This window comes from Cupriavidus sp. 05T41, from assembly GCF_056396525.1.
Genome location: NZ_JBFTLQ010000020.1, coordinates 1 through 95,739 on the forward strand (window position 1 = coordinate 1; position 95,739 = coordinate 95,739).

Sequence of the window (95,739 nt, forward strand, 5' to 3'; positions counted from 1 at the left end):
ACCCAGCGCCGTGCGCGAGCGCGCCACGCCAATCCCTCCCCACGACATCGACATTGCCGGCAATTGCCTGCGCACGGAAGACGACGGCTTCCGCGAGGACGCCCACATGCGCGTGGCGAGCAACGATGTGCGCAGCCTCAGCTGGACCCTGTGGGTGGGCAGGCGCGGCTCCTGCCATTTCGACCTGACCGAGTTCCGCCAGACCCGCAAGACCCCCCATATCGAACTGCGCGCGATCGACGATAGTGGCTGCACGCTGATGGTCTGGCAGGATCCGCGGCGCGTGACGCTGGCTCACGCCCATTGCGAAAAGCACTGCACACCGGGCATCTACGAGCAGGCGTGGCCGGTCTTGTTCGATCCGCGCAGCGGCGCCTGCGCCGAGATCAGGTAGCGCTCAGGCAGCGCCGCGCAGACGGGAGGCGGCGCGCGTCAGCGGCTTGGCCAGCACGGTGGTGGCAAGCGCCATCAGCAGCAGGCCGGAGAACGCCGTGGTGCCGATCAGGCCGGCCTCGAACAGGATGCCCAGCACCACCACTTCCATCAGGCCCTTGGTCTGTACCAGCGCGCCCAGCATCCATGCCTCGCGCGGCGCAAGGCCAGCCATGCGCGCCGGCAGCGCGGTGCCAGCCACCTTGCCGAGCACGGCGACCAGCGTGCTGAGCCCGAACACCAGCAGGGTCTCGCGGCCGCCGATGGCGATATCGGTGCGCAGCCCCGTCATCAGGAAAAAGAACGGCAGCAATACCACCACGGTGGTGGGTTCAAGCTGGCGCCGCAGATCGGCGGCCGCATCGCGCGGCAGCACCACGCCGGCCAGGAAGCCGCCGAGGATGTAGTGCAGGCCGATCGCTTCGGATACCAGCGCGGAGGCGAAGATCAGCACCGCGACCAGGGCCAGGCGCGCATCGTTGGCGTTCATGCGCGCGAGCAGGCGCGCCAGGGCCGGCCGCACCAGCCAGAGCATGGCGCCGACATACAGCGCGCCGAACAGCGCCAGGCGCAGGAAATCGCCGGCGGAGGAGCGGCCCGCGCTGGCGAGGATGGCCGACAGCACCAGCCAGATGGCAGCATCGCTGAAGGCCGAACAGCCCAGCGCCAGCTGGCCGGGAACGGAATCGGAGAGCTTCATCTCGCGCAGGATGGCGCCCAGCACCGGCAGCGCGGTCACCGCCATCGAAACGCCTACCGCCACGGCGAACTGCCAGGGCGAGGCCGCATGCCCGGCCACCGCCGGCGCGGCATGCACCAGCCACGCGCCGGCCGCCGTGCCGAGCACGAACGGCACCAGCACGCTGCCCAGCGCCGCCGCCGTGGCGATGCGCCGCATCCCCTGCTGCCCGGCACCGCCGATATGCAGGCCGGAAAGAAAAGCGAACAGCACCACCGCCAGCCACTGCAGGCCCGACAGCGCGGACAGCTGCGCCGGGCCGAACAGCATCTGCCAGCCCTGCGGCCACAGCGCGCCCAATAGCGAGGGCCCGAGCAGGATGCCACCCACGATCTGCATGGCCACCAGCGGCACGATGCTGCCAATGCGCAATCCGCGCCACAGGACGAAGGGCGTGCCTACCACCAGGCAGGCCTGGGCAAAGAAAAGCGAGACGGGATTCAAGATGGAGACGCCGTGCCGGCCGGGCGGGCGGGAAGAGAGGATTGAACGGGTGGAAAACGCAGCGAGGGCAGGAGGCGGCGCATGCGCGGCCTCCTGTGTGAACGGTCCCTATTTTGCCTTCGGCACCCGCCCCATCAGATAGAACTCGTCATTGGGCCGCATGCCGATGGTGTTGGCCATGCGGTTGGACAGGCCGAAGAACGCCGTGATGGCGGCGATGTCCCAGGCGTCCTCGTCGCTGAAGCCGTGATCGCGCAGCGCAGCGAAATCGGCATCGGAGACATCGCGGGAGTCCTGGCAGACCTTGAGCGCGAAATCCAGCATGGCGCGCTGGCGCGGCGTGATGTCGGCCTTGCGGTAGTTGACCGCGACCTGGTCGGCCAGCGCCGGCTTCTTCTCGTAGATGCGCAGGATGGCGCCATGTGCCACCACGCAGTAAAGGCACTGGTTGGCGCCCGAGGTCGCCACCACGATCATCTCGCGCTCGCCCTTGCTCAGCCCGCCCTCCTTGAGCATCAGTGCGTCGTGGTAGGCAAAGAATGCGCGGAACTCGTCGGGCCGGTGCGCCAGCGTGAGGAAGACATTGGGCACGAAGCCAGCCTTGTCCTGGACTTCCAGGATGCGCGCGCGGATATCTTCCGGCAGGTCCGCCAGGGCGGGAACGGGATAGCGGCTGATCGGCGGTGCGTCGGGCTTGCTCATGTCTTCCTCTGCGCTGTGGTTTGCATGCCATTCTAGCGAAGTTGGCGCCCGCACCCGCGCACCGCGGCGAAACGATGTGGCGCGGGAGGCGGATGCCTCCCGGCCCGGCCGGCGCAATGGCGCGCCGCGCCTAGTGCGTGGCGAACTGGATGCGGTGCAGCCCGGCGTACAGCCCCTCGGCCGACAGCAGTTCCTCGTGGCTGCCGTGCTCCGCCACGCGCCCGTGATCGAGCACCACGATGCGGTCGGCGTTCTCGATGGTGGAAAGGCGGTGCGCGATCACCAGCGTCGTGCGGCCGACCATCAAGGCCTCCAGCGCGGCCTGGACCTGGCGCTCCGATTCCGAGTCCAGCGCGGAGGTCGCCTCGTCGAGGATCAGGATCGGCGCGTCCTTGTAGATCGCGCGCGCGATCGCCAGACGCTGGCGCTGGCCGCCGGACAGCTTCATGCCGTTGTCGCCGATATTGGTTTCGAGACCCTGCGGCAGGCCCTTGACCATATCGGTCAGGTAGGCGGCCGCCAGCGCGCGCTCGACACGGGCAATATCGATGTCCGCCTCCGTATGCACGCCATAGGCGACATTGGCGGCCACGGTGCCGTTGAACAGCACCACGTCCTGGCTGACGAAGGCGATCTGGTTGCGCAGGTCCTTCAGCGCGAACACGTCGATCGACTGCCCGTCGAGCAGGATGCGGCCTTCGGTCGGATCGAAGAAGCGCGGCACCAGGTTGACCAGGGTGGTCTTGCCGCTGCCGGACGGCCCCACCAGCGCCACCACTTCGCCGGCACTGACGTGGAAGCCGACCTTGTCCAGCGCCGGCCTGCCCGCGTCGCCGTAGCGGAAGCTCACCTTCTCGAACACCAGGTCGCCGCGCGCGCGCGCCAGCGGCAGGCCGCCTTCCTGGCGCTCGACCGGCTCGTCGATCAGGCCGAAGATCATCTCGGCCGCGGTCAGGCCCCGCTGCAGCGGCTGGTTGAGGTCGGTCAGGTGCTTGAGCGGCGAGATCAGCAGCAGCATGGCCATCACGAAGCCGGTGAAGCTGCCTACCGTGGTCTGGTTCGACTGCGACTGGATCATCGCGATGGTCAGGATCACCGACAGCGCCAGCGACGCCAGGAAGGCCGTGACCGGCTGGTTCAGCCCGCCCGCCACCGCCATGCGCATCGAATAGCCGCGCAGGCGCTCGGCCATGGCGGCGAAGCGCGAGGTCTCGTACTGCTCGCCGCCATGCAGCTTGACCACCTTGTAGCCGCCCACGGCTTCCTCGACCACATAGGCCGCACTGTTGGTCAGGGCCTGGTGGTCACGGTTGAGCCGGCGCAGGCGCCGGTTGACCTTGGACATGACGAAGCCGATCACCGGCAGGATCACCGCCACCACCAGCGTCAGCCGCCAGTTGGTGTAGAACAGGTAGACCAGCAGCGCCAGCACCGTCAGCGAATCGCGCACCAGCGTGATCAGCACGCCCGTCAGGATCTGCATGACCTGGTTGACCTCGAAGATCACCGCGTTGATCAGCGAGGCCGCGGTATTGCGGTGGAAGAACAGCGCCGGCGCATGCAGCATGCGCTCGAACATCTGCATGCGCATCTTCAGCAACACGCGGTTGGAGATCAGGCTCAGCAGGTAGCCCGAAGCGAACTGCGCCACGCCGCGGATCAGCGCCACCCCGGTCAGCAGCGCCGGCACGTGCCAGAGCTTGCCCACGTAGGCGCCGCCGAACCCCTTGTCGAGCAGGTCGTTGACGACCTTCGGGATCAGGCCTTCCGCGCCCGCCACCACCGCCATCGCGATGATGGCGACGACGAAGATGCGCATCTCCGGGCGCAGATAGGCCCAGACGCGCTTCAGGGTATCGGCCTCGCGGCCTTGCGGGGCATTATTTTCTCGAACGTTCACAGCTTCTCCGCCCCGTCGGTGCGGGGATATTTTGTTTGTACCGCGGCCAGGCCCAGCAGGAGTCCGATGACGCCCGCATAGAAGACGATATTTGCCTGGTGCGCCATGGTCACCTGCGTCAGGCCACTGATCAGGCTGGCCAGGACCACGCCGATGCCGGAAGCGCTCAGGCTCACGCCAAGGGTGTTGGCATTGCGGCAGCAGATGCGCAGCAACCGCCAGAACAGGAAACCGGGCACCAGGAACAGCCCCAGGAGGGCCAGCAGGCCAGGCATGCCGGTGGTGGCAGCCGCCTCGAGCACGTCGTTGTGGGCGTGCTCGAGAATGCAGACGTCGGACGCATTGTGGGCCTTGCAGAAGGCCGAGCCCTTGGGGATCCGCGCAAACTGCCCGATGCCCACGCCGAGCCACGGATGCAGCCGGATCGAATCCACCGCGAGTTCCCATGTCTTGAGCCGGGCGCCAACCGAAGTCTCGGTATTCCCGTTCTGGAACTGCTCCAATTGCCCACGCACGAGATCCACCCGCTGCGCGACCGGGCTATTGGGAACGAGATATAGCCCCGCGGCCAGCGCGACGATCAGCGCCACCGCGCCGAAGAATCTCGCCGGCTTCATGCTCGGGTAGCGCACGAACAGCAATGGCACCATCGTGACGGCCAGCGCCAGCCAGGCGCCGCGCGTGCCGTTGACGATCAGTACGGCAGCCGCCAGTGCCAGGTTGAGCCAGGCGATCAGGTGCGCCCTGCGGTTGTCACCCGGACGCACGAAGCCGATCAGTCCCAGCGCGGCAACCATGTTGCCGAAGGCAATGGCCTGGGTCCAGGCCGACGGCCGCGGATCGTTGAGCACCCAGCGCTGGAACAGTACAAGCACAAGGCTTGCCGCCAGCGCCACGGTGATCCCGCCCCAGATGCGCTGCGGGTCGGGCGCGGTTCTCAGCACGACCAGGCAGGTCAGCAGCAGCAGCAGGATCCTGGATGGGTTGTCGATCACGTTCCACGGCACGCCGAAGTAGAGCTTCGATGCCAGGAACACAAGCACGGCGGCTAGAATAGCGAGCCCGAGCGGATAGAGCGTGGCGCGATACTGCGCCCATGTGCTCCCCATGCCACGGTAGCCCAGCAGCCCGAGCACCACGATGCCCGCGAGGAAGATGCCGGCACCCTTGGGCACGCAAAGCAGCAGGATCGGGAATGCCAGGACCAGCGCATTGGCGATGGAGGTCACTTTTCCCGCACGAAACACCATAGACAAGCCCTATGAAAATCTCAGTCGTACTGATTACAAAAAACGAGGCACACAATATCCGGGCCTGCCTGGAAAGCGTGTCCTGGTGCGACCGCGCGATTATAGTGGATTCGGGTAGCCAGGACGGCACCGTGGAGCTGGCCCGCAGCCTGGGCGCCGAGGTCTTCGAAAGCGCGCACTGGCCGGGCTTCGGCGCGCAAAAAAACCTGGCTGTCTCCAAGGCCGACACCGAGTGGGTCCTCTCCCTCGATGCCGACGAACGGGTCACCCCCGAGCTGCGCGACGAAATCCTGGCGGCGGTGGCGTCCGGCCAGGCCAATGCCTACGAAATGCCGCGCCTGTCGCGCTTTTGCGGCCGCTTCATCCGTCACGGCGGCTGGTACCCCGACTACGTCACACGGTTGTTCCGGCGCGGCCGTGCCCGCTTTACCGACGACCTGGTGCATGAGCGCGTGGTCGCCGATGGCCCGGTAGGAAAACTGGCCTCGCCGCTGCTGCACTATACCTACGACGATTTCTCGCAGGTGCTGCGCAAGGTCGACCAGTACTCCACGCTTGGCGCGCAGCAGGGCTTCGCCCGCGGCAAGTCCGCCTCGCCGGCCAGCGCAGTGCTGCACGGCGTCTGGGCCTTCTTGCGGACCTACCTGATGCGCCGCGGATTTCTCGACGGCGCGCAGGGCCTGGGCGTGGCGCTGATGAACGGTCAGGCCAGCTACTACAAGTACATCAAGCTGTGGTACCTGCGGCAGAAGACGCAGCAGCAGGAGCCGCAGCACTAGGCCCGGCCACCACCGGGTGCGGCGCGCCCAGCAGATCGTCCACGCACGCGCTGAAGGCCGCCGAGGTGGGGCCGAACCCCATCTGCTCGATATGGCTTGCGGCGAACGCCAGCAGCCTGGCCCGCAAGGGCGCATCCTCCAGCCCGCGGCGGATCGCCTCGGCCAGCGCGTGCACGTCGCCGACCGGCGTCAGCAGGCCGGCCTTGCCATCTGCCAGGATCTCGCGCGGCCCCACCGGGCAATCGGTGCTCGCCACCAGCTGGCCCAGCGCCATGGCTTCCAGCAGTACATTGGGCAAGCCTTCCATCTTCGAGCTGAAGGCCATCAGCCGCGCATGGCGGATCCACACATAGGGATTGGCCTGGAAACCGGCAAAAGTGACCCGTTCGCTGATGCCCAGTTCGCGCGCGAGCGTTTCCAGCCGTGCGCGCGATGCCCCTTCGCCCACCAGCACCAGGCGCTCGCACAGGCCGGTGCCACGGACCAGCGCGGCGTAGGCCCGCAACAGCGTGGTGAAATCCTTCTGGCTTTCTTCCAGGCGCCCCACGGAGACGATGTAGGGACGCGCGGGCGGACTGAACGCCGCGCTGCCGAGCGCACGGATCCGGTCCAGGTCGGTGGCGTTGTAGAGCCGGACGAACTTGCCCGCGGCCTCGGGGATCAGCGCGCGCGCGTCGGCCAGCATGCTGTCGTTGAGCACCACGATGCGGTCATAGTGCTCGCGGCACTGGCGCCGCAGCTTGCGCAGCTTGCGGCGGTTCTCGCGCTCCAGGTGCGCCACGCTGAAATGCTGGTAGCCGATCATGGGCACAGGCAGGCGGCCGGTCAGCCGCGACAGCGACATATCGTAGTCGATCACCAGGTCATAGTCGCGCGCGATGCTGCGGAAACGGCGGTTGACCAGCGGCTTGCGCAGCGGCGGCAGCAGCACTTCCTCGTAGATCTTGCCGAGCGGGCCGAGCTTGCCCGCCTTCTTCATCTGCCGGAAATGCGACAGCCAGCGCTCCGGCGCCAGGATATGGATCTTGACGTCCGGCGGCAGCATGGCGCGAAAGTGCGTTTCCAGCGCCTCGGTCGGATAGGTCAGCGTCAATCCCAGCTCGAAGCGCTCCCGGTCCAGCGAAGCCAGCAGCGAAACCAGCGAGGTCTCGATGCCGCCGCGCAGGAAGTGGGTCAGGTGAAAAAGGATGCGTTGCTTGGCCATGCGGGGGCGTGGTTGATCCATGTAATGACGGGCTGGCTGACCGGGCAGGAAGCGGCCGGTCAACCGTACAGCATGCGCACGTTCTCGCCGGAAAGCGCCGTGCGGAAACTGGCAAGCGCATCGTCGGACGGCGTGACCAGCCACTGCCGCCCCAGCTCCGCCTCGCAACGCGCGCCGCTGGTGGCATAACTCACGCGCACGGGCAGGCCCGGCGTGTTCGCCACCGTAGCGAGATAGGGTGTCAGCAGCTCGCGCAGCAGCTCGGTGGAGGCATTGCCGTTGATGGCCAGCCCCACAGCCTCGGCATATTTGGCGCGCGCGGCCACCAGGTCCATCACCGATTCGGCGGTGAAACGCACACCGCCGGTAAAGGTGTCGTGGCGCGCGTTGCCCTGCACGATCACCAGTTCATCATCGCGGAACATGTGACGATTGGCATCGAACAGTTCGTTGAACACGGTCATTTCCACCTGGCCGGTACCGTCGTCGAGCAACACGATCAGCATCTTGCCGCGCTGCGTCATCTGGGTGCGCATGCCCGTGATGACACCGGCGATCACCTTGCCGCGCACATCGCGCCCGTAGCCGCCGCCGTTGCCCTGCACCTCCTTCTCCAGGCCCGCGAGCGTGCCCTTGAGGAAGCGGCCGACCTCGTCGCGGTAGGCATCGAACAGGTGGCCGGAGAAGTAGTAGCCGAGCGCCTGCTTTTCTTCCTGCAGCGTGCGCTTGGCCGGCCAGCGCGGCTCGTCGACCAGTTCGGGGCGGTGCGACTCGCCGGCGTCGGCCATGAGGTCGAACAGCGACACCTGGTTGGCGGACTCGGCCTTCTGCTCGGCGGCTTCCATCGCCCGCGACACCGAAGCCAGCAACTGGCCGCGGTTGTCGTTGAGGCTGTCGAAGGCGCCGGCGCGGATCAGCGCCTCGATGGTGCGGCGGTTGACCTGGCGGCGGTCGACGCGCTCGCAGAAATCGAACAGGTCGGCGAAAGGCCTTTCCTCGCGCGCGCGCAGGATGTCCTCGATGGCGCCCTGGCCCGAGCCCTTGATGCCGCCGAGGCCGTAGCGGATGGTCTTGGCGTCCGTCGGGGCGAAGCGGTACTCGCTGGCGTTGACATCAGGCGGCAGCACCTTCAGCTTGTTGAGCTTGCAGTCCTCGTAGAGGATCTTGACCTTGTCGGTGTCGTCCATGGCGAGCGACATATTGGCCGCCATGAATTCGGCCGGATGGTGCGCCTTAAGCCAGGCCGTGTAGTAGGCCAGCAGCGCATAGGCGGCCGCGTGCGACTTGTTGAAGCCGTAGCCCGCGAACTTTTCCATCAGGTCGAAGGTATCGTCGGCCTTTTCGGCGGTAAGGCCGTTCTTGGCCGCGCCCGCGCGGAACAGCTCGCGGTGCTGGGCCATTTCCTCGGCCTTCTTCTTGCCCATGGCGCGGCGCAGCAAGTCGGCGCCGCCGAGCGAATAGCCGCCGATGATCTGCGCCATCTGCATCACCTGCTCCTGGTAGACCATGATGCCGTAGGTCTCCTTGAGCACCGGCTCGACGCGCGGGTCCGGATATTCCACCTTCTCGCGCCCGTGCTTGCGCGCGCAGAAGCTGGGGATCAGGTCCATCGGGCCCGGGCGGTACAGCGCCACCAGCGCGATGATGTCTTCGAAGCGGTCGGGCTTGGCGTCCTTGAGCATGCCCTGCATGCCGCGGCTTTCCAGCTGGAACACCGCCACCGTGTTGGCCGTCTTGAGGATATCGAAGGCCGGACCATCGCTGAGCGGGATGTGGCTGCAGTTCCAGTCCGCCTTGGACGGATCGAGCCGGCGGATATAGCGCTCGGCCCAGTCCAGGATGGTCAGCGTGGTCAGGCCCAAGAAGTCGAACTTGACCAGGCCGGCGGCCTCGACGTCGTCCTTGTCGTACTGGCTGACCACGCCGCTCATGCCGTCGTTCTGGCCGCCCTGCGTGTACAGCGGGCAGAAGTCGGTGAGCTTGCCGGGGGCGATCAGCACGCCGCCGGCGTGCATGCCGACGTTGCGCGTCATGCCTTCGACGCGCTGGGCCAGCTCCAGCAGCTGGCGCACTTCTTCTTCGTTGTTCTCGCGCTCGGTCAGCAGCGGCTCTTCTTTCTTGGCTTCCTCGATGGTGACCAGCTTGCCGGGCTTGAACGGGATCAGCTTGGCGATGCCGTCGACGAAGCCGTAGCCGAGGTCCAGCACGCGGCCCACGTCGCGCACGGCGGCCTTGGCCGCCATGGTGCCGAAGGTGGCGATCTGCGAGACCGCGTCCTTGCCGTACTTCTCCTTCACGTAGGTGATCACGCGATCGCGCCCGTGCTGGCAGAAGTCGATGTCGAAGTCGGGCATCGAGACCCGTTCCGGGTTCAGGAAACGCTCGAACAGCAGCGCGTACTTGAGCGGGTCCAGGTCGGTGATGCCGAGCGCATAGGCCACCAGCGAGCCGGCGCCGGAGCCCCGCCCCGGGCCCACCGGCACGCCGTTGTTCTTGGCCCAGTTGATAAAGTCCGCCACGATCAGGAAGTAGCCGGGAAAGCCCATCTTGATGATGGTGCCGGTCTCGAACTCCAGCCGCGCGTAGTATTCGGGCCGCCTGGCCTCGCGCTCGGCTTCGTCGGGAAACAGCACCTCCATGCGCTTTTCCAGGCCTTCCTTGGCCAGCTGGACCAGGTAGTCGTCGAGCGACATGCCGTCCGGCGTGGGGAACAGCGGCAGGCGCGGCTTGCCGAGTTCGAGCGTGAGGTTGCAGCGGCGCGCGATCTGCACCGCATTTTCCAGCGCGGAGGGGATGTCGGCGAACAGCGCGCACATCTCGTCCTGCGTCTTGAAGTACTGGTCGGTGGTGAAGCGCCGCGTGCGCCGCGGGTTGGCCAGCAGCTCGCCTTCGGCGATGCAGGTGCGGGCTTCGTGCGCGGTGAAATCGTCGGGCGTCATGAACTGCACCGGATGCGTGGCCACCACGGGCAGGCGCATCCTGGCGGCAAGCTGCACCGCCTGCTGCACATAGGAGTCGGTGCCGGGCTGGCCGGCCCGCTGCAGCTCGATATAGAAGCGCTGCGGGAACACCTTGGCCCAGTGCGCGGCGGCGCGCTCGGCCGCGGCGTCGTTGCCGTTGGCCAGCGCCATGCCGACGTCGCCGCCCATGGCACCGGACAGTGCGATCAGGCCGGTGGCCAGCGGCAGGCCCTCTTCGCCGGCTTCATCGAACCAGCCTGGCTCGATCTCGGCGCGGCCGCGGTGCTGGTTGGACAGCCAGGCGCGCGACAGCAGCATGCACAGGTTGAGGTAGCCGCGCCGGTCCTGCACCAGCAGGAGCAGCCGCGCGGGCTTGTCGCGGTCTTCAGCGTTGGTGAGCCAGACGTCGGCGCCGACCACCGGCTTGACGCCGCCGCCGCGCGCTTCCTTGTAGAAGCGGATCAGGCCGAAGGCGTTGGCCAGGTCGGTCAGGGCGAGCGCGCCCATGCCGTCGGCCGCCGCGGCCTTGACGGCGTCGTCGAGGCGCACGATCCCGTCGACGACGGAGTATTCGGAGTGGAGGCGGAGATGAACGAAGCGAGGTGCAGACATGGGCGTGATTGTACCGGCTCGGCATGCCTGCGCCTGCGTTCTTTGCGCGGGCGCCGCGCGCGCAAGCTTGACCCCCGCGCTGGGAAAAAGCCGGCGCGCGGCCTTTGAGGCGCTATAATTTCGCCTTTCCAATCAGGCAGTTACCGCGCGGTCACAAGGCGCGGGCCGGGCGCGCGCCATTTATGCAGATCGTAAACATCTCCGCTTACAAATTCGTCACGCTGGACGATATCCCGGTCTTGCGCCCGGACATGCGCGCGCGCTGCGAGGCCCTGGACCTCAAGGGCACCATCCTGCTCGCGCCGGAGGGCATCAACATGTTCCTGGCGGGCAGCCGCGACGCCATCGGCGGTTTCATGGACTGGCTGCACGCCGACCCGCGCTTCGCCGACATCGCGCCCAAGGAAAGCCTGTCGGAGACCCAGCCCTTCAAGCGCATGCTGGTGCGCGAGAAGAAGGAAATCATCACCATGAAGATGCCGCTGATCCGCCCCGAGGCCGGGCGCGCGCCGGCGGTACGGCCGGTGGACCTCAAGCGCTGGCTCGACCAGGGCCACGACGATGCTGGCCGCCCGGTAGTGATGCTCGATACCCGCAATGATTTCGAAGTGGCGGTCGGCACCTTCGCGCAGGCGGTGGATTACGACATCGCGAAGTTCAGCGACTTCCCGCCCGCCATCGCCGCGCACAAGGCGGAGCTCGAGGGCAAGACCGTGGTGTCGTTCTGCACCGGGGGCATCCGCTGCGAGAAGGCCGCCATCCATATGCAGGAAGCCGGCATCGAACACGTCTACCAGCTCGAGGGCGGCATCCTGAAGTATTTCGAGGAGGTGGGCGGCAGCCACTACGAAGGCGACTGCTTCGTCTTCGACTACCGTACCGCGCTGAATCCGAACCTGGAACCGGCCGGTCCCAGGCAGTGCTTTGCCTGCCGCGCCGTGGTCACCGCCGAGGAGCAGCAGGGCCCGCACTACGTGGTGGGCAAGAGCTGCCCGCATTGCATCGCCGAAAGGCAGGCAGCCGCCTGAACGCAAACGGCTTCAGCACGGCCTGTAGCCAGCTTCAGGCCGCCAGCAGGTGATAGAGGTTGCGCAGCATCCCGGCGGTCGCGCCCCAGATGAAGTGGTGACCGCCGTTTTCGCGCGGAAACGGCATGGCGTAGAAAAGCCGCTCGCCGTCCACCCAGCGGAACAGGCGCTGCTGGTGATGCGAAGGATCCATCAGGAAGCCTAGCGGCACTTCGAACACATCCGCCACCTCGCGCGCATCCGGGCGCAGCGTGAAGCCGCCGCGGACCAGGCCCACCACCGGGCTGACGTGGAAGCCGGTGCCCGTGATGTAGTCCGGCAAGGCGCCCAGCACCTCGACATAGCCGCGCCCCAGCCCCACCTCTTCTTCCGTCTCGCGCAGCGCGGTGGCCACGCGGTCGATATCCGACGCCTCGTGGCGCCCGCCGGGAAAGCTGATCTGCCCGGCATGCGCGCTCAGGTTGGCGTTGCGCTGCGTCAGCAGCACCGTCAGCCCGTCTTCGCGCTCCACCAGCGGCACCAGCACGGCCGCGTCGCGCAGCGCCTTGCTGCGGTCGTAGGCGCGCGATTCGTCAGTCAGCTCGGGAGCCCAGGCCGGCGGCGACTTGAGCCTGTGGCGGATGAAATCAGGCCGCAGGCGCACATCTGGCAGCGCCGGGTGGCGGGTATCGGTGGAAACGACGGGGAGGGATTCGGGATCGAAGGCGGGACGCATATCGGATCGCAGTATGACAGATGCGGGCCAAAGCCGTCTTTGCGCATCGCAACACGACAGTCTGCGCGGCAATGCAAAAAGGGCACCCGAAGGTGCCCTTTTTGCGCAGCCATGGCCGGCGGAACCGGCCACGGCAACCAGCTTACTGGGCGGCCGCTGCCTTGGCGGGGGCTGCCTTGTATGCCAGCTTTTCCTTGATACGCGCCGACTTGCCCGAACGCTGGCGCAGGTAGTACAGCTTGGCGCGACGGACGTCACCGCGGCGCTTCACTTCGATACCGGCGATCAGCGGGGAGTACAGCTGGAACGTACGTTCCACGCCTTCGCCCGAGGAAATCTTGCGCACGATGAAGGACGAGTTCAGGCCGCGGTTGCGCTTGGCAATCACGACGCCTTCGTAGGCCTGCACGCGCTTGCGGTTACCTTCCACCACGTTCACGCTGACGATCACGGTGTCGCCGGGCGCAAATGCGGGGATGGTCTTGTTCGCGGTCAGACGCGCGATTTCGTCTTTCTCGATCAGCTCGATGAGGTTCATCGTTTCTTCTCCTTGTCCATCATGCCAGCGTTGAATGCCCCGGGCATTGCCCGGGCCCCGGCAGAGGATGGGGTTTCACTTGACGGGAGCGAACTCCCGCCCTTCATTCGCCAGCCACGCCGACAGGAATTTCTCGTCGGCACGGCTGAGCAAACCTTCGCTGCGCGCCGCCTCGATCAGGTCGGGGCGCTTCTTCGCAGTATTCGCCAGCGCCTGCTGGCGCCGCCACTTCTCGATCTCGGCGTGATGACCCCCGAGCAGTATCTCGGGCACCCGCACGCCTTCGTACTCTTCAGGCCGCGTGTAATGCGGGCAATCCAGCAGCCCATTGACAAAGCTGTCCTGGACCGCCGACTGCGCATCGCCCAGCACACCGGGCAAATGCCTGACCACCGCGTCGATCACGGCCATCGCCGGCAGTTCGCCGCCCGACAGCACGAAATCGCCGAGGCTGATTTCCTCGTCCACGCGCCGCTCGATCAGGCGCTGGTCGATGGCCTCGTAACGCCCGCACAGCAGCACGAGACCCGGGCGCTGCGCCAGCGACATCACCTTCGCATGCGTCAGCGGCGCGCCCTGCGGCGACATCAGCACCACATGCGGCCGTACCGCCTGCGCCTCCGGCCGCGCGGCCTGCTGGGCCGCGCATGCCGCATCGATAGCGTCCTCGAGCGGCCTGGCCAGCATGACCATGCCAGGGCCGCCGCCATACGGGCGATCGTCGATGGTACGGTAATTGTCGGTGGTGAAATCGCGCGGATTCCAGGTGCGCAGCGCATAACGCTGCTGCTTCGCCGCCCGGCTGGTAATGCCCCAGTCGGTCAGCGCGCGAAACATCTCGGGAAACAGCGTGATCACATCGAACTGCATCCGCCTCTCCCTTTGCCTGCCCACCAGGTCGGGCTCGGCGCCTGTTGCCAGGCGCTCAGTAGTCCAGCCCCCAGTCGACCACCACGCGCCGGGCCTTGATATCGACCGAGCGCAGGAATGCATCGACAAACGGGACCAGGCGCTCGCCCGTCTTGCCGTCGGGCAAGGCATGCGCCACCTGCAGGATCTGGTGAGCCCCGTTGTCGATCAGCCCGGACACTTCGCCCAGCAGCTCGCCCTGTTCGTTGAACACGGCGCAGCCGATCAGATCGACCCAGTAAAACTCGTTCTCGTCCGGCGCGGGAAAATCCTCGCGGCGGATCCATACGCGACGCCCCTTGAGCGCTTCCGAGTGACTGCGATCGGACACGCCGACCGCCTGCGCCACCACGGTACCGCTATGCTCGCGGGATTGCGCGATCTTCACGCACAAGGCATCGGACTGCACGGCGGCAGCCGCACCCAGCACGCCGGACGGCGGCGGCCTGAGCAGCCACCAGCGGCGCGCGTGCAGCAGCGCGCTCGCATCGTCGGCATGCGGCTGGATCTTGACCCAGCCCCGAATCCCGTATGCTGCGCCGATATAGCCGACTTCGACCAGGTCGTCCGGCAACGCGTCGGTATAGGCCAGCGCGGCCGGCAACCCGGTCGCGCCCTGCGGCTTGAGATTCGGCTTTTGCTGGGCCGCCTGCGGCCGCGCCGAGGGTTCGAGCGGCACATTGAGCGGCCGCCGCGCCGGGGCGCCTTGCTTGCGTTCGGTCACTTGTCGTTTGCCACGCGTCGCGAAACGCGCGTCACAACAATCAGGCTGCGGCCTTGGCGGCGTTTTGCTTGACCAGACGGGCAACCGTCGGCGACATCTGCGCGCCAACGCCAGTCCAGTAGGTCAGGCGGTCCTGCACCAGGCGCAGGCCTTCTTCGCTTGCCGAAGCCAGCGGGTTGTAGAAGCCGATGCGCTCGATGAAACGGCCATCACGGCGGTTGCGCGAGTCAGCAGCGACGATGTTGAAGAACGGGCGCTTCTTGCTGCCACCGCGAGCCAGACGGATTACGACCATGGGTTGATTCCTCAGAAAACTTGATGTTCGAACACGAAACGCAAGAGTATAGACCAAATCCCGAGGCCAAACAAACACTTAGAGCGATTGACGCGACACACCGCCACAGGCATCGTGGCGAAAACCCCGACAGGAGAGCGTCGCATGCGTTCCTACCTCCACATTCCCGCCTGCCGCGCCCTGCTGGCGGGCGTGCTCGCCGCTGGCGCGTGCCTTGGCGCTAACGCCAGCAGCACCGCAGCGCAGGCCTTGCCGCTCGACCAGATCAAGCTGCCGCCCGGATTTCGCATCGAAGTGCTCAGCCAGTCGGTGCCGGAGGCGCGCGGCATGACCATGTCGCCGGCCGGCACGCTGTTCGTGGGCACGCGCGGGGAAGGCAAAGTCTACGCCATCAGCAACCCGCTGGCCGGCAGCCCCCAAGTGCGAACGGTGGCCACGGGCCTGACCATGCCAGTTGGCGTCGCCTTCCGGAACGGCGCGCTGTATGCCTCCTCGACCTCGCGCATCGTGCGGCTCGATGACGTGGAAGCCCGGCTGGACAACCCGCCCAGGCCGGTGGTGGTGAGCGACCGCTTTCCCGGCGAAACCCACCACGGCTGGAAATTCATCGCCTTCGGGCCCGACGGCTATCTCTACGTGCCGGTCGGCGCGCCCTGCAATATCTGCGCGCCCGACGAGAACCGCTACGCCAACATCATGAAGATGAAGCCCGACGGCAGCGACCTGCAGGTGGTGGCGCGGGGCGTGCGCAACTCGGTCGGCTTCGACTGGCACCCCGCCACGCGCCAGCTATGGTTTACCGACAACGGCCGCGACTTCCTGGGCGACGACCAGCCCGACGACGAACTCAACCGCCTCACCCGCGCCGGCCAGCATTTCGGCTACCCGTTCTGCCATGCCGGCACCATTGCCGACCCGGAATTCGGCAAGCAGCGCGCCTGCGCGGAATTCGAACCGCCGGTGGCCAGGCTGGGCGCTCATGTGGCCGCGCTCGGCATGCGTTTCTATACGGGCGCGCAATTTCCTGCCGAATATCACAACAATATCTTTATCGCCGAACATGGCAGCTGGAACCGCAGCGAGCGGATCGGCTACCGCATCGCCAGGATCGTGCTGGATGACGCTGGCCAGGTGGTGCGCCAGGAAATCTTCGCGCAGGGCTGGCTGCAGAATGACAAGCCATGGGGCCGTCCGGTCGATGTCCAGGTGGCACCGGACGGCTCGCTGCTCGTCAGCGACGACATGGCGGGCGCGATCTACCGCATCCGCTACGCGCCATGAAAACGGAGGCGGCCCGCGCCTCGCCGGCAGCTGTCGACAGGCGGCAAATTCCCCGGCAGTGGGGACGAAACAATCCGTTACACCGGTAACGGCTTTTGCATAGGCGTGCCGGATGCGCGTGCGTACCATGATTCCATCTACCAATAACATCACCGCGCGACAGGAAACTGGGATTCCGCATGCTCCCCCGCAATCTCCTGCGCGACCCGGTGGCTGGCATCCTGTTGGCCGTCTTCCTGATCGGCCTCAGCCCTGCCGGCCACGCTCAGGTCGCGTTCTGGCAACATAACCGGCCCGAAGGCCGGAACATGACCAATGCGCGCGGGCAACCGAGCCAGGGTGGCTGGGAAATGGCAAGCGTGCGTGCCGAACGGCAGGACCATGTACGCGCCCAGATCGAACGCATGGAAGCGCGCGCCCGCGCGGACGACCGCCTGAACGGCCGCCCGCCGCCCCCCCAGGAACGCGAAGACGAACGCGGCCGCCACCCCGATCGCAATGCGCAGGCCGATGGCGGGCGTGGCGATCAGCGCGGCTCCGGCATGGGCCCGGGTTGGCAGGCCCGTGGCCGGGACGGCAGCCGCTAGGCTGCCAGCACGATATCCACTTCTCGCATCCCCCTCGCATCCCCCTCGCGGCGCTGTCCCGGCTTGGCTTTGGTCGCGCCTCTCGCACGGTTCCCGGGCAGTATCCAAACAGTTCGCAAGCGACGGCGGCAGCGCGCCTGTGCCGCATTGTCCGCGCCGCGTAGCGGCGTACAATGAGCGCCGGCGCCAGCCTGCCTGGCCCTCACCCCGACCCTGTGCCGGCACGCCTTGCCGGCCCTCCACTTCGTAGCTGCCCATGCCTGCCGCCACCCAAGCCCCATCATCTGCCGCCGCGACCGTCACGACATCCCCCGGAAAATCGAAGCTGATCACGGTGGCACTGGCCTTCCTGTTCGGCAGCCTGGGGCTTCACCGCTTCTACCTGGGCGGGTTGCGCGACAAGTTCGGCTGGGCCCATCTGCTGGCGACGCTGGCCGGCGCGATCGGCGTGGCGTCGATGCAGACCGGGGCCGGCTCGCCGGCGCTGAACTGGACCTTCGCGGTGGCCGGCGGCACGTCGGTGATCGCAGCCTTCCTCACGGCCATCGTGTACGGGCTGCGTCCGGACGACAAATGGGACGCCCGCTTCAACCCGCACGGCAAGCCGACGCGCTCCGGCTGGCCAGTCGTGATCCTGGTCATCCTGTCACTGCTGATCGGCACCGGGCTGCTGATGGCCGGCCTCGCCATCAGCTTCCAGACCTTCTTCGAATCCCAGGTCGAGGCGGCCCGCGCCCTCTCGCAATAAGCGCACGGCGCAGCCATTCCGGCGCCAATGCACTTCGACCTGCTCGACATCGCCGTCTTCGTGCGCGCCGCCACGCTGGGCAACCTGTCGGCCGCGGCGCGCGATCTCGGGCTATCCACCTCGTCGGCCAGCAGCAGGCTCGCGCAACTCGAGCAGCAACTGGGGACGCGGCTTCTGCACCGGACCACGCGGCGCATCTCGCTGACCGGCGACGGCCAGCGTTTCCTCGAGCATGCCGGGCAACTGCTCGACACCGCCGACCTCGCGGCGCAAGCGGTGGGCCGAGGCGCCGAAGCCCCGCACGGGCAATTGCGCGTCGCGGTGCCCGCTTCGTTCGGCCGACAGCATGTCTCCCCGGCCATTCCTGCCTTCCTCTCGGCTTATCCGGGACTGTCGCTGGATCTGCGCCTGACCGACCAGGTGATCGACCTGGTCGAGGCCGGCGTCGACGTGGCGCTGCGCATGGGGGCCCTGCCCGATTCGTCGCTGGTGGCGCGGCCGCTGGCGCCGAGCCACCGCGCCATCTGCGCCTCGCCTGCCTACCTTGCCACGCATGGCACGCCGCGACATCCGGAAGACCTGCGCCAGCACAATTGCCTGGTGCTCAGCGACCAGGCCTCATGGCAGTTCGACACGGCGCTCGGCAAGACCGTGGTGGCAGTGAGCGGAAACCTGCGCACGGACAACGGCGAGGTCATCCGCGATGCCATCCTGGCCGGCATGGGGCTGGCGCTCAAGTCGACCTGGGATGTCGGCCCCCACCTGCGCAGCGGCGCGCTGGTCAGCGTGCTGACCGATTATCCCGTGCTGCCGGCAGTTTCGATCTGGGCGGTCTACCCCAGCCGCCGGCAGGTGCCGGCCAAGACCCGCGCGTTCATCGATTTCTTCGCCGCATGTTTCGGCTCTCCGCCCTACTGGGACAGCGAGCCCGCGCAATAGCGCCCCCCGGCGCGAACTGGCCAGGCTGCCCCGCCGCCTGCCGCGATGCCTCAGCCCTGCCATCCCAGACATTGCCTCCTGCCGGCACGCCTGCGTTCACGCCTCGATTCCGTCCGGCTGTCGGACCGCTATGCGCAGGTGCGACCGGGCCTTGGTATTTTGGCGCGACCACTGTATAAATATACAGTATCAACCCAGATTACCTTGGATGCAGGACAGCCCCCGTGCCGAACCGACCCCACCCCATCAGCCCGCTAAAAGGCAGGGCTGCGCGCTCGAATGATGTCAGCCGGTTCGATGCATGGACCCGCGAGCGCGTCGACGATGAATGGCAAGCCGCCGATGAGCCAACGACACCACCGATCCAGACCATTGTCTTCACGGAGAAGGCCAGACGCATCGTCTCGCACAACCAGTCGCCGGACCTGCCCTTCCACGCGTCCATCAACCCCTATCGTGGCTGCGAGCATGGATGCATCTACTGCTACGCGCGGCCCAGCCATGCCTATCTGGGACTTTCGCCTGGCCTCGACTTCGAGACCCGCCTGTACGCGAAGGAAAACGCCGCGGCCCTGCTCGAGGCCGAACTCGGCAGCCGCCGCTACACGCCGTCGGTAATCGCGCTGGGAGTCAATACGGACCCATACCAGCCCATCGAGCGGGGCCTGCGAATCACACGGGGGATCCTGGAGGTGCTGGAGCGCTTCAATCATCCCGTGGCCATCATCACCAAGTCGGGCGTGGTCACCCGCGACATCGATATCCTGCAGCGCATGGCGGCCAGGAACCTGGTGCGCGTCCATGTGTCGGTCACCTCGCTCGACAATGAGATCGCACGCACGCTCGAACCCCGTGCCAGCGCACCGGCGCGCCGCCTGGCCGCGATCGCGGCTCTGCGCGAAGCCGGCATTCCGGTCGGCGTGATTGTGGCGCCCGTGATTCCCGGCCTGACCGACTCCGGGATGGAGGCCATCCTCGAAGCCTGCGCCAAGGCCGGGGCGCGCAGCGCGGCGTACACCCTGCTGCGCCTGCCGCGCGAGGTGGCGGCATTGTTCTCCGAATGGCTGGCCACCTATCATCCGCTGCGCGCGAAGCACGTCGAAAGCCTGGTGGCGCAAATGCGCGGCGGCCAGGCCTACGACTCGCGGTTCGGCGTGCGCATGACGGGCACCGGTATCTTTGCCGAACTCCTGAGCAAGCGTTTCAAGCTGGCATGCCGGCGCTTCGGCCTGAATACCGAGCGCCATGCGCTGACCACCGAACTGTTTTCCCGGGACGGCGCCGCAGCGCAAATGAAACTGTTCTGAACCGCGCCGCGGCTTCAGGCAAGCGGCGCCTTTTCGTCGACCGCGATCGCCAGCGTTTCCTTGATCTCTTCCATCACCACATAGCTCTTGGACTGCGCGGCGCCCGGCAACTGCAGCAGGATATCGCCGAGCAGGCGGCGGTACTCGCCGATCTCGCGGATGCGCGCCTTGATCAGGTAATCGAAGTCGCCCGACACCAGGTGGCATTCGAGCACCTCGGGAATGCGTGATACCTCGCGGCGGAACTGCTCGAACATATTGCCCGACTTGTTGCCGAGCGAGATCTCCACGAAGACCAGCAGGCCGCTGCCCAGCAGCGCGGGATTGAGCCGCGCGTAGTAGCCCATGATGACCCCGTCGCGCTCCATGCGCTTGACCCGCTCGATGCAGGGCGTGATGGTCAGCCCCACGGCTTCCGCAAGCTCCTTCATCGACATGCGGCCATCGGCCTGGAGCAGCGCCAGGATCTTGCGGTCGAGCCGGTCCAGGCTGCGCAGGGGCTGACGACTTGTTCTCATGAGTAAATCCTGTTTCTCTGAAAATTACGATAACTATGACTGCACATATTTCAATAGTATAGAGATAAATACTTTATCTGACTTACTTTCTGGTTGAGAGCCCCCGACTATGCGCGTCCTTGTCCTTGGCAGTGGTGTGATTGGCGTGACGAGCGCCTGGTATCTGGCCCGCGCCGGCCATGAAGTCACCGTGATCGACCGCGAGGCCGCGCCCGCGCTGGGCACCAGTTTTGCCAACGCCGGCCAGATCTCCCCGGGCTATGCCTCGCCTTGGGCCGCGCCGGGCGTGCCGCTCAAGGCCATCAAGTGGATGTTCCAGCAGCATGCTCCGCTCTCCATCCGTCCGGACGGCACCCTGTTCCAGTTGCAATGGATGTGGCAGATGCTGATGAACTGCTCGGCCGAGCGCTACGCCATCAACAAGGAACGCATGGTGCGTCTGGCCGAATACAGCCGCGACTGCATCCGCGCCCTGCGCGCCGATACCGGCATTGCCTACGAAGGACGCCAGCAAGGCACGCTGCAGGTCTTCCGCACCGACGAGCAGCTTGAGGGCGCGGCCAAGGACATCGCCGTGCTCGAACAGGCCGGCGTGCCCTACCAGTTGCTATCGCGCGAGGACCTCGCCGCCAGCGAACCGGCCCTTGCCGCCGTCAGCCAAAAGCTGAGCGGCGGCCTGCGGCTCCCCAATGACGAAACCGGCGACTGCCAGCTCTTCACCACGCAACTCGCGGCCATGGCCGAGAGCCTGGGCGTGCAGTTCCACTACAACCGCTCCATCGACGGCCTGCTCACCAAGGGCGACGCGGTCACCGGCGCCATGGTGGGTGGCCAGCCCGTGATGGCGGACCTGGTGGTGGTAGCGCTGGGCAGCTGGTCGACGCCCTTCGTGAAGAACTTCCTGCCGGGCCTCTCGAACCTGCCGGTCTACCCGCTCAAGGGCTTCTCGATCACCGTGCCGATGACCGATGCAACCCGCAGCCCGGTGTCGACGGTGCTCGACGAAACCTACAAGGTTGCCATTACGCGCTTCGACGACCGTATCCGCGTGGGCGGCATGGCCCAGATCGTCGGCTATGACCGTTCGCTGGACCCGTCCAAGCGCCGCACGCTGGAGCATGTGGTGACCGACCTGTTCCCCGGCGCCGGCGATGTCAGCCGCGCCACGTTCTGGACCGGCCTGCGCCCGATGACGCCGGATGGCACCCCCATCGTCGGCCCGACTCCGCTCAAGGGCCTGTGGCTCAATACCGGGCACGGCACGCTGGGCTGGACCATGGCCTGCGGCTCGGGCAAGCTGCTGTCGGACCTGGTGTCCGGTACCTCGCCCGCCATTCGCGCCGACGACCTGTCGGTGGCACGCTATGTGAAGCAGCCGGGCACGCGCGCCGTGCACCGCCCCGCCGTGGCCTGAGCGATCCGGGCTCGCGCGTAAAAAAAGGCGGCCCCGCGGGGCCGCCTTTTGCTTGCGCACGAACAGGTCAGAACTGCGCTTCGCTCAAGGCATTGACCGGCGCGGCGCCCGCCACGACGGCATCGCGCAAACCCGATGCCTGCGACAGGATGTGCTCGGCGAAGAAATGCGCCGTGGCGATCTTGGCGTCATGGAACGATGCATCCTCGCCGCGCTTTGCCTGTGCCACCAGCATGGCGCGGCCGAGCTGCCAGCCCGAGAACACGATGCCGCACAGCTTGAGGTAAGGCACGCTGCCGGCAAACACGGCGTTGGGATCCGCCTTGGCATTGGACGCCACGAACGCCACCACGGCTTCCAGCGCCGTGCGGCCCTTGGCCAGCTGCGCCTGCACCGCTGCGAACGCCGCGCCATCCTGCTTGCCCAGTGCGGCTTCCGTTTCCGCGATCTGCGCGCAGATGGCACGCGCCACGGCACCGCCGTCGCGCAGGGTCTTGCGGCCGACCAGGTCGTTGGCCTGGATGGCGGTGGTGCCTTCGTAGATCGGCAGGATGCGCGCGTCGCGGTAGTGCTGCGCAGCGCCGGTTTCCTCGATGAAGCCCATGCCTCCGTGGACCTGCACGCCAAGGCTGGTGACATCGATCGACAGCTCCGTGCTCCAGCCCTTGACGATAGGCACCAGGAACTCGTAGAAGGCCTGGCTCTGCTTGCGCACGGCCTCGTCCGGATGCTGGTGCGCCGTGTCGCAAGCGGCCGCGGCAACGTAGGCCACCGAGCGTGCCCCTTCGATCAGCGAGCGCATCGTCATCAGCATGCGCTTGACGTCGGGGTGGTGGATGATGGTGACCGCCTCGCGCGCCGAACCGTCGACCGGGCGGCTCTGCACGCGCTCGCGGGCAAAGGCCACGGCCTGCTGGTAGGCACGCTCGGACACGGCGATACCCTGCATGCCGACCGAGAAGCGCGCCGAGTTCATCATGATGAACATGTACTCGAGGCCGCGGTTCTCTTCGCCCACCAGCGTGCCGATGGCGCCGCCGTGGTCGCCGAACTGCAGCACCGCGGTGGGGCTGGCCTTGATGCCGAGCTTGTGCTCGATCGACACGCAATGCACGTCGTTGCGCGCGCCGTTCGAGCCGTCTTCGTTCACCAGGAACTTGGGCACGATGAACAGCGAGATGCCCTTCACGCCCTCGGGCGCGCTCGGCGTGCGCGCCAGCACGAGATGGACGATGTTCTGTGCCATGTCATGCTCGCCGTAGGTGATGAAGATCTTGGTGCCGAAGACCTTGAACGTGCCGTCGCCCTGCGGCTCGGCGCGCGTGCGCACGGCTGCCAGGTCCGAACCGGCCTGCGGCTCGGTCAGGTTCATGGTGCCGGTCCACTCGCCCGAAATCAGCTTGGGCAGGAAGGTGGCCTTCTGCGCGTCCGTGCCGGCGGTCAGCAAGGCCTCGATGGCGCCGTCGGTCAGCAGCGGGCACAGGGCAAACGAGAGATTGGCCGTATTGAGCATCTCGTTGCACGCGGTGGCGATGACCTTGGGCAGGCCCTGGCCGCCGAATTCCTGCGGATGCAGCACGCCCTGCCAGCCGCCCTCGCCAAACTGGCGGAAGGCCTCCTTGAAGCCGGGCGTGGTCGTGACCACGCCGTCCTTCCAGCTGCTGGGGTCGGTGTCGCCGATGCGGTTGAGCGGCGCCAAGACTTGTTCGTTGAACTTGGCCGCCTCGTCGAGCACCGCCTGCGCCGTCTCCGGCGTGGCGTCCTCGAAGCCGGGCAGCTTGCTGACTGCGTCGAGGCCAGCCAGTTCGTTCATCACGAACAGCATGTCCTTGAGCGGGGCACGGTAGGTCATCGATGTCTCCGATATGTATAAAAAAGCCGTTCTCGGGCGGGCCCGGAACGGCTTGTACTCCCTGGCCCGGTCCGGCGCGCCTGGCGGCGGCCGAACCCTGCGATCAGCCCAGCGCCGCCACCAGTTCCGGCACCACGACGTTCAGGTCGCCCACCAGGCCGTAGTCGGCCACCGAGAAGATCGGCGCTTCGGCATCCTTGTTGATCGCCACGATCACCTTGGAGTCCTTCATGCCGGCCAGATGCTGGATCGCGCCGGAGATACCGACGGCGATATACAGTTGCGGCGCGACGATCTTGCCGGTCTGGCCGACCTGATAATCGTTGGGCACGAAGCCGGCGTCCACCGCGGCGCGCGAGGCGCCCATGGCGGCGTTCAGCTTGTCGGCCAGCGGCGTCAGCACCTTGGTGTAGTTCTCGCCCGAGCCCACGCCACGGCCACCGGACACGATGATCTTGGCTGCGGTCAGTTCGGGGCGGTCGCTCTTGGTGACTTCGCGCGAGACGAATTGCGAGATACCCGCGTCAGCCACGGCCGGCAGGCTTTCCACGGCGGCCGAGCCACCGTCGGCAGCAGCGGCGTCGAAGCCGGTGCCGCGCACGGTGATGACCTTCACCTTGTCCGACGATTGCACGGTCGAGATCGCGTTGCCGGCGTAGATCGGGCGCTCGAAGGTATCCGGGCTGTCGACCTTGGTGATGTCCGACAGCTGGGCCACGTCCAGCCTGGCGGCCACGCGCGGCAGGATGTTCTTGCCGTAGGGGGTCGCGGGGGCCAGGATGTGGCTGTAGTCGTTGGCGATGGCCAGCACCTGCTCGGCCACGTTCTCGGCCAGGCCGTCGCCGAAGTAGGCGGCGTCGGCCAGCAGCACCTTGGACACGCCGGCGATCTTGGCGGCCGCGTCGGCGGCAGCCTTCGCGTTGGCGCCGGCCACCAGCACGTGGACGTCGCCGCCGCACTGGGCGGCAGCCGTCACCGTGTTCAGCGTGGCGGACTTGATGGTTTGGTTGTCGTGTTCAGCAATGACGAGTGCAGTCATGTTTTATCTCCTGGCGCTCAGATGACCTTGGCTTCGTTCTTCAGCTTCTGCACCAGCGTCGCAACGTCCGGCACCATCACACCCGCGGTACGCTTGGGCGGCTCGACGACCTTGACGGTCTTCAGGCGCGGCGCGACGTCGACGCCGAGGTCCTCGGGCTTGACGGTCTCGAGCGGCTTCTTCTTGGCCTTCATGATGTTGGGCAGCGTCACGTAGCGCGGCTCGTTCAGGCGCAGGTCGGTGGTCACCACCGCCGGCAGCTTGATCGACAGCGTTTCCAGGCCGCCGTCCACTTCACGCGTCACCGAGGCACGGCCGTCGGCAACGGTCACCTTGGAGGCGAAGGTCGCTTGCGGCAGGCCAGCCAGCGCGGCCAGCATCTGGCCGGTCTGGTTGGAGTCGTCGTCGATGGCCTGCTTGCCCAGGATCACCAGTTGCGGCTGCTCCTTGTCGACCAGCGCCTTGAGCAGCTTGGCCACGGCCAGCGGCTGCAGGTCTTCGCTCGACTCGACCAGGATGCCGCGGTCGGCGCCGATCGCCATCGCGGTGCGCAGGGTTTCCTGGCATTGCGCCACGCCGCACGACACGGCGATCACCTCGGTCGCCACGCCGGCTTCCCTCAGGCGCACCGCTTCTTCCACGGCGATTTCGTCAAACGGGTTCATGCTCATCTTGACGTTGGCCAGATCCACGCCCGTGCCGTCCGACTTCACCCGGACCTTGACGTTGTAATCCACCACGCGCTTGACTGCGACGAGTACTTTCATGCGCTCACTCCACTGATAGTCGATAGTCAGAAATTTGGTTCGCCCGCCATTATAACCACCGGGTTGGCGGCTCTCTTGTTTTTCGAACGGTCGTACTATTTTATCGGTAAAGAATTGCCGGGCATAGCCCGGCAACGTGAAAACCTTGCGCCATTGTGCTGCAGAATGCCCTGGAGCACGCAGGTCTGGCGGTTTTTTTCAGCTTACCAGGCGGTAATCACCGAGTCCTTGAACGTACTCTGCACATACTGCTTGATCTCGGGCGAGTGGTAAGCCTTCACCAGCTTGGCCACCCAGGGCTTGTTCTTGTCGGCTTCGCGGATGGCGATCAGGTTGGCGTAGGGGCCCTTCGGACCCTCGATGGCGATGGCGTCCTTGATCGGCGACAGGCCAGCGGACTCGGCATAGTTGCCGTTGATCGCGGCGGCGTCGAGGTCATCCAGCGAGCGCGGCAGCTGCGCTGCGTCCAGCTCCACGATCTTGATCTTCTTCGGGTTGGCCACGATGTCCAGCGGCGTGGCCTTCAGGCCTGCATCCGGGCGCAGCTTGATGACGCCCTTGCTCTGCAGCAGCAGCAGCCCGCGGCCGCCGTTGGTGGGGTCGTTGGGCACACCCACGCGCGCGCCTTCCTTGAGCTGGTCGAGCGACTTGAGCTTCTTGGAATACACGCCCATCGGGAACGTCACGGTGAAGGCGATGTGGGTGAATTTGTAGCCACGGTCCTTGATCTGCGCTTCCAGGTACGGCAGGTGCTGGTAGCTGTTGGCGTCGAGGTCGCCGGCGGCCAGCGCGGCATTGGGCTGGATGTAGTCGCTGAACTCGACGACCTGGATGTTCAGGCCGTCCTTGGCGGCGACCTTCTTGACCTGCTCCATGATCTGGGCGTGCGGGCCGCCGGTGACGCCGATCTTGATCGGCTTTTCCTGGGCGATGGCACCAGTGGCCAGGGTGGCGCCAATGGCGGCGCCGGCGATCCATTGCAGCACGTTACGACGTTGCATGTCTGACTTCCTTGTTTCTCGATTTCTGGATGGCTCGATTTCTCGATTGCCCTGATTTCTTTTGTTGCGCGCTGCCGCGCGCCTCGCTCACTTGTGGCTGATGCGCCGCACCAGCCAGTCACCGAAACTCTGCACCGCCTGCACGAAGACGATGAGGATCAGCACTACCGCCACCATCACTTCCGTGATGTAGCGCTGGTAGCCGTAGCGAATGCCCAGGTCGCCCAGCCCGCCGCCGCCGATGGCGCCGGCCATGGCCGAATAGCCGACCAGGCTCACGAAGGTGATGGTCAGGCCGGCCACGATGCCGGGCATGGCCTCGGGCAGCAGCACCTTCATCACGATCTGGCCGGTGGTCGCGCCCATCGACTGGGCGGCCTCCACCAAACCCTTGTCGACCTCGCGCAGCGCGCTTTCCACCAGTCGCGCGATGAACGGAATGGCGGCGATGGTCAGCGGCACGACGGCCGCGGTGGTGCCGATCGACGAGCCGACGATAAAGCGCGTGAACGGGATCACCACCACCAGCAGGATGATGAAGGGAATCGAGCGCACCGCGTTGACCACCACGCCGATGGTGCGGTTGAACAGCGGGTGCGACAGCACGCCGCCGCGGTTGGTCAGGTGCAGCAGCACGCCCAGCGGCACGCCGAACAGCGAGCCGACCACGCCCGAGATGCCCACCATCAGCAAGGTCTCGTTGAACGAGGTCACGAACAGATCAAACATTTCAGACCACATGCTCGATCTCCTCCACGACCACGCCTTGTTCTTGCAGGAATGCCATCGCGGCCTTGACGTCGGCGGGTTCGCCGGTGGCCATGATGGCCAGCGAACCGAAGGCCTGGCCCTGGATCTCGTCGATATGCCCGTGCAGGATATTGAAGTCCAGCCCATGGCGGCGGATGGCCTGGGCCAGCACCGGCTGGTCCACGCCTTCGCCGGTGAAGGCCAGCCGGTAGACATGGTCGCGGCCGTTGCCAAGCCGGCTTTCCACGCGCTTGAGCACGCTTGCCGGCAGTTCCTGGGCAATCACATCGCCGATCATGGCGCGCGTGACCTCGTGTCGCGGGCGCAGGAAGACGTCGATCACGCGGCCGGTCTCGACCACCTGGCCGGCTTCCAGCACGGCGACACGGTCGCAGACCTGCTTGATCACTTCCATCTGGTGCGTGATCATGACGATGGTCAGGCCCAGTTCGCGGTTGATCTGCTTGAGCAACTCCAGGATGGCGCGCGTGGTTTCCGGATCGAGCGCCGAGGTGGCCTCGTCCGACAGCAGCACCTTGGGCTTGCTGGCCAGCGCACGGGCGATGCCCACGCGCTGCTTCTGCCCGCCGCTGATCTGGGCGGGATAGCGGTCCTTCAGCGCCGTCAGGCCGACCAGTTCCAGCAGCGGCAGCACCGTCGCGGAAATCTCGTTCCTGGACTTGCCGGCCAGCTCCAGCGGCAGCGCCACGTTGTCGTACACGGTGCGCGACGACAGCAGGTTGAAATGCTGGAAGATCATGCCGATGTCGCGGCGGGCCTGGCGCAGCGCGCCGCTGTCGAGCGCCGTCAGGTCCTGGCCGCCGACGATCACGCGGCCGGCGCTGGGGCGGTTGAGCAGGTTGATGGCGCGCACCAGCGTGCTCTTGCCGGCGCCGCTGCGGCCGATGATGCCGAACACCTCGCCCGGCGCGATGGACAGGCTGACATCCCGCAATGCATGCACCTCGCCCGACCCGCCGGGGAAGCGCTGCGATAGACCTTGCAGTTCGATCATGTGAAAAGAAAACGGCAACAGGCGAGAATGTCTCAAGCGCTGTTGCCGCATTTTATTTTTAGGCGAAGCTCGCATTTTAAGCGATCCGCTTCATACCAGAAACGACTTTTTGCCGATGTCTTTATATGTTCAAGGCATATAAGACAATAAAAAGCAGTTTATTCGCCACGCCAAGAAGGCGCACGCTTGTCCAGGAAGGCCTGGACACCCTCCAGCGCGGCGGGATCCATCATGTTGCAGGCCATGGTCTGGCCGGCCAGCTGGTAAGCGGCCTCGATGCCCATCTCGAGCTGGCGGTAGAACAGGCCCTTGCCGGCAGCCACCGCGGCGGCCGGCTTGGCGCAGATACTGGCGGCCAGGCGCGCGACCTCGGCATCGAGGCCGTCGGCGGGCACCACGCGATTGACCAGCCCGCGCGTGCGCGCCTCCGTCGCGTCGATCATGTCGCCGGTCAGCAGCATCTCCAGCGCCTGCTTGCGCGACAGGTTGCGCGACAGCGCCACCCCGGGGGTGGCGCAGAACAGGCCGAGATTGACGCCGGATACCGCGAAGCGCGCGTCATCCGCCGCCACGGCCAGGTCGCACATGGCCACCAGCTGGCAGCCGGCGGCGGTGGCGACGCCCTGCACCCGCGCGATCACCGGCTGCGGCATCTTGTGGATCGCCATCATCATGCGCGTGCAGCGGTCGAACAGGCGGCGGTAGTAGTCGTGCGACGGGCTGGCGCGCATCTCGCGCAGGTCGTGGCCGGCGCAGAAGGCTCGCCCTGCCCCGCCCAGCACCACCACGCGCACCGAAGCATCGGCCGCGACGCGCGCGAAGGCGGCGGTCAGCGCGTCCAGCAGGCCCTCGGACAAGGCGTTGAAGGCTTCGGGACGGTTCATCGTCAGCCGCAGCACGCCGGGCGCATCGAGGCTTTCGCTCAGCAGCGACGCCGCATGGCGGTTATCGGTATCTGCCATGGCAGGCCTTCTCCTGTTGTCTATTGCTCGAGCAGCACCTTGAGGTGCGCGAGCACGCTGCGGCCGAGCGCGCTGAGGTTGTAGCCACCTTCCAGGCAGCTGACGATGCGTCCCTTGGCATGCGTGCGGGCGACTTCCATCAGTTGCGCGGTAATCCAGGCGTAGTCCTGCTCGACCAGCCCCATCTGCCCGAGGTCGTCCTCGCGATGGGCATCGAAGCCCGCCGAGATGAACAGCATCTGCGGCTTGAACTCGTTCAGGCGCGGCAGCCAGATCGTCTCCACCACTTCGCGCACCGCCATGCCGCTGGTATAGGCCGGCAGCGGGATGTTCGACATATTGGTGGCGATATGCTCGGTGCCGCTGTAGGGATAGAAGGGGTGCTGGAAGAAGCTGCACATCAGCACGCGCGCATCGCCGCGGAACGCGGCCTCGGTGCCGTTGCCGTGATGCACGTCGAAATCGACGATCGCCACGCGCTCCAGGCCGTGCGCCGCGAGCGCGTGGCGCGCGGCGATCGCTACGTTGTTGAAGAAGCAAAAGCCCATCGCATGGTCCGGCTCGGCATGATGGCCGGGCGGGCGCACACAGCAAAAGGCATTTTCGATCTCGCCCGCGATGACCGCGTCGGTGGCTGCCACCGCGGCGCCGGCCGCGTGCGTGGCGGCGGCCAGCGTGTGGCTGTTCATCAGCGTGTCGGGGTCGATCGGGTGATAGCCGCTGGCGGGACTGGCGGCGGCCAGGCTGGCCACGTACTCCGGCCGGTGCACGCGCCCGATCTGCTCTGCGGTCGCGGCGGGGGCATCGCGCCGGTCGAGCAAACCATCCATGCCGTGCGAGATCAGCTGGTCTTCTATGGCCTGCAGGCGCTCCGGGCATTCCGGATGGAAATGCCCCATCTCATGCAGCAGGAATTCTGGATGCGTGTAATAGCCTGTCGGCATGGCTTATAGCTTTATCGTGGTCTCCAATCGCTACGTTAGCACATGCCGCGCCGGGCACCCAGCGAGGTGCCGCGCGGGCACCATCCGCTATACTCGCAGCGACTTGCAAAGGACACCATGACCGAAACCCAGCGCTCCCTGCGCCGCCCCTTGCTGGGAGCTGCGCTTTCCGCTGCCGCATTGAGCTTGTGCGGCGTTTCTCCCGCACTGCTTGCCGCCGGCAAGCGCCGTGTGAGCGTGCGCGAGGAAGAGATCGAGCCGGGCCGCTATCGCGACAACCCGAAGAGCCGCGCCTTCATCGACGAAATGGTGGCGCGCCATGGCTTCGCCCGCCCCATGCTCGAAGGCTGGTTCGGGCAGGCCGTCTATTCGTCCACGGTAGCGCGCCTGATCATGCCGCCCGCCACGCCGGGCCGCAAGAGCTGGCGCGCATACCGCTCGCGCTTTATCGAACCCATCCGCATCAACGCGGGCGTGCGCTTCTGGCAGCAGAACCGCGACACCCTGCGCCGCGCCGAGGCCGAGTTCGGCGTGCCGGCTTCGGTGATCGTCGGCATCATCGGCGTCGAAACCATCTATGGCCGCGACATGGGCACGTTCCGCGTGATCGACTCGCTCTCCACGCTGGCCTTCGACTATCCGGACACCCCGAACCGCGACGCGCGCACCACGCTGTTCCGCAACCAGCTGGCGGACTACCTGCTGTGGTGCCGCGACACCAACACCGATGTGTTCTCGGTGCTGGGCTCCTACGCCGGCGCCGTCGGCATCCCGCAGTTCATGCCGACCAGCCTGCGCGACTACGCCATCGACTACGACGGCGACGGCCACATCGACCTGCGCAACAGCGCCACCGACGCCATCGGCAGCGTGGGCCGCTTCCTGCAACTGCACGGCTGGGAACAGGGCCGCCCGGTGGTCTGGCGCCTTGCCCCCGACGAGGGCAGCCGCGGCATCGCCACCGCGGCCGCAGACGGCGAGCCGTGGCCCACCCGCACGCTGAACCAGTTGCTCAAGGCCGGCCTGCGCGTGGACGAACCGATCGACCTGGCGCGCGAAGGCGAGACCGGCGTGCTGGTGGTGGACCTGCCCACGCCCGGCGAAACCACCGACTACATGCTGGGCCTGCGCAATTTCTACGTGCTCACGCGCTATAACCGCAGCTTCTTCTACGCGCTGGCGGTGTACCAGCTGGGCGAGGCGGTCAAGTCGGCGATGGGCTGACCCCGAGCGCCGGCGGCACCTGCCGCCGCCGACCACAGAAGACAAAAAGCCCCGCCGTGATCCGAGCGGGGCTTTTTGCTGGCGCGTGCGGTGCGTGCGGCGCGGGCCTCAGGCCGGGAACACCCCTGTCGAGAGATAGCGGTCGCCGCGGTCGCACACCACGAAGACGATGGTGGCGTTCTCCACCTCTTCGGCGATGCGCAGTGCCACGCACAGCGCGCCGGCGGCCGAGATCCCGCAGAAGATGCCTTCCTCGCGCGCCATGCGGCGGGCCATGTGCTCGGCATCGCCCTGACTGACCAGTTCGGTGCGGTCGATGTACTTGGGATCGTAGATCTTCGGCATGTACGCCTCCGGCCACTTGCGGATGCCGGGAATGCGCGAGCCCTCGGCCGGCTGCGCGCCGACCACCTGCACCGCCGCGCTCTGCTCCTTCAGGAAGCGCGACACGCCGGTGATGGTGCCGGTGGTGCCCATGGCGGAGACGAAGTGAGTGATGCGTCCTTCGGTTTCGCGCCAGATCTCGGGGCCGGTGGTCTCGTAGTGGGCCAGCGGATTGTCCGGGTTGCCGAACTGGTCGAGGATCACGCCGCGGCCATCGCGCTCCATCGAGTCAGCCAGGTCCCGCGCGTACTCCATGCCGCCCTTGACCGGCGTGAGAATGATCTCGGCGCCATAGGCGGCCATGCTCTGGCGGCGCTCCATGCTCAGGTCTTCGGGCATGATCAGCACCATCTTGTAGCCACGGATGGCGGCCGCCATGGCCAGCGCGATGCCGGTATTGCCCGAGGTGGCCTCGATCAGCGTATCACCCGGCTTGATGCGGCCGCGCGCTTCGGCGCGGGCGATCATCGACACCGCCGGCCGGTCCTTGACCGACCCGGCCGGGTTGTTGCCCTCGAGCTTGCCGAGGATGACATTGCCGCGCGGGGCACCGGCGGCGCCGGGGATGCGCTGCAGTTGCACCAGCGGCGTATTGCCGATGGTGTCTTCGATCGTCTTGTAGGCCATGGTGAGCGGGGATTCCAAATGTCGGCGGACATTGTAATCCAGTCGTAATACCCGCGTTGGCTGCGCGGCGGGCGACCCTCGCCGCCCGGGCCGCCGCGGCACGGTCATCAGGCGTCGGATTCGCTCTTGCTGCCGCCCAGCAGGTGATACAGCAGGATGGCGCCGAAAGTGGCGGTACCGATACCGCCCAGCGCCATGCCGCCCAGCTTCAGGGTCAGGTCGCCGGCCGCCACGGTGAGCGTGGCGCCCACCGTGATCAGGTTGCGCGAGCTGGAGAAGTCCACCTTGTTTTCCACCCAGATGCGCCCTGCCGTGGCGGAAATCAGCCCGAACACGACAATGGTCAGGCCGCCGATCACGGGACCCGGGATGGTCAGGATCAGCGCGCCGAACTTGGGAGAAAAGCCCAGGATGAGCGCCACCACCGCGGCCACCACGAAGATCAGCGTGGAGTAGATCCGGGTCACGGCCATCACGCCCATGTTCTCGGCATAGGTGGTCACGCCGGTACCACCGCCGCCCGCGGAGATCATGGTGGCAATGCCGTCACCGATGAAGGCACGCCCGATGTACGGATCGAGATTGCGCCCGGTCATCACGCTGATGGCCTTGATATGCCCGAGATTCTCGGCCACCAGTACGATCGCCACCGGTGCGATCAGCAGCATGGCGCTGGCCTGGAATACCGGCGAGGTGAAGACCGGCAGGCCGAACCAGCTCGCCGCGGCCACGCCGGAGAAATCGATGGCCTTGCCCAGTCCCATGACATTGGTGCAAACGTAATACAGCGCATAGCCGAACAGCCCGCCGACCAGCACCGGCAGCCGGCGCAGCATGCCAGGCGCGTGCACGGCGACCATGCCAACGGCCAGCACCGTGGCCAGGCCAACCCAGGTGTCGAGCGCGGCGCCGCTCACGGCCTTGACCGCCACCGGCGCCAGGTTCAGGCCGATGGCCGCGACGATGGCGCCGGTCACCACGGGCGGCATCAGCCGCTCGACCCAGCGGTATCCCACCGCCTGCACCACGAGACCGATCACCAGGTAGAGCGCGCCCGCGGCGATGATGCCGCCCAGCGCCACCGGTATGTTCGGGTTGGGGCCGCTGCCGGCGTAGCCGGTGGCGGCAATCACCACCGCGATAAAGGCGAAGCTCGAGCCCAGGTAGCTCGGCACCCGCCCGCGCACGCACAAGAAGAAAATCAGCGTGCCGATACCGGAAAACAGGATCGCGATATTGGGATTGAAACCCATCAGGATCGGCGCGATCGCCGTCGAGCCGAACATCGCCACCACGTGCTGGATGCCGGCCAGGACGGTCTGCCCCGCAGGCAGCCGCTCGTCAGGCGCGATCACGCCATGCGTCTTCAGCCGCCACTTGGGCAGGAATCCCGCGTCCTCATCATTTCCCATTGTCCAGCTCCCTTTTCTGTCCTTGGCCTGGCCGCCCGCGCGCGGGCAGGTCCGGCTCGATTTGGTTTGTCCTTGCCGCGCGGCCGGCTCGGCCTGCGCGGGCGTCCGCATGATACCGTGCAGCCGCGATCGTGCGAAGCCATCCGGACTAGCACGAGCCGTACCAGCGGCTCGACCGCGCTTTTGGTGCATGAACGCAAAGAAGCCCCGGACACGGCCGGGGCTTCTTCGGTACGACGGGCGGGTTGCCTTGGTGGCGGCAGCCGCGCCCGCTTATCTGGCGGGCTTGGCCGGCGCCTTGTCCGCGACCTTGGCATCCTTCTTTGCCGCAACCGCGGCCGGCTTCGGTGCGGCCGCGGCGCCGATGGTCATGCCGCCTTCCTGCAGCCGCGCCACCGATTTCTGCCCAAGGCCCTTGACGCGGTCGGCCAGGTCGGCCGCATCCTTGAAGGGACCACCCTTGGCGCGCTCGGCGACGATGGTGCTCGCGGTGGCCGGACCGATGCCCTTGAGCGTCACCAGCGAAGTCTCGTCTGCCGTATTGACATCGACCGCGGCATGGGCCGCGCCCATCAGCGAAAAGCACAGCGCCAGGGCCAGCAGTGCCTGCCCGGAAACCAGCTTGAGTACCTTGATTGCCTGATTGCGCATGGAGATTCTCCTATCCGTTGTGAAGGTAGCCGCGCCCTCGCTGGACGCGGCAACACGGAGGATAGGAGCGCGCGGCAGCGTTGGCGCGTCCTGCAACAAATGTTCACCTCGGCTACCAAGGTGTGTCCGCCGCAAGCCAAAAAAACGCGCGCCGAAGCGCGCGTCGATGGCCTGATCTCTCCCGCCTCAGGCTTTGCGCTGCAGCAGCCAGCGGCAGTAGCGCGACACGCCTTCCTCGACCGTGTAGAACGCGTCCTTGTAGCCTGCCGCGCGCAGTCGCGACATGTCCGACTGCGTGTAGCACTGGTATTTGCCGCGCAGCGCATCGGGGAACTTGACGTACTCGACCAGTCCTTCCTGCACCAGCTCGTCCAGGCTCAGCCGGGGCTTGTCCTCGGCTTCGCGCAGCGTGTTGACCACGGTGGTGGCGATGTCGTTGAAGGGCTGCGCGTTGCCGGTGCCGAGGTTGAAGATCCCCGACTTGTCCGGGTGCTCGAGGAAGAACAGGTTGACCTTCACCACGTCTTCCACCGACACGAAGTCGCGCGTATGGCCACCCGGGCCGTAGCCGCCATATTCGCCGAACAGCTTCACGGTGCCGTCGGCGCGGAACTGGTTGAAATTGTGGAACGCCACCGAAGCCATGCGTCCCTTGTGCGCTTCGCGCGGGCCGTAGACATTGAAGTAGCGGAAGCCCACGATCTGCGACAAAGCCGACGGCAGCGTGCGCCGCACCACCTGGTCGAACAGGAACTTGGAGTAGCCGTAGACGTTGAGCGGCTGCTCGTGCTCGCGGTCTTCCTTGAACACCTGCGAAGCGCCGTAGGTCGCCGCCGACGAAGCGTAGAGGAACTGCGTGCCCTGCTCCAGGCAGGCTTCCATCAGCGCCCGCGTATAGCGGTAGTTGTTCTCCATCATGTAGCGGCCGTCGTGCTCCATGGTGTCCGAGCAGGCGCCCTCGTGGAAGACCGCGCGCACCTTGCCGAACTCGCCACGGGCGAAGCGCGCGAGGAATTCGGTCTTGTCCACGTAGTCGAGGATCTCGCAGTCGACGAGGTTGTGGAATTTCTCTGCGCGCGTCAGGTTGTCGACGGCGACGATATTGTCCTCGCCGCGTTCGTTGAGGCCCTTGACGAGGTTGCTGCCGATGAATCCGGCCGCGCCGGTAACGATGATGGTCATGTGCGTGAAGGCTCGTTCGAGCCGGAAGGCAGCGCCGCGCCCTGCGCCTGCGAGCCGAACAATTCAGAATAGGTGACAACGGCCGTGCCGAGCTTGCCCACCACGATGGCGCCGGCGCGGTTGGCGTGCTGCACGGCTTCCTTGAGCGGCACGCCGGCCCCGAGCATGGTCGCCAGCGTGGCGATCACGGTGTCGCCGGCGCCCGATACGTCGTAGACCTCGCGCGCCTGGGCCGAAACATGCAGCACTTCCGCTTCGGTGTAGAGCGTCATGCCCTCTTCCGAACGCGTCAGCAGCAGCGCATCGAGATGCAATTCGCGGCGCAGGTTCTGGGCCCGGATGGTGAGGTCCGATTCGGTCTTCCAGGCACCCACCACATGACGCATCTCGGCGCGGTTGGGCGTGATCAGCGTGGCGCCGCGATAGCGCGAGTAGTCGTCGCCCTTGGGATCGACCAGCACCAGGCAACCGGCCGCCCGGCCGGCTTCCACCATGCGGCCCACGTGCGCCAGCCCGCCCTTGCCGTAGTCGGACAGCACCAGCACCTTGTATTCCTTCACAAGGGCCAGGAAGCGGTCCTGCACGGAGAGCAGGACTTCGTGCGCCGGCGGGTTCTCGAAATCCACGCGCAGCAGTTGCTGCTGGTGCGCCATCACGCGCAGCTTGATGGTGGTGTTGACGCTCCGGTCGCGGTGCAGGTAGGGCTGCACATGGCTGGCCTCCAGCAGCGTCTCCAGCGTGCGGCCGGGCTCGTCGTCGCCCACCACGCCGAGCATGCCGACCGTGGCGCCCAGCGCGGCCGCGTTGCGCGCCACGTTGGCGGCGCCGCCGAGCCGTTCGTCGCTGCGCTTGATCTGCACGACCGGCACCGGCGCTTCCGGCGAGATGCGTTCCACGTCGCCGAACCAGTAGCGGTCCAGCATCATGTCGCCCGTCACCAGGATGCGGGATTGATTGATCTGTTGCAGCGGAATGTGGTTCTTGCTCATGGAATCCTTGGCAACGCGGCCCGGTCCGTCAGCCAGGGCGTCGGCTTGTCGTTCCCGTTGGTTTTCTCGGTTCAGCGCGTCGTGGTCGGCCGCCCGATCGCATGGTATTCGATGCCTGCTTCCTGCATGGCCTCGGGCTCGTACAGATTGCGGCCGTCGAAGATGACGGGTGCCTTCAGGCGGCGCTTGATCTGGTTGAAATCCGGGCTGCGGAAGACCTTCCATTCGGTGAGGATGACCAGCGCGTCGGCGCCGTCCAGCGTATCCATCTGCGCTTCGCTGAAATGCACGCGGGCAAAGCCGCCCTCGATATCGGCGAGGTCTGCCTCCAGCGCGTGGCGAGCCTCCTCCATCGAGATCGGATCGTGCACGCGCAGCGACGCACCGCGTGCAACCAGTGCGCGCGCCAGCACCCGCGACGGCGCCTCGCGCATATCGTCGGTGTTCGGCTTGAACGCCAGGCCCCAGAACGCGAACGTGCGGCCTGCGAGATCCTCGCCGAAGCGGCGCACGACCTTGTCGGCCAGCACCTGCTTTTGCGCCTCGTTGACCGCTTCCACTGCCTCCAGCACGCGCATGGGCTTGCCGTGCGCGCTCGCGGTACGCATCAGTGCCTGCACGTCCTTGGGGAAGCATGAGCCGCCGTAACCGGCGCCGGCATAGAGGAAACTATAGCCGATGCGCGGATCGGAACCGATGCCCATGCGCACCAGCTCGATATCGGCGCCGACCTCGTCGGCCAGGTTGGCCAGCTCGTTCATGAACGAGATGCGCGTGGCCAGCATCGAATTGGCGGCGTACTTGGTGAACTCCGCCGAGCGCACGTCCATGTAGAAGGTACGTTCGTGGTTGCGGTTGAACGGGGCATACAGCTGGCGCATGATGGCCTTGGCATGGCGGCCCGCGACGTCGCCGTCGCAACCCAGCACGATGCGGTCAGGCCGCATGAAGTCTTCCACCGCGGCGCCTTCCTTGAGGAACTCGGGATTCGACACCACCGAAAACTGCAGATCTTCGAGCGCACGCGTAGCCAGTTCGGCGCGGATGGCCTGCGTGACACGATCCCCGGTGCCGACCGGCACCGTCGACTTGTCCACCACCACCTTGAAGCCCGTCATATGGCGGCCGATATTGCGCGCCGCCGCCAGCACGTACTGCAGGTCTGCCGAGCCGTCCTCGTCCGGCGGCGTGCCGACCGCGATGAACTGCACATCGGCGTGCTCCACGCTGGCCGCCACGTCGGTGGAGAAGGTCAGTCGCCCGGCTTCGCGGTTGCGCTGGATCAGCTCCTTCAGGCCCGGCTCGTAGATCGGCACGCCGCCGGCATTGAGCAGAGCGATCTTGCGCTCATCCACATCCAGGCAGAACACATCGTTGCCCAGTTCTGCCAGGCAGGCGCCGGTCACTAGACCGACGTAGCCGCTGCCGATAACGGTGACTTTCATAACTCGTACTCCAGATAGGGATTGGCGCGCGCTACGACGGCGTCAGCCCAGCGCCTCGGAACGGCGCGGTGCATAGGTTTCCCAGCGATTGCAGCCGGGGCACTGCCAATAGAACAATCGCGCGCGGAAGCCACACTCGCGGCAGGTATAGCGCGCCAGGTTGCGCGTACGATGCTGCAGCAGGTCGCGGATCGCCGATACCTCCTGCGCATGGGCGAGATCCTGGCCTGCGTCGGGCTGCGCCACCGCGGCGGCGGCGCCGGATCCGGCCGCGGCCACTTCGGCGGGCGCACCCTGCGCCTGCGCGACCTCGGCGGCCTGGGCCTCGAAATACTTGGTCAGGGCCAGCAGCGAAGGCTGCCGGCGCAGTTGCTCGCGCATCAGCGTCGCGGCCGCTTCCGCACCATGCAGCTCGAGCTCCGTCCGATAGGCGCTGTCGAGCAATTCCGGGGCCAGGTTGGTCTTGAGCAGGCCGCGCAGCCACTCCAGGGCCCGGCCTTCATCACCGAGCTGGCGATAGGCCTTGATCACGCGATCCGCCACCAACGGCAGGTAGGACGCATCCTGCTTCTCGATGCCCAGCCAGTGGCCCAGCGCGCCGGTGACATCGCCTGCCGCCATCGCCACGTCGCCGAGCAGCATCGGCGCGCGCACATTGGCGGGGTTTTCCTCGATGGCCTGCCGCAACCAGCCGGTCGCATCCTCTGGCTGCTTGCGCTGCAGCGCGTCCTGCGCCAGTTCGCAACAGAACTGCGCGATCTGCACCTTGTAGTCCTTCTGCTCGAGCGGCTGGAGTTCGCGCGCGGCCTCGATGGCCTTCTTCCATTCCTTCTCGACTTCGTAGAGTTCGAGCAGCACATGCTTGGCCGGCGCCGCGTAGGGGCCCGACATCAGCCGCCGCAGCGACTCTTCGGCACGGTCCAGCAACCCGGCGCGCAGATAGTCCTGCCCGAGTTCGTAGAGGGCGTGCTCGCGCTCTGCATCGGGCAGGTCCTGGCGGCTGGCCAGGTTCTGGTGCACGCGAATGGCGCGCTCGGTTTCGCCGCGCCGGCGGAACAGCGCACCGAGGGCGAAGTGAAGCTCGGTGGTCTCGGGGTCCAGGCGCACCACTTCGATAAAGGCATCGATGGCCTGGTCGGGCTGCTCGTTGAGCAGGAAATTCAGCCCTTTGAAATAGGAACGGGGAAGCGCGCCCTGCTCGCTCAGGAGCTGGCGCGCATCGAAGCGCGCGGCCATCCAGCCGAGGCCAAAGATCAGCGGCAGCGCAAGCAGCCACCAGGTTTCAAAAATCATGGCTCAGACTTTCGGGCCGACTACGTTGTAGGGAACGCCGGATGCGGCCGCCTGCGGATCGCTTGCGGCCGGCTGGCTGCGCGCCTCGCCGAGCGCACGCCGCAGCCGGCCCACTTCCATGCGCTGGCGCATCAGCGCGGGCGCAATGGCGGCGAGCGCGGCGACGATACCGAGGCCGAATGCGGCAAGCAGGATCAGGATCAGCGGCGCGCGCCAGACTGCGTCGAAAAACAGCCGCAGCGAGGCGTCGGCGGTGTTGCGCAGCGCCAGCACGAACAGCAGCGCGAACAGGACGATGCGGATGATCCAGGCGACAAGTTTCATGCGGGCTTCATGCGGACATCATGCGGACTTCATGCGACAGGTAGGAACTCGGGCCCAGGCAATGCGGCTATCAGGGCAGTCCCCGGTGGATTTCCGGCATTGTAGCGGAATCGCCTCGTGCCAACGGTAACGTCTTGTATGCCCACACAATGAAAAAGCGCCCCGATAAGGGGCGCTTTCTCGACTATCCAGGCATGTTGCGAGCGAATCGCAGCAAATCAGGACCGGGCCAGCTTCAGCCCGGCATCCTCGTGCAGCGCACCGCCGGCAACCGTCGCCGGCTTGGACTGGACATGCGTTGCCGCATGTGCCGCCCCAGGCGCGGCGCCGTGGCCGTTGCCGTTGGCGATGCCATTGCCGTTGCCGACGTGACTCCCGTTGGCAATGGCACCGGCACCACCGTTACCGGCCTGTGGCACCGGGCTGCGGTCGACCCGCTCGCGCAACTCCTTGCCCGCCTTGAAGTGCGGCACCCGTTTCTCGGGCACCAGCACACGTTCGCCGGACTTGGGGTTGCGCCCCACGCGCGGCGGACGCCGGTTCAGACCAAAACTGCCGAATCCGCGAATCTCGATTCGGTGGCCGTCGGCCAACGCTTCGGACATCGCATCGAGGATCGTCTTCACCGAGATGTCCGCATCCCGCAGCAACAACTGCGGGAACCGGGCAGCCAGTTTTTCGACAAGCTCGGACTTGGTCATGGGCATCCGCTGGCAGGAGTGAACCAATGCTTACTGGTTGTCCTGGCCGAGCTTGGCCTTCAGCAGCGCGCCCAGGTTGGTCGTGCCAGCCGTGCCGGTGTCAGCCGCGAACTTTTGCATCGCTTCTTGCTGCTCGACGTTGTCCTTGGCCTTGATCGACAGGTTGATGTTGCGCGACTTGCGGTCGACGTTCACAACCAGAGCGGTGATCTGCTCGCCTTCCTTCAGCACGTTGCGGGCGTCTTCCACGCGGTCAGCCGAGATCTCGGATGCGCGCAGGTAGCCTTCGACGTCATCAGCCAACTGCACCACGGCGCCCTTGGCATCAACCGTCTTGATCGTGCCGTTGACCAGGGAACCCTTGTCGTTGGCCGAGATGAAGTTGTTGAACGGATCGCCCGACAGCTGCTTGATACCCAGCGAGATGCGTTCCTTGTCGACGTCGATGCCCAGAACCACGGCTTCCACTTCGTCGCCCTTCTTGTACTTGCGCACGGCTTCTTCGCCGGTTTCTTGCCAGGACAGGTCGGACAGGTGCACCAGGCCGTCGATGCCACCGGGCAGGCCGATGAACACGCCGAAGTCGGTGATCGACTTGATCTGGCCGCCCAGCTTGTCGCCCTTCTTGTGGTTACGGCTGAAATCGTCCCACGGATTGGCCTTGCACTGCTTCATGCCCAGGCTGATACGACGCTTGTCTTCGTCGATATCCAGAACCATGACTTCGACTTCGTCGCCCAGCTGGACAACCTTGGACGGAGCAACGTTCTTGTTGGTCCAGTCCATTTCCGACACGTGCACCAGGCCTTCGATGCCGGCTTCGATCTCGACGAACGCGCCGTAGTCGGTCAGGTTGGTCACCTTGCCGAACAGGCGGGTGCTTTGCGGGTAACGACGCGAGATGCCGACCCACGGATCTTCGCCCAGCTGCTTCACGCCCAGCGAGACGCGGTTCTTCTCTTGGTCGAACTTGAGGATCTTGGCGGTGATTTCCTGGCCAACCGACAGCACTTCGCTGGGGTGACGCACACGACGCCATGCCAGGTCGGTGATGTGCAGCAGGCCGTCGATGCCACCCAGGTCCACGAACGCGCCGTAGTCCGTGATGTTCTTGACGATACCGTTGACGATGGCGCCTTCCTTCAGGGTTTCCATCAGCTTCTGGCGCTCTTCGCCCAGGGTCGCTTCCACGACAGCGCGGCGCGACAGCACCACGTTGTTGCGCTTGCGATCCAGCTTGATGACCTTGAATTCCAGGGTCTTGCCTTCGTACGGCGTGGTGTCCTTGATCGGACGCACGTCGACCAGCGAGCCCGGCAGGAACGCGCGGATGCCGTTGACCATGACGGTCAGGCCGCCCTTGACCTTGCCCGTGACCGTGCCCGAGATGATCTCGCCGTCTTCCAGCGCCTTCTCGAGGTTCAGCCACGATGCCAGGCGCTTGGCCTTGTCGCGGGAGAGGATGGTGTCGCCATAGCCGTTCTCGAGCGCGTCGATGGCCACGGAGACGTAGTCGCCGGCCTGCACTTCGAGTTCGCCCTGGTCGTTCAGGAACTCCTCCACCGGCACAAAGGCTTCCGATTTGAGGCCGGCGTTGACGACCACGAAGTTGTGGTCGATGCGCACGACTTCAGCGGAAATCACTTCGCCAGCCTTCATATTGGAGCGGGCGACGGATTCCTCGAACAGTGCGGCAAAGGATTCGTTAGTTTGCAGGTCGGACATAAACTTGAGTATCAATCCGCAGTACTCGGGCCGGCGCGAGGATCGCGCACAGTCTGCCAGGGCAGCGGGGTCAGGTTGGACAACACCGGCAGGTCCGCTCGGGCGGGCGCTGCCGGCACTTCAGTGCGAAGTGGTCAGGGCGCGGGTCAGGAACCCTGCACCGCAAACCACTGCAGCACTTGCGCCACCGCCTGATCCACCGTCATGTCGGAGGTATCGAGCAGTTTTGCATCCGTTGCGGGACGCAGCGGCGCGGCCGTGCGGGTGCGATCCCGCAGGTCGCGCGACTCGAGGTCACGCAAAAGGTCTTCGATATTAGCAGAAATTCCCTTATCAATCAATTGTTTATAGCGCCGGCGAGCGCGCGCCTCGACACTTGCGGTCAGGAATACCTTCAGGCGGGCGTCCGGGAAAATCACGGTGCCCATGTCGCGCCCGTCGGCGACAAGCCCGGGCAGCTTGCGAAAGCCCCGCTGCAGCGCCGTAAGCGCATCGCGCACCGGCTGATGCACGGCGATGGCCGAGGCGCGGTTGCCGGTCGCCTCGGCGCGCAGGGCCAGGCTGACCTCCTCGCCACTGAGCCAGACCCGGTCCGGGCCGAACTTGACATCGAGGTGGGCAGCCAGCCTTGCAAGCGCCTCGATGTCCTGTATATCGATGCCTGCACGCTCGCTGGCGAGCGCCACAAGGCGATACAAGGCCCCGCTGTCCAGCAAGTGGAAGCTGAGCGCATCGGCCACCTTGTGCGCTACGGTGCCCTTGCCAGAGGCAGTGGGCCCGTCGATTGTGATGACGTCGACAATAGTCATTGCTTATTGAAACAGAACAAAAAATTGAATACTTAAATCAGAACGGGAATTCGCCACGACAAGTCCTCCTTGTCCTTCGTCCGCGCGCAGGCGGCATCGTTCACACCGCAATTCCATACTGTGGCGCATTCCGCGCCCGGCCGCTACTGGGGCAGGCGCGCATGCGCGTATGCGGGCCTCCCGGCCCGCGCCGGGTGATCAGCGCGCCACCGTGGCGAACACGTCGAAGTAGTCCGGGAAGGTCTTGGCCACGCAACCCGGCTCGTTGATGCGTACCGGCAGCGGCCCGAACGCGGCCAGCGAAAAGCACATCGCCACGCGGTGGTCGTCATAAGTGTCGATACCGGCCGCCGGCGTCAGCCACTGGGTCGGTGGCGTCACTTTCAGGTAGTCCGCGCCCTCCTCCACCTCCGCGCCGAGCTTGCGCAACTCGATGGCCATGGCGCTGATGCGGTCGGTTTCCTTGACCCGCCAGCTGGCGATATTGGTCAGCGTGGTCGGGCCGTCGGCAAACAGCGCAGCCACCGCCAGCGTCATGGCGGCGTCGGGAATGTGATTGCAGTCGAGTTCGATGCCGCGCAGGCGGCCATCGTCACGCTCGGTGCCGCGCACCTCGATCCAGTTGGCGCCGGCCATGACATTGGCGCCCATGCGATTGAGCGCCTCGGCAAACTTCACATCCCCCTGGATGCTCGACATGCCCACGCCTTCCACGCGCAAGGGGCCGCCGCCGATGGCACCGGCGGCCAGGAAATACGACGCCGACGACGCATCGCCCTCGACGAAGATCTCGCCCGGCGAGCGATAGGCGGCACGCGCCGGAACGATAAAGCGCGACCAGCCTTCGCGCCTGACGTCGATGCCGAAGCGCGCCAGCAGGCTGAGCGTGATCTCGACATAGGGCTTGGAGATCAACTCGCCCACGATCTCGATCTCGATGGTGCCGGCGGCCGCGTCGGCCAGCGGCAACGTCATCAGCAGGGCCGTCAGGAACTGGCTGGAGACATCGCCGCGCACGCGGATGGGCGCATCGATGCGGATCTGGGCGGGCGAGATCTGCAGCGGCGGATAGCCCTCGGTCCCCAGGTAGTCGACCTTGGCGCCGATCTGGCGCAGGCCGTCGACGAGATCGCCGATCGGCCGCTCGTGCATGCGTGGCACGCCGGACAGCTTGTAGCTGCCGCCCTGCAGGGCCAGCGCCGCGGTCAGCGGGCGGATGGCGGTGCCCGCATTGCCCATGAACAGGTCCGCCGCCTTGCCGGGGAATTTGCCGCCCACGCCGCGCACCACGCACACGCCGTCTTCCTGGCGCCATTCCACGCCGAGCGTGCGCAGCGCCTGCAGCATCACGCGGGTGTCGTCGGAATCGAGCAGGTCGCATACGCGGGTCTCGCCCTCGGCGAGCGCCGCCAGCAGCAGCACGCGGTTGGAGATGCTCTTGGAGCCCGGCAGGCGAACCGTGCCAGAGGCGCGAGTGAGGGGACCGAGCGTGAGGTGTTCCATGGTCTGCAAGCGGGTTGGGCGACGGCCGTGCCGATGGCGGGCCGCCGTGGTGTGAATGACGCGAATGACGCGAAGGACGCGAAGGACGTGGCGGTCAGGGTTCGACGTTGACTGCAGGCGCACGCTGCGCGCCCCACTGAAGGCGGGCCTGGCTGGCACGCTGGAAGACGCGTTCAAGGCCCGCGCCGTCGCTTTTCTCGATCAGGGTCTTCAGGTGCGCGAGCATGGCCTGGTAGGTAGTCAGCTCGCTGAGCATCGCCTCGCGGTTGCCCACGCAGATGTCTCGCCACATTTCCGGGGAGGACGCCGCAATGCGCGTGAAGTCACGGAAACCGCCACCGGCGAAATCGAGCTTGAGCGCCGCGTCTTCGGCATTGGCCACCTGGGCGACCAGCGCGTACGACAGCAAATGCGGCAGATGGCTGACCGAGGCGAACACGGCGTCGTGCTGCACCGCAGACATCACATGGCAGAGCGCGCCCGCGGTCTCCCACATGGCGCGCACGGCGGCCACATCGAGGCGGGAGTTTTCCTGCAGCGGGCACAACACGACCCGCTTGCCGTCGTAGAGATCGGCCAGCGCGGCCTCGACTCCGTGCAGCTCGCGGCCGGCGATCGGATGCGCCGGCACGAATTGCGCTGCCTTGTCGCCCAGCGCGGTCTTGGCGGCCACGATCACATCGGACTTGGTGCTGCCCGCGTCGGTCACGATGGTGGCGGGCTCCAGGTGCGGCTCGAGTGCGTGCAGCAGCGCAAAGGTCTGCGCCACCGGCGCGCACAGCACGATCACGCTGGCGCCTTTGGCGGCTTCTTCCAGCGTCGCCGCCTCGTCGATCACGCCAAGCTTGAGGGCGCGCTCGAGCGCAGCCTGCGAGCGGCCCACGCCGACCACCGTGCCGACCGCGCCGGCCCGCTTGAGCGCAAGCGCGAGCGAGCCGCCGATCAGGCCGACGCCGACAATGACGACACGAGAAAAATAGGGGGCGGACGCAGGATCGGTCACGGGAATACGCTGCCAGGCACGAAAGTTCGGGAATCCGGCATTGTATCCGCTCCGCCCGGCATCGGCGCCGCCAAATGCGCGGGTGGCGGGCCGCGACGCGGGGACGGCGCCGGCCCGGGTGCCTTTACCTGAGCGCTTTTTCCAGCGCCGCGATGAAGGCGGCGTTCTCTTCGGGCAGGCCGATGGTCACGCGCAGCCACTTCGGCAGGTTGTAGTTGCCCACCGGGCGCACGATCACGCCCTGCCTGAGCAGCGCCAGGTTGACGCGCGCGCCGGCACCGTCGTCCTCGCCCACGCGCACCAGCACGAAGTTGCCCGAGGACGGCACGTATTGCAGGCCGAGCCGGTCGAACGCGGCCACCAGTTGCGCCTTGCCGGCGCGGTTCAGCTCGGCGCTGCGCTTGAGGAAGGCCGCATCGCCCAGCGCCGCGATCGCCGCCACCTGTGCGAGGCTGTTCACGTTGAACGGCTGGCGGACGCGGTTGAGCAGGTCGGTCAGCGCCGGCTGGGCCACCGCGTAGCCGACACGCAGGCCGGCCAGGCCGTAGGCCTTGGAGAACGTGCGCGACACCAGCAGGTTCGGATACCGGCGCACCCACGCGACCGAGTCGTACTGCTGCGCATCGTCCAGGTACTCGTTGTAGGCCTCGTCCAGCACCACGACCACGTCGGCAGGCACCTTGGCCAGGAACGCTTCGAGGGCGGCGGCCGGCAGGAAGGTGCCGGTCGGGTTGTTGGGGTTGGCGATGAAGACCAGGCGCGTATCCGGCGCGATGGCGGCAGCCATCGCGTCCAGGTCGTGGCCGAAGTCGCGCGCCTTGACCTCGATGGCGCGCGCGCCGACTTCCTGTGTGGCGAGCGCGTACACGGCGAAGGAGTGCTCGGCATAGACGATCGACTCGCCCGGCTTGACCAGCGCGTGCGCGGCGATTTCCAGGATGTCGTTGCTGCCGTTGCCCAGCGTGAGCCATTCCGTGTCTACGTCGAAGCGGGCCGACAATGCGGCCTTCAGCTCGAACCCGTTGGCGTCGGGGTAGCGGCCCAGCTCGCCCACCGCGGCAGCGATGGCGGCGCGCGCCGAATCGGGCATGCCAAGCGGGTTCTCGTTCGACGCCAGCTTGACGATGGCGGCCTCGTCCAGGCCAAACTCGCGCGCCACCTCGGAAATGGGCTTGCCCGCCACGTACGGGGAAATCGCACGCACGTAATCCGGACCGAATTGCTTGCCCTGCTCTGCCATATCGACTCCTCGCTGTTCGCTTTCTTGTTGCTCTGACGTGATGCCCTACCTGCTGGACGGGTACGAGCCCAGCACCTTGAAGTAAGCCGCATTGCGGCGCAGTTCCTCCAGCGCCCGCATCACCGCGGCGTCATGCTGGTGACCTTCCACGTCCACGTAGAAGTAGTATTCCCACGCGCCGCTGCGCGCCGGACGCGACTCGAAGCGGCACATCGACACACCGTTGTCGGCCAGCGGCGCGAGCAACTGGTACACCGCGCCGGCCTTGTTCGGCACCGACAGGATCATCGAGGTCTGGTCGCTGCCCGAGGGCTCGGTCTCGTAGCGCCCGATCACCGCGAAGCGCGTGCGGTTGTGCGGGTCGTCCTGGATATGCGTGCGCACCAGGTGCAGGTGGTAGCGGTTGGCCGCCGATTCGCCGGCAATCGCCGCCACCGTCGGGTCCTCGCTTGCCATGCGCGCGGCTTCCGCGTTGCTCGACACCGCCTGGCGCTCCAGGTGCGGGTAGTTCGCCGTGAGCCAGTGCTGGCATTGCGCCAGCGCCTGCGCATGGGCCCGCACCACGGTCACGCCCTTCATGTCCGGCGACGACGCCATCAGGTTGTGATGGACCTTGAGCGCAATCTCGCCGCTGATCTTCAGCGAGGTCTGCAGGAACAGGTCCAGCGTGCGCGACACCGCGCCCTCGGTGGAGTTCTCCACCGGCACCACGCCATACTCCACGGTGCCGGCTTCCACCGCGCGGAACACCTCGTCGATGCTCGGGCACGGCACGCCGCTCACCTCATGGCCGAAATGCGAGTACAGCGCCTGCTCGGAGAACGTGCCGGCCGGCCCCAGGAAGGCCACCTCGAGCGGCTTCTCGAGTCCGCGGCAGGCAGACATCACCTCGCGCCAGATCGATGCCACGCTTTCGTCGAGCAGCGGGCCGGGGTTGGCGCCCTGCACCTTGCGAATCACCTGCAATTCGCGCTCGGGACGGAACACCGGCGCGCCGTACTTTTTCTTGACCTCGCCCACGTCGAGAGCCAGTTGCGCACGGCGGTTCAGCATCGCGAGCAGTTCGCGGTCGAGCGTGTCGATCTGCTCGCGCAGCGGCGCCAGCTCGACGCCGAGCGCCTTGTCGGCAGCGGCATTGTCCTGCGGCGCCGCCTCCTGCGCGATGTGCTTGTCTTGATTTGTCATTGTATGGATCCGCTTCGCCACCTCATTGCGAAATGGCTCTGAAAATGGCCGGCTTGCGCGGTCTGCGCGCAGCCCTGCGCGATGGTGCCCGGCAGTGTGGCGGCGCCGCGCCACTGCCGCCGGGCAAGGTCACCGCATGAAAATCAAGCCGCGCTGCGCTCGAACTCGCGCATGTACTCGATCAGCGCCAGCACACCTTCGAGCGGCATGGCGTTGTACAGGCTGGCACGCATGCCTCCGACCGACTTGTGGCCCTTGAGCTGGACCAGCCCGTTGGCGCGCGCACCGGCCAGAAACGCATCGTTGCGCGACTCGTCGGCCAGGAAGAACGGCACGTTCATGCGCGAGCGGCTGCCCGGATCGATCTCGTTGCGATAGAACGCGCTCTGGTCCAGGAACTGGTACAGCGCGCCCGACTTGGCGATATTGCGCTGCTCGATCGCGCCCACGCCGCCCTGGGCCTTGAGCCACTTGAAGACCAGGCCGGCGATATAGATGGCGTAGGTCGGCGGCGTGTTGTACATCGAGTCATGCTCGGCCACCACGCGCCAGTTGAAGGCGGAGGGGCACAGCGGATGCGCGTGGCCCAGCAGGTCTTCACGCACGATCACGATGGTCACCCCGGCCGGGCCGATGTTCTTCTGCGCGCCGCCGTAGGCAACCTGGACGCGCGACCAGTCCACCGGGCGCGAGAGGATATGGCTGGAGACATCGGCCACCAGCACCGGTCCGCCATCGCGGCTCTGGCCGATATCGGGCACGTCCTGGAACTCGACGCCGTCGATGGTCTCGTTGGTGCAGAGATGCACGTAGGCCGCGTCGTCGGACAGCTTCCACTGGGACACGTCGGGAATGCGCGCGAACTTCTGCGCGGCACTGCTGGCGGCGATATTGACCTCGCCATAGCGGCGCGCTTCCTTCTCGGACTTCACCGACCAGCTGCCGGTCACGACGAAATCCGCCTTCGGACGCTCGGCGTCCACGCGGCGCATCAGGTTCAACGGCACGATGCCGTTCTCGCCGATGGCACCGCCCTGCAGGAACAGGATGCGGAAGTTCTTCGGCACATGCAGCAGTTCGCGCAGGTTGGCCAGGGCCTCGGCCTGGATGCCTTCGAACTCGCGGCTGCGATGGCTCATTTCCATCACCGAAACCCCGGTGCCGTGCCATGACAGCATTTCTTCGGCCGCCTGCATCAGCACTTCGGTCGGCAGCGCTGCCGGACCGGGCGAGAAGTTATAGACACGCTCGGCCACGGCGCGCTGCATCATGGCGGCAAGTGCGGGATTCTGGGGTTCGTTCATGGAATGAAAAATGGCTGCCGGTGTTAACCAAGCAGCCATTATCCCTCAAACCCGCGCCGCAATGGGCAGACGAGGACAGCGCCCCGCTCCCGCGGCCGGTTGCCCGGGCTTACTTCGCAGCAGCGGCGATTTCCTTCTCGGCGGCGTCGCGCATCGACTTGCCGACCTGCGGGCCGTACTTCTGCATCATCGAGCCCCAGATTTCCTGGGTGGCCTTGCCCTGGTTGGCCATGAACTTCTGTCCGGTAGCCGATTTCAGGAAGGTGGTCAGGTCACGGATTTCCTGCGCGCTGTAGTACTTGCCGAAGGCGTCGTAGTGCGCCTTCATGGCGTCGCTCTTGAAGCCGTCGGTCGAGAACGCCTGGCCGGCGCCATCCACCATGCGCTGCACCGCGCCGTTCTTCTTCAGCTTGTCGACCGCAGCCTGCTTCTGCTTGTCGTTGAGGGTCTTGTTCTCGACAAGTACCTGCTCCAGGACCATGGGCGCTTCCTGCTTGGCGCCCTGCTGCCAGTTGTCAGCCTGACCCTTGACGGCCTGGTCGGCCTGCATGACGGTCAGGAGCTCCTTGATGGCAGCGGTCTTGTCGGCGTCCTGGGCTTGCGCCGCGTTGGCCAGCATCATGGCCGGCACGAAGGCAGCCAGAACAGCGATACGTCGATAGGTCTTGAGCATTGTGACTCCCTGGTAAATATGTCCGTTTTAGTCCGACGGCCGGCAAACGAGTTCCGGCCAGCGGTTCAATGTTGCAACAACTTACGAATTCGATCCCGTGTCAGGCGTGCCTGCCTGGGTGCCGTCCGGCGCACCGGCCTGCTCGCCCGGCGCCGCGCCGTCAGCACCACTCGCCTCGGCCGCGTCGAGATCGTCACCCGCGACGCCGTTGTCGGCATCGCTCTCGACAATCCGCTGCAGACCCGACAGCTTGGTGCCTTCGTCCACATTGATCAGCGTGACGCCTTGCGTCGCGCGACCCATTTCACGGATCTCGGACACGCGTGTGCGGATCAGCACGCCGCCGGTCGTGATCAGCATGATCTCGTCGTCCGGCGACACCAGTGCGGCAGCCACCACACGGCCATTGCGCTCGCTGGTCTGGATCGCAATCATGCCTTTGGTGCCGCGGCCGTGTCGAGTGTATTCGGCAATCGGCGTACGCTTGCCGTAGCCGTTCTCGGTGGCGGTCAGCACGCTGCCGACGGTGCCGGCCTGGTCGCTGGTTTCGGCCGGCGCCACCAGCATGGCAATCACGCTCTGGCTGTCTTCCAGGTTCATGCCGCGCACGCCGCGTGCCTGGCGACCCATCGGACGCACATCGTTCTCGTCGAAGCGCACGGCCTTGCCAGCGTCGGAGAACAGCATCACGTCATGCTGGCCGTCGGTCACGGCCGCGCCGATGAGGTAGTCGCCCTCGTCCAGGTCGACAGCAATGATGCCGGCCTTGCGCGGGTTGGAGAACTCGGTCAGCGCGGTCTTCTTCACGGTGCCGCGGGCAGTGCCCATGAAGATGAAGTGCTCGGCGTCGAACTGGCGCACCGGCAGGATGACGTTGATCTTCTCGCCTTCGGACAGCGGGAACATGTTGACGATCGGCCGGCCGCGCGCATTGCGCGAACCCTGCGGCACCTCGTACACCTTGAGCCAGTAGAGCCGGCCGCGGTTCGAGAAGCACAGGATGTAGTCGTGCGTGTTCGCCACGAACAGCGTGTCGATCCAGTCGTCTTCCTTGGTGGTGGTAGCCAGCTTGCCGCGCCCGCCACGCTTCTGCGCGCGGTACTCGGAAATCGGCTGGCTCTTCATATAGCCGCTGTGGGACAGCGTCACCACCATGTCCTGCGGCGTGATCAGGTCCTCGGTATCGAGCTCGGTCGCGTTGAGCTCGATGTGCGAGCGGCGCAGGTCGCCGAACTCGGTGCGGATGGCGGTGAGCTCTTCGACGATGATGGTGCTGATCCGCTCGGGGCGCGACAGGATGTCGAGCAGGTCGGAGATCACCGCCATCACGTCGCGGTACTCCTGCACGATCTTGTCCTGCTCCAGGCCGGTCAGGCGCTGCAGGCGCATCTGCAGGATTTCCTGGGCCTGCGAATCGGACAGGCGGTACAGGCCGTCGGCCTGCATGCCGAAGATGGCGGGCAGGCCATCCGGACGATAAGAGGCACGGCCGCCCGGCGTATCGCCTTCGGCGCGCGCCAGCATCTCGCGCACCAGGCTCGAATCCCACGCCTTGTTCATCAGCCCTTGCTTGGCGATGGGCGGGGTGGGCGCAGCCTTGATGATGGCGATGAACTCGTCGATATTGGCCAGCGCAACCGCCAGGCCTTCCAGCACGTGGCCGCGCTCGCGCGCCTTGCGCAGCTCGAACACGGTGCGGCGGGTCACCACTTCGCGCCGGTGCGACAGGAAGCACTCCAGCATCTGGCGCAGGTTCAGCAGGCGCGGCTGGCCGTCGACCAGCGCCACCATGTTCATGCCGAAGGTGTCCTGCAGCTGGGTGTGCTTGTAGAGATTGTTGAGCACCACCTCCGGCACTTCGTTGCGCTTGAGCTCGATCACCACGCGCATGCCGGACTTGTCGGATTCGTCGCGGATATCCGAGATGCCCTCGACCTTCTTGTCGGTCACCAGCTCGGCGATGCGCTCGAGCAGCGTGCGCTTGTTGACCTGGTAGGGGAGCTCGTCGACGATGATCGCCTGGCGCTGGCCGCGGTCGATATCCTCGAAGTGCGTCTTGGCGCGCATCACCACGCGGCCGCGGCCGGTGCGGTAGCCCTCGCGCACGCCCTGGATGCCGTAGATGATGCCGGCGGTCGGGAAGTCCGGCGCCGGGATCAGCTCGATCAGCTCGTCCACCGTGGCCTGCGGATTACGCAGCAGGTGCAGACAGCCGTCGACGACCTCATTGAGATTGTGCGGGGGAATATTGGTGGCCATACCCACCGCGATACCCGACGAGCCATTAATCAGCAGATTGGGGATGCGCGCCGGCAGAATCAGCGGCTCATTTTCGGAGCCGTCGTAATTCGGCCCGAAATCGACAGTTTCCTTGTCGATGTCCAGCAGCATCTCGTGGGCAATCTTGGAAAGGCGGATTTCGGTATAACGCATCGCGGCGGCGTTATCACCGTCCACCGAGCCGAAATTACCCTGGCCATCGACCAGCATGTATCGCAGCGAAAAATTCTGCGCCATGCGGACGATCGTATCGTACACAGCGGTGTCGCCGTGGGGGTGATACTTACCAATCACGTCCCCCACGATACGCGCCGATTTCTTGTACGGCCGGTTCCAGTCGTTGTTAAGCTCATGCATCGCATAGAGCACACGCCGGTGTACCGGTTTCAGGCCATCCCGCACATCGGGAAGCGCGCGCCCGACAATCACGCTCATCGCGTAATCGAGATAGGAGCGGCGCATTTCCTCTTCTAGGGAGACCGGAAGGGTTTCTTTGGCGAATTGATCCATTGCGGCGTGGGTTATGCGGCGAATTTAAACAGAAGGCGCCCATGTGAATCGCCATTCGCCGGGACGGCGTCTGACAGCTGGGCAACGTGGCATTCTAACATGCCCGGCACCCCTCCCCCGCGGCTGCGGCAACCCCCGGTTCCGGGCCTCCGGCGGGGCCCGGAAGCGCCGCCCGGAAGCGGGACCAAAAACCTGCAAGCCCGGCCAGGCAAGGGTTTGCGGGCATCGCAAGGGCCATGTTGCACAAACACCACAGGCCTAAAACCCATTGATGGAATCGAATATATTTACTTCTTAGGAAACGACCCTTGTGGCACAATTCCCCAGCGAAGAGCCAGACATTGTTCGAAGTGGAGCATACACCGCATCGAGAATGTTATACTCCGAAGAATGTATGACTTGTTTCCGTCCATTTGCTCGCAGTAACCCTGCGGTGATCTCATCCTGAGAGGAGAAATATGAAAAAATTTGCCAAGCTCGCGCTCGTTGCAGCTACCGCAGTAATGGCTGCATCCGCTCAAGCCCAGTCCGTCCCCTACGAAAAGAAGGCTGTGAACGATAACTGGGGCAACGGTACGAGCGAGTACGTGTGGAAGAACGGCACGAACGAGCTCTGCTGGCGCGACAGTTCGTGGACCCCGGCCACGGCCAACGCCCTGTGCGACGGCGCCCTGGCTCCGGCGGTCGCTCCGGTAGCTCCGCCGCCGGCTCCGGTTGCTCCTCCGGTTGTTTCCAGCGAGAAGGTCACGTTCGCTGCTGACACCCTGTTCGATTTCGACAAGGCCGTGCTGAAGCCCGAAGGCAAGGCAAAGCTGGACGACCTGGGCTCCAAGCTGTCCGGCATCACCCTGGAAGTCATCATCGCCGTTGGCCACACCGACTCGTTCGGTTCGGACAAGTACAACGATCGCCTGTCGATCCGCCGTGCTGAAGCCGTCAAGGCCTATCTGGTGAGCAAGGGCGTGGAAGCCAACCGTGTCTACACGGAAGGCAAGGGCAAGCGTCAGCTGAAGGTTGACCCGAAGTCGTGCAAGGGCAACCGCAAGGCGCAAATCGCCTGCCAGCAGCCGAACCGCCGCGTGGAAGTCGAAGTGGTCGGCACCCGCAGCGCACGTTAATCGGATTCTTTCCGATGAAGAAAAGCCCAGCGCAAGCTGGGCTTTTTTTTTGATACAGTGCAGCATACCCTCCGCTTTCTCGCTGCCGCACCGGCCGCGCGCCAAACCCCATGACGCAGATCTCCCCGCCGCACCACCCGACCGTTGAAACCACCCTGCTCGGCAAGAATGCCGACGCCCGGGAAATCGACAAGTTCAGCGAACTGGCCCACCGCTGGTGGGACCCGGAAAGCGAGTTCAAGCCGCTGCACGAACTCAATCCCCTGCGCCTGGACTGGATTGACGGCATTGCCGGGCTGAACGGCAAGCAGGTGCTGGACATCGGCTGTGGCGGCGGCATCCTGGCCGAGAGCATGGCGCGCAGCGGCGCCACCGTGCGCGGCATCGACCTGTCCACCAAGGCGCTGCGGGTTGCCGACCTGCACAGCCTGGAGTCCGGCGTATCCGTGACTTACGAGGAGATCGCCGCCGAAGCGCTTGCCGCGCGCATGCCCGCCAGCGTCGACGTGGTGACCTGCATGGAGATGCTCGAACATGTGCCCGACCCGCAGTCCATCGTGCGCGCCTGCGCCACGCTGGTGCGGCCCGGCGGCACGGTGTTCTTCTCCACCATCAACCGCAACCTCAAGGCCTACCTGCTGGCCGTGGTCGGCGCCGAATACGTGCTCAAGATGCTGCCGCGCGGCACGCACGACTACGACAAGTTCATCACGCCGTCGGAACTGGCGCGCTACGCCCGCAATGCGGGCCTGGAGCTGATCGAGATGCGCGGCATGAGCTACAACCCGCTGACCCAGGTCTATTCGCTGGGCCGCGACACCGACGTGAACTACCTGATGGCATTCCGCCGGCCCGCCTGAACATGCAGACATTCGACGCAGTCTTCTTCGATCTCGACGGCACCCTTGCCGACACCGCCCCCGATCTCGCCGCGGCGGCCAACCGGCTGGTCACCGAGCACGGTCGCCCGCCCGTGGCTTATGAAAAGCTCCGCCCGGTGGCATCGCACGGCGCACGGGGCCTGATCGGCGCGGCCTTCGGCAAGAGCCCCGCCGACCCCGAGTTTCCCGCCTTGCGCGATACCTTCCTCGACTACTACGAGGCGGATATCGCCGTGCATACCCATCTCTTCGAAGGCATGGGCGAGGTGCTGGACGCGCTCGAGGCGGCCGGCATCCGCTGGGGTATCGTCACCAACAAGATCACCCGCTTCACCGCCCCGCTGGTGGCCGCGATTGGCCTGGCGCCGCGCGCCTCGGCCGTGGTCAGCGGCGACACCACGCCGCACGCCAAGCCTCATCCCGCCCCGCTGCTGCACGCCGCTGAAGTCAGCGGCGTCGCGCCGGCGCGCTGCGTGTATGTCGGAGACGACCTGCGCGACATCCAGGCCGGCAAGGCGGCCGGCATGGCCACCATCACGGCCGCCTACGGCTATTGCGGCGAAGGCGAGCCGCCCGAAGAATGGGGCGCCGATTATCTGGTGCGCCATCCGAGCGAACTGATCGCCCTGCTGACACCGGCCGCGCGGCGCCGATAGAGACGACGCGCCGCGTGCGGGACAACACGCCGGGTCGACAACGGAGTACAATTCCACTCCTTGACACTGTTCACACGGGGCCGACCTGGTTTCGACGTGGGTTACAAAGCAGTGGAGGGCATACCGAGGACCCGTCACCTCGTTAATCAATGGGAATGCAATAACTGCTAACGACGAACGTTACGCACTGGCCGCTTAATTGCGGCCGTCCTCGCACTGGCTCGCTGACGGGCTAGAGTCGCAAGACTACGCGAGGTCATTTACGTCAGATAAGCCCCAGGTGAGTCACGAACCCGGGGACGAAAATCTAGTGACTCGTCGTTGTAGAGCGTGTTCGTCCGCGATGCACCGGTTAAATCAAATGACAGAACTAAGTATGTAGAACTCTCTGTGGAGGGCTTGCGGACGCGGGTTCGATTCCCGCCGGCTCCACCAATATTCGATTCCGGTTATTGCCGGGATCATGCAAAACCCCGAGGATCGTATCCCCGGGGTTTTATTTTTTGGGGCCGACATAATCGGGGGCCATGGTAGACGCCATATCGGGGCCCATATCCGGCCCCATATCTGGCACCCCGTGTCCGGCACCCTATCGTGCCGGCATCATGTCGCAGGCCATCGCGCACCGCCGCCCGCGGCGCCGAAAATTTCCCAGCACAATGAGAGTCGTCTGATTCACATTTGCTGGCGAAGGGGGCATGATCTCCCCAGGCCATCCCGGCATACCAGCCGGGTCGGCCTTCCGGCCTGCCTTAAACCGGCCGTTCCGGAGCATCCCTCCAGCGCCCGCCTGCCTCATCCAGTGCGGGCGCCTTTCTTTTGGCCGACGCCGCACGAAAATGGCGGCGCCCTGCCGGTCCGTCCCCTATCCCCCGCCTTCGCCGGCAAATTGTAATCATCTGTTACAGTCGATATTTTTTTCGACCGGCTGGCGGCGTCGGCTTTGCCCCGGCACACAGGAACGGGCAACGGACAACATGAAGAGAATCTTCGGGGCTGCAGGGATCGCGCTGACCCTCGCAGGATGTGGCGGATCGGGCGACAACGATAGCGGGCTGGCGGTGGTACGCACGCCCCCGGCCGCCACGACGACCCCGACCACGCCCACCACGCCGGCCGTGCCGGCAGCACCTGATACCAATGCCATCGGCACGGGCATCTTCAACGGCTTTACCCCGGATGGGCAGCGGGTCAATGTGCTCGTGCTCGACGAGAACGCCTTCTACATCTTCTACTCGTCCCCGGGCGTACCCGACGTACCGATGGGCGTCATCACCGGCAACTACAGCACCAACGCCGATACGCTCACCACCAACAACAACGGGCTCGACTTCAATCTCGAGGCTGCCGGCTACAACCTCGCGGCAGCCGATTTCACCGGCCGCTTCGTGCCCAGTTCGCTGATGCAGACGCAGCTGACCTACCGCAACGCCCGCAAGACATCGTTCACCGCCAACTACAGCACCGACTACAACTACATCGCCACCGTCGACGGGCTGCAAGGCGACTACGCGGGCAATGCGGTGGCACTCGACACCACCGGCATGCGTTCGGACGGCATCGCCATGCATATCGATGCCACGGGCAACATCACTGTCAGCGCCGGCGCGGGCTGCACCTTCACCGGCACCGCGACGCCACGGCGCCAGGGCAAGGTCTACAACGTGAACCTGCAGTTCGGCGCGGCGCCGTGCCGCTATCCGAATACGACCATGACGGGTATCGCCTACTACGATCCGACCACCACGCACAGCCTGCCGACCCTGGGCCAGCTCTACCTGTTCGCCATGCGCGCAGACCGCCAGGCCGGCGTGATCTTCACCGGCAAGCATTGAGCGCCAGCTGCCGGCCGCATGCACGGCGCCGCGGGCGGCGCGCTCAGAGGAAGCGGTCGAGTATCTTGCGGCTGGCCTTGTCCAGGCCGGTGAGGTTGCGTACCAGGTAGTGGATGCCGTGGCTGTCGGAGATCAGCAGCGTGGAGCCGGCCAGGCGGCGGATGTCTTCTTCGCCGCGCAGCACCAGCGAGGTGATGCCGCGATCGGTTTCGACTTCCCAGGTACTGGGCGTGGCGAACGTCGACACCGAACGGATGCGGCGGATCTCGGGCATGAATTCGCGGCTGGCCAGTTCGGCCTCGATCAGCTCGCGCAGCGGCGCGGGCAAGCTGTCCAGGCGCGGCAGCCAGGCCAGCTCGCGGCCATCGGTACTGATCATGCCCACGCCGTCGTCGGGCGCGGCAATGGGGAACGCGCGCACGGGTACCACGCCTTCGTGCACGACACCGTCCGCCATGGTCATCACCAGGCGGCCGAAGGCATTGCGGGAGAGCTTGAAATCGACTTGTTGAACGGCTTGTTGAACGGCGTGTTGATCGTTTTGCTGCTCGTGTTTCTGCATGAGTGCCGCCTGCTTACACGTTGACCGCTTCGGCGGTATCGAGATCCTGGTCCGCGTCGGTGTCGACATTGCGGGCCTGCGCCTGGTAGAGCTTGTAGTAGGCGCCTTCGCGGGCCAGCAGCTCTTCGTGCCCGCCCACTTCCACGATCTGCCCGCGGTCCATCACCACCAGCCGGTCCGCCTTGCGCAACGTGGAGAGGCGGTGCGCGATGGCGATGGTAGTGCGGCCCTGCACCAGGTTGTCCAGCGCCTTCTGGATCTCCTTCTCGGTGGCGGTATCCACCGACGAGGTGGCCTCGTCCATGATCAGGACGCGCGGGTTGATCAGCAGCGCGCGCGCGATCGAGATGCGCTGGCGCTCGCCGCCGGACAGCGCCTGCCCGCGCTCGCCCACCAGCGAATCGTAGCCGTGCGGCAGGCGCAGGATGAATTCGTGCGCGTGGGCCGCGCGCGCGGCGCCGATGATTTCCTCGCGGGTCGCGCCCGGCTTGCCGTAGGCGATGTTCTCGGCAATCGTGCCGAAGAACAGGAACGGCTCCTGCAGCACCAGCCCGATATGGCGACGGAACTCCGACACCGGCAGCGAGCGGATATCCACGCCGTCGACGCGGATCGCCCCTTCGGAGACGTCATAGAAGCGGCAGATCAGGTTGACCAGCGTGCTCTTGCCCGAACCGCTGTGCCCCACCAGGCCGATCATCTCGCCCGGCGCGATCGACAGGTTGAGCCCGCGGATCACGGCACGGTTGCCATAGCGGAAGCCCAGGTCGCGCAGCTCGATTGCGCCTTCCACGCGCTCCAGGTGCACCGGACGCACCGGCTCCGGCACGCTCGATACATGGTCGAGGATGTCGAAGATGCGCTTGGCGCCCGCGGCCGCCTTCTGCGTGACCGAGACAATGCGGCTCATCGAATCCAGGCGCGTGTAGAAGCGGCTGATATAGGTCAGGAAGGCCACCAGCACGCCGACCGTGATGGCGTTATGCGACACCTGCCAGATGCCGAAGATCCACACCACCAGCAGGCCGATCTCGGTGAGCAGCGTGACGGTCGGCGTGAACACCGACCATACCGCGTTGACGCGGTCGTTGATCGCCAGGTTGTGTCGGTTGGCCTCGCGGAAACGCTCCACTTCGCGCTTTTCCTGGGCGAAAGCCTTCACCACGCGGATGCCCGGGATGGTATCGGCCAGCACGTTGGTGATCTCGGACCAGATCCGGTCGATCTTCTCGAAGCCGTGGCGCAGGCGGTCGCGCACCAGGTGGATCATCCACGCGATGAACGGCAGCGGCACCAGCGTCACCAGCGCCAGCCACGGATTGATGGAAATCAGGATGGCCGCCGTCATGACGATCATCAGCACGTCGGTGGCGAAATCCAGCAGATGCAACGACAGGAACACGCAGATGCGGTCGCTCTCCGAGCCGATGCGGGCCATCAGGTCGCCGGTGCGCTTGCCGCCGAAATACTCCAGCGACAGGCGCAGCAGGTGTTCGTAGGTGGTGGTGCGCAGGTCGGCGCCGATGCGCTCGGATACGCGCGCCAGCAGGTAGGTGCGCGCCCATCCCAGGCTCCACGCCACCAGCGCGGCGCCCAGCAGGCCGGCCAGGTAGAGCTTGACCCGGTCATGGTCGATCGGCACGCCGTTCTGGTACGGAATCAGGACATTGTCCATCAGCGGCATGGTCAGGTACGGCGGCACCAGCGTGGCGGCCGTCGACAGCAGCGTCAGCAGGAAACCGGCCAGCAATTCGAAGCGGTACGGCCGGGCAAAGCGCCACAAACGCAGCAGTGCCCACGTCGAAGGCGGCGTTTCCAGGTCGCGGCTACATTGCGGACATTGTTCGTCGTCCGGCGCCAGCGGCGCCTTGCAGGTCGGGCAGATGTTCTCGGTCTCGGCACCGGCCAGCCCCAGCCGGCCCGATTGCGTGAGGTCGCGCTGGGCATGGAACTGGTCGATCAGGCGCAGCGCGGCCGGGTTGTGGCCCAGCGTGTAGCGCCAGCTGGCCAGCACCCGCCCGGCGCCCTGCAGTTCGAGCGTGCCGACGCCGGCATGATCGATGTGATGCAGCGATAATCCGGCCTCGATGGCCCATTCCTGCCAGTCATCCTGGCCCGGCGTGCGTGCCAGCAGACGACGATCCGTCACAAGTACCCAGCCTTGGGTAAAATGCAGCCTCGCGTCGAGATCCACCTCCAGCCAGGCCAGCACGGCCTCGCCGGGCACCAGGCGGGTGCCGAGTTCGTTGCGCCACGGTTCGTTCTGGGCGTCGGTATCAATCGCGGGCAAGGAAGGTCGGGTCATCGTTGGCACGGCATGCTGCGTCCCTGGCATGGACATAACTTGAAACAATTTAGGGCGGGCACGCTCTGGCGGCCCGTCAATTTGCCCGCAGTATACATAAGGCCAAACGCACGGGCGTCCTGATGCATTGCACAATCGCTTTTTAATCAAGAAAGTCAACCGGCTGACCGTTGTAACGTTACTGAAAGGTTAGGCTTCTATTTCTCGGGCACTCGCCCACTGCCTCAAGCTAAATCAATGAAAAAGAAGGACATTGAGATTTTCGATGTCATGTCGCTGCGCGGCCCGAATATGTGGACATATCGGCCCGTGCTGGAGGCGTGGGTCGATATCGGGGAACTGGAGGATTTTCCCTCCAACACTATCCCGGGATTCTACGAACGCCTGTCGACCTGGCTGCCCTCGCTGATCGAGCACCGCTGCAGCATCGGCGAGCGCGGCGGGTTCCTCCAGCGCCTCAAGGAAGGCACCTGGCCGGGCCATATCCTGGAACACGTCACGCTTGAACTGCAGAACCTGGCGGGCATGCCCGGCGGCTTCGGCAAGGCGCGCGAGACCCCGATCCGCGGCGTCTACAAGGTGATCGTGCGGGCCTGGCACGAAGACGTCACCCGCGCCGCCCTGTTCGCCGCGCGCGACCTGGTGATGGCTGCCATCGAGGACCGTCCCTACGACGTCCAGGAGACCGTGGACCACCTGCGCCGCCTGGTCGACCGGCATTGCCTGGGCCCGAGCACCGCCTGCATCGTCGATGCCGCCGATGACCGCGACATCCCCGCCCTGCGCCTGTCCGAAGGCAACCTGGTGCAGCTCGGCTACGGCAGCCGCCAGCGCCGCATCTGGACCGCCGAGACCGACCGCACCAGCGCCATCGCCGAGAGCATCTCGCGCGACAAGGACCTGACCAAGAGCCTGCTCGAATCCTGCGGCGTGCCCGTGCCCGAAGGCCGCCTGGTGGAAAGTGCCGCCGACGCCTGGGACGCCGCCGAGGACATCGGCGTGCCGGTGGTGGTCAAGCCGTATGACGGCAACCACGGCCGCGGCGTGTTCACCAACCTGACCACGCGCGAAGAAGTCGAGACCGCCTATGCGGTGGCCATCGACGAAGGCAGCGGCGTCATCGTCGAGCGCTTCGTGCTCGGCAACGAACACCGCCTGCTGGTGGTGGGCGGCCGCCTGGTCGCCGCCGCCATGGGCGAGACCGCCAGCGTGACCGGCGACGGCAAGTCGACCATCGACGAGCTGATCGAGCTGCAGATCAATTCGGATCCGCGCCGCGGCAGCACCGAGGACCACCCGCTCAACAAGGTGCGCCTGGATTCCGCCGCGCGCCTCGAACTCAAGCGCCAGGGCTACGACGCCGCCTCCGTGCCGCCGGAAGGCAAGCACGTGCTGATCCAGCGCAACGGCAATGTCGCCTTCGACGTGACCGACCGCGTGCACCCGAGCGTGGCCGCGCATGCCTCGCTGGCCGCCCGCGTGGTGGGCCTGGACATCGCCGGCGTCGACCTGGTGGCGCAAGACATCTCGCGCCCGCTGGCCGAGCAGCGCGGCGCCATCGTCGAGGTCAATGCCGGCCCCGGCCTGCTGATGCACCTCAAGCCCTCCAACGGCGAAGCGCGCCCGGTCGGGCGCGCGGTGGTGGACCACCTGTTCCCCGCCGGCGAAGGCGACGACAACGGCCGCATCCCGGTGGTGGGCATCACCGGCACCAATGGCAAGACCGTGGTGGCCAAGCTGGTGGCGCGCCTGCTGCAACTGTCCGGCAAGCACACCGGCCTGGCCTGCAGCGACGGCCTCTACCTCGACCGCCGCCGGGTCGAAGGCGGCGATTGCGCCAACTGGGACGCCGCGCACCGCATCCTGATGAACCGCGCGGTCGATGCCGCCGTGCTCGAGAACGACAGCGGCGCCATCCTCTCCGAAGGCCTCGCCTATGACCGCTGCCAGGTCGGCGTGGTCACCAATATCGACGTGCCAGACCACCTCGGCCAGTACTACGTCGAGGAAGTCGAGAAGATGTACAACGTGCTGCGCACGCAGGTCGACGTGGTGCTCGACGGCGGCGTGGCCGTGCTCAACGCGCGCGACCCGCTGGTGGTCGAGATGGCCGAGCTGTGCGATGGCGACGTGATCTTCTTCGGCCTCTCGGCCGACCTGCCCGCCATCGCCGCGCACCGCGCGGCCGGCCGCCGCACCGTGTATGTGCGCGACGGCAAGGTGGTGCTGGCCACCGGCAGCCGCGAGACGCCGCTGACCGATGTCGCCGCCATCCCCCTGACCTATGCCGGGCGCGTGGCCTTCCAGGTCGAGAACGTGCTGGCGGCAGTGGCCACCGGCTGGGCGCTGGGCATCTCGCACGACCTGATCCGCGCCGGCGTGGTGACCTTCGACGTCGGCCAGGTGGACGTGCCGGGCCGCTTCACGCTGTTCGAGCGCAACGGCGCCATCGTGGTGATCGACGACGCCCACAACGCCCCCGCGCTGGAAGCGCTGGTGGCGGCGCTGGAGCGCTTCCCGACCGAACGCCGCGTGGTGGTGTACGGCGCCGGACTGCGGCGCCGCGACGAAGACATGGTCAAGCAGGGCAAGGTGCTGGGCGCCTCGTTCGACCGCGTCTTCCTGTGCGAGGACCGCTCCGTCGAGAGCCCCCTGCCCGATGCCGAGGCGCGCGCGCTGCTCAAGCAAGGCCTGTACGAAGGCCGCCGCGTGACCAAGATCATCGACGAAGGCTCGCGCCGCCAGGCCATCGAGGCCGCGCTCGCACAAGTGGTGGCCGGCGACCTGCTGGTCCTGCAGTGCGACGAAGGCTCGACCCTGCCGACGATCGACCTGGTCCACCAGTGGATGGGCCAGCCGGGCCGCCGCGCCTGATCCGGACCGCAGAAGAACGGATCCAAGAGGAAACTGATTTCATGGAAGTCTCACGTATCCGGGCCCTGCGCGGCCCCAACCTGTGGTGCCGCCACACCGCCATCGAAGCCATCGTTTCGTGTTCGGACGAGGCCCACACCCTGGCCCAGCTGCCTGGCTTCGAAGAGCGCCTGCGCGCGCGCTTTCCCGAAGTCGGTCCGCTGCGGCCCGACGACAACGAAGGCGTGGTGTCGCTGGCGCACGCGCTCGAATGCGCGGCGATGCGCCTGCAGGCCGAAGCCGGCTGCCCGGTCAGCTTCAGCCGCACCGCGCCCACGGTCGAACCCGGCACCTACCAGGTGGTGGTCCAGTACAGCGAGGAAGAAGTCGGCCGGCTCGCGCTGGAACTGGCCGCCACGCTGTGCCGCGCCGCGCGCGACGACATGCCCTTCGACCTTGCCGATGCGCTGCATCGCCTGCGCGAGCTCGACGAGGATGTGCGCCTGGGGCCGAGCACCGGCTCCATCGTCTATGCCGGCGTGGCTCGCGGCATCCCTTACCGCCGCCTGACCCAGGGCAGCATGGTGCAGTTCGGCTGGGGCAGCAAGCAGCGCCGCATCCAGGCTGCCGAGACCGACATGACCAGCGCGGTCTCGGAATCGATCGCGCAGGACAAGGACCTCACCAAGACCCTGCTGCACGCCGCCGGCGTGCCGGTGCCGCTGGGCCGCACCGTGACGGATGCCGACGAAGCCTGGGCCGCGGCCCAGGAAATCAACGCGCCGGTGGTGGTCAAGCCCCGCGACGGCAACCAGGGCAAGGGCGTGGCCGTGCGCATCCGCACCCGCGAGGAAGTCACCGCTGCCTTCGAGGTTGCCGCCGACATCAGCTCCGACGTGATCGTCGAGCGCTATATCCCCGGTCACGACTTCCGCCTGCTGGTGGTCGGCAAGCACCTGGTTGCCGCCGCCCGCCGCGATCCGCCGCAGGTCACCGGCGACGGCAGGCACACCGTGCGCGAACTGGTCGACGAGGTCAACCGCGACCCGCGCCGCGGCGAGGGCCACGCCACCTCGCTGACCAAGATCCGTTTCGACGATATCGCGCTGGCTACGCTGGCCAAGCAAAACCTGACCGCCGACTCGGTGCCGGCCAAGGGCACCCGCGTGGTCCTGCGCAACAACGCCAACCTGTCCACCGGCGGTAGCGCCACCGACGTCACCGACGACGTGCACCCCGACATGGCCGCGCGCGCCGTGGCCGCGGCGCAGATGGTCGGGCTCGATATCTGCGGCGTCGACGCAGTCTGCGAAACCGTGCTCAAGCCGTTCGAGGAACAGGCCGGCGGCATCGTCGAGGTCAACGCCGCGCCGGGCCTGCGCATGCACCTGCAGCCGTCCTACGGCAAAGGCCGCGCGGTTGGCGAAGCCATCATCTCCACCATGTTCGCCGACGGCGACGACGGCCGCATCCCGGTGGTGGCGGTGTCGGGCACCAATGGCAAGACCACCACGGTCCGCCTGATCACCCACCTGCTCGCCTCCAGCGGCCTGCGCATGGGCATGACGGGCACCGACGGCGTCTATATCAGGGGCGAGCGCATCGACACCGGTGACTGCAGCGGCCCGCGCAGCGCGCGCAATGTGCTGATGCACCCGGACGTGGACGCCGCCGTGTTCGAGACCGCGCGCGGCGGCCTGCTGCGCGAAGGCCTGGCCTTCGACCGCTGCGACGTCGCCGTGGTCACCAATGTGGGCGAAGGCGATCACCTCGGCCTGTCCTACATCAGCACCGTGGAAGACCTGGCCGTGCTCAAGAGCGTCATCGTGCAGAACGTGGCGCCGCACGGCATGGCCGTGCTCAACGCGGCCGATCCCATGGTGGTGCGCATGGCCGATGCCTGCCCCGGCTCCGTGACCTTCTTCACCGCCGACACGAACAACCCCGTGATGGCCACGCACCGCGCGCAAGGCAAGCGTGTGGTGTTCGTCGAGGACGGCCATATCGTGGCCGCCGAGGGCGACACCCAGGTCCGCCTCGCGCTGTCCTCCATCCCGCTCACGCGCGGCGGCGCCATCGGCTTCCAGGTCGAGAACGCCATGTCGGCCACCGCGGCGGCATGGGCGCTCGGCATCGACTGGGAAGTGATCCGCCGTGGCCTGGCCACCTTCGTCAACGATGCGGCCACCGCCCCGGGGCGCTTCAATGTGTTCGACTACAAGGGCGCCACCCTGATCGCCGACTACGGCCACAACCCGGACGCCATCCAGGCCCTGTGCGACGCCATCGAAGGCATGCCGGCCAAGCGCCGCTCGGTGGTGATCAGCGGCGCCGGCGACCGCCGCGACGTCGACATCCGCCGCCAGACCGAAATCCTCGGCGGCGTGTTCGACCAGGTGGTGCTGTACCAGGACCAGTGCCAGCGCGGGCGGGAAGACGGCGAAGTGCTGGCCTTGCTGCGCGAAGGCCTGGAGGGCGCAAAGCGCGCCAGCGCGGTGCAAGAGATCCGGGGGGAATTCCTCGCCATCGATACCGCCCTGGAGCACCTGCAGCCCGGCGACCTGTGCCTGATCCTGGTGGACCAGGTGGAAGAGGCGCTTGACCATATCGCCAAGCGCATCGGCGAAGCGGCGTAGGGTGCACGGCACGCCTGCCCCTCTTTCATGAAATGGGAGAGGGGGAGAAAAACTTGCCTTCCGTGTTCCGTGGTATCGCCGGCAAAGAAAAAGCCAGCCTTCGGGCTGGCTTTTTCTTTGCCCGGGCAGTCAGCGCCTAGTGCCGCCCCGGCAGCGACAAGCGCCGCTCCAGCACCCGCTGCACCTGCGACAGCGCCGTGCTGAGCACCCAGTAGATGGCCGCCACCGCAAGATAGAGCGGCAGTGGCTGGTAAGTGGCCGCGATCACTTCCTGCGCGGTACGCAGCAACTCGGTCACCGTGATCACCGACACCAGCGAGGTGTCCTTGATCAGGCTGATCAGGCTGTTCGACAAGCTGGGCACGGCCAGCCGCAGGGCCTGCGGGCCCACCACGTAGCGCAGCGTCTGGCCCTGCGTCAGGCCCAGGCTGTAGGCCGCCAGCCACTGGCCGCGCGGGATCCCCTGGATGGCGCCGCGCATGCTCTCGGAAAGATACGCGCCCACGTTCAGGCTGAGCGTGAGCACGCCTGCCGGTGTCGGCTCCAGCGCGATGCCGATGCCGGGCAGCCCGTAGTACACCACGAAGATCTGTACCAGCAGCGGCGTGCCGCGCATCAGGCTGACATAGGTGCGCGCGATCGCGCGCGGCACGGCCCGGTGGCTGATGCCCATCAGCGCCACCACGATGCCGATCACCAGCCCGAAGGCCATCGACGACAGCGCGAACTTGATGGTGAGCAGCATGCCCTGCATCAGCACTGGCAGCGAATCGACGACGAGCTGGAGAGCGGACATGAACTAAGGCAGGAGGTGCCGCCCGCTTACTTGACTGGCTTGGTCACGTCGCTGCCGAACCACTTCGCCGACAGCTTGCCGAGCGAGCCGTCCTTGCGCATGTCGTCGAGCGCGCGGTCGATGGCCTGCGCGAACCTGGGATTGTCCTTGCGGAAGGGGATCGCCACCTCGGAACTGCCGCCTTCGACGATGGCGCCGGGCCGCAGCGGCAGGTTGGAGGTCTTGATCAGGTAGCCGATCATCAGGCGGTCGTTGAGCGCCGCGTCCACGCGCTGCGAGGCCAGGTCGCGCAGGTACTCGGGCGCGCCGGGATAGGTCTTGACGTCGATGCCGGCCACCGACTTGGCCAGCTCGTTGTAGTTGCTGCCCAGGCTCACGCCCAGCTTCTTGCCCTTGAGGTCGTCCAGGGACTTGAACTGGCGCTTGTCGTCCTTGCGCTGGATCAGCTGCGCCGCCGAGTAGACGTAGGGCGTGGAAAAGTCCAGCACCTGCTTGCGCGCCGGTGTCACCGCGACCTGGTTGACGATGACATCGAACTTGCCGGCCTGCAGCCCGGCAATGATTCCGCTCCACTCGGTGGTGACGAACTCCGGCTTGACGCCCAGCTTGGTCGCCACGCCCTTCGCCACGTCGACGTCGAAGCCTTCGAGCTGGTTGCTGGTGCCGCGGTAGTTGAAGGGCGGATAGGTGCCCTCGAGCCCGATCCTCAGCACGCCGGCCTGCTTCACGGTGTCGAGCAGGTCGGCGGCCTGGGCGGCGGCGCCGGTCGCCAGCAGCGCGGCGGCGAACAATGCCCGCAGGCAGCCGGTACGAAGTGATCGCATAAAATCTCCAGTCAGAACAGGCAGCGCGCAACCGGAGCCCGCGCCACCCGCGGCGAATACCGTCCGCCCTTGCATGCCGGCCGCGATTGCGGCCCACATAGGAGCGTAGTCCGGCTTGGAGCCTACCGCAACTCCGCGCCGCTCAGCAATAACGATTCGCCCTGCCTGTCCTTGCCTTCGTCCTTGCCTTCGTCCCTGCCTTCATCCCCGCCTTGGTCCGCGCCTTGGTCCGTGCCCTCCGCCCTGCCCTCTTCGCCCGGACGCCCGCTTACTGGAACGCCTTGTCGTTCGGATGGGCGTACAGATCCTTCATGTCGGCGGACAGCGGGTAGTTGAGGTTGATATTGCGCGGCGGAATCGGCGACTGGAACCACTTCTTGTAGAGCTGCTCGGCACGCCCGCTGGTCATCAGCCCGGCGATCACGTCGTCGGCCAGCTTCTTGAAGGAAGGATCGTCCTTGCGGAACATGCAGGCGTAGTTCTCGGTCTGCAGCGGCGTGCCAACCACGGTCCAGTCGCCGGCGCTCTTGGCCTTGGTCAGCTCGCCGTAGAGCAGCGGCTCGTCCATGACGAAGGCCACCGCGCGGCCGCTTTCCAGGATCAGGAAGGACTGGCCATGGTCCTTGGTGCTGATCAGGTTCATGTTCATGGCCTTCTCGCCGTTCATCTTGACCAGCAGGCGCTCGTCGGTGGTGCCCGCGGTGGTCACCACGTTGCGGTCCTTCAGATCGGGGAAGTCCTTCACGCCCGAGTCCTTCCTGGTCAGCATGCGCAGGCCATAGACGAACAGGCTGTTGGAAAACGCCACCTGCTTCTGCCGCTCGATATTGTTGGTGGTGGTGCCACACTCGATATCGATGGTGCCGTTCTGCATCAGCGAGATGCGGTTCTGCGAGGTGATCGGGATCAGCTTGACCTGCAGGCCAGGCATCTGCAGCTGGGCTTTTACCTTGTCGACGATCTGCAGCAGGATCTCGTGCGAATAGCCCATCACGTCCTTGCCGTTCGTATAGGAGAACGGGATCGACGACTCGCGGTAGCCCAGCGAGATCACGCCGGTGTCCTTGATCTTGCGCAGCGTGTCGCCGTCGTCGGCGCTGGCCGCGCCGGCGGCGCCCGCGAGCATGGCGGCCGCCAGCAGGCAGCGGGAAATCCTGTTCAGGCGGGGCAGGCGTGCGTGCAGTTTCATCTCGTTTTTCTCCTTGGGTTGAAGGGACGGCTCGTGTCGTTGCCAGGCCGCTTGCCGGCCTGTGCTGCGGTACTTCTGCGCGATTTGCTGCGCCATGGCCGCGCGGCTATATGACTACGCGGCGCAATGTCTGTGCAACTGTGATCTACCCTCGATGCCCGGCCGGCTCACGCCAGCACCGCGCTGAAATCCCCGGCCTCGACCGCCGGCTTGCGCCCGGCAAGGAGGTCGGCCAGCAGGCCCGCGCTGCCCATCGCCAGCGTGAAGCCCAGCGCGCCGTGGCCAATGTTGAGCCACAGCCCGCGCAGGCGCGACTGCCCCACCAGCGGCAACCCGCTCGGCGTGGCCGGGCGCAGTCCGGTCCATGGCTGCAGCAGCTCCGGCATCGCCGCGTCCCGCGCCATGCCGCCGAACAGCGCGCCGGTCTCGCCGGCCAGCGTGGCAATGCGACTGCGATCGATGACGGTATCCCCGCGCACCAGGTCGGCCATGCCCGCCACGCGCAGCGTATTGCCGATACGGGCATAGACGATCTTGCGCGCGAAGTCCGTGATGCTGATGTGCGGCGCGGTGGCGCCGTCGCGGATCGGCACGGTGATGCTGTAGCCCTTGAGCGGCCACAGCGGCGCACGCAGTCCCAGCGGGCGCAGCAGCGCCACGCTGCCCATGCCGCCGGCCACCACCACCGCGTCGGCCTGCTCGATGCCGTTGCCGGTGCGCACGCCGATGACGCGCTCGCCCTGGCGCTCGATGCCCTGCACATCGGTACCGAAGCGCAGCGACACGCCGGGACGGTCTCGCAGCAACCATGCCAGCGACAGGCAGAAGCGATGGCAATCGGCCACCTCCTCGCTGGGCGTGTAGATGGCGCCGGCGATGTCGCCGCGGATGCCGGCCAGCGCCGGCTCCAGCGCCACCGTGGCATCGCGGTCCAGCGCCTGCTGTTCGCAGCCCAGGCTGGCCTGGTAGTCGAGCAGGCGGCAGGCCGCGTCAAAGCTGGCGGCTTCGCGGTGCACGATCAGCTTGCCGCGCCGCGCGAAGCCGAAGTCCGCCGGCTCGCTGTCGACGAAAGCCTGCATCAGGTCGCGCGAGTAGAAGGCCAGCCGCAGCAGCTTGCGCGTGGTGGCTTCGCTGGTGGCCGCGTTGCAGGCGCGCGCGAAGGCGACCAGCCAGCGCCATTGCGCCGGGTCCAGCGAAGGCCGGAAGCGCATCGGCGAATCGGCGCGCAGCAGCCAGCCCGGCACCTTGCCCAGCACACCCGGCCCGGCCAGCGGCGCCACATAGCTGTAGCTGAGCTGCCCGCCGTTGGCGAAGCTGGTTTCCTCGCCCGGGCCGGCGCACCGTTCGAGCACGCTCACTTCGTGCCCCTCGGCCGCCAGCCGCCAGGCCGTACTCATCCCCACCACCCCCGCGCCCACGATCACAACCTTCATTGCCTGCCTGCTCCGCTGCCGTCCGATCCGATGCGCGCAGCGTAGCCCAGCCCGGCCGGCTTGCCCAATGCGAATACGTGCCAGAATATGTCTTTAGGCTATGGGTGCTCCCAGGTACCCGTCCGTCCCGATGCGCCTGCGCCAGATCGAGGTCTTCCGCGCCGTCATGCTGACCGGCACCGTCAGCGAGGCAGCGCGCCTGCTGCACGTGTCCCAGCCCGTGGTGACGCGCGTGCTGCAGCACGCCGAGGCCACGCTCGGCTTCCGCCTGTTCGAGCGCATCAAGGGCCGGCTGCAGGCCACGCCGGAAGCCAATGCCCTCTACGGCGACGTCGAACGGCTCTACGGCGAGATCGAACGCGTGCGGCGCGTCTCGGAAAGCCTGCGCCACAAAGGTGCCGGCCGGCTGCGGGTGGCCGCCACGCCGAGCCTGGCCAACCCCTTGCTGGTGCCCGCCGTGCGCCGCTTCTGCGCGCGCCACCCGGACACGCAGGTGCAGGTGCTGACCCACCATACCGACGAGATCGTGCAAGGCTTGCTGGCCAACCAGATCGATCTGGGCTTCGCCTTCGCGCCGCCGCGCCACGAGGCCATCGCCAGCGAACCGGTGGCCAGCGGACAGATGCTGCTGGCGGTGCCGCGCGGCGAACCGCTGTCGACCCGCGCGCGGCGCGCCGACGTGCCGATGCAGCGGCTGGTGGACCGTCCGTTCATCGCCTACGACGACAACAGCTCGCTCGGCCTGCTGGTGCGCCAGACGCTGGCGCGCAATGCGCTCGAGCCGCGTTCGATGCTGGAAGTCCAGACCTACTCGCTGGCGCTGGCGCTGGTCGATGCCGGCCTCGGCCTGACCTTGCTCGACCAGTACACGGCGCTTGGCGCCAATCCCGGACAGGTCTCGCTGCATGCGGTGAAGCCGGCGCTGGCGTTCGAGATCCAGGCGCTGCGCGCCAGCCACAGGGGCAGTTCCAGCCTGGCCGACGACATGTGCGCGCAGTTCGCCGACGCCGCACGGCAACTCGCGGCGACGCTGCCCGTGCGCCTGGAGGCGCCCGCGGTCAGCTTGGAGCATGTCCCGAAATAGCGCTTGCGCAAGCCGTGAAATTTGACAGCAATATGCGCCGTGCACCATTATCAGAGCGCCTGAGGCGCCCATCTGGTGCTTCCCGAGTCCTATGTTTGCCCTAATCCTGCTTCTGCTCATCCTGGTCAGCGCCTTCTTCTCGACTTCCGAGATCGCGCTGACCGCATCGCGCCGCACCAAGCTGCAGACGCTGTCCGAGCGCGGCGACCGCCGCGCCACCAAGATCATGCTGCTCAAGGAGGAGCCCGGCAATTTCTTCACCATCGTGCAGATCGGCGTCAACAGCGTGGCCATCCTCGCCGGTATCGTCGGCGAGAAGCACGTGTCCGACCTGCTGCACTCGGCGCTGCTGCCCTACTTCGAGGCGCCGGTCGCCGGGCAGATCGCCAACGTCGGTTCCTTCCTGGTGGTCACGCTGCTGTTCATCCAGTTCGCCGACCTGATCCCCAAGCGTATCGCCATGAGCTTCCCCGAGCCCTGCGCGCTGCTGGTGATCGGGCCCATGCTGACCATGATCAAGATCTTCAAGCCGCTGGTCTGGGTGTTCAACGCCACGGCCGACGCCACCCTGCGCATGTTCGGCCTGCCCACCAAGCAGATCGACCAGATCACATCGGAAGACATCGCCGCCATGGTGGACGCCGGCGCGGAAGCCGGCGTGCTGCACAAGCACGAGATCCACCTGATCGAAAACGTGTTCGAACTGGACGCCAAGAACGTCACCGCGGTGATGACGCCGCGCGACGATGTGGTCTACATCGGCCTGGACGAGCCCGCCGACAGCCTGCGCCGCAAGCTAGTCAACCATCCGCATGCGCAGTACCCGGTGTGCGGGCACAACCTCGACGACGTGCTGGGCTACATCGATTCGAAGGACATCCTGCAGATGTTCCTGGCCGACGATTCCACCGGCGTGATCGGCAACATCGGCAATATCGGCAAGCACCACGACAAGAACGTGCTGGTGATCCCCGACACGCTGACCCTCACCGAGGCGCTCACGCGCTTTCGCGAGATGCACCAGAGCTTCGCGGTGGTGATGAACGAGTACGGGCTGGTGGTGGGCATCGTCACGCTGGACGATATCGTCGGCGCGCTGATGGGCAACATCATCTACTCGAGCGAAGACGAACAGATCGTGCGGCGCGACGACGGCTCGTGGCTGGTGGACGGCGTGACGCCGCTGGTGGACCTGAAGAAGGCGCTGGAGCTCGACGAGCTGCCCGGCGAGGACTATGTCGACACCGCCGCCGGGCTGGTAATCTACTCGCTCAAGCGCATCCCGAAGAAGTCGGAATTCATCGAGGTGGCGGGCTATCGCTTTGAAGTGCTGGACATCGACCATCACAAGATCGACCAGCTCCTGGTTTCGAAGCTGCCGCCGGCGGCGCCGTTCCAGCCGTGAGCGCGCGGCGGTAGCGCTCCACCGTCCCGGCGAGCTGGAACACCAGGATCCACGTCCCCACCACCAGCACCGCGGCCGCGGCGGCCGCGCCCAGGCGCAGCGGCGCCAGGCGCTCCGGCGCGTGCAGCGTCAGGTATGCGCAACCCAGCAGCACGATCCAGGCAAGACCCAGCGCGCAGCCGGCCAGCACGTCCGACAGCCAGTGCATGCCCAGGTACAGCCGCGACAGGCAGATCAGCGTCACCGCGACCGCCGTCAGCGCCACCACCGGCATGCGTATGCGCCACGGCTGGCGCAGGCACAGCAGGAAGGCCAGGAAGCCGTAGGTCACCATGCTGCTGGTGGCGTGGCCGCTGGGAAACGAAAACGACTCCAGGCCGCCGTAGATGCTGGCCGGGCGGCTGCGCTCCAGCACCAGCTTGAGCACCATCACGCAGGCGCGCGCGCCCACCAGCGCGCCCACCCAGTAAGCGGCGGCCACCCAGGCCCGACGCCACGCCAGCCATGCGAACACCGTCACCCCCACCGCCACGGAAACGCGCGCGCCGCCGAGCTCGGTGATGGCCACCATGGCCGTATCGAGCCAGTCCTGCTGCCACGCGCGCAACTGCGCGAACACGGCGTGGTCGAGCCGCACCAGCGGCGCGCCGTGCGCGATCGACGTGCCCAGCCACAGCAGCGCGGCGCCGCAGGCCAGCAGCAGCACGCCGGCCAGGACCAGCAGGAGCAGCTCGGCGATATCGCGCTCCAGCAGGCGCGCCACGCGCGGCCATGCGTGCGCGGATCGCGCGCGCAGCGCTTCGCGCCCGCGCAGGCGAGCGCCGTCGAGCCGGCGCACCAGCGGCCGGATCGCCAGCAGCAGGCCGCGCACCACGCACAGCGCCAGCAGCGCGAACACGGCCAGCAGGCCTACCACGCCCAGCGCGGTGCCCGGTGTCAGCCAGGGAGCAGGAGCGGCGACCATGGCAGCCTCCACCGGATTCAGCCCGCCGCGGCCATGCGCGCGATATTGGCGCGCGCGGGCGCCTCGCAATCGGCAAAGGCCGGGGTGAGGAAGAGGCGGTCGCGCCGGGCCATCGCCTGCAGGAAGGCAATGCGTCGCTGCAGGAACGCCGCATGCAAGGGCTCGCCGGACAAGCCGGAACGATTGGCCAGCAAGGCGCGGTTCTCCTCGAACACGGCGTCGGTATAGCCATCGAATTGCGGCTGCAGCGCGGCCAGGCGATGGAGGTCCAGGTCCAGCACGACCCCCGATTCCGGTACCGAGGCATGATGCCCGCAGGTATCCATCACGATGCGCGCGGCCAGCGCCATCGCCTGCGCCTCCACGCCGCTGGCCATGGTCTCGATCAGCGCCGCCGAGGCGGCCTCGTTGTGCTCGCATCCCGGCACATAGACCGCGTCATGGAACAGCACCGCCAGCGCCTGCGCAGGCGAGAGCGCGATACCGCGCGCCTGCGCCACCTCGAACATCTCGAGCACATGCCGGCGGTCGTGATAGCGACGATACGGGGCGTCGTAGCAGGCCAGCACCTGCAGCACCGCCGCGCGCGGCAGGAAATCCAGGCAGGCCAGCGCCACCGGCCAGTCCGGCGCGAAGCGCGGCTGCGTGCCTTGCGGCGTCGCCACGGCTTCGGTGAAGACGTCCAGCGGCCGCACCCACAATTCGGTGCGGTCGCGCATCGACTCGTACACCACCACGCGCGAGAGGTCCGATTCGATACGACCGAGCCCCGCGATGGCATAGGCGCCGCCCTTGTAATGGCGGTATGGCATGCCCGGCAGGAAGTCGTCGGGCGTGCCGGCGTGGGCGGGACTGGAAGATGGGGAAGCAGGCTGGGTCATGGAGAGGAGAGGCGGTCCGGTTCGGTGCAACGACATGATAGGGCATCGTTCGCGCGGCATCGCGCCCTGGCCTTCGCCGGAATGCCGGGCGCTGCCCCAAAGCAAAAACCCCACGATCCGGTGAGGAATCGTGGGGTTTTGCTTACTGCTGGCGGAGAGGGTGGGATTCGAACCCACGGTACCGTCGCCGGTACGCCTGATTTCGAGTCAGGTACATTCGACCACTCTGCCACCTCTCCGGTAACTTGGTCGCGTGTCGCGAAGAACAAGATTATAGGGTGAAGTCCATCACGACCGCAAGCCCTTTGCGCGAGAAAATTTACGCTTCGGGTTCGAGGCGCGTCAGGCCGCCCAGATACGGCTGCAGCGCGGCCGGCACCGTCAGCGAGCCATCGGCGTTCTGGTAGTTCTCCAGGATCGCCACCAGCGTGCGGCCCACGGCCAGGCCGGAGCCGTTGAGCGTGTGCAGCAGTTCCGGCTTGCCCTGCCCCGCGCGGAAGCGGGCCTGCATGCGGCGCGCCTGGAAGTCGCCCATGTTCGAGCAGGAGCTGATCTCGCGATAGGTGTTCTGCGCGGGGATCCACACCTCCAGGTCGTAGGTCTTGGTGCTGCCGAAGCCCATGTCGCCGGTGCACAGCACGATGGTGCGGTACGGCAGGTCGAGCTTCTTGAGGATGGCCTCGGCGTGGCCGGTGAGCTGCTCGAGCGCATCGAACGATTGCTCGGGCGTCACCACCTGCACAAGTTCCACCTTGTCGAACTGGTGCTGGCGGATCATGCCGCGCGTGTCGCGGCCGTAGGAGCCGGCTTCCGAGCGGAAGCAAGGCGTGTGGGCGACGAAGCGCAGCGGCAGATCGTCGCCGGCCACGATGGCGTCGCGCACGATATTGGTCAGCGGCACCTCGGCGGTGGGGATCAGGTAGAAGTTCTCGGTGCGCTCGCCACCTTCGCTGCTCTCGCCGCCAACCTTGCGCGGCACCTTGAACAGGTCTTCCTCGAACTTGGGCAACTGGCCGGTGCCGCGCATGGAGGCGGCATTGACGATGTACGGCACGTACATCTCGGTATAGCCGTGCTCGAGCGTGTGCGTGTCCAGCATCAGCTGCACCAGCGCACGGTGCATGCGCGCGACGCCGCCGCGCAGCATGGCGAAGCGCGAGCCGGTGACCTTGGTCGCGGTCTCGAAATCGAGCCCGAGGCGTTCGCCCACGTCGACATGGTCCTTCACCGCGAAATCGAAGCTGCGCGGCGTGCCGACACGGCGCACTTCCACGTTCTCGCTTTCGTCGCGGCCCACCGGCACGCTTTCGTGCGGCAGGTTGGGAATGGCCAGCATGAGCTCGGACAACTGGGCCTGGATCTCCTCCAGGCGCGCGGCCGAGGCCTTGAGCGCGTCGCCGATGCCGCCGACTTCCGCCATCACGGCCGAGGCGTCCTCGCCCTTGCCCTTGAGCATGCCGATCTGCTTGGACAGGCTGTTGCGGCGCGCCTGCAGTTCCTCGGTCTGGGTCTGCAGTTGCTTGCGCTCGGCTTCGAGTGCCTGGAAGGCCGCTACGTCGAGTTGGAAACCGCGTGCGGCAAGGCGTTGCGCCACGGCGTCGATGTCTTTGCGGAACAGCTGGATGTCTAGCATGTTGCTTGTGTGGAGGGTGCTGGGCCAGCGACATGCCGGCGGACCCGCCATTTTACTGCACCGGCCGGGCGGCACGCCGATCCGGCCGGCGCGGAACAGGCCGGCCGCACGGCCGCTGTTCCGCGGGACAGCCGGCCCGGTGCCGGCGCCGACGCCTTACTGCGCCCCGCCGTCGCCGTCCTTGCCCTTGCCTTTGCCCTGCTGGCGCAGCCACTGCGCGTCCAGATCGCGCAGATGCCGCAGCTTGTCGGCGATCTTGCCCTCCAGCCCGCGCGGGGTGGGCTGGTACCAGCCCTGGCGCTTGAGGTCGTCCGGGAAATAATGTTCGCCGGCGGCGTAGGCCTCCGGCTCGTCATGCGCATAGCGGTAGGCGTGGCCGTGGCCGAGTTCCTTCATCAGCTTGGTCGGCGCGTTGCGCAGGTGCACCGGCACGCCGCGCGACTTGTCCTTGGCGACGAAGGCGCGCGCCGCGTTGTAGGCGTTGTAGCCCGCATTGGACTTCGGCGCCACCGCCAGGTACACCAGGGCCTGGGCCAGCGCGAGCTCCCCTTCGGGCGAACCCAGGCGCTCGTAGGTCTCGGCCGCGTCGAGCGTGATGCGGGCGGCACGCGGATCGGCCAGGCCGATGTCTTCCCATGCCATGCGCACGATGCGGCGGGCGAGATAACGCGGGTCCGCGCCGCCGTCGAGCATGCGGCAGAACCAGTAGAGCGTGGCATCCGGATCGGAGCCGCGCACCGACTTGTGCAGCGCGCTGATCTGGTCGTAGAAGGCATCGCCGCCCTTGTCGAAGCGGCGCAGGTTTTCCGACAGGGCGCTGCCGAGCAGCGCAGTGTCGACGATGACGGCGCCGGCATTGCGCGCGGCGCGCGCCACGATCTCGATATTGTTGAGCAGCTTGCGGCCGTCGCCGTCGGCAGAAGCCACGGTCAGCGCCAGTGCCTCGTCCTCCCATTGCAGGCCACCCAGTTCCTCGCTGGCGCGCCGGGCCAGTTGCGTCAGCTCCGCATCGTCGAGGCTCTTGAGCACGTAGACGGCGGCGCGCGACAGCAAGGCGCCATTGACCTCGAACGAGGGGTTCTCGGTGGTGGCGCCGATAAAGGTGAACAGCCCGCTTTCCACGTGCGGCAGGAAGGCATCCTGCTGGCTCTTGTTGAAGCGGTGCACTTCGTCGACGAACACCAGCGTGCGGCGGCCGTGGGCACGGTATTGCTCGGCCCGCTCCACCGCCTCGCGGATATCCTTGACGCCGGACAGCACCGCCGACAGCGCGATGAACTCGGCGTCGAAGGCGGTGGCCATGAGCCGCGCCAGCGTGGTCTTGCCCACGCCGGGCGGACCCCACAGGATCATGGAATGCGGCTCGCCGGAGGCAAAGGCCACGCGCAGCGGCTTGCCGGCGCCCAGCAGGTGCTGCTGGCCGATGACCTCGTCGATATTGCGCGGGCGCAGGCGCTCGGCCAGCGGTTGCTGGGAACGGTCGGGAGCTTCGGAGAACAGCGTGTCCGCCACGGTAATCAGGCCTCATGGTCAGGGCGGGCGCGCACGGCGGGCCGCGGCGCCCCGGAACCCGACAGTGTAGACCATCGCGGCAGGCGGCCCGGGCGACCCCCCCTGGCGCAGCTCTCCGGGACGCCCTGGAACGCCCCACCTTGGCGCGCGCTCGTTGCGCACGAAGGCCTCCAGCACGCCGGCGCGCTCGCTGCCGACGCGCGTGCGCCAGGCGCTCACGGCGCCCGCCCGACAAGGGCATGGCATAGCCGATCGCCGTGAAGTTCGGCAGGTAGTCCCATGGCCGGGCGCTAAAGTCGGGGACCGCCGTGCCGATATTCCTTTAGCCCGAGGCCTCCCCTCTCGCACGCGCCGTTTTGCGCGTCAACCGGTCCCCGCCGCCACCGGCCCGCTTCGCGCCGCACCATGACCGTGCCGGGCGCAATCCTGCCCGGCGCGCGTTCCGCAGCGTTTTCTGGTCTCCAGGGAGTGTTATGCAGCTTCGTTACCGCATGCTCGTGTTCAAGCTGAGCCGGATGTCCGCGCATGAGCGGATCAGCGCAGTGGACGAGATCGCCCTCGCCGGCCAGATCGCCGAGCAGATCGAAAAGCCCGGCATGGTGGAACGCCTGGTGGCGGACCTGTTCGAGCACGGCAACGGCCACGTCAGGCGCATCGCGCTGAACGCGGTACGGCGTGCCCACGGCTACCGCCAGGCAGACCTGCGCCAGGCGCTGCTGCGCAAGTTGCGCGACCCCGAGCCGTGGCTGCGCCACGACGCGGCCTGGATACTGCACGAAGCGAAACTCGACAGCCCCGAGATCCGCGCCATGCTGCGCCAGCTGGCCGGCCCGGTGCAGCTGCCGTACGACCTGACGCGCGCGCGCGCCAATCCGGCCGACGCGCTGCTCCAGGCGCAGGTGCGCGCACGGCAGGCGCTCGACGAACTGCTGGCCAAGCACACGGCAGGCGGCGTGATTGCCAAACTGCCCTATGCCGACGGCACCGTTGGCCATATGCATGTGCGGCGGCGCGAGCAACTGAAGCTGATGTTCGAGCGCCACAAGGAACGCGGCGCCAAGCTGCGCTTCCGACCCGTGGAAGATGGCAAGGCAGCCGCGCCCGGCAGCACGAAGCCCAGGCCGAAGCCCGCGCCCAAGCCATGAAAAATGGCGGCTCGCGCCGCCATCTTCTGCCGCCGTGAGCCGCCCGCCCTGCCTCAGCCGCCGGCGCGCGCCGCCAGGGCTTTCATCGCATCGGCCGGCAACGGGCCATGGCAGGTCCGCTCGCCGCTGGCCTTGCTCACCACCAGCCACACCTTGTCCGGCGCGCCGGCCGGATGCAGCAGCCAGGCCGGACCGCGCCCGCTGCCGGTCGCCGGCAAGCCTTCCAGCACGCCGCTGCTGACCGATTGCAGCAGCACGGCGCAATCGTTGGCCGGCGCCTGCGTGGCGGAGAGGAAATCGGGGTTGGAGAGCACTTCGGGCAAGGCCGTGTCGGAGGCCCGCAGGAACGCATCGACATCGAAATGCTTGCTGGCGCCGCCAGGACCGGCGCAGGCCGCGAGCAGCATGGCCGCTGCCGCGCCGACGCTGGCGCCCGCGCGGCGCAGGGCCGGCCGGAAAGAAAGAACGGTATGCATGCGTCGCCTCATTGCTTCATCACATCGGCACCCTTGGGCACCGTGAACCGGAACGTATCGGCGGGCAGCGAGGGATTCTTCTGCATCGCGCTGAAGGTCAGCAGCGTGGTGTTGCCGAACGCGTCGCGCAGCTCCATCGCTTCCAGGTTGCCGCTCTTGAAGCCGATGCCGATGCGCTCGAACTGCGTGTCCTTGGCCTTCGGCGTCAGTTCGATCCACTCCACGCCGTCGCGCGCCGGACCGTTCTTCACCACGAAGTTCTTCTCCAGGTCATTGCTGCCGAACAGGATCGCCGCCGGGCTCGAGCCCAGCGCCCCGTCGAGCTTGCGCTCGGTGACCTGGTTCAGGTCCTTGTCGTAGATGTAGAGCGTCTGGCCATCGGCCTGCAGTAGCTGGTCGTAGGGCTTGATATAGCGCCACGTGAACTTGCCCGGGCGCGCGAAGGCGAAGGTGCCGCTGGAGGTGCCGGTGACCTTGAGGCTGTCGCCCTGCCCCTTGACCTGGCGCTGGGTGAATTCGCCGCGCGCGCTCTTGACGCTGGCGACGAAGCTCTGGAGCTGGTCGACGCCGGCCGCCATGGCCGCCGGCACTGCCAGCGACATGACCAAGGCGGCGCATGCCGACACGAGAAAGCGGTTTCGCATGTATTTGTCCTTGCTTGGTGGAGGTGCCGCCGCGCCGGGGCGACGGCGCCGCATGAACGGTTAGAGCGGCAGGCGCGGCGCGGATTCCGCAACCGGGTGCATCTTGCGTAACTGCATGTTACCCAAGTGCATATTACCCGCGCCGCCTCAGTCGTCTTCGCGCGCGGCCCCCGGCTGGGCCAGGATGTCCCGGTTGCCGTTGCCCGACATGGCCGAGACCAGCCCGGACTTCTCCATGTCCTCGAGCAGGCGGGCGGCGCGGTTGTAGCCGATGCGCAGGTGGCGCTGGACCAGCGAGATCGAGGCCCGGCGGTTCTTCAGCACCACTTCGACGGCCTGGTCGTAGAGCGGATCGGCTTCGCCGCCGCCACCGCCGATACCGGCGCCGCCACCCATGCTGTCGCCGCCGGCATCACCCTCGGCCAGCCCGCCTTCGAGGATGCCCTCGATATAGTTGGCTTCGCCGCCCTCCTTGAGCTTATCCACCACGCGGTGCACTTCTTCGTCGGAGACAAAGGCGCCGTGCACGCGGATCGGCAGCCCGGTGCCGGGCGCGAGGTACAGCATGTCACCCATGCCGAGCAGCGCCTCCGCGCCCTGCTGGTCGAGGATGGTGCGCGAATCGATCTTGCTGCTGACCTGGAAGGCGATGCGGGTCGGCACGTTGGCCTTGATCAGCCCGGTGATGACGTCCACGGACGGGCGCTGCGTGGCCAGCACCAGGTGGATGCCGGCGGCGCGCGCCTTCTGCGCGATGCGCGCGATCAGCTCTTCCACCTTCTTGCCCACCACCATCATCAGGTCGGCCAGCTCGTCGATGACGATGACGATGACCGGCAGCTTGTCGAGCGGCTCGGGCGCGTCCGGGGTCAGGCTGAACGGGTTGGGGATCTTCTCCTCGCGCGCGGCGGCTTCGTCGATCTTCTTGTTGTAGCCGGCCAGGTTGCGCACGCCGAGCTTGCTCATCAGCTTGTAGCGCCGCTCCATCTCGCCGACCGACCAGTTCAGCGCGTTGCCGGCCTGGCGCATGTCGGTGACCACCGGGCACAGCAAGTGCGGGATGCCCTCGTAGACGCTCATTTCAAGCATCTTGGGGTCGATCAGGATCAGCCGCACCGACTCGGCCTTGGCCTTGTACAGCAGCGACAGGATCATGGCGTTGATGCCGACCGACTTGCCCGAGCCCGTGGTGCCGGCCACCATGCAGTGCGGCATCTTGGCCAGGTCGGCCACCATCGGCTTGCCGGCGATGTCCTTGCCGAGCGCCATGGTCAGCATCGACGCGCTTTCGTTGTAGACCTGCGAGCCGAGGATCTCGGACAGCCGCACGGTCTGGCGCTTGGGATTGGGCAGCTCCAGCCCCATGTAGTTCTTGCCGGGAATGGTCTCGACCACGCGGATCGACACCAGCGACAGCGAACGCGCCAGGTCGCGCGCCAGGTTGACCACCTGGCTGCCCTTGACGCCGGTGGCCGGCTCGATCTCGTAGCGGGTGATGACCGGGCCCGGATAGGCCGCCACCACCTTGACCTCGACGCCGAAGTCCTTGAGCTTCTTCTCGATCAGGCGCGAGGTGAATTCGAGCGTTTCGGCGCTCACGGTTTCCTGGTGCGCCGGGATCGGGTCGAGCAGCGCCAGCGGCGGCAGGTCGGAGTCCTGGATATCGGCGAACAGCGGCTGCTGCTTTTCGCGCTCCACGCGCTCGTGCTTGGGCACGGCCTGCGGGCGCACGATCTGCACCGGCACCGCCTCCTCGATCTTGACCCGCTGCACTTCCACGGTCTCGGTGCGCTCGACCTTGGCGGCCTCGCCGATGATGCGGTCCTGCTTGCTTTCGCGGCGCGCCTTGAAACCGAGGAAGAGGTTCTCGACGAAGCCGCCGATATGCTCGGCCACCGACAGCCACGAGAAATGGAAGAACAGCGACAGGCCGATGGCCAGCGTCATCAGCAGCAGCAGCGTGGCGCCGGTGAAGCCCAGCGCCATCTGCATCCAGCCGCCCAGCAGGTCGCCCAGCACGCCGCCCGGGGCGCGCGGCAGCGCCGAGCGCAGCGGATACATGCGGATGGCCTCCAGCCCCATGCTGGCGGTCAGCGCCAGGCCGAAGCCGATCCAGCTCACCACCAGGCCCTGGCGCGCCTCGCTGGTGCGCTCGGGCAGCTCGGCGGTCAGGGCGCGCCAGCCGCGCCAGCAGCGCCGCACCAGCAGCACCGCCCACCAGTAGGCGGAAAAGCCGAAGACGAAGAACAGCACGTCGGCCAGCCAGGCGCCCACGCGGCCGCCCAGGTTGTGGATATCGGCTACCTGGTTGGCGTGCGACCAGCCGGGATCGGCCTTGCTGTAGCTGGCCAGGATGCAGACGAAGGCCAGTGTGACAGCCAGCAGCAGGAACCAGCGCACCTCGCCCAGCAGCTTGCCGATGCGCGAAGGCAGCGCGGATGGGTCGGTACGGGTGGTGGTGGTAGCTCGGGCCATGCCTGGTCTGGGTTGCCGTCTAAGGGTTGTCGTGGCGGCCATTTTAACCTTGGCCGGGGCTATCGCTCTCATTGGAATTTGCAACAGTGAGCAAACGCCGGTCCACTTATAATGCTGGTTTCGATTCATGCTGGTGCGCAGCAAGGTGCACCGGCCACAGGAAAGCATCATGGCCAAACACGCAAAAGTGCTGATTCTCGGTTCCGGCCCCGCCGGCTATACCGCCGCCGTCTACGCGGCCCGCGCCAACCTGCAGCCCGTGCTGATCACCGGCCTGGCCCAGGGCGGCCAGCTGATGACCACTACCGACGTGGAAAACTGGCCCGCCGACGCCAACGGCGTGCAAGGCCCGGAACTGATGCAGCGCTTCCTGGAGCATGCCGAGCGCTTCAACACCGAAATCATCTTCGATCACATCCACACGGCCAAGCTGACGGAGCGCCCGATCCGCCTGGTCGGCGATGCCGGCGAATACACTTGCGACTCGCTGATCATCGCCACCGGCGCCTCGGCCCAGTACCTTGGCCTGCCCTCCGAAGAGAGCTTCATGGGCCGCGGCGTGTCGGCCTGCGCCACCTGCGATGGTTTCTTCTACAAGAACCAGGAAGTCGCCGTGGTCGGCGGCGGCAACACCGCCGTGGAAGAAGCCCTCTACCTGTCGCATATCGCCAGCAAGGTCACCCTTCTGCACCGCCGCGACAAGTTCCGTGCCGAGCCGATCCTGGTCGACCGCCTGCGCCAGCGCGAGAAGGAAGGCCGTATCGAAATCCGCTACAACACCGTGCTGGACGAGGTGGTGGGCGATGATTCCGGCGTGACCGGCCTCAAGGTGCGCAGCACGCAGACCGACAAGGTGGAAGAGCTCAAGCTGGCGGGCGTGTTCATTGCCATCGGCCACAAGCCCAATACGGACCTGTTCGAAGGGCAGCTCGACATGCACAACGGCTACATCGTGACCAAGACCGGCCTGGCCGGCGATGCCACCGCCACCAGCATCCCGGGCGTGTTCGCCGCGGGCGACGTGCAGGATCACGTCTACCGCCAGGCCATCACCAGCGCCGGCACCGGCTGCATGGCGGCGCTCGACGCGCAGCGCTACGTGGAAGCGCTGCAGTAAGCTGCGCGCCGGCAGGCGCACCAGCAAGGGGGCGCCGGCGGCTTGCCGGCGCCCTTTTTCCGTTTACCCCGCCTCCCCTATAATCACCCCGAGACCAGCCCGAGCCTTCCGGAGAAGCCCCCATGCCGCATGGCGCCAAGAAACCCGCCAGCCAGCCCAAGCGTTTCGACCTGACCAACCTGTCCGGCCTGCGCGATTCCCTCAAGGCCGACACCGAGCGACGCGAAGCCGAGCGCCGCGAAGCCGAGGCAGCGGCGCAGCGCGCCCGCGAGGAGGCCGATGTGTTCCGCAGCAGCGTGGGCAACGTCAACACGCTGCGCGACCGCAACCGCGTCACGCCCGCGCCGAAGCATCCCGCGCCCGTGCCGGTGCAGACCCAGCTCGACGACAAGGCCGTGCTGGCCGCGTCGCTTTCCGACGAATTCGACGTCGAAAACCTGCTCGATACCGACGAGACGCTGTCGTTCCGCCGCCCCGGCATCGGCATCGACGTGGTAAAGAAGCTGCGCCGCGGAGAATGGGTGCCGCAGGACAAGATCGACCTGCACGGCCTGCGCAGCGACGAGGCGCGCGAGGCGCTGGCCGAGTTCGTGCGGCGCTCGGTCAAGCGTGGCGTGCGCTGCGTGCGCGTGATCCACGGCAAGGGCAACGGCTCGCCGGACAAGACCCCCGTGCTCAAGGGCAAGGTGCGCAGCTGGCTGGTGCAGAAGGAAGAAGTGCTGGCATTCGTGCAGGCGCGCGGCGCCGAAGGCGGTGCCGGCGCGCTGATGGTGCTGCTGCGCCAGCCGCACGCCTGATCGCGCGCGCACGATGCACCTGCCGCTCGATCTCCTGATGGGGCGGTTGCCCCTCATCCTGCATGTGATGGAAGTCACGGGCGTGCTGGCCTTCGCCATCTCCGGCGTGGTCGATGCGCGCAAGCAGCGCTTCGATGCCGTGGGCACCTTCGTGGTGGCGTTCGCCACGGCCTTCGGCGGCGGCACGGTGCGCGACGTGCTGCTCGACCGGCGGCCCTTCTACTGGGTCGACCACGAAGGCTACGTGATCCTGATCTTCCTGCTCTCGCTGAGCGCCTCGCTGGTGCTGCGGGTGGTCAGCCGCGTGGCCTCCGAGCGCACCATGATCACGGCCGACGCGATCGGCCTGGGGCTGTTCTCGGTCACCGGCACCTCGCTGGCGCTGGTGGCGCAGATGACCCCGACCGTCGCGGTCATGATGGGCATCATCTCTTCGGTGTTCGGCGGCGTGGTGCGCGACGTGCTGTGCAACGAGGTGCCGATGATCCTGCGCGACCGCTCGCCCTACGCCACCTGCGCCTTCGTGGGCTGCTGGGTCTATATCGGCCTGACCTGGCTGCGGGCCGACCAGGAAGTGGCGCTGCTGGCGGGCGCGATCACCATCACGGCGACGCGCCTGCTGTCGGTGCGCTTCGGCTGGAAGCTGCCGAGCTAAGGGGCGTCAACTTCGAACCGTGCCGGCCCGATGCGCCTGCGCCCCGCGGCCGGACTTAAACTGCTGACACCAGTGCACCGTCCACCACGCCCACCACGAAACCATGAGGGCGCTATGTCGTAGCGGCCAGCGCCGGTAACGGCAGATGCCCGAACAGGCAGTGCGCCCGCCATCATAGGCCTGACCCCGAAACCAACGACATCCGCAGATCAGTGGCCGCCCGCACCGGTACCGGCGGAACAAAGCAGAACCAAAGGCCCCACCCCGAAACCAGAAACACCAGAAACCCCAACGTTTCTGCCCCTGCCGGCAAGGCAGTCCGCTTTCTTGGCCTACTTTCTTTTCGGACAAAAGAAAGTAGGTCGCGCCGGGGGCGCGAAAGCCTTTGACTTTGAAGCACACACGCCAAAGACACCCTCGAGCTCAACCCCGTGAACTCAGACCGCGGCTTCGTCCTGCTCGCCGGTGCGGATGCGGATGACACGCTCGATCTCGGTCACGAAGATCTTGCCGTCGCCGATCTTGCCGGTGTGGGCGGCCTTGACGATGGCGTCCAGCACGGTGTCGAGCTGGTTCTCGGCCACCACCACCTCGATCTTGATCTTGGGCAGGAAGTCGACCACGTACTCGGCGCCACGGTACAGCTCCGTATGCCCCTTCTGGCGGCCAAAGCCTTTCACCTCGGTAACCGTCAGCCCGGTGACGCCCACGTCTGCCAGCGCCTCGCGCACTTCGTCCAGCTTGAACGGTTTGATGATGGCGGTAATCTGCTTCATGTTGGCCCCTTGTCTTGTCGTTGGTTAGTGAGAGATTCTAGCCCGGCGGCCGGGACGGGGGTGTTGGCTGGCGCACCACGGCGCTCCGGCCAACTCGCCCGGCCTTGCCGGCCACCCGCATGCCGCGCTGCACCACCCGCCCGTTTCCGGTAGACTCGGCCGGCAGGCAAAATGGTGAGTGAATCTAGCGCAATGCAGTCGGAATCTTGCAAGCCCGGCCCGGACCATCCCGCCGGCGGCGCCACGGGGGCGGCTTCGGCACAAGACGGACAGGAACCCAGGCGGACGGGGGATTATCGCACGCAGATCGTTTCCGATCTGGCGGAGATCCCGGCGGCCGAATGGGACCGCCTGGTATCCGCCCAGCCCGGCGCCACGCCGTTCCTGCGCCACGCCTTCCTGCATGCCCTGCACGCCAGCGGCAGCGCCTGCGACGAAACCGGCTGGAGCCCGCGCTACCTGACCCTGTGGGCGGCGCATGACGATGGTGGCAGCCAGGACGGCGAACGCCTCGCCGCCGCCATGCCGCTATACGCCAAGTCGCACTCTTATGGGGAATATGTGTTCGACTGGGCCTGGGCCGACGCCTACGCCCAGCACCGCCTGCCCTACTATCCCAAGCTGCTGTGCGCGATCCCGTTCACCCCGGTGCAGGGCGCGCGCCTGCTGGCGCGCGACGAAGGCGAGCGCCGCCTGCTGCTCCGGACGGCGCTGGCGCTGGCCGAGCAGAGCCAGCTGTCTTCGCTGCATGTGCTGTTCCCGGACGAGGACGAGGCCGCGCTGATGGACGGCGCCGGCATGCTGATGCGCCATGGCGTGCAGTTCCACTGGACCAACCCCGGCTACGAGAGCTTCGAGGCCTTCCTGGCCACGCTGTCGCAGAAGAAGCGCAAGAACATCCGCGCCGAGCGGCGCCGCGTGGCAGAGGCCGGCATCAGCCTGCACCAGCTGCGCGGCCACGAAATCGACGAACAGGCCTGGCGCTTCTTCCATCGCTGCTATCGCCAGACCTACCGCGAACACCATTCCACGCCCTACCTGAACCTGGACTTCTTCCTGCGCATCGGCGCGGCAATGCCGGAGAACCTGCTTCTGGTGATAGCCGAGCGCGAAGACAAGCCGATCGCCGCCTCGCTGGTGGTCTACGATGCCGACCCGGCCCGCAGCGCGCTGTTCGGGCGCTACTGGGGCGCGCTCGAACACCATCCCTGCCTGCATTTCGAAACCGCCTACTACCAGCCGCTGGAATTCTGCATCGCCGAAGGCATCCGCACCTTCGAGGGCGGCGCCCAGGGGGAGCACAAGATGGCGCGGGGCTTCCTGCCGGTGGCGACGCGCTCGGCCCACTGGCTGGCGCATCCGTCCTTTGCCGATGCGGTCGAGCGCTTCCTGGAGCGCGAGCGCCAGGGCATCGACGCCTATCTCGACGAACTCAACGACCGTACGCCGTTCGCCCGCGGCTGAGGCCGACGGGCGCTAGCGGGCCAGGCCTGCGCGCCTGCGCCACATACGCCGCAGCGTGTCGTCGCCGAGCATGTAATGGTGGAACAGCGCCGCCAGCGCATGCAGCCCGATCACGGTGTAGAAGGCGGTGCCGAGGGTCTCGTGGATCTCCTTGAACGTGCCCTTGAGGGCCGGATCCGGCGCGATCAGCGCAGGCACTTCCAGGCCCAGCGCCGGCAGCGCCAGCACGTGGCCGGCGGCATTGACCGTCAGCAGGCCTAGCAGCGGCTGCGCGAAGATAAACAGGTAGAGCACCAGGTGCATGGCGGCGCCCGCCAGCCGCATCCAGCGCGGGCCGGGTTCGGGTGCCGGCGCGCCGCGCAGCAGGCGCCACAGCAGGCGGGGAACAGCCAGCGCCAGCACCAGCACGCCGGCCCATTCGTGCGCTGCCATGGCCGCGAAGCGGGCGGCGCTGCCGCGTGCCGTGAAGCCCTTCAGCTCGATCGCAGCATAGGCGACGGCAATCAGCAGGAAGACAGCCCAGTGGAAGAACAGGGCAGGAGCGGCATAGCGCCGTGCCGCGGGCAACGCCGAGGTGGGGGAGATCGCGTTCATGGGACAAGGCTCCGTCTGGTATATGCCTGAAGCTTAACTTGGCGGCACCGAGCCGTACTTGGCCCTGATCAAGGCCACGGCGACAAAAAAACCCGCCGCAGCGGGTTGGGTCCGGTACCGGAAACGGCCATGCACGCATGGCCGCCGGTGCCGCGCCGGTGGCAGGGCTTACTTCTTGTAGTTCGCCACGCCGTCGGTGATTTCCTTGTGGGCTTCCTCGATGCCGGCCCAGCCTTCGACCTTGACCCACTTGCCGGCTTCGAGCGCCTTGTAGTTCTCAAAGAAGTGCTTGATCTGGTCCAGCAGGTTCTGCGGCACGTCCGACAGGCCCTTCATGAAGGCGGTGGCCGGCGACAGCTTGTCCAGGGGCACGGCGACCAGCTTGGCATCCACGCCGGACTCGTCGGTCATCTTCAGCATGCCCAGCGCGCGGCAGCGCACTACCGCGCCGGCCAGGATCGGGAACGGCGACAGCACCAGCACGTCGACGGGGTCGCCGTCGCCCGACAGGGTCTGGGGGATGAAGCCGTAGTTGGCCGGATAGCGCATGCCGGTGCCGATGAAACGGTCGACGAACAGCAGGCCGGTTTCCTTGTCGGCCTCGTACTTCACCGGATCGCTCTGGGCGGAGATCTCGATGATGACGTTGAAATCGTTGGGGATGTCCTTGCCCGGGGAGACGAGGTTGAAGCTCATGCGAGTTCTCCAGATGCCTGTGTTTGTGGATGGCGGGCATTATAACGGGTCAAAGCTGACCCGGAGCTGACCCGGCCCCGACGTCTTGCGCGCCGCGCGTGCCTTGCGCGTCTCGCGCGGTGAGTGATAATGGCGAATTGTCCGAACCACGCATCGACAGGCGCACCGCCAGCCACCCGGCGGCAGTCGCATCCAGCCGGAGCCCCACCAATGCATGCCCAGCATTTCGTTGCCAACCGCCTGATCGCGCCGGATTCCGGCATGCGCATCAAGGTCTTCGACCCCTCCAGCGGCGAACCCTTCGCCGAGATCGCGCGCGGCAACGCCGTCGACATCAATGTGGCCGTCCGTGCCGCCCGCCAGGCCGCCGAGGGCACCTGGGGCGCCATGGCGCCGGCCGAGCGCGTGCGCCTGCTCAACCGCGTGGCGCTGATCCTGATCGAGCACGAGGCCGAACTGGCAGCGCTGGAAGCGCGCGACACCGGCAAGCCCCTGCGCCAGGCCGCCGCCGATGCGCGCGCCGTGGCGCGCTACTTCGAGTTCTATGCCGGCGCGGTCGACAAGCTGCACGGCCAGACCATTCCCTACCAGCCCGGCTACACCGTGCTGACGGTGCGCGAGCCGCATGGCGTGACCGGCCACATCATCCCGTGGAACTACCCGCTGCAGATCTTCGGGCGCAGTGTCGGCGCGGCGCTCGCCACCGGCAATGCCTGCGTGGTAAAGCCCGCCGAGGATGCCTGCCTGTCGCTGCTGCGCGTGGCGGAACTGGCCGCCGAGGCCGGCCTGCCCGAGGGCGCACTGAACATCGTCACCGGCTACGGCCATGAAGCCGGCGCCGCGCTGGCGCGCCATCCCGGCATCAACCACATCTCCTTCACCGGTTCGCCGCAGACCGGCAAGCTGATCGCGCAGATGGCAGCCGAGAACCACGTCCCGGTGACGCTGGAACTCGGCGGCAAGTCGCCCCAGATCGTATTCGCCGATGCCGACCTCGACGCACTGGTGCCGGTCATCGTCAACGGCATCGTGCAGAACGCCGGCCAGACCTGCTCGGCGGGCAGCCGCGTGCTGGTGGAGCGCCCGCTCTACAACGCCGTGCTCGACCGCCTTGCCACGGTGTTCGAGTCCTTGCGCGTGGGGCCGTCGGCGCTGGACCTGGAATGCGGCCCGCTGATCAGCCGCAAGCAGCAGCAACGCGTATGGGATTTCGTCTCCGACGCGCAGCATGCCGGCATCGCCGCCATGGCGCAGGGCCAGATCGTGGCCGAAGCGCCGGAATCCGGCTACTACCAGGTGCCGATGTTGTTCCGCGACGTGCCCCCCTCGCACCGGCTGGCGCAGGAAGAAGTCTTCGGCCCGCTGCTGGCGGCGACGCCCTTCGACACCGAGGCCGAAGCCATTGCCCTGGCCAACGGCACGCCCTACGGCCTGGTCGCCGGCGTCTGGACGCGCGACGGCGCGCGCCAGCTGAGGCTGGCGCACAAGCTGCGCGCGGGCCAGGTCTTTATCAACAACTACGGTGCCGGCGGCGGGGTGGAACTGCCCTTCGGCGGCAGCGGGCAGTCAGGCTACGGCCGTGAAAAGGGCTTCGAGGCCCTGTACGGATTCACCACACTGAAAACCATCGCAATTCAACATGGGTAATATCAACTTCCTGTCGGTCGCCTTCGCCATTTTCTTCTTCTGGATGGCGTGGCACGTCAGAAACAAGCGCGCCACCAACCCGTCGGCCATGCCGCGCCTGCAGGTCTTCAAGCGCAAGTGGGGCGACACCCTGGGCGACCGCGTGCACTGGTGCCTCTACGTGGCGCTGCCTTTCCTGCTGGCATTGATGATGACGGCCAACGCCCTGCGCGGCCGCGGCCCCTTCGCCCACTAGCAGCGCGTCCGGAAGGGATTCTCGCGTCGTTGCGCCGCCTTGTGACGGTGCACGGCCCGCTGGCCGCACGCCTGGCCAGAGCAGCGTCGCGTCCCTTCCCGACCAGCCTGCAAGGCAAGCCTTCAGGCCAGTTTCCCGGCGCCGCGCGCATCAGGCGGCGCCCCATCCCGCGGTATTCGTGCAATCACAGAGAGTAAATCCAAGAGGAGACAGCATGACAACGACCGCAGTACATCCCGGTGCCGCAGGCACCGCCTTCGAGGACGCCACCTACCGCAAGGTCAGCTGGCGCCTGGTGCCCTTCCTGCTGCTTTGCTACGTCGTGGCCTACCTGGACCGCGTCAACGTGGGCTTCGCCAAGCTGCAGATGCTCAACGACCTCAAGTTCAGCGAGACCATCTACGGGCTGGGCGCCGGCATCTTCTTCATCGGCTACTTCCTGTTCGAGGTGCCGAGCAACGTCATCCTGCACAAGGTGGGCGCGCGCATCTGGATCGCACGCATCATGATCACCTGGGGACTGATCTCGGGGGCGATGATGTTTGTCACCACCCCGACCATGTTCTACGTGCTGCGCTTCCTGCTGGGCATCGCGGAAGCGGGCTTCTTTCCCGGCATCATCCTCTACCTGACCTACTGGTACCCGGCCCACCGGCGCGGGCGCACCACCACCTTCTTCATGACCGCCATCGCCCTGTCCGGCGTGATCGGCGGCCCGCTGTCGGGCTGGGTGATGCAGGCCTTCGACGGCCACAACGGCTGGTCCGGCTGGCAGTGGATGTTCCTGATCGAAGGCGTGCCCTCGGTGCTGGTGGGGCTGCTGGTGCTGGCCTACCTGGATGACCGCATCGCCCACGCCAAGTGGCTCAGCGACGACGAGAAAGCGCTGCTCCAGCGCAATATCGCCAACGAGGACATGCACAAGGAAGACGCGCCGGTCGGCCAGGTGCTGACCAGCCCGCGCGTGTGGCTGATGAGCGCGATCTATTTCTGCTTCGTGATGGGGCTGTACGGCGTCAGCTTCTGGCTGCCCACCATCATCAAGCAGACCGGCGTGAAAAACCCGTTCGACATCGGCCTGCTCACCGCCATTCCCTACGGCTGCGCGGTGATCGGCATGGTGCTGGTGGCCTACAGCGCCGACCGCAGCCGCGAGCGCCGCTGGCATATCGCCATCCCCGCCCTGCTGGGCGCGCTCGGCTTGCTGTTGTCGGTGTACTGGCACGCCAATACCACGCTGGCCCTGCTCGGGCTCACGCTGGCCACCATCGGCATCCTGACCACGCTGCCGCTGTTCTGGAGCCTGCCGACAGCCTTCCTGGCAGGTACCGGAGCGGCTGCGGGAATCGCGCTGATCAATTCGCTGGGCAACCTGGCTGGCTTCATCAGCCCGTATGCGGTGGGCTGGCTCAAGGATCTGACGCAGAGCACGGATTCGGGCATGTACCTGCTGGCCGCCTGCCTGGTGGCTGGCGCCGCGCTGACTTTGTCGGTGCCGGCGAAGATGGTGAACAAGTAGGACGACGCGCCTGGCGGCGGATGCAATGTCCGCGGCCTGCGCCCCTCTCCCCATGCGCGGAGAGGGCGTGACCATCGTCGGGCACTGCGAGCGGCCCGGGCGCAAGCTGCCGGGTCGGGCAGGCGCCTCTGCGCCGCCCCGTCAGCTCCCCGTGTTTTCCCCCAGCATTGCCGCCACCGAACCCGCCGTCCCGGCCGCCCTCTCGCCCAGCAGGTGGTGCAAGGTGGTCAGCAGTTCATCCTCGTTGTACGGCTTGCCCAGGTAGACGTTCACGCCGATCTCGGCGGCATAGCGGCGGTGCTTCTCCGCCGTGCGCGAGGTGATCATCACCAGCGGCATATGCGCGGTCCGGCCGTCCGCGCGCACATTGCGGGTCAGGTCGAAGCCATCCATATGCGGCATCTCGATATCCACCAGCATGGCGTCCGGCATCACTTCCTGCAACTGCCGCAGCGCGTCCACGCCGTCGCGCGCCAGCACGACCTGGTAGCCGGCGCGGGTGAGCAGGCGATGCGAGACCTTGCGCACCGTGAGCGAATCGTCCACCACCATGATGGTGGGCTGCGAGCCCAGGCCAGCCACCGGCGCGCTGCCGTCCTGGCCGAACTCGGCCACGGCGCCGAGCGCGGGCTGCCGCGCCTGCGTCTCCAGCGCGGGCGCCGTCAGGCGCGGCTGTTCGCCGCGCTCGCGCACGAAGCGCTGCGCCAGCACGACCGGGTTGTAGATCAGCACGATCTCGCCGTCGCCCAGCGTGGTGGCGCCGGCGATGCCTTCGAGGCGTGCCAGGTGCGGACCGATGTGCTTGACCACCACTTCGCGGTTGCCGATCACTTCGTCGATATGCACGGCGATGCGTTCGGCACCGCTGCGCACCACCACGACGGGCGAGTATTTGCGCCCCGCGGCGATCGCCGGGGCTTCTTCCAGGAGCGTGCCGAAATAGTGGAACGGTACCTCGCCGCCGGGCGCGTCGAGGCGGCCCCGGTTATAGGCATCCAGCAGGCCCTGCGAGCGCAGTTGCTGCACCTGGTCGATCATGCCGCTGGGGATAGCGAACGGGCGCCCGCCCAGCGTGACCAGCAGCACCTGCGTGATCGCCGTGGTCAGGGGCAGGTGCACGGTAAAGCGGGTGCCCTGCCCGGCTTGCGTGGACAGCGCGATGCGCCCGCCCAGCGCCACGGTCTCGGCCCGCACCACGTCCATGCCGACGCCGCGGCCGGCGAGTTCGGAGACCGACTCGGCGGTGCTGAAGCCGGGCGAGAAGATCAGCTCGGTCAGGCGAGCCTCGCCAGCGTCGTCGTCCGGCGCCAGCAGCTCGCGCTCGATGGCGCGCGCACGGATGCGTGCCAGGTCCAGGCCGCCACCGTCGTCGACGAAATGCAGCACGACCTCGTTGCCTTCTTGCTGCACTTCGAGGGTAAGCGCCCCGGTGGCCGGCTTGCCCGCCGCACGGCGGGCCTGCGCGGATTCGATGCCGTGCACCACCGCGTTGCGGATCAGGTGTTCGATCGGGCCGGCCATGCGGTCCAGCACCGAGCGGTCGACCTCCACGGTGCCACCCTTGATCAGCAGCCGCACTTCCTTGCCGGTCTCGCTGGCGGCCTGGCGCGCCACGCGGTATAGCCGCTCGGCCAGCGCGTCGAACTGCACCATGCGCGCCTGCATCAGGCTGCGCTGCAGGCCGCGCGTGAGACGCGCCTGCGCATCGAGGTCGCCCGCGGCACGGTCGAAACCCCGTTGCAGGTTCTGCTCGACCGTGGCCACGTCGTTGACCGACTCGGCCATCATCCGGGTCAGTTCCTGGAAGCGTGTGAAGCGGTCGAACTCGAGCGGGTCGAAATCCTGCTTGTGCTGGGCGTCGGCGATGCGCGAAGCCATCTGAGACTCTGCCTGGATTTCAATCTCGCGCAACTGGCCACGCAAGCGCCCCACGTTGTCGTTGAGTTCACCGAGATAGCTGCGCAGCGCTTCGAGCTCGCTCTCCAGCCGCGCGCGCGTGGCGCCGACTTCGCCGGCATCGGTGATCAGCGTGTCGAGCGTGCGCGCCTGCACGCGCACCAGCGCGCGCTGGCGTTCGACGGCGTCGGCCACGGCCGGCACGCCACCGGCAGGCTGGGGCGGCAGCGTGCCCACGCCCACCACGCTCAATGGCAGCGGCAGCGCCTGGGCGCGCGGCGCGGCGTCCGCGGCCTGCGCGTCGGCGGGCGCGGACGCCACGGTGTCGCTACCGGCATCCGTCGCATTGACCAGCTCCGGATCGTCCACGGGCAGCAGACGGCCGGCCTGCAGCGCCTCGCCATGCGCGAGGATGCGGTCGTACCAGGCATACAGGCGCACGAACAGCGTCGGCCCGACGCGGTCACCGCGCACGGCGGCGTCGAGCAGCGTCTCCATCTCGTGCGCGGCCTGGCCCAGCGCCATCGCACCGGCCATGCGCGCACTGCCCTTGAGCGTATGAAGTGCACGCAGGATCAGGCCGGCGTGGCTGGCGTGCTGCCCATCACCGGAGGCGGCTTCCCATCCGCGCACCAGCTTGCCGAGTTCGGGCAGGCTGCCATGCGCCTCTTCGAGGAAGATCTCGACGAGCGCGGCATCGAGCGGTTGCTCGGCGCGTTCGGCCACCGGGGCGGGCGCAGGTTCCGGCGCCGCCAGGGGGGGAGCCAGCACCGGAGCTGAAAAGGGAATGCTCGCAAGCGCCTGCGACGTCCCGCCAGCTTGCTCGGGCTCGGCAGCGGCCGCCGACGGCAGCTTGCCGAACAGCAGCGCGACCGGCGCGTCTTCCGCCTCCGGCGCCAGGCCGACGGGCTCGGGCATCGCCAGGCGCGGGCGCACCATGGCGCGCTCGCCGAGCTCGGCCAGGCTGCGGCAAAGCGCCTCGTCGGCATCAGGCCAGATCCCCGCGGCGAACTGGTGCAGCATGCCGCGTACACGCTCGACCGCCTGCTCCAGCAAGCGGAAGTCCCCGGGATGCATGGCCACCGGATGCGCGCCAAGCTGCAGCATCAGGCGTTCGAGCGCTTCGGCAATGGCACGCACCGGCTCGAGCCCTACCGTGGAGGCGCTGCCTTGCAGGGTGTGCGCAACACGCAGCGCCAGTTCGCTCGGGCACGGGCGGCCCTCGTGGTGCCATTCCGAGACATCGGTGGCGAACTGGCGGACCAGGTCGTCGGCTTCCTGCAGGTAGACGTTGTAGAGCGGCAAGCTGATGCGGACCGGGCCGATCAGCTTGAAATGATCGCTCTGCTCGGCCGGCGTGCTGGCGAAGCGGAACGGAATGACCTTGGCATCCGCGACGGTGGCCTCGGCGGGCAGGCCGTCCGACGCAGCGACCGACGCATTAAGCGACGCATCGACCGGTGCCTGGTTCTCTGCTTCGTTCGCAATCTCGCTCGCCACCTCGCCTGCGGTGCCTTGCACGGCCTCGCGCACCGGTTCGCGCGCCGCGGACTGTGCCTGTCCCGCCTGTCCATCCTGTCCCTGCTGTCCGTCGTCCGCGTCCGCACCGGCACGCACCGCTTGCGCCGCGGCCAGCAGGCCTGCGGTCGCGTGCGCGGCCAGCGGGTTGTCGTGCAGCGCCGTCACCCATGCCGCCAGCTCGTCGTGCGCGCGCAGCAGCAGGTCGACCACTGCCTTCGACGGCCCGCGCGCCTCGGCGATCCACAGGTTCATCACCTGCTCGATGGCCCAGGCCGCTTCGCCGTAGCGGTGCAGGCCCACCATGCGGCTCGATCCCTTGAGCGTATGGAAAGCGCGCCGCAGGCGGCTGACGGTATCGGTATCGGCCAGCGCCGCCGAGCCGCCGCGCAGGTCGCTGGCAACCTCGCCCAGCACTTCGTCGGCTTCGGTAAGGAAGATGTCCAGCAGCTCGGCGTCGATGGCGGCACTGTCCGTCGCCGCCGGCGGCGCCGGCGTGGCGGGCTGGCTCGCCTCGGCGGACGGCAGCGTATCGGCCAGGGCCACCACCAGGCGCTCTCCCGCGCCGTGGGAGCCGGCCAGCCAGGCATTGAGCTGGGTAGTGGCCTCGTTGGCATGGCGGCGCAGGCTGGCCGCGTCGTCAATGGCGGCTTGTTCGCCGAGCGCCTGCAGCGCCGTGCGCAGCGCCTTGACCTCAGG

The 95,739-nt window shown here is 66.9% G+C and carries 81 protein-coding genes, 1 tRNA gene and 1 other RNA gene; 27 read left to right on the forward strand and 56 right to left on the reverse strand.

The features are described from left to right. A partial coding sequence (locus tag AC1DKV_RS14085) for a hypothetical protein (protein ID WP_477137622.1) occupies positions 1-394 on the forward strand: 394 nt, incomplete at its 5' end. Positions 395-397: 3 nt separating this feature from the next. Here the strand turns inward: AC1DKV_RS14085 and AC1DKV_RS14090 are convergent. The 4 genes from AC1DKV_RS14090 to AC1DKV_RS14105 form a co-directional block, all read right to left on the reverse strand. Then, positions 398-1,615, reverse strand: coding sequence for a cation:proton antiporter (locus AC1DKV_RS14090; RefSeq protein ID WP_441612482.1), 1,218 nt, complete (start codon positions 1,613-1,615; stop codon positions 398-400). A gap of 108 nt (positions 1,616-1,723) precedes the next feature. After that, complete coding sequence (locus AC1DKV_RS14095; RefSeq protein WP_441612483.1) at positions 1,724-2,317, reverse strand: peroxidase-related enzyme; 594 nt, start codon at positions 2,315-2,317, stop codon at positions 1,724-1,726. A 130-nt stretch (positions 2,318-2,447) separates the two neighbouring features. Further along, a complete protein-coding gene (gene msbA / locus AC1DKV_RS14100) occupies positions 2,448-4,217 on the reverse strand; it encodes a lipid A export permease/ATP-binding protein MsbA (protein ID WP_441612484.1) in 1,770 nt (589 codons plus the stop codon). Then, a complete protein-coding gene (locus AC1DKV_RS14105; RefSeq protein WP_441612486.1) occupies positions 4,214-5,446 on the reverse strand; it encodes an O-antigen ligase family protein in 1,233 nt (410 codons plus the stop codon). The genes msbA and AC1DKV_RS14105 overlap by 4 nt, the downstream gene beginning before the upstream one ends. A 32-nt stretch (positions 5,447-5,478) precedes the next feature. Between AC1DKV_RS14105 and AC1DKV_RS14110 the strand changes: the two genes are divergently transcribed. Next, positions 5,479-6,246, forward strand: a complete 768-nt coding sequence (locus AC1DKV_RS14110; protein ID WP_441612488.1) for a glycosyltransferase family 2 protein — start codon at positions 5,479-5,481, stop codon at positions 6,244-6,246. Here AC1DKV_RS14110 and AC1DKV_RS14115 read toward each other — a convergent pair. Both AC1DKV_RS14115 and dnaE read right to left on the reverse strand, forming a co-directional pair. After that, positions 6,194-7,450, reverse strand: coding sequence for a glycosyltransferase (locus AC1DKV_RS14115; protein WP_441612489.1), 1,257 nt, complete (start codon positions 7,448-7,450; stop codon positions 6,194-6,196). The two genes, AC1DKV_RS14110 and AC1DKV_RS14115, sit on opposite strands and share 53 nt — an antisense overlap. 59 nt (positions 7,451-7,509) lie before the next feature. Further along, positions 7,510-11,022 carry a DNA polymerase III subunit alpha gene (gene dnaE / locus AC1DKV_RS14120; protein ID WP_441612490.1) on the reverse strand — a complete coding sequence of 1,171 codons (3,513 nt, stop codon included), beginning with the start codon at positions 11,020-11,022 and terminating at the stop codon, positions 7,510-7,512. Between the two features lie 182 nt (positions 11,023-11,204). Between dnaE and AC1DKV_RS14125 the strand changes: the two genes are divergently transcribed. Beyond that, positions 11,205-12,050 carry a sulfurtransferase gene (locus AC1DKV_RS14125; RefSeq protein WP_441612491.1) on the forward strand — a complete coding sequence of 282 codons (846 nt, stop codon included), beginning with the start codon at positions 11,205-11,207 and terminating at the stop codon, positions 12,048-12,050. Positions 12,051-12,084: 34 nt separating this feature from the next. Here the strand turns inward: AC1DKV_RS14125 and AC1DKV_RS14130 are convergent, their stop codons facing one another. From AC1DKV_RS14130 to rpsP, 5 genes are all read right to left on the reverse strand, one after another. Then, a complete protein-coding gene (locus AC1DKV_RS14130) occupies positions 12,085-12,765 on the reverse strand; it encodes a CoA pyrophosphatase (protein ID WP_441612493.1) in 681 nt (226 codons plus the stop codon). A 142-nt stretch (positions 12,766-12,907) separates the two neighbouring features. Then, positions 12,908-13,303 carry a 50S ribosomal protein L19 gene (gene rplS, locus AC1DKV_RS14135; protein WP_441612494.1) on the reverse strand — a complete coding sequence of 132 codons (396 nt, stop codon included), beginning with the start codon at positions 13,301-13,303 and terminating at the stop codon, positions 12,908-12,910. Positions 13,304-13,378: 75 nt separating this feature from the next. Further along, a complete protein-coding gene (gene trmD / locus AC1DKV_RS14140; RefSeq protein WP_441612495.1) occupies positions 13,379-14,173 on the reverse strand; it encodes a tRNA (guanosine(37)-N1)-methyltransferase TrmD in 795 nt (264 codons plus the stop codon). Between the two features lie 55 nt (positions 14,174-14,228). Beyond that, positions 14,229-14,816, reverse strand: a complete 588-nt coding sequence (gene rimM, locus AC1DKV_RS14145) for a ribosome maturation factor RimM (protein ID WP_441612727.1) — start codon at positions 14,814-14,816, stop codon at positions 14,229-14,231. A gap of 160 nt (positions 14,817-14,976) precedes the next feature. Continuing rightward, positions 14,977-15,231, reverse strand: coding sequence for a 30S ribosomal protein S16 (gene rpsP / locus AC1DKV_RS14150; protein WP_441612496.1), 255 nt, complete (start codon positions 15,229-15,231; stop codon positions 14,977-14,979). A gap of 144 nt (positions 15,232-15,375) precedes the next feature. Here rpsP and AC1DKV_RS14155 point away from each other — a divergent pair, with 144 nt between their 5' ends. The 5 genes from AC1DKV_RS14155 to AC1DKV_RS14175 all read left to right on the forward strand — a co-directional run bounded on the left by AC1DKV_RS14155 (position 15,376) and on the right by AC1DKV_RS14175 (position 20,093). Next, entirely contained in the window at positions 15,376-16,512 is a 1,137-nt protein-coding gene (locus AC1DKV_RS14155) for a PQQ-dependent sugar dehydrogenase (protein ID WP_441612497.1), read from the forward strand. A 179-nt stretch (positions 16,513-16,691) separates the two neighbouring features. Then, positions 16,692-17,099: a hypothetical protein gene (locus AC1DKV_RS14160; RefSeq protein ID WP_441612498.1), complete on the forward strand. Its 408-nt coding sequence runs from the start codon at positions 16,692-16,694 to the stop codon at positions 17,097-17,099. A 256-nt stretch (positions 17,100-17,355) separates the two neighbouring features. Beyond that, positions 17,356-17,847 (forward strand): TM2 domain-containing protein, encoded by a 492-nt coding sequence (locus AC1DKV_RS14165; protein WP_441612499.1) that lies wholly within the window; start codon positions 17,356-17,358, stop codon positions 17,845-17,847. Between the two features lie 27 nt (positions 17,848-17,874). Continuing rightward, entirely contained in the window at positions 17,875-18,786 is a 912-nt protein-coding gene (locus AC1DKV_RS14170; protein WP_441612500.1) for a LysR family transcriptional regulator, read from the forward strand. A 224-nt stretch (positions 18,787-19,010) separates the two neighbouring features. Further along, entirely contained in the window at positions 19,011-20,093 is a 1,083-nt protein-coding gene (locus AC1DKV_RS14175; protein ID WP_441612501.1) for a PA0069 family radical SAM protein, read from the forward strand. Positions 20,094-20,107: 14 nt separating this feature from the next. Here the strand turns inward: AC1DKV_RS14175 and AC1DKV_RS14180 are convergent, their stop codons facing one another. Further along, the gene (locus tag AC1DKV_RS14180) at positions 20,108-20,611 is read right to left on the reverse strand and encodes an Lrp/AsnC ligand binding domain-containing protein (RefSeq protein WP_441612502.1); all 504 of its coding nucleotides are present in this window, start codon (positions 20,609-20,611) and stop codon (positions 20,108-20,110) included. 109 nt (positions 20,612-20,720) lie between these two features. On the opposite strand from AC1DKV_RS14180, the gene AC1DKV_RS14185 reads away from it, so the two are divergent. Continuing rightward, on the forward strand, positions 20,721-22,025 hold the full coding sequence (locus AC1DKV_RS14185) for a D-amino acid dehydrogenase (protein ID WP_441612503.1): 1,305 nt from the start codon (positions 20,721-20,723) through the stop codon (positions 22,023-22,025). 67 nt (positions 22,026-22,092) lie between these two features. Here the strand turns inward: AC1DKV_RS14185 and AC1DKV_RS14190 are convergent, their stop codons facing one another. The 8 genes from AC1DKV_RS14190 to AC1DKV_RS14225 form a co-directional block, all read right to left on the reverse strand. Beyond that, positions 22,093-23,877: an acyl-CoA dehydrogenase gene (locus AC1DKV_RS14190; RefSeq protein WP_441612504.1), complete on the reverse strand. Its 1,785-nt coding sequence runs from the start codon at positions 23,875-23,877 to the stop codon at positions 22,093-22,095. 103 nt (positions 23,878-23,980) lie between these two features. Further along, complete coding sequence (locus AC1DKV_RS14195) at positions 23,981-24,916, reverse strand: electron transfer flavoprotein subunit alpha/FixB family protein (RefSeq protein WP_441612505.1); 936 nt, start codon at positions 24,914-24,916, stop codon at positions 23,981-23,983. Positions 24,917-24,933: 17 nt separating this feature from the next. Beyond that, positions 24,934-25,683, reverse strand: coding sequence for an electron transfer flavoprotein subunit beta/FixA family protein (locus AC1DKV_RS14200; protein WP_441612506.1), 750 nt, complete (start codon positions 25,681-25,683; stop codon positions 24,934-24,936). Between the two features lie 203 nt (positions 25,684-25,886). Continuing rightward, positions 25,887-26,684: a MetQ/NlpA family ABC transporter substrate-binding protein gene (locus tag AC1DKV_RS14205; RefSeq protein ID WP_441612507.1), complete on the reverse strand. Its 798-nt coding sequence runs from the start codon at positions 26,682-26,684 to the stop codon at positions 25,887-25,889. Between the two features lie 87 nt (positions 26,685-26,771). After that, a complete protein-coding gene (locus AC1DKV_RS14210) occupies positions 26,772-27,425 on the reverse strand; it encodes a methionine ABC transporter permease (RefSeq protein WP_441612508.1) in 654 nt (217 codons plus the stop codon). Next, positions 27,415-28,449 (reverse strand): methionine ABC transporter ATP-binding protein, encoded by a 1,035-nt coding sequence (locus AC1DKV_RS14215; protein WP_441612509.1) that lies wholly within the window; start codon positions 28,447-28,449, stop codon positions 27,415-27,417. Before AC1DKV_RS14215 ends, AC1DKV_RS14210 begins: the two co-directional genes overlap by 11 nt. 158 nt (positions 28,450-28,607) lie before the next feature. Further along, entirely contained in the window at positions 28,608-29,411 is an 804-nt protein-coding gene (locus AC1DKV_RS14220; protein WP_441612510.1) for an enoyl-CoA hydratase, read from the reverse strand. 20 nt (positions 29,412-29,431) lie between these two features. Next, positions 29,432-30,355: a histone deacetylase family protein gene (locus tag AC1DKV_RS14225; protein ID WP_441612511.1), complete on the reverse strand. Its 924-nt coding sequence runs from the start codon at positions 30,353-30,355 to the stop codon at positions 29,432-29,434. 117 nt (positions 30,356-30,472) lie between these two features. Here AC1DKV_RS14225 and mltB point away from each other — a divergent pair, with 117 nt between their 5' ends. After that, complete coding sequence (mltB, locus tag AC1DKV_RS14230) at positions 30,473-31,579, forward strand: lytic murein transglycosylase B (protein ID WP_441612512.1); 1,107 nt, start codon at positions 30,473-30,475, stop codon at positions 31,577-31,579. Positions 31,580-31,687: 108 nt separating this feature from the next. On the opposite strand, the gene cysM is transcribed toward mltB, so the two are convergent. From cysM to gyrA, 18 genes are all read right to left on the reverse strand, one after another. Next, positions 31,688-32,590 carry a cysteine synthase CysM gene (gene cysM, locus AC1DKV_RS14235; RefSeq protein ID WP_441612513.1) on the reverse strand — a complete coding sequence of 301 codons (903 nt, stop codon included), beginning with the start codon at positions 32,588-32,590 and terminating at the stop codon, positions 31,688-31,690. 107 nt (positions 32,591-32,697) lie between these two features. Then, positions 32,698-34,002, reverse strand: coding sequence for a solute carrier family 23 protein (locus AC1DKV_RS14240; protein ID WP_441612514.1), 1,305 nt, complete (start codon positions 34,000-34,002; stop codon positions 32,698-32,700). A gap of 273 nt (positions 34,003-34,275) precedes the next feature. Next, a complete protein-coding gene (locus AC1DKV_RS14245; protein WP_441612515.1) occupies positions 34,276-34,653 on the reverse strand; it encodes a ComEA family DNA-binding protein in 378 nt (125 codons plus the stop codon). Between the two features lie 186 nt (positions 34,654-34,839). Continuing rightward, positions 34,840-35,835: an ADP-glyceromanno-heptose 6-epimerase gene (gene rfaD, locus AC1DKV_RS14250; protein WP_441612516.1), complete on the reverse strand. Its 996-nt coding sequence runs from the start codon at positions 35,833-35,835 to the stop codon at positions 34,840-34,842. Further along, positions 35,832-36,824 carry a D-glycero-beta-D-manno-heptose-7-phosphate kinase gene (gene rfaE1, locus AC1DKV_RS14255; protein ID WP_441612517.1) on the reverse strand — a complete coding sequence of 331 codons (993 nt, stop codon included), beginning with the start codon at positions 36,822-36,824 and terminating at the stop codon, positions 35,832-35,834. Before rfaE1 ends, rfaD begins: the two co-directional genes overlap by 4 nt. A gap of 71 nt (positions 36,825-36,895) precedes the next feature. Next, positions 36,896-38,269 carry a UDP-glucose dehydrogenase family protein gene (locus AC1DKV_RS14260; protein ID WP_441612518.1) on the reverse strand — a complete coding sequence of 458 codons (1,374 nt, stop codon included), beginning with the start codon at positions 38,267-38,269 and terminating at the stop codon, positions 36,896-36,898. A 42-nt stretch (positions 38,270-38,311) separates the two neighbouring features. After that, on the reverse strand, positions 38,312-39,562 hold the full coding sequence (gene lapB, locus AC1DKV_RS14265; protein ID WP_441612519.1) for a lipopolysaccharide assembly protein LapB: 1,251 nt from the start codon (positions 39,560-39,562) through the stop codon (positions 38,312-38,314). Between the two features lie 3 nt (positions 39,563-39,565). Further along, on the reverse strand, positions 39,566-39,886 hold the full coding sequence (locus AC1DKV_RS14270) for a lipopolysaccharide assembly protein LapA domain-containing protein (protein ID WP_441612520.1): 321 nt from the start codon (positions 39,884-39,886) through the stop codon (positions 39,566-39,568). Positions 39,887-40,104: 218 nt separating this feature from the next. Beyond that, positions 40,105-40,587 carry an integration host factor subunit beta gene (locus tag AC1DKV_RS14275; RefSeq protein WP_441612521.1) on the reverse strand — a complete coding sequence of 161 codons (483 nt, stop codon included), beginning with the start codon at positions 40,585-40,587 and terminating at the stop codon, positions 40,105-40,107. Positions 40,588-40,617: 30 nt separating this feature from the next. Beyond that, positions 40,618-42,312 carry a 30S ribosomal protein S1 gene (gene rpsA, locus AC1DKV_RS14280; RefSeq protein WP_006158411.1) on the reverse strand — a complete coding sequence of 565 codons (1,695 nt, stop codon included), beginning with the start codon at positions 42,310-42,312 and terminating at the stop codon, positions 40,618-40,620. 146 nt (positions 42,313-42,458) lie between these two features. Beyond that, a complete protein-coding gene (gene cmk / locus AC1DKV_RS14285; protein ID WP_441612522.1) occupies positions 42,459-43,121 on the reverse strand; it encodes a (d)CMP kinase in 663 nt (220 codons plus the stop codon). 198 nt (positions 43,122-43,319) lie between these two features. Continuing rightward, positions 43,320-44,624: a 3-phosphoshikimate 1-carboxyvinyltransferase gene (gene aroA / locus AC1DKV_RS14290; RefSeq protein WP_441612523.1), complete on the reverse strand. Its 1,305-nt coding sequence runs from the start codon at positions 44,622-44,624 to the stop codon at positions 43,320-43,322. 94 nt (positions 44,625-44,718) lie between these two features. Beyond that, on the reverse strand, positions 44,719-45,627 hold the full coding sequence (locus AC1DKV_RS14295) for a prephenate dehydrogenase (protein WP_441612524.1): 909 nt from the start codon (positions 45,625-45,627) through the stop codon (positions 44,719-44,721). A 124-nt stretch (positions 45,628-45,751) separates the two neighbouring features. Beyond that, entirely contained in the window at positions 45,752-46,867 is a 1,116-nt protein-coding gene (gene hisC, locus AC1DKV_RS14300) for a histidinol-phosphate transaminase (RefSeq protein WP_441612526.1), read from the reverse strand. Positions 46,868-46,912: 45 nt separating this feature from the next. Continuing rightward, positions 46,913-48,052 carry a prephenate dehydratase gene (gene pheA, locus AC1DKV_RS14305; protein WP_441612527.1) on the reverse strand — a complete coding sequence of 380 codons (1,140 nt, stop codon included), beginning with the start codon at positions 48,050-48,052 and terminating at the stop codon, positions 46,913-46,915. 143 nt (positions 48,053-48,195) lie between these two features. Next, the gene (gene serC / locus AC1DKV_RS14310; protein ID WP_441612528.1) at positions 48,196-49,356 is read right to left on the reverse strand and encodes a 3-phosphoserine/phosphohydroxythreonine transaminase; all 1,161 of its coding nucleotides are present in this window, start codon (positions 49,354-49,356) and stop codon (positions 48,196-48,198) included. 109 nt (positions 49,357-49,465) lie between these two features. Next, the gene (locus tag AC1DKV_RS14315) at positions 49,466-50,029 is read right to left on the reverse strand and encodes a DUF2059 domain-containing protein (protein ID WP_477137623.1); all 564 of its coding nucleotides are present in this window, start codon (positions 50,027-50,029) and stop codon (positions 49,466-49,468) included. Positions 50,030-50,110: 81 nt separating this feature from the next. Further along, positions 50,111-52,819: a DNA gyrase subunit A gene (gyrA, locus tag AC1DKV_RS14320; protein WP_441612530.1), complete on the reverse strand. Its 2,709-nt coding sequence runs from the start codon at positions 52,817-52,819 to the stop codon at positions 50,111-50,113. 458 nt (positions 52,820-53,277) lie between these two features. Here gyrA and ompA point away from each other — a divergent pair, with 458 nt between their 5' ends. From ompA to AC1DKV_RS14345, 5 genes are all read left to right on the forward strand, one after another. Then, entirely contained in the window at positions 53,278-53,937 is a 660-nt protein-coding gene (ompA, locus tag AC1DKV_RS14325; RefSeq protein ID WP_441612531.1) for an outer membrane protein OmpA, read from the forward strand. 110 nt (positions 53,938-54,047) lie between these two features. After that, on the forward strand, positions 54,048-54,797 hold the full coding sequence (gene ubiG / locus AC1DKV_RS14330; protein WP_441612532.1) for a bifunctional 2-polyprenyl-6-hydroxyphenol methylase/3-demethylubiquinol 3-O-methyltransferase UbiG: 750 nt from the start codon (positions 54,048-54,050) through the stop codon (positions 54,795-54,797). 2 nt (positions 54,798-54,799) lie between these two features. After that, positions 54,800-55,474 (forward strand): phosphoglycolate phosphatase, encoded by a 675-nt coding sequence (gene gph, locus AC1DKV_RS14335; RefSeq protein WP_441612533.1) that lies wholly within the window; start codon positions 54,800-54,802, stop codon positions 55,472-55,474. Positions 55,475-55,550: 76 nt separating this feature from the next. Then, positions 55,551-55,909, forward strand: a transfer-messenger RNA (tmRNA) gene (gene ssrA, locus AC1DKV_RS14340). 542 nt (positions 55,910-56,451) lie between these two features. Continuing rightward, the gene (locus tag AC1DKV_RS14345; protein WP_441612534.1) at positions 56,452-57,309 is read left to right on the forward strand and encodes a hypothetical protein; all 858 of its coding nucleotides are present in this window, start codon (positions 56,452-56,454) and stop codon (positions 57,307-57,309) included. A gap of 43 nt (positions 57,310-57,352) precedes the next feature. Here the strand turns inward: AC1DKV_RS14345 and AC1DKV_RS14350 are convergent, their stop codons facing one another. Next, positions 57,353-57,871: a cyanophycin metabolism-associated DUF1854 family protein gene (locus tag AC1DKV_RS14350; RefSeq protein ID WP_441612535.1), complete on the reverse strand. Its 519-nt coding sequence runs from the start codon at positions 57,869-57,871 to the stop codon at positions 57,353-57,355. 13 nt (positions 57,872-57,884) lie between these two features. Further along, positions 57,885-60,176, reverse strand: coding sequence for a cyanophycin metabolism-associated ABC transporter (locus AC1DKV_RS14355; protein ID WP_441612536.1), 2,292 nt, complete (start codon positions 60,174-60,176; stop codon positions 57,885-57,887). Positions 60,177-60,413: 237 nt separating this feature from the next. On the opposite strand from AC1DKV_RS14355, the gene cphA (AC1DKV_RS14360) reads away from it, so the two are divergent. Further along, a complete protein-coding gene (gene cphA / locus AC1DKV_RS14360; RefSeq protein WP_441612537.1) occupies positions 60,414-63,050 on the forward strand; it encodes a cyanophycin synthetase in 2,637 nt (878 codons plus the stop codon). A 41-nt stretch (positions 63,051-63,091) separates the two neighbouring features. Next, positions 63,092-65,665: a cyanophycin synthetase gene (cphA, locus tag AC1DKV_RS14365; RefSeq protein WP_441612538.1), complete on the forward strand. Its 2,574-nt coding sequence runs from the start codon at positions 63,092-63,094 to the stop codon at positions 65,663-65,665. 136 nt (positions 65,666-65,801) lie between these two features. Here cphA (AC1DKV_RS14365) and AC1DKV_RS14370 read toward each other — a convergent pair whose 3' ends face one another. The 4 genes from AC1DKV_RS14370 to AC1DKV_RS14385 all read right to left on the reverse strand — a co-directional run bounded on the left by AC1DKV_RS14370 (position 65,802) and on the right by AC1DKV_RS14385 (position 69,907). Then, the gene (locus tag AC1DKV_RS14370; protein ID WP_477137624.1) at positions 65,802-66,461 is read right to left on the reverse strand and encodes an amino acid ABC transporter permease; all 660 of its coding nucleotides are present in this window, start codon (positions 66,459-66,461) and stop codon (positions 65,802-65,804) included. A gap of 26 nt (positions 66,462-66,487) precedes the next feature. Beyond that, the gene (locus AC1DKV_RS14375) at positions 66,488-67,285 is read right to left on the reverse strand and encodes a transporter substrate-binding domain-containing protein (protein ID WP_441612540.1); all 798 of its coding nucleotides are present in this window, start codon (positions 67,283-67,285) and stop codon (positions 66,488-66,490) included. 268 nt (positions 67,286-67,553) lie between these two features. Next, positions 67,554-68,474, reverse strand: a complete 921-nt coding sequence (locus AC1DKV_RS14380) for a glutamate/aspartate ABC transporter substrate-binding protein (protein ID WP_441612541.1) — start codon at positions 68,472-68,474, stop codon at positions 67,554-67,556. A 167-nt stretch (positions 68,475-68,641) separates the two neighbouring features. Next, positions 68,642-69,907, reverse strand: a complete 1,266-nt coding sequence (locus AC1DKV_RS14385; RefSeq protein WP_441612542.1) for a D-amino acid dehydrogenase — start codon at positions 69,905-69,907, stop codon at positions 68,642-68,644. Positions 69,908-70,037: 130 nt separating this feature from the next. Here AC1DKV_RS14385 and AC1DKV_RS14390 point away from each other — a divergent pair, with 130 nt between their 5' ends. Both AC1DKV_RS14390 and paeA read left to right on the forward strand, forming a co-directional pair. Continuing rightward, positions 70,038-70,991 carry a LysR family transcriptional regulator gene (locus AC1DKV_RS14390; RefSeq protein ID WP_441612728.1) on the forward strand — a complete coding sequence of 318 codons (954 nt, stop codon included), beginning with the start codon at positions 70,038-70,040 and terminating at the stop codon, positions 70,989-70,991. Positions 70,992-71,082: 91 nt separating this feature from the next. After that, the gene (gene paeA / locus AC1DKV_RS14395) at positions 71,083-72,396 is read left to right on the forward strand and encodes a polyamine export protein PaeA (RefSeq protein WP_441612543.1); all 1,314 of its coding nucleotides are present in this window, start codon (positions 71,083-71,085) and stop codon (positions 72,394-72,396) included. On the opposite strand, the gene AC1DKV_RS14400 is transcribed toward paeA, so the two are convergent. From AC1DKV_RS14400 to AC1DKV_RS14420, 5 genes are all read right to left on the reverse strand, one after another. Beyond that, positions 72,290-73,360: a phosphatase PAP2 family protein gene (locus AC1DKV_RS14400; protein WP_441612544.1), complete on the reverse strand. Its 1,071-nt coding sequence runs from the start codon at positions 73,358-73,360 to the stop codon at positions 72,290-72,292. The two genes, paeA and AC1DKV_RS14400, sit on opposite strands and share 107 nt — an antisense overlap. Before the next feature lie 17 nt (positions 73,361-73,377). Further along, the gene (locus AC1DKV_RS14405) at positions 73,378-74,241 is read right to left on the reverse strand and encodes a DUF1653 domain-containing protein (RefSeq protein WP_441612545.1); all 864 of its coding nucleotides are present in this window, start codon (positions 74,239-74,241) and stop codon (positions 73,378-73,380) included. 149 nt (positions 74,242-74,390) lie between these two features. Then, positions 74,391-74,480: transfer RNA gene (locus AC1DKV_RS14410), tRNA-Ser, on the reverse strand. Between the two features lie 80 nt (positions 74,481-74,560). Further along, positions 74,561-75,874, reverse strand: a complete 1,314-nt coding sequence (serS, locus tag AC1DKV_RS14415) for a serine--tRNA ligase (protein ID WP_441612546.1) — start codon at positions 75,872-75,874, stop codon at positions 74,561-74,563. Between the two features lie 156 nt (positions 75,875-76,030). Further along, the gene (locus AC1DKV_RS14420; protein ID WP_441612547.1) at positions 76,031-77,386 is read right to left on the reverse strand and encodes a replication-associated recombination protein A; all 1,356 of its coding nucleotides are present in this window, start codon (positions 77,384-77,386) and stop codon (positions 76,031-76,033) included. 473 nt (positions 77,387-77,859) lie between these two features. On the opposite strand from AC1DKV_RS14420, the gene AC1DKV_RS14425 reads away from it, so the two are divergent. Further along, complete coding sequence (locus AC1DKV_RS14425) at positions 77,860-78,531, forward strand: hypothetical protein (RefSeq protein ID WP_441612548.1); 672 nt, start codon at positions 77,860-77,862, stop codon at positions 78,529-78,531. A 53-nt stretch (positions 78,532-78,584) separates the two neighbouring features. Here the strand turns inward: AC1DKV_RS14425 and AC1DKV_RS14430 are convergent, their stop codons facing one another. The 3 genes from AC1DKV_RS14430 to AC1DKV_RS14440 all read right to left on the reverse strand — a co-directional run bounded on the left by AC1DKV_RS14430 (position 78,585) and on the right by AC1DKV_RS14440 (position 82,126). Further along, complete coding sequence (locus tag AC1DKV_RS14430; protein ID WP_441612549.1) at positions 78,585-79,007, reverse strand: hypothetical protein; 423 nt, start codon at positions 79,005-79,007, stop codon at positions 78,585-78,587. 8 nt (positions 79,008-79,015) lie between these two features. Next, positions 79,016-79,651 carry an outer membrane lipoprotein chaperone LolA gene (gene lolA / locus AC1DKV_RS14435; protein ID WP_441612551.1) on the reverse strand — a complete coding sequence of 212 codons (636 nt, stop codon included), beginning with the start codon at positions 79,649-79,651 and terminating at the stop codon, positions 79,016-79,018. Between the two features lie 147 nt (positions 79,652-79,798). Next, the gene (locus AC1DKV_RS14440; RefSeq protein WP_441612552.1) at positions 79,799-82,126 is read right to left on the reverse strand and encodes a DNA translocase FtsK; all 2,328 of its coding nucleotides are present in this window, start codon (positions 82,124-82,126) and stop codon (positions 79,799-79,801) included. 169 nt (positions 82,127-82,295) lie between these two features. Here AC1DKV_RS14440 and trxB point away from each other — a divergent pair, with 169 nt between their 5' ends. The 3 genes from trxB (at position 82,296) to AC1DKV_RS14455 (ending at position 84,695) form a co-directional block, all read left to right on the forward strand. Beyond that, entirely contained in the window at positions 82,296-83,243 is a 948-nt protein-coding gene (gene trxB / locus AC1DKV_RS14445) for a thioredoxin-disulfide reductase (protein ID WP_441612553.1), read from the forward strand. A gap of 122 nt (positions 83,244-83,365) precedes the next feature. After that, positions 83,366-84,040, forward strand: coding sequence for a Smr/MutS family protein (locus AC1DKV_RS14450; RefSeq protein ID WP_441612554.1), 675 nt, complete (start codon positions 83,366-83,368; stop codon positions 84,038-84,040). Between the two features lie 13 nt (positions 84,041-84,053). Beyond that, on the forward strand, positions 84,054-84,695 hold the full coding sequence (locus AC1DKV_RS14455) for a trimeric intracellular cation channel family protein (protein ID WP_441612555.1): 642 nt from the start codon (positions 84,054-84,056) through the stop codon (positions 84,693-84,695). A gap of 437 nt (positions 84,696-85,132) precedes the next feature. Here AC1DKV_RS14455 and glnK read toward each other — a convergent pair whose 3' ends face one another. Continuing rightward, positions 85,133-85,471: a P-II family nitrogen regulator gene (gene glnK, locus AC1DKV_RS14460; protein ID WP_006162803.1), complete on the reverse strand. Its 339-nt coding sequence runs from the start codon at positions 85,469-85,471 to the stop codon at positions 85,133-85,135. A 192-nt stretch (positions 85,472-85,663) separates the two neighbouring features. Here glnK and AC1DKV_RS14465 point away from each other — a divergent pair, with 192 nt between their 5' ends. Then, complete coding sequence (locus AC1DKV_RS14465; RefSeq protein WP_441612556.1) at positions 85,664-86,935, forward strand: GNAT family N-acetyltransferase; 1,272 nt, start codon at positions 85,664-85,666, stop codon at positions 86,933-86,935. 12 nt (positions 86,936-86,947) lie between these two features. Here AC1DKV_RS14465 and AC1DKV_RS14470 read toward each other — a convergent pair whose 3' ends face one another. Both AC1DKV_RS14470 and ppa read right to left on the reverse strand, forming a co-directional pair. Further along, on the reverse strand, positions 86,948-87,529 hold the full coding sequence (locus tag AC1DKV_RS14470) for a cytochrome b (RefSeq protein WP_441612557.1): 582 nt from the start codon (positions 87,527-87,529) through the stop codon (positions 86,948-86,950). 168 nt (positions 87,530-87,697) lie between these two features. After that, positions 87,698-88,225, reverse strand: a complete 528-nt coding sequence (ppa, locus tag AC1DKV_RS14475; protein ID WP_017228479.1) for an inorganic diphosphatase — start codon at positions 88,223-88,225, stop codon at positions 87,698-87,700. Positions 88,226-88,435: 210 nt separating this feature from the next. Between ppa and AC1DKV_RS14480 the strand changes: the two genes are divergently transcribed. The 3 genes from AC1DKV_RS14480 to AC1DKV_RS14490 all read left to right on the forward strand — a co-directional run bounded on the left by AC1DKV_RS14480 (position 88,436) and on the right by AC1DKV_RS14490 (position 91,626). After that, positions 88,436-89,872 (forward strand): aldehyde dehydrogenase family protein, encoded by a 1,437-nt coding sequence (locus tag AC1DKV_RS14480; protein WP_441612558.1) that lies wholly within the window; start codon positions 88,436-88,438, stop codon positions 89,870-89,872. Continuing rightward, the gene (locus AC1DKV_RS14485) at positions 89,865-90,107 is read left to right on the forward strand and encodes a hypothetical protein (RefSeq protein WP_441612559.1); all 243 of its coding nucleotides are present in this window, start codon (positions 89,865-89,867) and stop codon (positions 90,105-90,107) included. Before AC1DKV_RS14480 ends, AC1DKV_RS14485 begins: the two co-directional genes overlap by 8 nt. Positions 90,108-90,321: 214 nt before the next feature. After that, positions 90,322-91,626, forward strand: coding sequence for an MFS transporter (locus AC1DKV_RS14490; protein ID WP_441612560.1), 1,305 nt, complete (start codon positions 90,322-90,324; stop codon positions 91,624-91,626). A gap of 141 nt (positions 91,627-91,767) precedes the next feature. Here AC1DKV_RS14490 and AC1DKV_RS14495 read toward each other — a convergent pair. After that, positions 91,768-95,739, reverse strand: a 3,972-nt coding sequence (locus tag AC1DKV_RS14495; RefSeq protein ID WP_477137625.1) for a hybrid sensor histidine kinase/response regulator, incomplete at its 5' end; no start/stop codon positions are given.

Excerpts from the sequence above, each read along its gene's own strand:
- AC1DKV_RS14095 (WP_441612483.1), bottom strand. The coding sequence starts at position 2,317 with ATGAGCAAGCCCGACGCACCGCCGATCAGCCGCTATCCCGTTCCCGCC.
- AC1DKV_RS14110 (WP_441612488.1), top strand. The coding sequence starts at position 5,479 with ATGAAAATCTCAGTCGTACTGATTACAAAAAACGAGGCACACAATATC.
- AC1DKV_RS14115 (WP_441612489.1), bottom strand. The coding sequence starts at position 7,450 with ATGGCCAAGCAACGCATCCTTTTTCACCTGACCCACTTCCTGCGCGGC.
- dnaE (WP_441612490.1), bottom strand. The coding sequence starts at position 11,022 with ATGTCTGCACCTCGCTTCGTTCATCTCCGCCTCCACTCCGAATACTCC.
- AC1DKV_RS14125 (WP_441612491.1), top strand. The coding sequence starts at position 11,205 with ATGCAGATCGTAAACATCTCCGCTTACAAATTCGTCACGCTGGACGAT.
- AC1DKV_RS14130 (WP_441612493.1), bottom strand. The coding sequence starts at position 12,765 with ATGCGTCCCGCCTTCGATCCCGAATCCCTCCCCGTCGTTTCCACCGAT.
- rplS (WP_441612494.1), bottom strand. The coding sequence starts at position 13,303 with ATGAACCTCATCGAGCTGATCGAGAAAGACGAAATCGCGCGTCTGACC.
- trmD (WP_441612495.1), bottom strand. The coding sequence starts at position 14,173 with ATGCAGTTCGATGTGATCACGCTGTTTCCCGAGATGTTTCGCGCGCTG.
- rpsP (WP_441612496.1), bottom strand. The coding sequence starts at position 15,231 with ATGGTCGTAATCCGTCTGGCTCGCGGTGGCAGCAAGAAGCGCCCGTTC.
- AC1DKV_RS14155 (WP_441612497.1), top strand. The coding sequence starts at position 15,376 with ATGCGTTCCTACCTCCACATTCCCGCCTGCCGCGCCCTGCTGGCGGGC.
- AC1DKV_RS14160 (WP_441612498.1), top strand. The coding sequence starts at position 16,692 with ATGCTCCCCCGCAATCTCCTGCGCGACCCGGTGGCTGGCATCCTGTTG.
- AC1DKV_RS14165 (WP_441612499.1), top strand. The coding sequence starts at position 17,356 with ATGCCTGCCGCCACCCAAGCCCCATCATCTGCCGCCGCGACCGTCACG.
- AC1DKV_RS14170 (WP_441612500.1), top strand. The coding sequence starts at position 17,875 with ATGCACTTCGACCTGCTCGACATCGCCGTCTTCGTGCGCGCCGCCACG.
- AC1DKV_RS14180 (WP_441612502.1), bottom strand. The coding sequence starts at position 20,611 with ATGAGAACAAGTCGTCAGCCCCTGCGCAGCCTGGACCGGCTCGACCGC.
- AC1DKV_RS14185 (WP_441612503.1), top strand. The coding sequence starts at position 20,721 with ATGCGCGTCCTTGTCCTTGGCAGTGGTGTGATTGGCGTGACGAGCGCC.
- AC1DKV_RS14190 (WP_441612504.1), bottom strand. The coding sequence starts at position 23,877 with ATGACCTACCGTGCCCCGCTCAAGGACATGCTGTTCGTGATGAACGAA.
- AC1DKV_RS14195 (WP_441612505.1), bottom strand. The coding sequence starts at position 24,916 with ATGACTGCACTCGTCATTGCTGAACACGACAACCAAACCATCAAGTCC.
- AC1DKV_RS14200 (WP_441612506.1), bottom strand. The coding sequence starts at position 25,683 with ATGAAAGTACTCGTCGCAGTCAAGCGCGTGGTGGATTACAACGTCAAG.
- AC1DKV_RS14205 (WP_441612507.1), bottom strand. The coding sequence starts at position 26,684 with ATGCAACGTCGTAACGTGCTGCAATGGATCGCCGGCGCCGCCATTGGC.
- AC1DKV_RS14210 (WP_441612508.1), bottom strand. The coding sequence starts at position 27,425 with ATGTGGTCTGAAATGTTTGATCTGTTCGTGACCTCGTTCAACGAGACC.
- AC1DKV_RS14215 (WP_441612509.1), bottom strand. The coding sequence starts at position 28,449 with ATGATCGAACTGCAAGGTCTATCGCAGCGCTTCCCCGGCGGGTCGGGC.
- AC1DKV_RS14220 (WP_441612510.1), bottom strand. The coding sequence starts at position 29,411 with ATGGCAGATACCGATAACCGCCATGCGGCGTCGCTGCTGAGCGAAAGC.
- AC1DKV_RS14225 (WP_441612511.1), bottom strand. The coding sequence starts at position 30,355 with ATGCCGACAGGCTATTACACGCATCCAGAATTCCTGCTGCATGAGATG.
- mltB (WP_441612512.1), top strand. The coding sequence starts at position 30,473 with ATGACCGAAACCCAGCGCTCCCTGCGCCGCCCCTTGCTGGGAGCTGCG.
- cysM (WP_441612513.1), bottom strand. The coding sequence starts at position 32,590 with ATGGCCTACAAGACGATCGAAGACACCATCGGCAATACGCCGCTGGTG.
- AC1DKV_RS14240 (WP_441612514.1), bottom strand. The coding sequence starts at position 34,002 with ATGGGAAATGATGAGGACGCGGGATTCCTGCCCAAGTGGCGGCTGAAG.
- AC1DKV_RS14245 (WP_441612515.1), bottom strand. The coding sequence starts at position 34,653 with ATGCGCAATCAGGCAATCAAGGTACTCAAGCTGGTTTCCGGGCAGGCA.
- rfaD (WP_441612516.1), bottom strand. The coding sequence starts at position 35,835 with ATGACCATCATCGTTACCGGCGCGGCCGGATTCATCGGCAGCAACCTC.
- rfaE1 (WP_441612517.1), bottom strand. The coding sequence starts at position 36,824 with ATGAGCAAGAACCACATTCCGCTGCAACAGATCAATCAATCCCGCATC.
- AC1DKV_RS14260 (WP_441612518.1), bottom strand. The coding sequence starts at position 38,269 with ATGAAAGTCACCGTTATCGGCAGCGGCTACGTCGGTCTAGTGACCGGC.
- lapB (WP_441612519.1), bottom strand. The coding sequence starts at position 39,562 with ATGATTTTTGAAACCTGGTGGCTGCTTGCGCTGCCGCTGATCTTTGGC.
- AC1DKV_RS14270 (WP_441612520.1), bottom strand. The coding sequence starts at position 39,886 with ATGAAACTTGTCGCCTGGATCATCCGCATCGTCCTGTTCGCGCTGCTG.
- AC1DKV_RS14275 (WP_441612521.1), bottom strand. The coding sequence starts at position 40,587 with ATGACCAAGTCCGAGCTTGTCGAAAAACTGGCTGCCCGGTTCCCGCAG.
- rpsA (WP_006158411.1), bottom strand. The coding sequence starts at position 42,312 with ATGTCCGACCTGCAAACTAACGAATCCTTTGCCGCACTGTTCGAGGAA.
- cmk (WP_441612522.1), bottom strand. The coding sequence starts at position 43,121 with ATGACTATTGTCGACGTCATCACAATCGACGGGCCCACTGCCTCTGGC.
- aroA (WP_441612523.1), bottom strand. The coding sequence starts at position 44,624 with ATGGAACACCTCACGCTCGGTCCCCTCACTCGCGCCTCTGGCACGGTT.
- hisC (WP_441612526.1), bottom strand. The coding sequence starts at position 46,867 with ATGGCAGAGCAGGGCAAGCAATTCGGTCCGGATTACGTGCGTGCGATT.
- pheA (WP_441612527.1), bottom strand. The coding sequence starts at position 48,052 with ATGACAAATCAAGACAAGCACATCGCGCAGGAGGCGGCGCCGCAGGAC.
- serC (WP_441612528.1), bottom strand. The coding sequence starts at position 49,356 with ATGAACGAACCCCAGAATCCCGCACTTGCCGCCATGATGCAGCGCGCC.
- AC1DKV_RS14315 (WP_477137623.1), bottom strand. The coding sequence starts at position 50,029 with ATGCTCAAGACCTATCGACGTATCGCTGTTCTGGCTGCCTTCGTGCCG.
- gyrA (WP_441612530.1), bottom strand. The coding sequence starts at position 52,819 with ATGGATCAATTCGCCAAAGAAACCCTTCCGGTCTCCCTAGAAGAGGAA.
- ompA (WP_441612531.1), top strand. The coding sequence starts at position 53,278 with ATGAAAAAATTTGCCAAGCTCGCGCTCGTTGCAGCTACCGCAGTAATG.
- ubiG (WP_441612532.1), top strand. The coding sequence starts at position 54,048 with ATGACGCAGATCTCCCCGCCGCACCACCCGACCGTTGAAACCACCCTG.
- gph (WP_441612533.1), top strand. The coding sequence starts at position 54,800 with ATGCAGACATTCGACGCAGTCTTCTTCGATCTCGACGGCACCCTTGCC.
- AC1DKV_RS14345 (WP_441612534.1), top strand. The coding sequence starts at position 56,452 with ATGAAGAGAATCTTCGGGGCTGCAGGGATCGCGCTGACCCTCGCAGGA.
- AC1DKV_RS14350 (WP_441612535.1), bottom strand. The coding sequence starts at position 57,871 with ATGCAGAAACACGAGCAGCAAAACGATCAACACGCCGTTCAACAAGCC.
- AC1DKV_RS14355 (WP_441612536.1), bottom strand. The coding sequence starts at position 60,176 with ATGACCCGACCTTCCTTGCCCGCGATTGATACCGACGCCCAGAACGAA.
- cphA (WP_441612537.1), top strand. The coding sequence starts at position 60,414 with ATGAAAAAGAAGGACATTGAGATTTTCGATGTCATGTCGCTGCGCGGC.
- cphA (WP_441612538.1), top strand. The coding sequence starts at position 63,092 with ATGGAAGTCTCACGTATCCGGGCCCTGCGCGGCCCCAACCTGTGGTGC.
- AC1DKV_RS14370 (WP_477137624.1), bottom strand. The coding sequence starts at position 66,461 with ATGTCCGCTCTCCAGCTCGTCGTCGATTCGCTGCCAGTGCTGATGCAG.
- AC1DKV_RS14375 (WP_441612540.1), bottom strand. The coding sequence starts at position 67,285 with ATGCGATCACTTCGTACCGGCTGCCTGCGGGCATTGTTCGCCGCCGCG.
- AC1DKV_RS14380 (WP_441612541.1), bottom strand. The coding sequence starts at position 68,474 with ATGAAACTGCACGCACGCCTGCCCCGCCTGAACAGGATTTCCCGCTGC.
- AC1DKV_RS14385 (WP_441612542.1), bottom strand. The coding sequence starts at position 69,907 with ATGAAGGTTGTGATCGTGGGCGCGGGGGTGGTGGGGATGAGTACGGCC.
- AC1DKV_RS14390 (WP_441612728.1), top strand. The coding sequence starts at position 70,038 with ATGCGCCTGCGCCAGATCGAGGTCTTCCGCGCCGTCATGCTGACCGGC.
- paeA (WP_441612543.1), top strand. The coding sequence starts at position 71,083 with ATGTTTGCCCTAATCCTGCTTCTGCTCATCCTGGTCAGCGCCTTCTTC.
- AC1DKV_RS14400 (WP_441612544.1), bottom strand. The coding sequence starts at position 73,360 with ATGGTCGCCGCTCCTGCTCCCTGGCTGACACCGGGCACCGCGCTGGGC.
- AC1DKV_RS14405 (WP_441612545.1), bottom strand. The coding sequence starts at position 74,241 with ATGACCCAGCCTGCTTCCCCATCTTCCAGTCCCGCCCACGCCGGCACG.
- serS (WP_441612546.1), bottom strand. The coding sequence starts at position 75,874 with ATGCTAGACATCCAGCTGTTCCGCAAAGACATCGACGCCGTGGCGCAA.
- AC1DKV_RS14425 (WP_441612548.1), top strand. The coding sequence starts at position 77,860 with ATGCAGCTTCGTTACCGCATGCTCGTGTTCAAGCTGAGCCGGATGTCC.
- AC1DKV_RS14430 (WP_441612549.1), bottom strand. The coding sequence starts at position 79,007 with ATGCATACCGTTCTTTCTTTCCGGCCGGCCCTGCGCCGCGCGGGCGCC.
- lolA (WP_441612551.1), bottom strand. The coding sequence starts at position 79,651 with ATGCGAAACCGCTTTCTCGTGTCGGCATGCGCCGCCTTGGTCATGTCG.
- AC1DKV_RS14440 (WP_441612552.1), bottom strand. The coding sequence starts at position 82,126 with ATGGCCCGAGCTACCACCACCACCCGTACCGACCCATCCGCGCTGCCT.
- trxB (WP_441612553.1), top strand. The coding sequence starts at position 82,296 with ATGGCCAAACACGCAAAAGTGCTGATTCTCGGTTCCGGCCCCGCCGGC.
- AC1DKV_RS14450 (WP_441612554.1), top strand. The coding sequence starts at position 83,366 with ATGCCGCATGGCGCCAAGAAACCCGCCAGCCAGCCCAAGCGTTTCGAC.
- AC1DKV_RS14455 (WP_441612555.1), top strand. The coding sequence starts at position 84,054 with ATGCACCTGCCGCTCGATCTCCTGATGGGGCGGTTGCCCCTCATCCTG.
- glnK (WP_006162803.1), bottom strand. The coding sequence starts at position 85,471 with ATGAAGCAGATTACCGCCATCATCAAACCGTTCAAGCTGGACGAAGTG.
- AC1DKV_RS14465 (WP_441612556.1), top strand. The coding sequence starts at position 85,664 with ATGCAGTCGGAATCTTGCAAGCCCGGCCCGGACCATCCCGCCGGCGGC.
- AC1DKV_RS14470 (WP_441612557.1), bottom strand. The coding sequence starts at position 87,529 with ATGAACGCGATCTCCCCCACCTCGGCGTTGCCCGCGGCACGGCGCTAT.
- ppa (WP_017228479.1), bottom strand. The coding sequence starts at position 88,225 with ATGAGCTTCAACCTCGTCTCCCCGGGCAAGGACATCCCCAACGATTTC.
- AC1DKV_RS14480 (WP_441612558.1), top strand. The coding sequence starts at position 88,436 with ATGCATGCCCAGCATTTCGTTGCCAACCGCCTGATCGCGCCGGATTCC.
- AC1DKV_RS14485 (WP_441612559.1), top strand. The coding sequence starts at position 89,865 with ATGGGTAATATCAACTTCCTGTCGGTCGCCTTCGCCATTTTCTTCTTC.
- AC1DKV_RS14490 (WP_441612560.1), top strand. The coding sequence starts at position 90,322 with ATGACAACGACCGCAGTACATCCCGGTGCCGCAGGCACCGCCTTCGAG.